The organism is Nocardia miyunensis NBRC 108239 (genome assembly GCF_001613065.1).
Classification (GTDB): Bacteria; Actinomycetota; Actinomycetes; order Mycobacteriales; family Mycobacteriaceae; genus Nocardia; species Nocardia miyunensis.
This window is the reverse complement of record NZ_BDBQ01000001.1, coordinates 1-115343: the sequence shown is the minus strand read 5'-3', so window position 1 is coordinate 115343 and position 115343 is coordinate 1. Positions and strand designations below refer to the sequence as shown.

The following is a 115343-nucleotide window of genomic DNA, read 5'->3' as shown; positions in this document are numbered from 1 at the left end:
GGTCGTACGGTGTTTTCCAGGGGGCGGTGTTGTCGAAGGGCAGGGCGACCGGCCGGTAGGAGGCGTGCGCGAGGTCGAACTGCGGGGTGAGGGTCGCGGTCCGGTCCTCGATGTGGGCGGTGATCGGAAAGGCGAAGTCGTCGACGCGGAAGGACAATTGGGTGCCCGCGACGTCGGTTCCGTTCGGGGCCTTGATCTTGAATACGCCGTTCTCGGTGGTCATCGACCCCGCGTCGGTGGATATGACGGTGGATTTGCCGCTGGTGGTGGACTTGAAGTTCACCACGCCGTCACTAGTGCCGGGAGCCGCGCCGGCGGATGTGGCTGTGCTGCTGAGCGCTGTGGCCAGCAATGCGGACGTAGCCGCGATCTTCATGCTCTTCATTTTCCCTCATCTGATTTTTCGCGACCCGCAGTTCTGCTCGTGCGGGAATTTGTGCAGAGCGCACACCGAATAGACGACCCTGTGCGGAAAATAGTCCGCGGTCGATTTGTCCGGGTGTAGATATCAATGCCGTTGGAACGGACCACTCGTCCCGGACGGCCGTTTCGCCTCATGGATGATTGCGAAGCTCATTTTCGATGCCATCGAGATCCGAATCGGATCGGTGTGTCATCGAGACCCGTTCATCCGAAGGTCGGTGCCGGATCGAGGTCGCTGCCGGGCTTCGATCGAAACTGTCGGCGCAGGGTGTGAGCGCTGATCGCACCCAGCACGCAGAACAGCAGGCACAGGGCGGGGATCGACATCAGTCCGGCCCTCGAGTTCTGCAGCGTGACGGCGACGAGCGGGGCGAATCCGCCGAGCACTCCGGCGAGCTGGAAACCGAGAGAGCCTGCGGTGTAACGCACTTCGGCGGGGAAGCTTTCGGCCACGAATGCCGGAACGACACCGTTGACCATCGCGTGACCACATCCCGTGTTGGCCAGCATGAGCACGAAGATGAGCGCCCGGTTGCCGGTGGGCAAGACCGCGAAATACGCGAACAGCAGCACTCCGTCGATGAGCAGTCCGCCGATGACCAGTTTGGTCCGGCCGATGCGGTCGGACACGGCTCCCCAGACCGGATTCATCACCACGACCAGCAGGGTGGCGACCGTGACCATCCACAGCATCGTGGTTCGCGGGATGTCGACGTGTTCGACCGCGTAACTGAGGCTGTATACGGTCAGCAGATACCAGCAGGCGAATACGCCGCTCATCACGAGCACGATGCCGATGATCGTCAAGGGCTGCTCGATCAGGGCCGCGCGAATCGGATTGCGTGGTCGCTCATCGGTCTCCTGTGCTTTCTTGAAGTCGGGAGTTTCCTCGAGTCCGTATCGCACCATCATTCCGACCGCGACGATGGCAGCGCTGAGCAGGAACGGAATCCGCCAGCCCCAGGTATTGAACGCATTGTCCGGTAGCAGCGTGACAAGTGCGAAAATCGCCGTGGCGATGACGGTTCCGCCTTGCGCGCCGGCGGTGGAGAAGCTTCCGTAGAAACCGCGTTTGTTCGCCGGTGCGTGCTCGACGGCGATCAGGACGGCTCCGCCCTGCTCGCCACCGACCGCGATTCCCTGCAACAGGCGCAGGACGACCAGCAGAATCGGCGCGAGTGCGCCGGCCGTCGCGTAGGTCGGTAGCACGCCGATCAATACCGTGGCGCCGCCCATCATGGCGATGGTCAACATCAGTGCCTGACGACGACCGAATCGGTCACCGATGTACCCGAAGACGAGTCCGCCGATCGGTCGCACCAGATAGCCGCTGGCGAAGGTCGTGAAGGACATGATGAGGGCGACGTGCGGGCTCACATCACGGAAGAACACCCGGCCGAATACGAGTGCTGCCGCTGTGCCGTAGATGACCAGGTCGTAGAACTCGATGACGGTGCCGAGAAAGGCCGCGGTGGCCGCGCGCCGGGGATTCGTTCGCGGCGGTTGCGATTCCTCGTGGGGGACAGCGGCTGCGGTCGGGGTCGTCATACCATCTCCCCGGCAGGTCCGCGGACACTACTAGATAAATGGTCATATGGAATGATCATAAATTCGAGCCCAGATGTGGTCAAGATTCGTTCCTCTCACTGCATGAACTGTGTGGCGCTTCGGCCGTTCGATCGAACGGGCTTCTCCCGGTATGGATTTCGTTCGAGTGCCGCGGTAGCGAGCTCTCAGGCGGCGGGGTGTGCGACCACGGCGCGGCAGTCAAGGGTGTGATCTGCCCAACACGTCTACGATGGCGTGAGTCTATACAGAAAGCAACATCCAAATACAAAAAATGTATAAGGCGGTGCCGTGTACGGGCGGGCCGGTGCGGTGGTCGGGCTCATTGCATCGGGCTGCATGCTCAACGAATTCACTGAATCGGCGCGGGCGCCTGGCGTACGCAATGCCGCACTGGGCTCTGCGGTTCGGAACTCGTCTTTGCAAGAACAGGCCGGTCGGTTCGCGTCTAGTATGTGGGACGTCGAAGCAATTTTCTGAGGTGAGCGGCATGTTGCGTCCGCGACAAGCAGACTGTTCGGGCCCTGTTCTCGACCCCGATGGGGCGACGAAGCCTGATCACTCACATGTCCGGAGGTGATCCGTCCGACACTCGGCGCGTGCCCCAGACGGTCGCGGCGGAGTCGAGTGCGGCCGGGTTCGAGGACGGCCAGGAGATCGGACGCGGAGGTTTCGGTGTTGTCTATCGCTGTACTTCTCCGGGAAACCTACCGCTCGCGCTCACGAGTTTCGTCGGTCGCCGAAGCGAGCTGACCGAGGCGCGGAACCTGCTGTCGGTCTCCCGTCTTGTGACACTGACCGGTATCGGTGGAGTCGGCAAGACGCGTTTCGCCCTGCAGGTCGCTACCGATGTCCGGAAGGGATTCGCCGACGGGGTGTGGTGGGTCGAGCTGGGCAAGCTACAGGACGGGTCGCTGATTGTGGACACGGTTGCCGCTGCCCTCGGGATCCGAGATTGGGCTGCGTGCCGACTCGACGACGTGGTGGCGGACTTTCTCGCCCCGCGGCAGTTGCTGCTCGTACTGGACAACTGCGAGCAAATCGTGGATGCGGCCGCGGCACTGGCTCAGATGCTGCTCCGCCGTTGCCCGGACTTGCGGATCCTGACCACTAGTCGCGAATCCCTCACTATCGAGGGGGAAGCGGTGTTGCGTGTGCCGCCGCTGAGCATCCCCGACCTGGATCACCCACCGACCCTACGTGGGCTACCCCGATACGACGCCGTGACATTGTTCGCGCAGCGTGCCGCCGCCGCAGTGCCGGGGTTCGAGCTCACCGAGGACAACCGTGTCACGGTGGCCCGGATCTGCCGACAGCTCGACGGCCTGCCGCTGGCGATCGAGTTGGCGGCGGCACGGTTACGGGCGATGTCGCCCGAGCAGATCCTCGAGCGCCTCACCGACCGGTACACATTGCTTACCTCGGGCACCCGCCTGGCACCGACACGCCAGCAGACGCTCCGACTGTCCATCGACTGGAGCTACGACCTGTGCACACCACGGGAACAGCAGGTATGGGCCCGGGTGGCGGTGTTCGCAGGCAGTTTCGAACTGGACGCGGCAGAGGACATCTGCACCGCGGATCTGGCTCCGCAAGAGTTGCTCGATTCGTTGACCTCACTGGTCGACAAGTCGATCCTGATCCGTGAGAACGCAGGCCCAGCGGTGCGATTCCGCATGCTGGACACACTGCGCGACTACGGTCGGGAGAAGTCCGAGCAATCCGGTGAACATCCGGTACTCCGTCGCCGGCATCGGGACTGGTACCAGCGGTTGGTGTTGCGGGTGGAGGCCGAGTGGGTCGGCCCCCGGCAGCGGGAGTGGATCGCGCGCCTCGAGCGGGAACAACCGAACCTGCATGAAGCGATAAAGTTCTGCCTGCATGGGTCTGGCGATGACATAACTGCCGGGTTGCGGATCACTTCTGCCTTGTTCCAGTTCTGGCTCTCGCGCGGCATGCTCAGTGAGGGACGGCACTGGCTCGACAGTGCACTGGCCCACGCGTCCGGGCAGCCGACCGCAGCACGAGTGGAAGCCCTGTACGCCGACAGCATGCTGGCTGAAGTGCAAGGAGTGATCGAATTCGCGGCAGCGCGGGTCGAAGAGGCACGGGCTGTGGCAGAGCAGACGACGGACCCCCTGATCCACGCCCGCGTCGCCCATGCGGAAGGACTCCTGGCCCTCTACAGCGGCGATATTCCCCTCGCCTGTACCCGCTTGGAGGAAGCCCTCGTGGTGTTCGGCGGCCGCCGTGTCCTAACAGACCGGGTGTGGATTCTGATGATGCTGGGGCTGGCATACGAATTGCGGGGAGACACCCAGCGAGCCGTCACCTCTCATCAACAGGTGCTCGACATCACCGAAGCCCACGGGGAATCGGTCTTTCGGTCGTACTCGTTGTGGGCCATGGGGGTGGCGGTCTGGCAGCAGGGCGACCGCAGCCGAGCGGTTCGGTTACTGGAACAGTGCCTGCGGCTGACCAGGGTGCTGGACGAACCGATACTTGCCGCCGTGACCCTGGAGGCAATGGCGTGGGTCGCGGCCAATCAGGACAACGCGCAACGCGCTGCCATTCTGCTGGGAGCCGCCGAAGCCCTGGCCCGGTCGGTGGGAAGTTCCTCGGTACTGTTCCATAACCTGCTTGCCCACCACGAAGACTGCGAGCGGCAGACCCGCCAGGCGCTCGGTAAGCGAGCATTCGACGCCGCCCTCCGCAAGGGTGGAGCCCTGAGGTTCGAGCAAGCCGTCGCCTACGCCCTCGGCGAGAACGCCCCGCCCTCGGCGCCGATCGCTGGTAGCACGACGAGCCTGACCAAACGTGAGTGGCAGGTCGCCAACCTGATTTCCCAGGGCCTGACCAACAAGGCCATCGCCAATCAGCTCGTGATATCCGAACGAACCGTGCATGGCCACGTGGAACACATTCTCACCAAGCTCGGGTTCACCTCACGTGCCCAGATCGCGGCGTGGGTCGTCGACCACGCACAAGATGAGCGTTCCTGAGTAATGCCCGACCATCCCAGCGAACATCTCTCGAGGTGAACCGACTCTCATGGCACGGTGAGTGCCTGTTCGAGTCTCGCTCGGAATGCCTGTCTGGTGATGCCGAAGCGGGTGAAGATCTCTTCGGCTGGGGGTTCGCCGAACGGCAGCCATATCTCCGCGAGGCGGATCATCTCGTCGGTTTCGCTGTAGGTGTACGGCGGCGGCGCCTGGCGGGTTCGCCGGGACAGATCGCGCGTCTGGCGGTACAGGCGGATGCGCTGAGCGAGCCGCGGTTGCGAATACGTGGCTGGGGCGATGGGCATGGAACCAGGGCTTTCGTCGTGGAGGTGAAGGGTGACGACAGTCCATCACCTATTTGGTCCAATCATAATACAGTCAGACCAAATGGTCGGCAATAGCCCGGCGACCGGAATCGGTCGCCGGGCATCCACGGTCAGCGCACGTCGAGATAGATGCTCTTGATGTCCTGGTATGCCGACAGGCCCTCCGGGCCCAGCTCGCGGCCCATGCCGCTGTGCTTGATTCCGCCGAACGGGGCGGTCGGATCGTTGACATAGCCGTTGATTCCCACCGTGCCCGAGGCGATACGGCGGGCGAAGGCAGCGCCTCGCTCGGGGTCCGCTGTCCACACAGTGCCGCCGAGCCCGTAGTCGGAACTGTTGGCGATGGCCACCGCTTCGGCCTCGTCGGCATAGGGGATCACCGACAGTACGGGGCCGAAGATCTCCTCCTGGGCAATGGTGTGATCAGGGCGCACGTCGGCGAAGACCGTCGGTTCGACGAACCACCCGCGGTCGCCGGCCCGACCCCCGCCCACGGTGACGCGGCCGCCGTCCTCGCGTCCGACGGCGATATAGCCTTCGACCCGATCGCGTTGGCGGGCCGAGACCAGCGGGCCCATCCGGGTGTCGTCGGACAGGGGGTCGCCGACGGTGATTGTCTTGACGAGATCCGTTACGGTGTCGACGATTTCGTCGTAGCGCGCGGCCGGGGCCAGTACGCGGGTGCACAACCAGCAGATCTGGCCGTTGTTCAACATCGTTGCGCTGAAGAAGGATTCGATGTCGTCGGCGAGGTTCGCGTCGTCGAGCACGATGGCGGCGGACTTGCCACCCAGTTCCAGGGTCACGGGCCGCAGCAGTTCGCCGCAGGTGCGTGCGATCGATCGTCCTGCCGCGGTAGATCCGGTGAATGAGACCTTGTCCACGCCCGGATGGCTCACGAGGTAGGCGCCGAGTGCGCGGCTGCCGGGCACCACATTGAGCACGCCGGGCGGCATACCGGCCGCATGCGCGGCCTCTGCCATGAGGAATGCGTCGAGGACGGTTTCGGGGGCCGGTTTGAGCACGACGGTGCAACCGGCCGCCAGCGCCGGAGCGATCTTGAGGAAGGTGATTGCTTGCGGCACGTTCCACGGCACGATCGCGCCGACCACGCCGATCGGCGAACGAGTCACCATCGTGGAGCCGCCCAGCATCCCGGGACGGATGTCGTCGGCCTGCTCGGCGACCATCGTGCCGTAGTACTGCAGAAGCATTGCGGGAAAACCGCTTTCGAACTGCCGCGCGAGGCTGATCGGCATCCCGTTCTGACTGCTGACCCGGATCGCGGTCTCCTCGCCACGCTCCTGTAGTTGTTCGGCGAATCGTTCGAGCACTTCCGCGCGGCGTTTGCCGTCCCAGTGCGCCCATCCGACCGGATCGTCGAAAGCTGTTCTGGCTGCGGCGACCGCGGCGTCGACATCGGCTTCGCTGCCCTCGGGCGCGGAGCCGATGCGTTCTTCGGTGCTCGGCGAGATCACCGGGATGATCGAGGTGGTGGCCGGTGCGGCCCAGCGTCCGCCGAGATAGAGATCGGTGTAATCGATGGTCATGATCGTGCTTTCTGCATGGGGTGGTTCAGTCGTGGACGAGGACCGGTTTGAGGACCTCGCCTCGGTGCTGTGCCGCGATGGCGTCGTTGATCTTGGTGAAGGGGAAGGTCGTCACCAGCTTGTCGATGGGGAACCGTCCGGCCCGGAACAACTCGATCAGTTCGGGGATGAACTCGTCGGGGACGCTGTCGCCCTCGATGATGCCGACGACGGTGATGCCCAGAACCAGTGCTTCGATGACCGTAAGCGGTAGTGCCGCTTCGGGATTCGCGGGTACGCCGATGAGGCCCAGTTTGGCGTGGAAGGTCATCGACCGCACGAGGCCCTCGATGACCGCCGGGATGCCCGAGGTATCGATGGCGTAGTCGACGCCCTCGGCGACGATCGCGCGGACCTGCTCGGCGACCGGTCCGGCGGCCGGGTCGACGGCATGCGTGGCGCCGAGTTCCAGTGCCAGGGCCCGTCGCGACGCGTGCGGTTCGACCACGATGATGTTCGCGCATTCGCGAACCGCGGCCGCCATGACCGCCGCCAAGCCGACCGAGCCCGCACCGGCGACCAGCAGCGACGAGCCCGCGCGGCAGGCGAGCGAGCGCATGACCGCGCCGGCGCCGGTCTGGATTCCGCAGCCGATCGGCGCGACGATCTCGGCCGGAAGGTCGGTGGGCACCTTCACGACATTGCGTTCCAGCGCCAGGCTGTAGGTGGCGAAGGAGGACTGCCCGAAGAACAGTCCGGTGATCGACTCGCCGTTCGCGGACAGGGGACCGGTGCCGTCGGTGCGCTCGCCGTCGTAGTTGAGATGCATGAAGTTGTGGCAGTAGGAAGGGAATTCGCCACGGCAGGCCGGACAGGTCCCGCAGCTGGCGAACGTGATGCCGACTCGGTCGCCCGGCGCGACCTTGGTGACGCCCTCGCCCACTGCTTCGACCACACCGCAGCCTTCGTGGCCGAATACCGCGGGGAGGCTGACAGGGAGTGCGCCGTCACGCGCGGCCAGGTCCGTGTGGCAGATTCCGACGGCTTCCACCCGCACCAGGACCTCACCGGTCTTCGGGCCGTCGATGGTGATGGTCTCGAGCGAGAATTCGCTCTGTGGGGCGCGGGCGACCGCGGCGAGTGCTTGCATGATCAGATCCTTCGTGGTGTTCGCGTGCTGGCGCCCGCGGCAATCGGTGTGTGATCGGGGGTTTGCGCGACCTCGCGCAGCGGGGTGCCGATGTCGGCCAGCGCGGTCCGGTTCAAGGGCGTCCGGTTTCCGATGAATTTCTTGCCCGCCATGAAATCGGCTGCGGCGTTTATAGTTTCGACGGTGCGGGGGATGCCGTCGGCGTCCAGGTGGAACACCGAGCACGAGCCGGTGCCGGGATCGCCGCGCAGTACCGCCTCGGTTCCGGGGGCGAGAACGCCCGCCATCTTCATCTTCAGGTCGAACTGGTCCGACCAGAACCACGGCACCTCGTGCGGGGGAATCGCCGTGCCGGTGATGACGGCGGCCGCCTGTTTGGCCTGCTCTGTGGCGCTCGGAATGCTTTCCAATCGCACGAGCGTGCCCAGTCCGTCATGCATCCGGTGGGTGACGTCGCCGATGGCCAGGATGCGCGGGTCACTGGTCCGGGCGGCGTTGTCGACGACGATCCCGGCCATGCACTCCAAGCCCGCGGACCGGGCGAGCCCGTCCTCGGGTATCGCACCGATTCCGACAATTACTGTGTCGCAGTCAATTTCGCGACCGTCGCCGAGCCGGATGCCGCACACTCGGCCGTCGCGGCCGAGGAGCTCCTCGACGGCGGCCCCGATGAGGATCCGGGTGCCGCGGGCGCGATGGCTGTCGGTGAGAATGCGTGACAGTTCCGGGCTGGCCACTCGGGCCAGGACCCGCTCCTCGCGTTCGATCACGGTGACATCGCAGCCGCGAGCTCGCGCGGCGGCCGCGACCTCCAGCCCGACATAGCCCGCACCGACGATAGCCAGGCGCGATCCGGCCAGAACAGCGGTCCGCAGCTCTTCGGCATCGCCGAGCGTGCGCAGGGCCAGTACCCCGGACAGATCGGCTCCCGGGATCGGCAGCGCGCGAGGACTGGCGCCGGTCGCCAGGACGAGCGTGTCGTAGGTGAGAGTGACCCCGGATCGAGTCGTCGCCGTGCGGGCAGCGCGATCGACGCGAACAACGGGATCGTCCAGGCGAAGCTCGATATCGTTGTCGGCGTAGAAGGATTCGGGTCGCAGCCACTGGACGTAGTCGTCGCCGTCGTACTTCTTCGACAGTGGTGGCCGTTGGTAGGGCGGCACGGATTCGGCCCCGGCCAGGACGACCCGGCCGGTGAACTTCTCCTGCCGGAGCAGGCCGGCGAGTGTCGCACCGGCCTGTCCCGCACCGACGATCACCACGGTGGGTGTCGGATCAATCGTGTTCACGACTGTTACCGGTCGAACTCGATCACGACCGGCATGTTCTTCAGGCCGCCGACGAAGTTGGTCTGAATGAATTTGGTGTCGCCGGTCGGTGTGATCGACTTCACGTGCGGCAGCAGCTCTTCGAGCATGATGCGCAGCTCGAGCTTGGCCAGATGCTGCCCGATGCACATGTGCGGGCCGTAACCGAACGCGATGTGCTTGTTGGGGCGACGGGTGAGGTCGAAACGGTCCGGATTCGGATTGGCATCGGCGTCACGGTTGCCGGACTGGTAGAGCAGCATGAAGCGGTCGCCGGCGTGGATCTCGCGCCCGCGCAGGGTGTAGTCCTGCGTCGCCATCCGCATGAAATGCTTCACCGGGGACGCCCAGCGCAGCGACTCGTTGACTAGGTGGGGGACCAGCGACAGATCGTTGCGGACGAGTTCGAGCTGCTCCGGGTTGCGGGCCAGTTCGAGTATGCCGCCGGCCAGGGTGCTCGAGGTCGTGTCGTGACCGGCGGTCGCGATGGCGATGAAGTAGCCGTAGGCGACCTCGTTCTTGTAGTACTCGCCGTTCGCGTCGCGGCCCGATGCGATGACCGTGGCCAGATCATCACGCGGGTTCGCGCGCCGATCCTGAAGCAGGGTCTCGAAATACGCGAAGAAGTCCTGGATCGTGGCCACCCATTGCCGAGCCGCCGCGTCCGGGGTGAGCGGTTCGACGTCATCGCGCGCGGCATCGGGGTCCGCGGTGCCGAAGAACTCCTGGGTCAGCGACATCATCCGGGGCTCATCGGTTTCCGGAACACCGAACAGGCTCATGATGACGTGCAGCGGATACTGCAGCGCGAAATCCTTGACGAAGTCGATCCGTCCGTCGGTCTCGAGCAGTCGCGCGACCGACGCCTTGGCCAGGCCGCGGATGACCGTCTCCCACTGCGCCAGGTTCTGCGGCCGAAACCAGTCCAGCGCGATGTCCTTGATCTCGGTGTGCTCCGGCGGATCGAGGTAGGTGAGGGTTTCCAGGATCCGCAGGCTGCCGTTGTTGATGCTCTTGGTGAACTCGTCTCCGGCCTGATTGGCCAGGATCGGGTTGACCGAACCCTTGTCCTCGCCGCCGGCGCTGGTGAAGATCTCGGGCTGCCGCTCGATCTCCATGATGTCGGCGTGCTTGCTGACCAGCCACAGCGGGTCGTAACCCTCGACGACCGCGCGGCCCAGCGGATTGTTCTCGCGCAACCAGTCGTAGGCCGCGAACAGCGCGTCGTTGTCACGGTGGCCCTCGGGAAGGACGATCTGCCGGGCGACGGTGTCCGGGATCAACTCGGTGGCCTGCTCCGTGGTGCTCATAAATCTCTCCTCGCTCGATCGGGAAGTGTTCCCAGCGTGTCAGCGAGGCAGGTGAGTCACATCACACCGATGTCGGAACACTGTCGGCCGAAAGGGGGTAATTGCGGTCGGTTCTCACCCCGATGGCGGGCAGTATTCGACCGTCGTGGGGATGTGGGGATTCCGGATCGCTTCGCAGACTGAAATCGCTTCACTCAGCGTTCATCTCGTCAGGAGGACACCATGCCCACCGTTGTCTATCAATTGCCCGATGGCTCGGCCAGCTCGGTCGACGTGCCCGCGGGGCAGACAGTGATGGACGGATCCGTGCGCAACAATCTGCCGGGCATCGTCGCCGAATGCGGCGGCAGCTGTTCGTGCGCCACCTGCCACGTGTACGTCGAAGGGGCTTCGGCCGCGGCGTTCGGTGAACCGTCGATGGAGGAACAGGATCTGCTCGAGTACCTCGAGGGGGCGCGCCCCTGCTCCCGGCTGGCCTGTCAGCTGGTACTGAACCCGGATATAGATACCGTCACCGTGACGGTGGCGCAATCGGACGGTGTGTGAGACCGGCGGTGGAGTGGCGGGCGATCAACTCACTGCGGTTGGTCGCCCCCAGCTTTCGCAGGATGCGTTTGACATGGGACTTCACCGTGTCGACGGTGATCACCAGTTCGGTGGCGATGGCGGTATTGGACGAGCCGGTGAGTATCAGGCGCAAGACCTCGCTCTCCCGCTCGGTCAGCCGCTCCGCCCACGGCGGTGTGGCCGGGCCCGGTTCGGCGGCGGCCGGTGCCTCGTTGTGGTTCTCGCGCGCGATGCCGCTCGAGCGCAGGAGATCGAGCTGTCGCGCTCGTCGCGCGGTCAGGCCCAGTCGCTGTAGGCAGCCACCGAGCATCTCGATCAGTAGGGTTGCCGAATCATGCTGCGCGGCAGCGGGTTTCCCGGAAATGTGAATCAGGACCACAGGAATGCCGTCGACAGCGGCGGCCATGATTGTGCAGCCGTCGGGAAACAGGTGGCGTAATTCGTCGACCGGCTGACCGATGGTCGGCGCGCTTGCGGGAACCACCACGCGCGACTCCGCCGATCCCGGCCTCAGTGCGTAGGCTGACGGGATTTCGTTCCCGGCATCGGCGCTGTAGGCCGCGACCGGTGCCGCGGTGTCCGAGTCGATACCGGATGCGATGACGCGATCGGCGGAGCAGATATCGGCCAGCGCGCGACATGCGCGCTGCAGAAGGTCGATGCTGGAGGTGGACGCGGTCAGGTCCGCCACTGCTCGCTCGAGTCGTTGAGCATTGCGGCGCAATTCGTCGATCTCGTTGTCTCGCAGCGACTTTTCTCGGTCGAGTTGATCGGCGAGCCGACGGCCGAGTTCGATCAGATCCGGTCCGGAGGCGTTGCGCATGGCGGCGACCAGATCGGCGGCACTCGCCGCCTGGTTGTCGGCGCTCACGCGGCTGGTTTCGGCAACGACCGGCGGCCTGCGTACAGCGCGGCAGCTTCGGCCCGGGTGCTCACTCCGATCTTCTTGAATATGCGCTGTACGTGCGATTTCACCGTGCCGTCGGAAATGCAGAGTTGGCGTGATATCGCCGCGTTGGTGGCGCCGGCGGCGATGAGTGTCAGTACATCGCGCTCGCGTGCGGTGAGCGCTGCCGGGTAATCCGCGGTGGGCGTGGAATATTCGTATTCCTTGCGCTGCTCGCCCGGGCGCTGTTCGATGTCGTCGAGGGTCACTCCGCTGTGTTCGAGCGCGTGCAGCGCGCGGTTGAGCCGTTCCAACTCCGCGGTGGTGCGCCGGTTCTGCTCGGCGATCGCGGCACGCAACCGCGCCGATTCGGTGGCCAGCGCACATGCCTGCGCGAGGGTGGTGATCAGGTGGAAGTCCGCCTCGTTCAGATCGTTGTCGTGGCGGTCGACATGGATGATCGCGATCGCGCGATCAGCGACGACGACGGGTACCGCGAGATACCCGGCGGGTCGGCTCAGGTCGAGCAGCGGGCGATAGGTGTGCCGATTGACTTCGGACGGCCCGACCGCATAGGGGCGTCGGCGTCGGACCAGTTCCGCTTCGCGCGGGGCGTCGTGCAACGGGATCGAACTGCCGTCGACGGCGGCGACCAGTGGATCGAAGGCGCCGCGCAGTTCGGGGTTGACCGAGATCGAGACCGGTGACCAGGACGACCCGGAGACCGCCGAGTACATGGCCTTGCCATAGCCCAGCGCGGTGCACAGCTCGCTGGTCAGGACCGTCGACAGGCAGGTGGTTCCAGCGCTGTCGATCGCCCGGGCCACCCTGGTCAGACCGCTGAACTGTCTGCTGTGTACTCGCACCCGTCGCGCGATGTCGGCGCGGATGGCGGTGTCGACAGTGGTCAGAATCGTCGCCACTTCGATGGTGACCTCGGGCGAGGGAAGTCCGGTGCGTAGTGCGTGACTTGCGTAATCGCGCACCAGCGACAGGCTCGGGTTGAACTCCTGCAGCCGCAACAGCTCCGGATCCGGGCCGATCAACTCCACCAACTGTGCGAAGGCTTGTTCGGCGACATTGCTGTCGCTGCTGCGCCCGGTATGCGTCGTCGCTGACTGCACAACCACTTTCCACTCCTCGCACAATCGGTCACCGACGTGCGGCGGTGGTTCGTCGACGACGACGTCATGTGACCCAGCGCACATCATAACATGTATATGGTATGTCCAAAAATGGAGGCAGTCCGTTTCTCGGCTGAGGTGGCTGACGGCGTCGGCTCGGACTCAGGTCACCCGAGTCCGGCGATGCGATGCCAATGTGCGTGCGCGGCCGGTGTCCATTCGGCACGAAGGTCGCGCAGCCGTTTGGCTGCTTGCTGTCCACGCCAGTGGGGGAGCAGGATCTCCGGCAGCCGGGGGTCCATATAGGTCATCCGCCGCAGCGAGTCGGCCAGTTCGACATGGGCGAAGAGCAGTTCGTCATCGGTGGCGAAACGACGGGAATCGAAACGTTCGAGTAGGTCGTCGTAGGCGACTTCGGCCGCGGCGAGATCCCAGGATCGCCGCACCAGATCTTCCTCGGAAATGCCTGCGGCGGAGGGGGTTCCGATGAAGGACACGGAGTTCCCGGTCAGGCCCAGGGAATCGATCGCCTTCGCTGCCTCCGCCGCGCGCATGATATGCGGAGTCACCCACATCCCCGGAGTCGGATTGCCGAATCCGGCCCAGCGCAAGGCCGCGTACAGCTTCTTGCGGGTCGACCGCTGGGATTCGGGGATGGCGACGTTGAGCACCAGCCATTGCCCATCCCACTGTGCGGCATCGATATCGGTGGAGAACACCCGCATATCGCCCTCGGTGAAGAGGCGATGCGCTTCGTCTGTGAGGCTCCACAGGGTCTCGCGTCCGTCGCGTTGCGAGGTGATCAGGCCCGCGGATCCGGTGCGCGCGACGGCTTGTCGGCTCGCGTGCGCTCCGTAGCCCAATCCGTCGAGCAGATAGAGCAGCGCCGCGGTCCGAACCGGTTGCCGATAGGGTTCGACCAGTTCGCCGAGCGCGGTGATGAGCACGGACCGGGCACTTCGCGTCGACGTGTCCTTCGCGGACGGCGACGTCGGATCGGTGTCGGGCATACCTCCATCGTCGCTCAATCGCCCGGTGCATGGTCAGCGTGCCCCGGGTGTTCCGTTTCGGCCGGGGTGAGTTCGTGGCCGGACTCAGGACGTGATGCCCCACTCTCGCAACACGGTCCGGCAGTCGGAGCCGGGAATTCGTGGCGCGGTGTATCTCGTGGCCGGGTTTCCCGCGAAGCGCGGGGCAACTGCGGGTTGTCGCTGGCCGAAGGCCTCGATGACGGTGTCGCGGGCGCGTATATGGGGATGATGTGGTACCTCGTCGAGCGACAGGACCGGTGTCACGCACGCGTCGAGCGGTTCGAAAACGCGTACCCAGGCCGCGCGGGACCGAGTGCGGAAGATTCCCGCGAAACGGTCGTGAACCTCGGGCCAGGTATCTCTGTCGTACTGGTCGGGAAGTTCGGCGGCGGACAGGCCGAGCCCTTCGAGTAGCCGGCTGTAGAAAGCCGGTTCGATGGCGCCGACTGCGATATAGGTACCGTCCGCGCACTCGTATGTGTCGTAGAACGGAGCCCCGCCGTCGATCACGTTGGTTCCGCGCGCGAACCACGCTCGGTTCTCGGTCAACGTCCAGAACATGGACAAGAGCGCGCTGACGCCGTCGACCATCGCGACATCGATCACCTGTCCGCCGCCGCTACGGGTTCGTGCGTGCAGGGCGGCGAGAATTCCCAGCACCGCCAGCATCGAACCGCCGCCGAGATCGGCAACCAGGTTGAGCGGTGCGTGCGGCCGCTCCCCGTTGCGGCCGATGGCATTCAGGGCGCCGCTCAGGGCCAGGTAATTGATGTCGTGTCCGGCATAGGAGGCCAGTGGGCCGGACTGTCCCCATCCCGTAATCCGTGCGTAGATCAGCCGTGGGTTGCGCGGGGTGCACACCTCTGGGCCGACTCCGAGTCGTTCTGCGACGCCGGGCCGGTAGCTCTCGATCAAGACGTCGGCGCGATCGATGAGGTTCAACACCTGGGTCAGGTCGTCCGGGGTCTTGAGGTCGGCACTGATCGAGCGTCGGTTCCGTAGCGTCGCGTCCCTGTCCGGCGGCACCAATTCTGTTACGCCGCCGGGGCGTTCGACGCGAACGACGTCGGCCCCCAGATCTGCGAGCAGCATCGCGGCATGCGGCGAGGGCCCTATCCCGGCCAGCTCGACCACGCGAAGTCCCTCCAGTACCGGCTCCATCCGAGATCCTCCGAACGGTTTCTATATTTGACACTTTCGGATACTATCTGCCAAATAATGTATCACCACTGAATCGGCTGCCGCAGGCTTTCGAGCGCCTGCTGTGTGGTCGTCCGAGAGGCCGAGGGGCTTGATATGAGCGAACTGGACCCGGCAGTCATGTCGGCGCTGCGAGCGGTCGCCGACGATCCGGTGACGTACGTCGCGGAGTGGAAGGCGAAGTCCGGGGGGCGCGCGATCGCGTCGTTCCCGATGAACTTCCCTGCCGAGATCGTGCATGCCGTCGGTGCGCTGCCGGTCGTCGTCCAGGACGATCCGACTCCGGTGACCGAGGGCCGCAGTCTGCTCGCCGAGTTCTATTGCGGCTACACCAGAAGCGTGGCCGACCAGGCCGCACTCGGCAAGCTCGACGTGTTCGATGCCTTCGTCGCCGCCGACCACTGTGTTCAGCTGCTCGGCGCGGTCGATGTGATCCGCTGGGCGCGCCCGGACAAGCCGGTGCACTTCGCCCAGTTCACCAGCGCGATGGACGATTCCTGGACCAAGCCGCGGGTGGCGAGCCGGATCGAGGAATGCGTACGCGATGTCGAAACGGCTCTCGGAGTGACGGTGACCGCCGAGGCGCTGGCGGCTAGTATCCGCTCGTTCAACGAGAATCGCCGCCGACTGCGCGAACTCTACGATCGTCGGCGCTCGGGTCGCGTCCGGATCACCCCGAGCGATATGCAGACGCTGGTCAAGTCGAGCATGATCATGGATGTCCGGGAGCACACCGCGCTGCTCGATCGGTTGCTGGCGCAGCTCGACCCGACCGCCGAACCCCGCGGCGATCTGGTGCGCCTGCACCTGTCCGGTCATTTCTGTCACGGCCCGCGGCCCGAACTCCTGGATCTGCTCGAGGAATCGGGCGCGATCGTCGTCGACGACGATCTCTACACCGGCTACCGCTACATCTCCACCGACGTCCCCGAGTCCGGTGATCCGCTGGCGGCGCTCTCGGACTGGTACCTGGAGCGCAACAACAACGCACCCTGCCCGACCCGGGTCACCACGCAGATCGATTGGGACACATACCTGATCGACTCGATCGAGAAGAGTCGTTCGGACGGCGTCGTCGTACTGATGGCGAAGTTCTGTGAACCGCACATGCTCTACTACCCGGAACTGCGCAAGGCGCTCGATGCCCGGGGCATTCCGCTGCTGCTTCTGGAGACCGAGCACGAAGGCCTCCCGGCGGAGACGGTGCGCACCCGCATGGAGACATTCGTCGAACGAATCCGCCGCAGCCCGGCGGCCGTCTCACTCTGAATCCTCGAACCGTACAAGGGAGTTCACCATGACTGTCCAGCAAGCGAGCGCCGAGAAGGCCAACCGATTGACCAGCACCCGTATCGGTGGGCGGATGGTCGCCGACTACTGGGAGAACATCTTCACCGCCAAGGAACGTGGCAAACACGTCGTCTGGTACAACGGCGCGGCATTGAACCCGCTGTTCCAGGCTGCCGGGCTGGAGTGGTGCCACGGGGAGGCGTTCGCCGCTCGTCTGGCCGCTCAGCACCTGGAGGGACCCGCGCAGACCGCCGGCGCGGAATACGGCTACATCGGTGAGCTCTGCTCCTATGCGCGAACACATCTCGGCTGTGCGGTGCTGACCCACCAGACCGTCAGTGAACGGTCCAGCGGAGTCGTCGGGATGATGGACCAGCAGGAGCTCGCCGCGAAGCTGCCGGCCCCGGATTTCTTCGTCAACGGCTACGCCGGATGCAGCACGGGCCAGCAGTGGGATGCGATGACCTACCGCGTTTTCGACCGCAAGCTGCCCCTGTTCAACGTCTCGATGCCGATGCTGTGGGGCAACAAGCCCGACGCCGGTTATATGCGCGGCGAGGAGTGGGCCGAGGTCAGCCGGTACGTGGAAGGACAGTTGCGTGAACTGATCGGCTTCCTGGAGCAGCAGACCGGGCGGCCGTTCGACTGGGACGCGCTGAGCGAGAGCATGTCCTACATCAAGCGCGCCTCGCAGTTGCGGCTCGAGGGTATGGAGCTGTGCAGGCAGGCGCCCACCCCGGCGACCTACTGGGACTGGGTGGCGAGTATCGCCCCAATCAACTTTCTGCCGGGAAACCAGGACCTGGTCGACTATTTCGCCGGGGTGAAGGCCGAGATCGAACAGCGAGTCGCCGACGGCGTGAGTGCGGTGAGCAACGAGCGCTACCGGGTGTACTTCGACGGCATCATGAACTGGAACAAGCTCGGCTTCCTCACTCGGAAATTCGCCGAGTACGACGTGGCGGTCGTCGCGGGGCGGTACACCCACGAATCCTTCTGGCAGGAGCCACAACTCATCGATACCGACAACCCCCTGCTCGGTATGGCGCAGCACTATCTGCTGTGCCCGCTCAACCACGGGCTGAAGACTCTGCAGGAGTTGCTGCTGCGCCGCCTGGACGAATACGCCATCGATGGCATCGCGTTCCACTCGACCCGAACCTGCCGAGCCATGACGAACCCACAGGTGATGCTGGCCCGGACCGCCGAGAGTGAGCGGGGCGTCAAATCCTTCTTCTTCGAAGGTGACGTGGCCGACGCGTCGTTCTACAACGACGAGCTCTTCGACAGCCGGCTTGAGGCGATGCTGGAAGCCATCGATGTGCAGCGGATGAAGGCCAGGGTGTAGGTCGTGACCCTCGCGGAGGAGGCGCTGTCATGAATGCCGGCAAGTGGTTCGTCATGGGGGTCGATCTCGGCTCAACCACGGCGAAGGCAGCCGTCGTCGACCAGGACGGGGTGCTGTGCGGAGCGGACGTCGTGCAGATGGGTGCGGTGAGCCCGGCCGCGGTCGCCCGCGCGATCGACGGCGCCCTGAACGCCGCGGGGGTGAGCAGGGATCGGATTCGGCGAACCATCAGCACGGGCTACGGTCGCAAATTGGTTCCCGGCGCCGATCGAAGCTTCACCGAGATCACCTGTCACGCGCGCGGGGCTGCCGCGCTGCGGCCGGGCGTGCGGCTGGTGATCGATATCGGCGGCCAGGACAGCAAGGCCATCCTCGTCGACGACGCCGGACTGGTGGATCGGTTCGCGATGAACGACCGCTGCGCCAGCGGGACGGGCAGGTTCTTCGACGTGCTCGCGCGGGCGCTGGAAGTCGAGATCGACGCGGTGGGGGAGTTGGCGCTCTCGGGCTCCGGCGACCTCGAAGTCAGCAGTATGTGCGCGACATTCGCCGAGACCGAAGTCATTTCCCTACTGGCACAGGGGCTTTCGAAATCCGACGTGGCCGCGTCGGTGCACCGCGCGGTCGCCGCGCGCACACTGGGCCTGGTCGCGCAGGTGGGCAAGGCGTCTCCCGTCGTGATGACGGGCGGAGTCGCCAAGAATCCGGCCGCCCGGCACTTCGTCTCGCGGGCGCTCGACCGGCCGATCGAACTCCTCGAGCAGCCACAGATCGCCGGCGCTTACGGCGCGGGGCTGCTCGCCCGCGATGAATACCTCGGGCAGGCCGCAGCGCTTGTCGATCGGGACGCCGCCGCAGACGAACAGGCAGCCGAATCGGCATCGCCCGGAAACCGGCACTGCCTCGACTGCAACGGTGTACTCGATCACACGGCTGCCCGGACCACGACGGCCGTTCCGATCGAATTACTAAGGAATAAGCGATGATTGATGAGACAGCGGAGATCCGAGTCCCCATCCTGGCCGAATCGACGGTGTACGTCGTCGGAGGGACCAGCGGCGTCGGGCTGGAGGTCGCCAATCGATTCGTCGCGGCCGGAACCCAGCGAATCGGCCTGGTGGGTCGTGATGCCGAACGCGGTCACAAGGCCGCGGAACAGATCCGATCGCGCGCGCCGGGAGTGTGGTCCCTGTTCGTCGCGGGGGATGTCAACGATCCCGGTGAAGCGCGACGAGTAGCCGAGGAGCTGCGATCCGGGCTCGGCCCGGCCGACATCCTGGTCAACAGCACCACGAGTCCGTTCACTCCGCGCCTGTTCCACGACATCCTCCCGGAGGACGTCCCGGCGATCGTGACGCAGCAGGCGTTCGGGCCGATGAACATGTGCCACGCCGTCCTGCCGGATATGCGTTCGCAGCGTGGCGGCGCGATAGTCAATGTCGCGTCCGATGCGGCCAAATGGCCGACTCCCGGCGAGACCGTCCTGGGCGCGGCGATGGCGGCCATCGTGATGTTCACCCAGACCTTGGCGATGGAGGCCAAACGTCACGGCATCCGGGTCAATGCCGTGACGCCGTCACTGATCCGCGACACCGGCGCACACGATCGGGTGATGGCCGATCCGTTCAGCGCCAAGTTGTTCGAAAAGGCCACTCGCGCAGCATCACTCGGCGTAGCCGAACCCTCCGATCTGGCAGAGCTCATCGTATTCCTGTGCAGTCCGCAGGCCCGTCGGATCACCGGACAGGCGGTGAGCCCCAACGGCGGCATCTCGGCCGGGTAGCGGACCGTTCCGATGACGTCCGAGCGGGCTCGGCGTTCGCACAGCAACCGAATATATTTGACAGTTTCGTAGACGCACGGCCTAAATATGTACTACATTGGCTGTGATCGGTGCCACAGCTGCTCGCGTCGGAGCCTGATCGGCGACATACGAATCCACAGCGTTGTTCACCCCCGCAGACTTTTAAGGCGGATCCCACGATGACCCTCACGCAATCTCTTTGGCCGGCCTCGCAGAGCTCAGGGGTTCGCGATATCACCCTGGGCGAACTGCTCAGACAAGCCGCCGCCGCGGTGCCGGACGGTGTGGCGTTGGTGGACGGCGATCCCGATCCGGCGAAGCGGCGCGAATGGACCTACCGCGAACTTCTCGACGATGTCGAAGTGGTCGCCCGTGCGCTCCTGGCGCACTTCGCGCCTGGTGATCGCATCGCGGTGTGGTCGCCCAACAGTGCGGACTGGGTGATTCTGCAGCAAGCGATCGCGATGGCCGGAATGGTGGTGGTCGGCATCAATCCGGCCTATCGAGCCGACGAACTCGAGTACATCCTGCGTCAGTCCCATGCGGCCGGTGTGTTCTTTCGAGAGAGCTATCGCGGAACGAATCTCGAGGACATTCTCGGCGAGATCATCGGCGATCTCCCCGAGCTTCGCATGGCGATCCCGACTCGCGACTGGCAGAAGTTCCGTACCACCGGGGATCCCGCGACGCCCCTCCCGGTGGTGTCGCCGACCGACCCGGTGCAGATTCAGTACACCTCCGGCACCACCGGGTTCCCCAAGGGAGCGGTACTGCACCACAAGGGGATCGTCAACGAGGCGACGTTCGTCTTCGAGCGGGCCGGGCGGGCCGAGTCCGTGGTGTGTGTCAACGCCATGCCGATGTATCACATCGGCGGCGGTGGGGTTACCGAACTCGGCACGTTCGCCGCGCACGGCACCTTCGTGGTGCTGCCCGGGTTCGAACCCGGGCACATGCTGGAGATGCTCGAAACCTACCGTGGCACACACTCGTTGATGGTGCCGACCATGCTGATCGCGTTGCTCGAGCACCCGGACTTCGAGACGCGAGATCTGTCGAGTGTGCACACCATCATGTCGGGCGCCGCGGCGGTGCCCCAGGCGTTGGTCGAGTGTGTCATCGCGCGGCTCGGTTGCCGATTCACGATTCTGTTCGGGCAGAGCGAGATGCACGGCGTGATCAGTCAGACTCGCATCACCGATGATCCGGTGGATCAGGCCAGCACCGTCGGGCAGCCGCTTCCCGAACTCGAGATCAAGATCGTCGATCTGGTGGACGGCGACATCGTCCCGATCGGCGAACAGGGCGAGATCTGTTGTCGCGGTTACCAGAACATGCTCGGCTATTCCGATATGCCCGCCGAGACCGCGGCGACGGTCGATGCCGAGGGCTGGTTGCACATGGGCGATCTCGCCACCATGGACGAACGTGGGTTTCTGCGAATCACGGGTCGTCTCAAGGACATGATCATCCGGGGCGGGCTCAACATCTATCCGCGAGAGATCGAAGAGCTGCTGTTCCGGCACCCCGAGATAGTGGAGGTGGTCGTGATCGGCGTACCGGACGAGAAATGGGGCGAACAGATCGGGGCCGTGGTACGGGCCGAGGATCCGGCCAACCCGCCCGATGTCGCCGCGCTGAAGGCGTGGTGCCGGGAGCGAATCGCGGCTCACAAGACGCCGTCGCTCTGGTATTTCACGACGGAACTTCCGATGACCCCGTCGGGCAAGATCCAGAAGTTCCGGGTCCGGGACGAGATCACCTCGGGTGCGCTGACGGCTGTGGCCCTTCCGGAGGAGAGTGTGCGATCCGCCGGTGCGGCGATCGTCGATTCGCCGCTGTCGAATGCGAGCCCTATCCGTTGACCGAATTCGTTGCAGCACAGTCGGATCGATACGCCGGGGCGGAACGCGAAGCTGGTCGCTCTGCCGGACGCGTTGGTCACTCGCCTTCGGTGCCGACGAATTGACCGGTGGAGGTGGCTTGTGGCGGTTCGGACGCCCGAGTTGACGGATACGGTGCGTGATCCTGCAAGAATGCCAAGCGTGTTCGAGCTGAATCTGCCGGCGCCGAGCGCCAGGTCCCTGCTTCTCACGGTGATCGGGGAAATGATGTACGCGCCTCCCGAGGCGGCGTGGACCACCGCCCTGCTGCATGTGCTCGGCGGTCTGGGTGTCGAAGAACATGCCGCGCGGCAGGTGCTGGCGCGGGCGGCCGATGCGGGCTGGGTCGTGCGGGAGCGGGACGGCCGGGCGGTGAAGTGGCGTCTGGCCGAGAAGGGGCGCGCCCTGGTGACCGACGGTATCCATCGTTCCGATGCCTACCTGGCCGGTCCGCCGGATTGGGATGGTCGATGGTTGCTGTTGTTCGTCACCGTGCCCGGCGAGCAGCGCACGACGCGTAAGCGGCTCTACGGCGGGTTGTCCTGGTTGGGGCTGGGCAATCCGGTGCCCGGGGTGTGGCTGACTCCGCACACCGAACGCGGTGCGGAGCTCAGCGAACTGGTCGAGAGCCTGGGCTTGCGTTCCTCGGCATTGTCCGTTGTCGGCACGGTGCACGACGCCGGTCTCGGTGGCGACGAGATCGCCGGGAAGGCATGGGATCTGACCGATCTCGAAGCGCACTACAAGACCCTGTTGGATCAGCTCGACAGTTTGCCGGAGCCACGAGGCGGCGACGAGACGCTGTTCGCGTATCTCGAGTTGCTCAATGTGCAGCAGCGATTCATGCGGCGCGATCCGTACCTGCCTGAGGAATTGATGCCGAAGTGGATCGGTCGCGACGGTGCGGCGCGGATCCGCGCATGCCGCGAGCGCTGGGGAGGGCCAGCGCACGCTCGCTGGAGGGAACTGGTGCGAGACTGCGCGCCGCGCTGAGGAGTAGACGGAAACCCGGGTGATCTGATCTGACACCCGCCGGGCTGTATGCCATATGTGCTGTTTAGGGTCGCGCACGGTCTTAGGTTATACAAAAATGATCACCGTAGGTTGATTTCTGTACAAACTAGGGCCATCATGATCCGTACAGGGCAGATCACATGCCACACCGGCTACGCAGGGACAGCCCCCTGCCCGCCGGGTGTCCGGCCGCCCATACAGCCCGTTGAACTCGAGGTGCCAGCCGATGTACGAAGCGAAATCAGCGATCTCGACCCTGGTCGAGGTCGCTGCCGATCCGGACGCTTACGTCGCCGCGTGGAAGGCGCGAACCGGGCGACCGGTTGTCGGTGCGTTCCCGATGAACTTTCCCGCCGAGATCGCACACGCCGCCGGCGCGCTGCCGGTGATCATTCAGGAGAGCCGGGAGACGATCACCGTCGGTCGCAACCTGCTGACCGAGTTCTACTGCGGGTACACCCGCAGTGTCGCCGATCAGGCCGCCAAGGGGCGCTTGCAGATCTACGACGGTTTCTTCCTCGCCGATCACTGCATCCAATTGCTCGGTGCGGTCGATGTGACTCGGGAGTCCGAGCCGGACAAGCCGATGTACTTCGGGCAGTTCATGTCTTCCATGGGCGAGCCGTGGACCCCGGAGCAGGTGCACGCGAAGATGGCCGAATTCCGTAGCAAGATGGAGACATTCGCGGGCAGGCAGATCACCGACGAGGATCTTCGGGCGAGTATCCGGCTCTTCGATACCGGTCGCCAGCTGCTGCGCAGGTTGTACGACGCACGTCGCGACGGCGACGCCAACTTCACCGCTTCACAACTGCAAGCGTTCATCAAATCGAGCATGATCATGGACCGGGCCGAGCACAACGAGCTGCTGAACAGGATCGTGCGCGAGCACGTCGTGCCGGTCGAGCGGGACGAGCGTGTCCGGCTGCACCTGTCCGGTCATTTCTGTCATGCGCCGCGCACCGAGCTGCTCGATCTGATCGAGGAATGCGGCGCGCTCGTCGTCGACGACGACCTGTTCCACGGGATGCGTTACATATCCACCGACGTTGGCGCACAAGGTGATCCGATCGAGGCGCTGTCGCAGTGGTATCTGCGGCGCAACGTCTCGGTGCCGTGCCCGACCAGGGTGCAGCACGATGTCGACTGGGACGGGTATCTGCTCGACACGATCGACCGCAGCGGCGCCGAAGGGGTGATCGTCCTCATGGCGAAGTTCTGCGAACCGCACATGCTGTTCTATCCGGAGCTGCGCAAGGCGCTCGATGGTCGCGGCATCCCGCATCTGCTGATCGAGACCGAACACGAGGGTCTTCCGGTCGAATCCATCCGCACCCGACTCGAGGCGTTGCTCGAACGTATCCGGCGGCATCGCCTCGTCCCGGTTCAGGTATGACGCGGCCGAACAGGCCCGTCGATTCGTTGTCCACAGGAGGTAACCAATGACCACGATCACCGAGAACCCGATCGAGAAGAGCAAGGCCAACCGGCTCACCGTGACGAAATCCGGCGGCAAGATGGTCGCCGACTATTGGGAGAACATCTTCACCGCCCGCGAACGCGGTCAGCAGGTGGTCTGGTACAACGGCTCCGCGGTCAATCCGATCTTCCAGGCAGCGGGTCTGGAATGGGCGCACGGCGAGGCGTTCTCCGCCCGGCTGGCGGCGCAGCACCTGGAAGTTCCGGCGCAGCAGGCGGGTGCGGAATACGGCTATATCGGCGAACTGTGCTCCTATGCCCGGACCCATCTGGGTTGTGCGGTGCTGACCGAGCGGTCGCGTCAGGCGAGCGAGTCCGGGATGTCGTCGGAGGGACAGAACGGCATCGTCGGCATGACCGATCAGCAGGAGCTGGCGAGCCGGCTGCCTGCGCCGGACTTCTTCGTCAATGCCTACGCCGGGTGCAGCACCGGGCAGCAGTGGGACGAGATCTCCTACCGGGTCTTCGGCAAGCGGGTGCCGATCTTCAACGTCTCGCTTCCGTTCCTGTGGGGTAACAGCAAGGACGCGGGGTACCTGACCGGATCGGAATGGGACGACGCATCCCGGTATGTCGCGGAGCAGCTGCAAGAACTGATCAAGTTCATCGAGGGACAGACCGGCCGCCCGTTCGACTGGGATGCGTTGGGGCAGAACATGGCCTACATCAAGCGGGCCTCCGAGCTGCGGCGCGAGGCGATGGCGCTGTGCCAGGCCGCGCCGACCCCGGCCACCTATTGGGACTGGATCGCCAATATCGCTCACATCAACTTCCTGCCCGCCGGGCAGGAGCTGGTCGATTACTTCGCCGCGGTCAAGGACGAGATCCAATGGCGCCTGGACAACGGCGTCGGCGGCGTCGAGTCGGAGCGCTACCGCCTGTATTTCGACGGCATGATGAACTGGAACAAGCTGGGCTGGCTGGCGAAGAAGTTCGCCGCCTATGACGTCTCGGTGGTGGCCGGGCGCTACACCCACAACGCCTTCTGGCAGGAACCGCATCTGATCGACCCCGAGAACCCGCTGCTCGGCATGGCCCAGCACTATCTGCTGTGCCCGACGAATCACGGTGTGAAGACCCTGAAGCATCTGATGCTTCGCGATATCGACGATTACGGGATCGACGGCATGGTCTTCCATTCGTCTCGGACCTGCCGGGCCTTCACCAACCCGCAGCGTCTGCTCGGTAATTCCGCGCAGAAAGAGCGCGGCATCCCGTCGATGTTCTTCGAAGGCGATGTCGCCGATGCGTCCTTCTACAAGGACGAGATTCTGCAGTCGCGACTCGAGGCCATGCTCGAGTCGATCGATATCCGGCGCAGCAGGGCGCAGATCGCCTGAGCGCAGCGCGCACGAAGGGTTTGCTGATGAGCTCGTATTTCTTGGGCGTCGACCTGGGCTCGACCACCGCGAAGGCGGCGATCGTCGATGAGAACGCCGTGCTGGTGGCATCCAGTGTGGTCCAGATGGGCGCGGTGAGCAGGCAGGGCATGCGGCGTGCGATCGACGCGGCGCTGGGAGAGGCCGGGTTGCGGGCCGAAGAGATCACCCGCATCGTCGGCACCGGGTACGGGCGCCGACTCGTGCCCGACGTGGACCGGACCTTCACCGAGATCACCTGTCACGCACGCGGTGTCGTCGAATGGCAGCCCGATGTCCGCCTGATCATCGACATCGGTGGCCAGGACAGCAAGGCGATCACCATCGATGATCTCGGCCTGGTGGACGAGTTCGCGATGAACGATCGGTGCGCGAGCGGCACCGGGCGCTTCTTCGAGGTCCTGGCGCGGGCGCTGGAAAGCGAGGTCGACCAGATCGGCGCGCTGGCGCTGCGGGGCACAGCGGATCTGGAGGTAAGCAGCATGTGCGCGACGTTCGCGGAGACGGAGATCGTCTCGCTGGTCGCGGAGGGCGCGGATCCGGCCGATATCGCCGCATCCGTGCACCGCGCGGTCGCCGCGCGCATTCTGGGACTGGTCGCGCTCGTGGGCAAGCGAACACCGGTGGTGCTGACCGGCGGTGTCGCGAAGAACCCCGCGGCGATCGAATTCCTGGCACGAGCGCTGGACACCCCGGTGATCGTGCCGCGCGCCCCGCAGATCACCGGTGCGTTCGGTGCTGCTCTGCTGGCCAGGGACGCCACCGCGCCGAGTACACGTGGTGAGCCGTTGCCGCTGGTCTCGGCCACTGTCGGCGGCGGCGACTGTAGCGTCTGTACCGGCCCGGCTGGTCCGAACTGACTCTCCGGTCGGCACTCATTACTCGGCTCACTCGCACAGGAACGGAACATTGACGATACCTATGTCCAAAAATATGGTCTATCCATATGACCATAGGTTTAGGATGGCACCAGGGCTCGCCCCAGCAGCCTTCCGTGGCACCGTCGACCGGTTCTGCGACCGCGTAACCGACGCAAGGGCTTCGTCGCCGCTGAGCCACACCTGTGCCGGGCGTAACACCGGAAAAGACGGATCGTGGGAGCGGACGTGACAATGCATCTGGATTCGGAACGGACGGAAATCCGCGACGCGGTACGCGATTTCGCCGCGAAGAGACTGGCGTCCGGCTATCTGACCCGCGCCAAATCCTCGACCTTCCCGTGGGGTCTGCACCGCGAGATCGCTGAACTCGGCATCTACGGCCTGCTCGCGGGTGCGGACCACAACCCGCTGGAGCGAGAGGATTTCGTCGCCGCGGGACTGGCGGTGGAGGAGCTGGCCTACGCCGATTTCAATGTCGCCAATATCGCCATCCCGGTGATGCTCATGAGCACGCTGATCCGGCAGCACGCGGACCCCGCACTCGTCGCAGAATGGTTGCCGCGCTTGGTATCCGGTGACACCTTCGTGGGCTTCGCGTTGACCGAGCCGGAAACCGGGTCCGACGCCGCCAACATCCGCACGGTGGCGCGTGCTACCGGAGACGGGTACGTGCTCGACGGCGAGAAGACATCGGTGACCATGCTCGGCAACGCCGAGGCCCTCGTCGTCGTCGCGCGCACTGTCCGGGACGGAACCGATGTCGGGGTCTCCGCATTTCTCGTGCCGCTGGACACCCCCGGGATCGCCCGTTCGGTCGTTCCCGATACCGGATGGGGCATTCTCGGCCGTGGCGTCCTGCACCTCGACCAGGTGCGGATCCCCGCACGCAACCTGCTCGGCACCGAGGGACGCGGGTTCTCCCGGGTGCTCAACGGGTTCGATTTCACCCGTCCACTACTGGCGCTCACCGGAATCGGGACCGCTCAGGCGGCCATCGACGAGACGGCGGAGTACGTCCGTAATCGCACGGCCTTCGGCGCGCCACTGGCGAAATTCGAGGGAGTATCGTTTCCTCTCGCCGAGCATCTCACGCACCTGGAGGCGGCCCGGCTGATCTGCTACTCGGCGCTGGAGGGGCGGACCCTCGGGCTGCCGCACACCGCCGAAGCGGCAATGTCGAAATGGTACGGCCCGCTCGTCGCCAGCGCGGCAGTGAAGGAATGTCTGCTTTTGCACGGCAATTACGGCTACTCGCAGGAGCTGCCCTTCGAGCAGCGGCTGCGTGATGTGATGTCGGTCGAGATCGCGGACGGAACCGCGCAGATTCAGAAAATCATCATCGTGCGCGAAAAATATGGGAAAGACTTCGTTCCCTACAACAAGAAGTAGAACAACGGAAACGAAAGGTATTTCAGGAGAAAAATGGGCGAAAATACGAACAGCAGTCACCCCCGACCCGCGCTGGCAACCGGATTCGATTTCACCGACTCGAAGATCATGGTGGTCGGCGGCACCTCCGGTGTCGGACTGGCCACCGCGGTCGGTTTCGCACGGGCGGGAGCTCGGAAGCTGGTGCTGGTCGGCCGCAACGAACAACGCGGCAAGCAGGCCGTCGAGACCGTAGTCGAGGCGAGCCCGTCCAGCGAGCCGGAATTTCTGTCGGCCGATGTCAACGACCCCGGGCGCGCCGGCGAGGTGGTCGCGGACGCCGCGCGGCGGATGGGCGGCCTGGACGTGCTGGTCAACTCCACCGTCGCGGTCTATCAGCCAACGCTGCTGCACGACACCGATATCGACGCGATCCCCGGCATGCTCATGCAGCAGGCGCTCGGCCCGATGCTGACCAGTCGCGCCGCGGTGCCCATCATGCGGGAGCAGCGACGCGGCGCGATCATCAATATCGCTTCGGATGCGGCGAAGGTGCCCACCCCGGGCGAATGCATCATCGGTGCGGCGATGGCGGCGATCGTGACGTTCTCCCGCACGCTAGCGGTCGAAGCGAAGCGTTACGGTGTGCGGGTCAACACGATCACCCCGTCGCTGATCGCGAACACCGGATCCTACGACCGGGCGATGAACCTCGAATTCAGCCGGAAGATCTTCGAGAAGATCACCTCGCAGGCGCATCTGGGCCTGACCGAGCCCGAGGATCTCGCCAATACCATCATGTTCCTCGCTTCGTCGTTGGCGGCCAATATCACCGGCCAGGTCGTCAGTGTCAACGGCGGAATCTCGGTGGCCTGAGGCCATCGGCGGAATATCCGCCGCCAGTCATTTTTTCCAGCAGTGAAAGGCCCTGGCCAATGGCGTCCACTCCGTCCAGTCCCGCAGCTACTCGCATCGTCCGTCGCCGGATAACCAGCTGTGCCGATATCGAGCGCATCGAGCAGGAATTCTCTCCCGATGAATTGCGTGCCGGGGCCACCTTCTACGACGCGTTCCGCGCCGCCGCGGCGGAACATCCGGACAAGAGCGCGATCATCGCGCTGGAGCCGCCGAATCTGCTCGAGCCGGTTCGAACGGTCACCTACCGGGAACTCGCCGAAGCGGTCGAACAGACCGCGAACGTGTTCCACCATGCGGCCGGTGGCGCACCGAGTGTGGTGGCGGTGCTGCTGCCCATGCTGCCCGAAGGGCTCTTCTCGATCTGGGGAGGGGCGACCGCCGGAGTGGCGGTGCCGCTGAACCCCTTCCTCGAGGTGCCGGCGGTGATCCGGATCATGAACGACACACGGTGCACCACACTGGTCACCACCCGCGAGGTGATCGAGACCCGTTGTGGTGGCGACAGCGACGTCCTCCGCCGAGCCGTTCCGACCTTGCGGACGGTCTTCTACGTCGGCGCCGACGGCGGTCCGGACGACCTCGCCACCGCGATGGCGCGATACGCGGGACAAGGCTTCACCTTCGAGCGTGACACCGATCCACACCGCGACGCGGTCATGATGCCTACCGGGGGGACGACGGGTACGCCGAAACTCGTCCGGATGACCCAGTTCGGTCAGCTGGCCGTGGTCTGGAACGTCGGTGCTCTCATGGGTCCGTCCCCCGATGGCGTGGTGGGGCACGGCATGCCGAATTTCCACTGCGGTGGCAGCGTTTCCCTCGGTCTGCGGTGCCTGCTGTACGGCCAGACCCTGCTCACGCTCACCTCCGAGGGCTTCCGCAACAAGCAGGTCGTCGAGGAGTTCTGGGCCATCGCGCGTCATTTCCGGATGACGTCGGTGATGTCCACACCGACGACCGCTCAAGCGCTGCTCAGCGCCCCCGGCGCCGACTCGGCCGGTCATCGGATCGAGGACTTCCACGTCGGCGGCAGTACTGTGCCGACGGAATTGGTGCGTGCGTTCCACGAGCGTTTCGGTGTCTGGCTCCGGGAGAACTGGGGCATGACCGAAGTGCACGGCACCATGACCGGTCACCCGAACGACGACCATGAACCCCGCATCGGATCGGCGGGGCGGCCCCTGCCGTTCTGCCGGGTCGCCGCCGTCGAACTGGACGAGAACCACAATGTGGTGCGAGTGTGCGGACCGAACGAGCGAGGATCACTGCTGGTCGGCGGAGTCAGTATCGGCAGGGGATACCTCAACGAAGACCTGAACACCGTTCTGTTCGTGAAGGGTATGCCCGACGGGCAGAAGTGGGTGGACAGTGGCGATGTCGGCAGCGTCGACGAGGACGGCTTCGTCTGGGTGTCCAACCGAGCCAAGGACCTGATCATCCGCGGCGGACACAATATCGACCCGCGTGAGATCGAGTACGCGCTCGACCGGCATCCGGCCGTGGAACTCGTTGCGGCGGTAGGTAAACCGGACGCGAGCAAGGGAGAGCTGCCGATCGCCTACGTGCAACTGCACACCGGAACCTCGGTCGAACCGGGGGAGTTGATGGCATTCTGCCGCGAGCAGGTGCAAGAGCGCGCGGCCACCCCCGTCGAAGTGATCGTGCTCGACGAGTTGCCGCTCACCCCCGTGGGCAAGCTCGCCAAGCCCGCACTTCGGATTATGGCGACCGAGGGTGAGGTGCATGCCCGCGTCGCGGCCGCGTTCCCGGATGGTGTCCGCAGTGAGGTGCGGGTGGACAACACCGGTCGCCGGTTGCGCGTCATCGTCGAATTGTTCGGGGATGCAGGTGAACTCGCCGCTGGTGCGGCGGACGTGCGTCGCGCCCTGAGCACCTACGAATTCGATTCCCAGATCGACGTCGTCGACTCGGAGGCGCAGCCGGGCCGATGAATCACGTCGGCCGGTCGAACACCGCGTGCGGCATGGCCGTGCGCGGTTTCGACACCCACTGATCCGTGCCACCCGCTACAGCGGTGACCGGCGAGGATCCCGCATCGGCGGACCCGAAGCAACTGGCACAGGTCTGCTAATATAATTGGTCGTACCATAATACTTTTATTGTTCGACATGGAGGTAAACACCGTGGCTGGCGTATGGTTCGACGAATTGTCGGTGGGGCAGAGGTTCGAGCATCCGATCCGACGGACGGTCACCGAGACGGACAACGTCCTGTTCACCGCTATGACGCACAATCCGGCGTTGCTGCACCTCGACGAGGAGTACATGAAGGGGACGCAGTTCGGTCAGCGGATCGTCAACAGCGCGTTCACCCTCGGGCTCATGGTCGGCATCTCGGTCGGCGACACGACGCTGGGCACGGCCGTGGCGAACCTCGGCTGGGACGAGGTCCGTTTCCCCAAACCGCTGTTCCATGGCGACACGATCCACGTCGTGACCGAGGTACTCGAACTGCGGGACTCCAAATCGCGGCCGGACCAGGGCATCGTGGTGTTCCTGCACCAGGCGTTCAATCAGCACGACGAGCTGGTCGCCTCCTGCAAGCGATCGGGTCTGCAGCGCAGGAGGCCGCAGTGACCACGCCGATCCGCTCGTTCCTGTTCGTACCTGGCGACAGCGACAGGAAGCTCGCGAAGATCGCCGATTCGTCCGCGGACGCGGTGATCCTGGATCTCGAAGACGCCGTCAGCGCGCCCCGCAAGCCGCTGGCGCGCGAGCTCGTCGCGGAATTCATCGCCGCTCATCCCGCCGCCGGGAGCGGTCCGCAACTGTGGGTGCGGATGAATCCCCTCGGGACCGAGCACGCGCTGTCGGATCTGGCCGCGGTCGTCGCTTCGCGGCCGGCCGGGATCATGATCCCCAAGATCGATGGCCCGCGAGATGTAGTGCGCGTGCACCACTATCTCGAGGCGCTGGAAGCCGCGCACGGTCTCGAGTGCGGACGAATCCGTGTGCTGCCCGTGGCCACCGAGACGGCGCGCGCGCCATTCCGGCTGGGTGAATTCGCCGATGCCGGTATCGACCGATTGTACGGACTCACCTGGGGCGCAGAAGATCTCAGCGCCGTCCTGGGCGCCTCGACCAATCTGGGGCCGACCGGTGAGTGGGCCACCACCTACCAGCTGGTGCGATCGCTGGCATTGATCGCCGCGCGTGCCGCGGACGTCGAAGCCGTGGAGACGCTGTACGTGGACATCCGGGATGATCAGGGCCTCGCGGAGTCCTCGCGACGTGCCCGCGCCGAGGGGTTCAGCGGCCGGATCGCGATTCACCCCGGTCAGGTCGACACGATCAACGCCGCGTTCACGCCGACGGTCGACGAGGTCGACTTCGCTCAGCGTGTGGTCGAGGCGTTCTCGGCGGATGTGGGAACCGTTGCGCTGGACGGCAAGATGCTCGATCTGCCACACCTGAAGCAGGCGCAGCGAGTTCTGGCACTGGCGGGTCTGGGGCAATCGGAATAACACACCCGCGGCAACCGCGAGGGTTGGTCGACGGGAGACCAGCGCCTTTCTCCGAATGGGGGAGAGGCGCTGATCCGGCTGGAGTGCCGATCACGGCCTGCCCGCTCGTGATCCTCGAGAGTCACAATCAGGGCGAGCCGTTCCGGAGTCAGGCTGTCGGTGGCAGATAGACAGTGTGCAGGTGCTGGAAGGTGTGCAGACCTTCGAGTCCGAGCTCCCGCCCCAGGCCGCTCTTCTTGATGCCGCCGAACGGGGCGACAGGGTCGTTCGCGTAGTGGTTGACGCCCACAGTGCCGGACTTGACCCTGGCGGCGATACCGGTCGCGTGCTCGACATCGGACGACCAGACTGATCCGCCGAGCCCGTATTCGCTGTCGTTGGCGATCGCGATGGCCTCGCTCTCGTCGCCGAACGGGATCACACTGAGCGCCGGGCCGAAGATCTCTTCGCCCGCGATGGTTGCGGTGTTGTCCAGATCCGCGAAAACCGTTGGCTCCAAGAAGAATCCGGTCTCGATACCAGTGGGTCGGCCGCCGCCGGTCGTGAGTCGTGCGCCCTCGCTCTTGCCTTTCGCGATGTAGCTCTCGACCCGTTCCCGTTGTCGGGCCGACACCAGCGGGCCGATCTTGGTCTTGGTAGGGGATCGCCGATCCGCAGGGATCGAGCCAAATCGGTAAGGGCGTCGACGATTTCGTCGTACCGCGACCGGGGCGCCAGGACGCGGGTGTTGAGCCAGCAGATCTGACCGTTGTTCAGGAACGTCACTGCGAAAAGCGATTCGAGGGAGGCGTTCAGGTCGACGTCGTCGAGCAGAATAGCGGCCGACTTGCCGCCGAGTTCCAAGGTGACCGGGCGCAGCAGTCTTCCGCACGTTTCCGCGATCTTGCTTCCGGCTGAGGTCGAGCCGGTGAACGACACCTTGTCGACCCCCGGACGCTCGACCAGGTAGGCGCCGATCTCGCGACCTCCCGGAACTACGTTGAGGACACCGGGAGGCAAGCCCGCCGCAGCCGCGGCTTCGCACATGAGCAAGGCGTCCAGCACGGTTTCTTCGGCAGGCTTCAGCACGACGGTGCAGCCTGCGGCGAGCGCAGGGGCGAGCTTGAGGAAGGTGATGCCCTGCGGGACGTTCCACGGCACGACCGCGGCCACCACGCCGATGGGATGACGGGTGACCCTCGCGGTTCCTCCGAGCATGCCGACCCGCTGGTCCACGACCGGTGAGTCGATCATCATCTTGCTGAAGTAGCGGACCAGGATGGCCGGGAACGCACCCTCGTACTGCTCCGCCAGCCAGAGCGGCATTCCGTTCTGCAGCGATACGCGCCGAGCCGTCTCGGCGGCGCGGGCCTCGAGTTCGGATGCGAAGCGCTCCAGGACTTCTCCACGTTGCTCGGGAAGCCAGCTCGACCAACCTTCCGGGTCGTCGAAGGCTTTCCGGGCAGCTGTGACAGCGCGGTCGACATCGTCATGAGACGCGGCGGGGACGGCGCCGATCACCTGCTCGGTGGTGGGGGAGGTCACCGTGATGGTGTCGCTGGTCGCCGGGCTGCGCCATTCTCCATCGATATAGAGCTCGCGGTAGTCGATCGTCGTCATCTCACTCCTCGTTTGCTTTGCCCGCCACCGGGCCTCTGCCGGGCTGTGAACGGCGTCACTCCACAGAATGGTCCAAATTGGCAGCTATCGCAATGGTATGTTTGGTCTGTCCAAATAGTGATGACCGTCGCTGTGTGACGGAGATTCGGTCCGAGTCGGTCGGTCTGGTTGCCCGACGAATGCTCGAGTGTGACGCGGATCTCCGAAGACGGTTGCGCTATTAGGTCTAACCATTCTAATCTTTGGACGAAGTGCGATACACCGGTAGAGGACGGGCACCATGACCAGCGAGCGAAACCTCGGCAGATACACCCCGGCGCAGATCGAGCAGTTCTACGCGAGCGGACAGTGGGCTGACGTCAACTTCAGCGAACTGTTGCGTTCACGCGCCGAAGCGAACCCGGACAAGGTTTTCCTGACCGACGGCACCTACGCGCTCACCTTCGCGGAGCTGTACGACTCGTCTCAGCGGCTCGCCCTCGGACTGCATCGGTACGGCTTGACTGCCGGTGACCGGGTGGCCGTTCAGCTACCCAACTGGGCCGCCTTCGTCGTGGTCGCGGGGGCGTTGTCGCGGATCGGCGCGGTGCTGGTGCCGGTCATGCCGATCTACCGCAAAGACGAAGTCTCGCACGTGGTTTCGGACGCCTCGATCCGGATGGTGATCGCACCGGCAGAGTTCAAGGGCTTCGACTACCTGTCCATGTTCGAGGAGATTCGCGCGACCTCGGACACCCTGCGTGCCATCGTTGCGGTGCGCGCGCCGGAAGACCAGCGTGGGTCGTTGCTCGAGCGCGACATCGCGGTGCTGGAAGATCTGATCATCGATGATGCCGATCCCGCGGAGATCGATGCGACGCTCGACATCCGGGTTCACCCCGATGATCCGTTCGTCATCGTCTACACCTCCGGGACGACTTCTCGCCCGAAGGGGTGCGTGCACACGTTCAATACGTATGCGTCCGGTGCGCGAGCGTTGGTGATCGCGTTCGGGCACACCGAATCCGACGTGCAGTTCGGCCCGTCGCCGATCACCCACACCACGGGCCTGGTCACGAGTGTGCTGATCCCGTTGATCGCGGGAGCGGCGTCGCATTTGATGGACGAGTGGAGCCCGGTCAAGGGACTCGCCGCCATCCAGAAGTACGGATGCACCGCCGCGGTCACCGCGACGACCTTCCTGCAGACCTTGATCACCGCAGCCGAGGAGTATCCCGAGGCGGACCTGTCGTCACTGCGCGTGTGGACGTGCGCCGGGTCGCCCATTCCTGCGGCCGTGGTCGAGCACGCCAAAGCCCAGTTGCCGACGACCAACGTGCTGTCGCTGTACGGCCGCAGCGAGAATCTCACCACGACCACGTGTCGTGTCCAGGGCGATCCCCTGCGAGCGATCACATCGGACGGCGCGGCCCTGCCCGGGGCCGAGGTGAAGATCGTCGGCCCGGACGGCATCGAGGTTCCGCGCGGCGCGGAGGGTGATGTCGCCTATCGCGGTCCCTCGCACATGATCGAGTACCTCAACCGCCCGGATGAGACCGCCGAACTCTTCACACCGGACGGCTTCTCTCGGTCCGGCGATCTCGGGATCATGGACGCGACCGGATTCGTCCGGGTGACCGGCCGCACCAAGGACATCGTGATTCGCGGTGGTATGAACATCAGCGTTCGCGAGATCGAGGACAAGCTTGCCGAGCATCCGGACCTGGCTGAACTGGCTGTGGTGGGCATGCCCGACGAGCGGCTCGGCGAGAAGGTGTGCTGTTTCGTGGTCGCGAGGCCCGGGCACCTGGCGCCCACCGTCGAGGAACTGCGCACCTATCTCACCGATCGAGGCGTTGCGATCCAGAAGACGCCGGAGCGTGTCGTTGTTGTCGATCAGCTGCCGATGACGGCGACCGGAAAGATCCAGAAACACATCTTGCGGATGCAGATCGCCGCGGAGCTGAACCAGCCCACGGCGGCGGGTGCCCATTGAGCCGCACCCCGCCGACCACCCCGGACTTCGTCATCAACGGAGCCGAGGCCCTGGTCCGAGTGAAGCCGGTTGATCTGTCGTCGGAATGGGCGGAGTTGAGGGTCGAATCGGGCCCCTGGCTGCGGGATCCGGTAGCGGGCTTCGCCCGGGGAGCGATGGCGGTGCCGCTCGACGACGTCACCGGGTATATCGTCGCGAGCGGCTCGCCTCGGCACAGCTGGCCGGTCAGCCTCGGATTTCGAATCGACCTGGTCGCCGACCCGCCGGTCGACGGATCGGAACTGGTTGTGACCGGAGAGTTGGTCGCGCGCGATGAGCGAGGCGGCACGACGCGGGGAACAGTGACCGACAGCACCGGGGCGGTGATCGCCCTGATCACCCAGAGGTCGCATCTGATTCCGGTGGACGGCCCCCCGACCGCCCCCGCGGTCCCCTTCGAGGCGCCACCGGACGAGGTGTGCATCCGCACGGCGCTGGGTATCCGCGAGACAGCCCGAGGGGTCGTGGAATTGCCCGGTACGGCGTTGGCGGCCAACGGGATCGGCAAAATTCACGGCGGGATCCTGATCTGCGGGGCGGAGTTCGCCGCGATGTCGGCCCTGGGTGCCGATGGGGACCTGCGTAGTACGAGCATCGATATGGCGTTCGTCCGGCCCGGCAGTGCGGACGATCCGACGACCTTCCGCACCGAGGTGATGCATGTCGGTCGATCCCTGTCCGTGGTGCGCGTGGTCGCCACGGGCGCAACGGGCAAGGCGTGTGCGATCGCGACGGTGACAGCGCAGCGGGTGAGCTCGTGAAAGCCATCGTGATGTCGGAATACGGTGGCCCGGAACAACTCTCGCCTCGCGAGGTCGACGAGCCGATTCCGCGGGAGGGGTGGGTGACGGTCGACCTGCGAGCGAGTGCATTGAATTGGCACGACGTGCTCGTGCGGCGCGGGCAATACCGCTCGCCCCTGCCGCACACCCCCGGCGCGGACGGCGCCGGTGTGCGCACCGACACCGGAGAAGAAGTAGTCCTGCTCCCGTCGCTGTTCTGGGGTGACCGGCCGGCGGCGCCTTCGCCGGAGTTCGAAATTCTGGGCGACCGGATTCCGGGAACCTACGCGCAGCGTGTATGCGTGCCGGAGGAATGCTTGGCTCCCAAGCCTTTCGGCTATTCATGGGAGGAGTCGGCGGCGTTGTCGCTCGTCGGTGTCACCTCCTATCGCGCGCTGGTCGCCCGGGCCGGACTGCGCGCGGGTGAATCGCTGCTCATCATCGGAGCGGGCGGCGGTGTGGCCACGATGGCGCTGTCGTTGGCGAAGGCCGTGGGCGCCGAGGTGTTCGTGACCGCCTCATCGGAGGCGAAGCTGGCCCGGGCGTGTGACAACGGCGCAGCCGGGGGAGTGCTGCACAGCGACGACACCTGGCCGATGCAGGCGAAGGTCCTTGCGCCGGAGGGTGACGGGTTCGATGTGATTCTCGATCCGGTCGGGCTGTGGGAGCGTTCGGTTCAGGCGCTGCGGCCGGGTGGACGGATCGTGGTCCTGGGCGCCAACGTCGCCGAACGCGCAGATATGGATGTGCGGGGGTTCTACTTCGGTCAGTACAGCCTGCTCGGCACCACGATGGGCTCGCCGCAGGACTTCGGGGGGTTGCTCGACCTCGTCGCGACCGGGACGGTTGCACCACCGGCCATCGCCGCGACCTACCCGTTGACCGATGCTGCCGAGGCGCATCGTCGGCTGGAGTCGGGTGGTCTGTTCGGCAAGATTGTGCTCATTCCCTGAGTGCCCACCCGGTCGATCCGGGGGACGCAGACGGCGCGTCGCAGCGGTGGCGCGCCGTCTGTCCCGGAATTTTCCGTTCGAAGACGATGTATCAGAACGTCACTGGGGCAACAAGACTCGCACTTGCGCGCTGCCGGTGATCACCACTCGATCGGCGGCCTTCGCGTGCAGCGACAACGTCGCGGTGGCGTTGGTGGAGTCGATCGCCTCGACCGTCCCCCCGAGTTCGAGCGTCTCTCCGATACTCAGCGGAGAAGCGAATCGGACCGAGTAGGTGAGCAGGTGCTCGACGTGAACCAGGTCGGCGACCCACGCCGCCAGCATTCCGGCCTGCATCTGTCCCATCGAGATGACGCCGGGTAGTCCGGCTCGCACAGCGTAGTCGCGATCGTGGTGCAGTGGATTGAAATCTCCACCCGCACCGGCGAATCGGACGATGTCGGTCTGGGTTATCGGCCCGATCCGCTTGGTCTCGAGGTGCTGGCCGGGTGTCAGCGTCGTCGGTGGTCGGGTCATCATGCGCCTCTCTCGATCAGGACTTCACGCTGTGTGACCGCGGTGTCGCCCGATTCGTCGACCCATAGGGTCTCCAGGGTGACCAGCCGCATGGTGCCGCCGCGTTTGCCTTCGCGGGTGGTGTCGTCCGCGATACGCCGCGTGCCGGTCAACCGGTCGCCCGCGACCAGCGGACGGGCGTAGTGCCACTCCACCGAGCCCACGACTACTCGTTCGATCGCCAGTCCGAGCGCCTGGACGAATTGTTTCTGATCTCGATGGTGGCCGGCGACGACCACATGGGTCGGAGTTGCGAGGACATTCGAAAACCCTGCTGCGGCAGCGGCTTCCGCATCGGTATGAACCGGATCGGCCGTATGCGTGGCCCCGGCGAACTCTCGTACTTTCCCGGCCTCCACCTCGAACGATACGACGTCGAGGACGCTGCCGATGGTCAGCTCCCGAGCTGAGGAGCTTGTCATGGTCACCTCCCTGGATTTTTTGGTCTGACCTATTGTAACGTTGGTCCGTAAACACGTGGAGGTGGAGATGGATCTGAGCGATTCGCCGGACGAAGCGCGGTTCCGAACCCGGATTCGTGACTGGCTGACCGAGACCCTGCCGACGTTGCCGTGGCCGGAACCGGCGCGGCTCGAGGACAAACGCGAGTTCTGGTCGGTGTGGCAGCTCAAGCTGTTCGAGGCGGGTTTCGCGGGCCTGTCGTGGCCTGCCGAATTCGGTGGCGCTGGTGCGGACGCGAAGATCAAGGCGATCTTCAACGAGGAGATGGATCGGGCCGGAGCGCCCGAACGACTCAACATCATCGGCGAGGACTTCGCGGGCCCCACCATCGTCGCCTTCGGTGACGATGCGCAGAAGCAGCGTTATCTGAAGCCGATCCTCGAGGGTGCCGAGATCTGGTGCCAGCTGTTCTCCGAACCGGAATCGGGCTCGGACCTCGCGTCGCTGCGCACCAAGGCGACCAAGGTCGATGGCGGGTGGAAAATCCAAGGTCAGAAGATCTGGACCTCGCGCGCGCAGATCGCCGACAACGCGATCCTGTTGGCCCGCACCGGCGGTGGTGATCGCCACAAGGGCATCACCTACTTCCTGTTGCCGATGTCGTCGCAGGGGGTGACGGTGCGCCCCCTGGCGCACATGCTCGGCGAAGCGGAGTTCAACGAGGTATTCCTCGACGATGTCTTCCTGCCGGACGAGGCCGTCGTGGGCTCGGTCGACGGCGGGTGGAAAGTCGCCATGGGAACGTTGGCCTTCGAACGAGTCGGCATCGCGACCGGACGAGTCAACACCACCGGTGCGGTCGGCGATCTCATCGAACAGATCAAACAGAAGACCGATGAGCAGGGCGATCCGCTGAGCCAGAAGCCCGAGGTGCGCCAGCACATCGCTGATCTCTACGGCCGCGCGCTGACCCACTACCTCATCGGTCAGCGAGTCATCACCGGCGCCGCGTCGGGTCAGCCCCCGGGGCCCGTCACCTCCATCGGCAAGCTCTACTTCTGCCCGCTGGTCGAGGACATCGCGGACTTCGGCCTCGAATTGGCCGAATTCGGCGGGCAGTTCGGCCTCGCGGACGACCCCGAGTCCACCGATCGAGATCAGCAGCGGTGGCTGCGCCTGGCCTACCAGGCACGAGGAACCGCCATCGCCGGCGGCTCGACCTTCATCCAACGCAGCATCGCTGCCGAGCGCGTGCTCGGAATGCCCCGAAGCTGAGAAAGACGGCGTGATGAGCACCTACGTGTGGAACCCGACACCCGAGTACATCGAGAACGCGAACGTCACCCGGTTGGCGCGAGCACACGGTATCGATTCGATCGGTGAACTCCGGCGGCGATCGACCGCGGATGTGTCCTGGTACTGGGACGCCGCGATCACCGAGCTGGGCATCCCGTTCGCGACGCCGTACGAATCGGTCTTGGATCTGTCGAAGGGCGTCGAATTCCCCGACTGGTTCGTGGGCGGCGCCTTCAACGCGGTCGACGCCTGCATCACTCGCTGGCTGGAGCGCAGTGCTGATCGGCCCGCCATCATCCACGAGGCGGAGGACGGGTCCGCCCGGACGATCACCTATGGCCAACTCGCCGAGCAGGTCGGCCGGGTCGCGACCGGGCTGGCCGATCTCGGAGTGGGCGAGGGTGACACCGTCGCCATTTATCTTCCGATGATTCCCGAGGCGGTCGTCGCCTGCTACGCCGCCGCCGGAATCGGCGCGATCATCGTGCCGCTGTTCTCCGGCTTCGCCGCTCCGGCCATCGCCTCGCGGCTCAACGACGCTGAGGTCAAGGCGGTGATCGTCGCGGACGGGACGCTTCGCCGCGGCCGGAAGGTCGCGATGGCGGGTGAACTCGCGAAGGCGCTCGAGCGGTCGCCGTCGGTTCGCTCGGTGATCACGGTCGAAAATATCGGTGGCGCAATGGATTTCAACGGCGCAAACGTCACTGTGACGCCTTGGGGTGCACTCGTCGACGCCGCGCCTCACGAGTTCCGTCCCTTCCCCGCCATGCAGACGTTGATGCTTGGCTACACCTCCGGTACGACGGGCAAGCCGAAGGGGGCGGTCCACACTCACGCCGGATTCACCATCAAGGTCGCCACCGAGGTGGCCTACTCGTTCGACATCAACGAGGGCGACACGTTCTGCTGGATCACGGACATGGGCTGGGTCATGGGCCCGCTGGCGGCCTTCGGAACTCATGCCAACGGCGCGACTCTGGTGCTCTACGAGGGTTCGCCCGATGTCCCGGACTCCTGCCGACTGTGGGATCTCGTTCAGCGGCACCGGATCACGATGCTCGGCGTCTCGCCGACGCTCATCCGCGCCCTGAAGGCCACGCCGCTCGCCGAGATCGCTGAGCGGGATCTGAGTTCGGTGCACACGCTGGGCTCCACCGGTGAGCCGTGGGATCCCGATTCCTACGACTGGCTCGCCGGGGATGTTTTCGGTGGCCGGGTTCCGGTGATCAATTTCTCGGGCGGTACCGAGGTGGGCGGGTCGTTCCTCGCGCCCTACCCGGTGGAGCCGATCCCGAGCTGTTCACTGGGCGGCCCATCGCTGGGCATGGACGTCGACGTGGTCGACGACAAGGGGCAGTCGCTGCGTGGGACCATCGGTGAACTCGTGTGCCGGCAACCGTGGCCCGCGATGACCCGCGGGGTGTGGCGCGACCCGGAACGCTACCTGGAGTCCTACTGGTCCACCTTCCCCGGGATCTGGTGCCACGGCGACTATGCGCGTGCCGACGAGGACGGGCAGTGGTACATCCTCGGCCGGTCCGACGATGTGATGAACGTGGCGGGTAAGCGGTTGGCCCCCGCCGAGGTGGAGGCCGTCCTGACCACGCACCCGGCGGTCGCCGAGGCCGCGGCCGTCGGTGTTCCGGACCCCCGGAAGGGCGAGACCGTCTGGGCCTTCTGGGTGCCCCGCAAGGGCGCCGACACCGAGGGAGTGTCCGACGAATTGCGGCAACTGGTCGCGACCGGTGTCGGCAAGCCGTTCGCGCCGGCGAAGGTGTGGATGGTCGAGGCGCTGCCCAAGACCCGCTCGGCCAAGATCCTGCGGCGCGCCGTCCGTGCTGCCGCCATCGATGCCGACCCCGGCGATCTGTCGGGTGCGGAGAATCCCGAGGCCGTGGTCGCCATCCGTGATCTCGTCCACCGCCCGACTATCAGCTGAGGAGAAGCGATGCATTGGGAGCTGTCCGAAGAACAGGAGATGTTCGCCGCATCGCTGCGGGAGTGGATCGCCGCCAAATTCCCGACCGAGACCGTGCGTAAGCTGCAGACCTCTGGCGAGGCGAATCTGTTCACCGAGGCCCTGATCCGAGACGGCTGGTGGGGCGTCGGTTATTCGGAGGACGCGGACGGTCAGGGCGGGGGAATTCTCGAATTGGCGCTGGCCGCAAGGGAGTTCGGCCGTGCCGCCGTGCCCGATTCGCGGTGGCTCGCGGCCGCTCTGGTCGCACCGCTGCTGACCGAAACGGAACTGGCCGAGCAGTTGGCCGGCCAGCGCCGCTTCGTCGCCGCGATTCCGGCGGACCGACTGCCCGCCTGGGCGCCGCTGTCCGAGACCGAAGATGGGTTGACCGGCGCGGTACGTCATGTGCTCGGCGCCCCCGAAGCAGATGTGTTCATCGTGCCGGTGACCGGACCGGACGGCCCCGGGCTGGCCAGGGTGTCGGCGGCGGAAGCCACCGTCGAACGGGACGATCTGCTCGATCGCTCCCGCCTCACCGGAACGGTCGAGTTCGACCGGGCGCAGATCATCGAGGTCGTCGCGGCGTCGGACACTTCGTTGTCCGCCACGGTAGCGCTGGCCGGTGTCCTCACGGCCGCCGATGCGCTGGGCAGCGCGGAGCGGATGCTCGAACTCGCGGTCGAATACAGCAAGCAGCGCAAGCAGTTCGGGCAGTTCATCGGATCGTTCCAGGCCGTCAAACATGCCGCCGCGCAGATGCTCGTCACGGTCGAGGCCTCCTATTCGACGGCGTTGTACGCCGCGGCCGCGATCGATGCCGACCTCGCCGACGCGTCGACGATTGCGGCGGTGGCGAAGGCGCAGGTGACCGGAACGGTCGCGGATCTCGCGGAATCGGCGCTCACCGTGCACGGTGCGATCGGATACACGTGGGAGCACGATCTGCACCTGTTCTACAAGCGCGCCAAACTCGACCGCACCCTTTTCGGCCCGCCACGCGTGTGGAACGAACGGATTGCGGCGGCATTGCTCGACGAGCCGATACCGGCGGGCTGACCCCCGTTCCCAGTTTTGGTCAGTCCATTGATATAATTATCTGAGTTGAGGATGGAGTACGGACGTGGATTTCCAACTGACAGAGGACCAGGTCACGATTCGTGACGCGGTCGCGGAGCTAGCGGCCAAGTTCGACGATCAGTACTGGCAGGAGAAGGACGCGAATCACGAATTCCCCACGGAGTTCTACAACGCCTTCGCTGCCGGCGGGTGGCTGGGCATCACCACCCCCGAGGAGTACGGCGGACACGGTTACGGGATCACCGAGGCGTCGATCCTGCTCGAACAGGTGGCCGCATCCGGTGCGGGGATGAACGGCGCCAGCTCGATGCACCTGTCCATCTTCGGTATGCACCCGGTCATCGTGCACGGTAGCGAGGAGCTCAAGCAGCGCACGCTGCCCCGCATCGTCAACGGTGATCTGCACGTGTGTTTCGGGGTCACCGAACCGGGCGCGGGTCTGGACACCACCAAGATCACGACCTTCGCCAAGCGCGACGGTGACAAGTACGTCGTCAACGGGCGCAAGGTCTGGATCTCCAAGGCTGTGGAATCCGAGAAGATCCTGCTGCTGACCCGTACGCAGCGATTCGAGGATTCGCCGCGCAAGACCGACGGGCTGACGCTGTTCCTCACCGACCTCGATCGGGACAAGGTCGACATCCGCCCCATCAAGAAGATGGGACGCAACGCCGTCACTTCCAACGAACTGTTCATCGACAACCTGGAGATCCCGGTCGAGGATCGCGTCGGTGAAGAGGGCAAGGGCTTCAAGTACATTCTCGACGGCCTCAACCCGGAACGGATGCTGGTCGCCGCCGAGGCGCTGGGCATCGGCCGCGCCGCCATGCGAGCGGGTGTCCGATACGGCAACGACCGGGAGGTCTTCGGCCGTCCGATCGGCAAGAACCAGGGAATCCAGTTCCCGCTCGCGGATTCGCTGGCTCGCCTCGACGCCGCGGAACTCATGCTGCGCAAGGCGACCTGGCTCTACGACAACGGACTGCCGTGCGGGCGTGAGGCGAACACCGCCAAGTACCTGTGCGCCGACGCCGGCTTCGATGCCGCCGATCGCGCGCTCCAGACGCACGGCGGCATGGGCTACTCGGAGGAGTACAACGTGGCCCGGTACTTCCGGGAAGCCCGTCTGACCCGCATCGCACCCATCAGCCAGGAAATGATCCTCAATTACCTCGGCTCACACGTGCTCGGCCTCCCGAGGAGCTACTGATGACCGACTCGACAACCACAGCGAACAACGTGCCGGCGGGCATCCGGGTCTTCGGCCTCGAAGGTCGTACCGCACTGGTGACCGGCGCCGGGGGTGGTGTCGGGGCCGCGATCGCCGAGGCGTTCGCCGCGGCCGGAGCCGCGGTCCTGGTGACCGACATCAATAAGGACGCGGCGGCCGAGGTGAGTGAGCGAATCACCAAGGCCGGTGGCGTCGCGGAGCCGTTCACCCTCGATGTCTGCGATGGCGACAACGCCCGCGACGCGGTGGCCGCCGCCGCGCGGTTGGGTAACGGGACGCTCAACATCCTGGTGAACAATGCCGGCGTGATCGCGCCGGCGATGTTCCCCAAGATGGACGAAGCGCGGTTCCGCAAGGTGCTGGACACCCACGTGATGGGTACCTACCACTGCAGTCATGCGGCGCTCGAACACCTCCCCGAGGACGGCACCGGCAGGATCATCAACGTGACGTCCGCCGCGGGGTTGACCGGGACGATCGGACAGGCGAACTACGGCGCGGCCAAGGCCGCCATCATCGGACTGACCAAATCTCTCGCGCGCGAGCTCGCCAAGCGGTCGGTCACCGTCAACGCGGTCGCGCCCTTGGCGGCCACCGCGATGACGGAGAACATCCGCAGCAACGAGAAGCTCGCGGTCAAGACCCTGGCGCGAATTCCATTGGGGCGCTGGGCATATCCGGATGAGATCGCACCGACCTTCGTCTTCCTGGCTTCGGATGCAGCCGGTTACATCACCGGCCAGGTGTTGCCGGTCGACGGTGGGACGGTGATCTGAGATGGGCGCGAAAGTCAGCGGTCCGTTCACTTCTTCCGGTCGCGAGGTCGTCATCGCCGAGGCGGTGCGGACGCCGATCGGCAAATCGCATCCCGAGAAGGGGTGGTTTCGGGACATCCACCCGAACGCGATGCTGGCATCCTGCTACCAGGACCTGGTCACCCGCGCGGGAATCGATCCCGCGATCGTGGAGGACCTGGTCATCGGGTGCACGGCGCCGTTCGGCGAACAGTCCCGCAACATCGGCCGCAACGCCTGGCTGCAGGCCGGATACCCGGCCGAGGTCCCGGCCACCACCCTGGACCGTCGCTGCGGTTCGGCCCAGACCGCGGTGAATTTCGCTGCGGCGCTGGTGGCCTCGGGCGTGCACGACATCGTGATCGCCGGTGGTGTCGAGCACATGGGTCACGTGCCGATGAACTCGCCGGCCAAGATCAGCGAACTGTACGGCGAGCCGTGGCCTGCGGCGCTGCGCGAACGCTACGACTTCGTCACCCAGGGCGAGAGCGCCGAGTTGATCGCCGAGCGCTGGAACATCTCGCGAACCGAAATGGACGAATTCGCGGTGCGTTCCCATGCTCTCGCCACCGAGGCCATCGCCGCCGGGCGTTTCACCGCCGAGATGGTGAAGATGGAACTCGACGGCGAGGTCCGTACCGGCGATCAGACGGTGCGGCCGGGAACGTCCCTCGAGACGCTCGCGAAACTCGGCACCGTGTTCCGTCCCGAGAACGGCCGGATCACCGCCGGTACCTCCAGCCCGATCTGCGACAGCGCGGCGGCGGTTCTGCTGTGTACCCGGGAGGCGGCCGAACGCCACGGTCTGCGTATTCGTGCTCGGATCGCCGACCAGACGACCGTCGGCGTCGATCCGATCATCATGCTCACCGGACCGATCCCCGCGACCCACAAGCTGCTGGACCGAAACTATCTGACCGTCGCGGACATCGACCTGTTCGAGGTGAACGAGGCGTTCTCCTCGGTGGTGCTGGCGTGGCAGCGTGAGCTGAAGCCCGACATGGATCGCGTCAACGTGAACGGCGGTGCGATCGCGCTGGGCCATGCGGTGGGCGCCACCGGAGCCCGGCTGATCGCGACGATTCTCTCCGAGATGGAACGCCGTGACAGCCAATTGGGTTTGGTGACCATGTGTTGCGGCGGCGGTCTCGGTACGGGCACGCTCATCGAGCGGGTGGACTGATGGTCGATTTCGGCGGGCAGTTGCGGTCCGGCATGGGGGTCTGGTGGGGCCAGGCCGCGGCCGAGCCGCGCCCGCTCGTCGATGATCTGCTCGAGCAGGCGCGCGATCTCGGGCCGCTTCGCCTGTTCACCGGCTTGAGTTGGAATGATCAACTGGCGCAGTCGATGTCGCCGACCGACCGAATGGTGTCATACGGCGGTCTGGGCGCGCTGCGGGAACTCGGCGCGACCGATCGGCTCGAGGTCGTTCCGTGTCACTACTCGGCTCTGCCCCGCATGTTCGCCGAGCATCGGTTACCGTGCGACGCTGGGCTTCTGCAGGTTTCGCCGCCCGATCGGGACGGCATGTGCTCGCTGGGAATCGGCGTCGATTACATGGCGGACGCGATCGGGCACACACCCCTGCTGTTTGCGGAGATCAACCGGCAGATGCCGGCGGTCCCGGGTTCGCCACGTATTCCGCTGAGCCGCTTCGCTGCCGTGCTGGAGACGGATCGACCGTTGCAGCAGGAAGATCTCCGGCCTGTCGGTGATCTCGACCGCGCCATCGCCGCCCATATCGCCGGTCTGGTGGACGACGGTGACACGCTGCAGGTCGGTATCGGTTCGATAGGCGCGGCCGTATTGACCGCGTTGGAGGGGCATCGCGATCTCGGGGTGCACACCGGCATGATCACCGACGGACTGCTGGGGCTCATCGACAAGGGTGTGATCACCGGTGGCCGCAAGGAACTGGATCGTGGTTTCTCGGTGGCGGGAACCGCCCTGGGGTCGGCGGATCTGTACAGCCGGGTCGCCGAGCTTCCGATCCTGTTCCGCCCGACGAGTTACACCCATGCGCCGCAAATGCTTTCCCAGCTGTCGATGCTCGTCGCGGTGAACTTCGCGATCGAGGTGGATCTGACCGGGCAGGTCGGCGCGGAGATGAGCCGAGGTACGTATCTCGGCGCGATCGGCGGCCAGGTCGACTTCGCTCGCGCCGCCGCACTGACCGGGAAACGCTCGATCATCGCGCTCCGTTCCACCGTGCGCGGACGCTCGTCCATCAAATTCGGTCTCGACGAGGGGGTCGTCACGACCGCTCGTGCCGACGTCGACTGCGTCGTCACCGAGCACGGTGTCGCGCACCTGCGTGGCCAGCCCCTCGCCGAGCGCCGTCGCCGCTTGATCGCCATCGCGGCCCCGGAGTTCCGGGACGAACTCGCGAGCGCGGTACAGCTCGCCTCCTGACGCAATCACCCAACTGTCATCGAAAGGAATCGACAACCATGACCAATCGCGTAGCGCTCGTCACCGGCGGAGCCCAGGGGATCGGTGCGGGAATCTCGCGCAGACTCGGCGAGGCGGGCTGCCGGGTCGCCGTGGCGGACCTGAATCTCGAAGTGGCGCAACAGACGGCCAAGGAGATCACGACAGCCGGCGGCCAGGCCATCGCGGTGCCGATCGACGTCACCGACACCGCTTCGGTGCAGGCGGCCGTCGCGCAGATCACCGAAAGCCTCGGTCCGGTGGAGATCGCCGTGAACAACGCGGGCTGGGACGATTTCATGAAGTTCCTCGACACCGACGAGGCGTTCTGGGACAAGATCCTCGACATCAACTTCAAGGGCGCGCTTCGGGTGAATCACACCGTTGTGCCCGGCATGATCGAGCGCGGTTTCGGCCGGGTGATCAATATCGGTTCCGACGCCGGGCGAGTCGGGTCGTCGCTGGAGGCGGTGTATTCCGGTGCCAAGGGTGGGATCATCGCCTTCACCAAGACCCTCGCGCGTGAGGTCGCCACCAAGGGCGTCACCGTCAACACCGTGTGCCCCGGCCCCACCGATACTCCCGCGTTGCGCAAGTTCGCCGACAACTCCGGACAGGACGCGGACAAGGTGCTGGGCGGCATGACCCGCGCGGTGCCGATGAAGCGCCTGGCCCTGCCGTCGGATATCGCTGCGGCCGTGGCGTTCTTCGCCTCCGATGAGACCAGCTACATCACCGGTCAGACGCTGTCGGTCAGCGGCGGCCTGACGATGGCATAGGGAGCGCGGTGACCGACAACAACCAGGAATGGTCGACTGTCCGCCGGTACGAGGACGTCGACTATTCGCGTACGCCCGACGGGATCGCCAAGATCACCATCTGTCGGCCCGAGGTGCACAACGCCTTTCGGCCGCAGACGCTGGTGGAGATTTCCGACGCGCTGACGCACGCTCGGGAGGATCCCTCGATCGGTGTCATCGTGCTGACCGGTGAGGGTGATCGCGCATTCTGCTCCGGCGGCGACCAACGAGTGCGCGGCGACACCGGGTACCTGACGGATCCCGACCGGCCGGACGCGGTCGGCCGGTTTCACGTCACGGATCTGCAGGTGCAGATTCGCCGGCTGCCCAAACCTGTCGTGGCGATGGTGGCTGGGTACGCGATCGGTGGCGGGCACGTGCTGCAAATCGTGTGTGACCTCACGATCGCGGCGGACAACGCCCGTCTCGGGCAGGTAGGGCCCAAGGTCGGCTCGTTCGACGGCGGCTTCGGCGCCGGGCTGCTGGCGCAGATGGTCGGGGTGCGCAAGGCCAAGGAGATCTGGTTCCTGTGCCGGCAGTACGACGCCACCGAGGCGCTGGAGATGGGACTGGTGAATACCGTTGTCCCACTTGCGGACCTGGAGTCGGAAACGCTCGCGTGGTGCCGGCGGATGATGGAACTCTCGCCCATGGCTCTGCGGTTGATGAAGGCGAGTTTCCACGCGGCCGAGGACGGCCTCGCGGGAATCCAGCAACTCGCGCACGACACGAATCTGCTCTTCTACGCAACCGAAGAGGCACAAGAAGGACGCGAGGCATTCAAGGCCAAGCGGCGACCCGAGTTCGACCGGTTTCCCCGTCGAGCCTGAGACAGCGGAGGGATCTGCCGATATGACGACCTTCGGGGTCAACGCGTTCGGGGTCGGCAACGGCCCGGAACGGTTCGCGACGATGACCGAATTGGCCCGCGAGGCCGAGGAGATCGGCTGCGCGGCAGTGTGGACGAGCGAGCTGTACAGCCGCTCGTCCACCGTGCCGATGGCAGCGCTCGCGGCGGGCACGAGCACGATCAGCATCGGCTCGAACATCGCCTACGGAGTCGGCCGCAGCCCCTTGATGTGGGCGGCGGAGGCACGTGATCTGGACGAGTTATCCAGTGGCCGAATCATTCTCGGACTGGGCAACGGAACGCCGAAGATGATGGAAGCGTGGCACGGTGTCTCGGGTGAGGCGCCCGCCGCGCGGATGGCCGAACTTCTCACGGTGCTCAAGGCACTGTGGGGTCTGCACGAGGGGCCGGTTCATCACGACGGCCGCTTCTACCACGTGCACATCTCGCCCACATCCGATGTGCCGCAACCGATCAGGCCCGAGATTCCGATCTGGATCGCCGGGGTGAACAAGCTGATGCTCCGCACAGCCGGTCAATTGGCCGACGGACTGGTGGGTCATCCGATGTTCACGGCCGATTACGTCCGCGGACCCGTAGCGGACGAGATCGCCACCGGTGCAGCGGTTTCCGGTCGTGATGCGGGCGAGGTCACCATCATGGGCATTCGCATGTGCGCGATCAACGAGGACGTCGATCTGGCACGTCGTCAAGCAGCGTATGCGATCGGTCAGTACGCCGCGTCTCGTGTCTACGACCGGTTGTTCGAGCTGCACGGCTGGAGCGCCGAGCAGAAGAAGATCCGCCAAGCGGCCCGCGACCGCGACGACGAGGCGCTCATCGGGGCGGTGACCGACGACATGATCGACACCATCGCGATCGCGTGTCGGCCTGCCGATTTTCCCGAGGCGCTGGCCCGGATCCCGGAGGGCTTCGATCACCTCGACCTGATCGCGCCTCCCTGGGGGCTGAGCGATCAGGAGACCCGGGCGATCAACACCGAGATCCTGGCCGGCCTGCGGGCGCACCTGTCGAACCGCGTATCCGCGTGACGCGGAGGCGTTCAGCCCTCGCGTAGTTCGATCTCGGTGCGCTCTTCCACCTGGACCACGGCCTCGGCATAACCGTGGACGTGCTTGGTCATACGTCGCGTGGCGGCCGCGGAGTCGCCCGCGCGTATGGCGTCCGTGATCGTCTTGTGTGCTCGATAGGTGGTCTTGCGCACCTCGTCGTCGACGAAGGCGGTGTTCTCGGTCGAGCTGTAGATGGCGTTCGACAGCGCCGTCATGAAGCCGGTGAGCAGCTCGTTGTGGCTTGCGGTCGCAACCGCGAGATGCCAGTTCACGTTGGCCTGAAGGAACTGCTCGAGTGGGATTTCGAGATCGCCGAGCAGGGCGTTGGCCGCATCCAGTGCGGTGAGATCGTCGTCGGTGCGGTACTTCGCGGCTAGACCCGCGCAGGCGGGCTCGATGGCCTCGCGGGTCTCCAGCAGCGCCGTCAGCCGCAGCTGCTGACCGCGGATGAGCAGACTGACCGACGAGGCCACGGCGTCACCGCCGGGCTGCTGAACGAACGCGCCGCCGGATCGTCCGGTCTTGATGACCACGAGTCCCTGCACTTCGAGAATCCGGAGTGCTTCGCGGACTGTCGTTCGGCTCATCTGCGTCTGAGTGACCAGTTCGCGTTCGGGTGGCAATGCGGTGCCGGAAGGGAATTCGCCACGCAGGATGCGCTCGCGGAGGTCGTTCGCGAGGACATCCGAAGCCTTGGGGACCTGCATCGGCTGCAGTCGGACCGGGTGCCGCGCAACCGTGCTCGACGAGGGCGAGTCGGGCATCCTTACCTGCTTTCTGTGTATTTGGTCGTACCTAATCTATCAGCAAAGAGTCCTGCCATGCGAGTTTGCGGTTCTCATAGGCTGGAGGTATTTTGGTCATACCAAAATAATGGTTGATTTCAGCCTGTCGGGTGGATAGCTTCCGATGGGATGGAGTCGGCCGCGGCGGTGTCGACGAGTAGTTGAAATGCGAGGACGACGTGGCAGAGCTGGCACAGGATGTAGTCACCTGGGAGACGGTCGAACCGGGGATAACGGTGGTGACCCTGCAACGGCCACCCGCCAACGCATTGGGAATCCCGCTGCTGGACGGCATGCACCTCGCCATGGATGCCGCCGAGAAGGCGGGCGGAGTGAAGGTCATGGTGATCACCTCCACCCTGCCCGGATTCTTCGCCGCGGGCGCTGACATCAAGCATCTGTCGACGATCGACGCCGAGACCTTCACCGCCTACGGGGACCGGATGCGCGAGGTCAACGACCGGCTCGCGGCGGCGCCGTGGATCTCCATCGCCGCTGTCGACGGGGTGGCGCTGGGCGGTGGCCTGGAACTCGCCATGGCCTGCACCCTGCGAGTCGCGGGTCCCGGCGGCAGATTCGGGCTGCCGGAGGTCAAGCTCGGTTTGATCCCGGGCGCCGGCGGTACCCAGCGGCTCCCGCGGCTCGTCGGGCGTGGCCGAGCGCTCGATATCATGCTGAGCGCCCGGCAGGTGGAGGCCGAGGAAGCCTTCCGGATCGGCCTGGTGGATCGGCTGACCGACGGTTCGGTGACCGAGACCGCACTGACGTGGGCCCGGAGCCTGCTCGGCCCGTCCCTGCCCGCCCAGCTGGCTGTGGTGCGCACCGTGGATGCAGCGTTCGATCTGCCGCTCGCACAGGGAGCGCGATACGAGGTCGATCAGATCCAGGCGCTGTTCGAGGACGGCGAAGCGGCCGAAGGCATCACCGCCTTCGTCGAGAAACGCAAGCCGCAGTTCCGCTAGTAGCGAGCCACTCGTTCCCACCTGGTCCACTTCGTTAGGAGTCCGGATGAAAACCCTGGAAGAACAATTCGAAACCCTGCTCGCCGAGCGGGTCCGGCCGGGCGTCGTCGTGGTTACGTTGAACCGGCCCGACCGCTACAACGCGATGACCAACACCATGTTCGTCGAACTCGAGCGTCTCGCCTGGGGGCTGGAGACCGAGGATGACTGCCGCGTTGTCATTCTGACGGGCTCGGGTAAGGCGTTCTGTTCCGGATACGACCTGGCCGACGCCGACGCACTGCCGAGTCTGGGCGCGCTGGGCATGCTGGATCAGCAGGAGCGCGCCGCGCGGGCGCTGAGCGCGATTCGCGGACTGCGAGTACCGGTCATCGCCGCGGTGAACGGCCCGGCCGCGGGCGGTGGCCTGGCCTTGGCGCTGGCTGCCGACATCCGCTTGGCGGGTCCCGCGGCCAAGTTCAACGCCGCCTTCGTGCGAATCGGCCTGTCCGCGGGCGATCTGGGAACTTCGTGGCTGCTGACCCGCCTGATCGGACCGGCGAAGACGAGTGAGATCTGCTTCACGGGAAGGATCGTCGACGCGGCCGAGGCAGCGGACCTGGGCATCGTCAACGCGGCCGGAGATGGTGATGTCGTGTCCGACGCGCTCGCACTCGCGGAAAAGATCGTCGCGAATTCGCCTGGCGGCGTGCAATTGTCGAAGCGGGCTCTGCAAGCGAACCTCGAGGTCGGCTCCTACGCCGCGGCCCTCGAGCTCGAGAACCGGGGACAAGCCCTGCTGACCCGTAGCCCGGACATGGCGGAGGCGCTCAGCGCGTTCAAGGAGAAGCGCCCGCCCGTATTCCAGGGCAAATAGTGCAGCAGGACACCAACGACGTGAGGCCGAGACATGATTGATTTTCCCGTGCTGGAGACACTGGCCTTCGAGGAGGTGGAGCCGAATATCGGTGTCCTGTGCATCAACCGGCCCGACCGGCTGAACTCGCAGACCGTCATGATGTTCCACGAGTACCTGGCCGCGGGCCGGGCGTTGCGGGACAGTGGGTTGCGTGCGCTCATCGTCACAGGGGCGGGTGAGCGGGCCTTCTGCGCCGGATTCGACCTCGACGAGATCCACGTGATCACCGAGATGGGCGTCCGGGAATTCCTCAAGTTCCAGGAGACCGCGACCGGCGGTATCCAGTCGATCCGGCACCTGCCGTTTCCGGTGATCGCCGCCATCCACGGCGCGGCGACCGGCGGCGGCATGGCGCTGGCGCTGGCGGCCGATATCCGCCTTGCCGCACCGACTCTCAAGATGAGCGCCGCGTTCGTCAAAGTGGGCCTGTCGATCGGCGAACTCGGTACGTCGTTCAATCTCGCGCGTCTGGTCGGCCCGGCGCGCGCTGCGGAGATCGGTTACACCGCACGCATTGTCGAGGCGGAGGAAGCGCAGCGCATCGGGCTGGTCAACCGTGTGGTTCCATCGGAGCAACTGCTGGACGAGGCGCTCGCCATGGCGCGGCAGATCGCCCAGAACTCGCCCGGCGGCGTCCGGATGTCCAAGCGCGCCATCCAGCGCAACACCGAAATCGGTTCCTACGAGGCGGCTCTCGAACTCGAGAACCGTGGTCAGGCGCTACTCACCCGGACCGATGACATGCCCGAAGCGCTGGCTGCCTTCAAGGAGAAGCGCACACCACAGTTCACCGGCCGGTGAGTCGAGATGAGCTGGGACTGGACCGCTGAAACTCGAAAAGCTCTGCAGGATTTTCTTATCGGTCACGACATCATGTCGGGACCGATCACGACCAAGGCCATCGGAGACGGGCATTCCAACCTGACCTTCCTCGTCACCGACGGCGACACCAGCGTTGTCGTGCGTCGCCCGCCACCGCCGCCGATTCCGCCGGGCGCCAACGACATGCTCAGGGAAGCGAAACTGCTGACGGCATTGCACTCCACCGCGGTGCCGGTGCCGGAGGTGCTCGCCGTCGCCCAAGAGGGCGAGGTACTGGACGTGCCGTTCTACGTCATGAGCTTCGCGCCGGGCCCGGTGGTGACTGTGCGAACCCCCGCGCCACTGGACACACCCGACCAGCGGCGATCGATCGGCTACAGCATGATCGACACGCTCGCGGATCTGCACGAAGTCGATTGGCGCGCAGTGGGGCTCGAACGGCTCGGCCGGCCCGAGGGCTTCAATGCCCGGCACCTGCAGCGGATGCGCCGCCTCGTCGTGGACGAGGAGGGCAATCCGCCGGCCGATTTCGCCGATGTCGACGCGTGGTTGGCGGCGAATACGCCGCCGGAATCGGGTGCGGCGCTGATTCATTGCGATTTCCGGATCGGCAATGTCGTCCTCGCGCCGGATACCCCGGGCCGGCTACAGGCAGTGCTCGATTGGGAACTAGCGACGATCGGCGATCCGCTGCTCGATGTCGGTTACCTGCTGGCGACGGTGCCCGAACCGGGACGGCCGATGAATCCGACCGCCGAACTCGGCGCCGCGATGCTCGAGGACGGTTATCCGTCGAAAGACGAACTTGTGCAACGGTATAGCGATCGGACCGGGCGCAATCTGGACAACCTCGCCTGGTACACCACACTCGCGCTGTGGAAACTGGCCGTTCTGTACGAATACAGCCGACGCCGCGTACTCGACGGGATCGGCGATCCCTACTACTCCGACCCCGCACTGGTGCAGAGCTTTCTCGGTGATGCACGTCGCGCGGCCGGACTGGCGACCGCCGCCGCCAACGTTCAGTAGTCGCGCGATTCGACGCATCGCGCCTGGCTCACAAGGAGTTTCGATGACAAGCACATCCGGCGGCACCTTTCACGATCCGCTGGTCGGACCGGAGATCTCCGACCTGCCGAGCGGCTTTTTCGATCGCCTGATGTTCAACGTGCATCCGGTGGACGAGCTCGCGCCCTCGGTGATCATGGGCTTCGGCATCTACCCGGCCAAGGACACCGCGGACGGGTTCGTGGTCGTGAGCGGCGAGAGCGAGCAGCGCAATCTGCGCTTCTCCACGTTGCTGAGCGCGACGAACCGGGACGGTGCGGGTCCGTTCCGGTTCGAGGTGATCGAGCCGAACCAGGTCTGGCGGCTTCGCCTGGGCCCCAACGAGATCGATACCGAATTCGATCTGACGTGGCGCGCGCGCACGCCGGCGTGGTTCGGGGAGGTGGCGGTGACGAACACCTCCGCCGAACGCACCTCGTTCGACCACCTGTTCCAGTCCGGCCGGTACGAGGGTGCATTGCGCGTAGGCGACCGGCGATACGACGTGGGCGGCTGGTACGGGCAGCGGGACCGCTCCCGAGGTGTGCGCACGATGTCGGGCGGCCAAGGATTGCACATCTGGTATCAGGCGCAGTTCCCGGAATTCTCGATCGGCTTCTTGCTCGTGGAAACCCGCTCGCGGGAAAGGCTTCTGCTGGAAGGGGCCGTGATGCACGAGAGCGGTGTGCTGGATCCGATCACCGATGTCCGGCACGCTCTGGTGTTCACCCCCGGCCTGGATCTGATCGAGGGGGACGTCGCGGTCGAGACGGCCGCGGGAGAGCGGTATGTCGTGCATGCCGATGGCCGTGCGGGCGGAGGCTTCATGGCGGGCGCCGGATACGGTGGGCACCACGGTGTTTCGGCCGGGGTCGATCACATCGAATCGGATCGCTATCCGCTGGACGGCTCGGTGTCGCCGCGCTCGCTCGACTCGGCGCTGACCGATCGGTTGTGCGCATTCACGCTCGGCGACGTCCGCGGTTCCGGCATCTTCGAATTCGCGTTGACCCGCAGCAGCAAGTACCAGTATCGCCCGTCGCTCTGATCGAGGTGGTTCCCGGCCACGACGGGGAACCGGACACACCGGCCGAGCCGCAACGAGAAACGAGAGAGGGTGCGCATCTTGTGGATGCGCACCCTCTCTCGTTCTGTGAACCTATGGGTTCACACGCTTCGCTGAGCCTTGCTGGACTCCGAGGCGGCCTTGCTCGTTTCCTTGATCTGTCGCCAATCGGCGTCGGTCAGGCTGGTCAGACCCGCGAAGGTGCCGGGGCCGGCCAGCATCTGCCCGCCGTCCATGGCGATGGTCTGCCCGGTGAGGTAATCGCACGCGTCCGAGAACAGGAACATCGTCAGGTTGGCCAGTTCCTCGACAGTTCCGGTGCGTCCCGCCGGGATTTGATCGGCCTGAGTGGCGCCGACCGACGACTTGTCGGTCGGATTGAGCATCTCCCAGGCGTAGTCGGTCGGGATGGGCCCGGGGGCGAGGGCGTTGAGCCGAATCCCGTACTTGGCCCACTCCACGGCCAGTGACATGGTCATCGAATGCACCGCGGCCTTGGCCATGGCGGACGGGACGACGAAGGCGGACCCCGTCCACACCCACGTGGTCAGTGTCGACAGGACGGAGCCGGGAAGCCCCTCGGCGATCCACCGTTTGCCCGCGGCATGGGTGGTGTGGAAGGAGCCGTTCATCACGGTGCTCGTGATCGCCTGAAAAGCGCGGGGGCTCAAGTCCTTCGTCTGTGCGATGAAGTTGGCGGCCGCGTTGTTCAGCACACCCGTCAGCGCGCCGTGCTCGGACCAGATCCGGCCCATCGTCGCATCGACGTTCTCGTAGTCCCGCACGTCGACAGTGTGGTAGTGCACCGATCCGGGGCGGGAGGCAGATGCCTCGGCTGCCGCCTCGGCGAGGACCGCCTCACGCCGTCCCCACAGATGAACCTCGGCCCCATGCTCGACGAGATGCCGCGCCACGCCGCGGCCTAGTCCGGTTCCACCGCCGGTGATCAGAATTCTCTTCCCGGACAACAGCGTCGGCGAGAAAAGCGTGTCGGTCATCATGTACCTCGTAACTCGATGGATGTGCTGGCGATCCGCTCACAAACCGATGTGTTTGGCGATGATCTCGCGCTGAATTTCGTTGGTGCCGCCGTAGATCGGCGGCGCCAGGGCACGACGCACCTGCCCCTCCATACCGTATTCGCGGGCATAGCCGTAGCCGCCCATCATCTGCATCGCTTCCAGGGTGGCGTGTTTGGCGACCTCGGTGCACCGCATCTTCGCCATCGCGCTTTCCCGGGCGAGATCGTCCTCCATACCCGCGTCGATCTTGGTTGCCACGTCGTAGACGAACGTGCGCGCCAGTTCGATATCGGTGGCGAGGTCCGCGAGGCGATGGCGAAGAGCCTGGAAGCTGGACAGGGGGCGGCCGAACTGCTCGCGCTCCCTGGCGTACGCGACCGCGTCGTCCAAGGCGCGGCGTGCACCGCCGATGCTCATCGCGGCGATGATCAGACGCTCGATGGACAGTCCGCGCATGAGCTGTTTCCACGCGTTGCGCGGCTCGCCGACCACTGCCGACACCGGGACCGCGACGTCGGTGAAGAACACGTCGTTGCAGGTGTGCGCTTCCATCGTCTGGATGGCGCGGATGGTGAGTCCGGGTGCGTCGGTCGGCACCATGAGCAGGGTCATGCCCTGATGTTTGGTGCCGGAACCGTCCTCGCGGGCCAGGACCAGGATGTGTTCCGACACATGCGCCGCCGAGATCCAGGTCTTCTGGCCGTTGATCAAGTAGCGGTCCCCGTCGAGGCGGGCGCTGACCCGCAGCCCGGCGAGATCGGATCCCGCGCCGGGCTCGCTGAGCGCGATGGCCTCGAGACGTCCGGCGGTGAGATTGCCGACGATCGTCTTCTTCTGCTCGTCGGTGCCCCAGCGCATATAGGTCTGCGCCGCGGTGAGACCGGTGGAGTAGCCCGTGATCGGCGCCAGGCCGCGAGCCGACTCCTCGAGGAAGATGCACTCGTCGACGAATCCTGCGCCACCGCCGCCGAATTGCGCGGGGAGCGAAACCCCCAGCCATCCGTTGCGGGCCATATCGGCCAGCACCTGGGGGCTGTTGGACAGGGTTCCGCCCTCGGTGACCGCATCACGTTGCGCGACTGTCGCGAGCCGGCTGCGGCAGTACCCGGAGACTGCCGCAGCGAACTCACGCTGTTCTGTGGAGAACTGCAACGTCACTTGCCCCGGTAGGGAGAGAAGTCGGGCTTGCGCTTCTCGTTGAAGGCGGTGATACCTTCCTGCGCCTCCGGAGTCTCACCGAACATCGCCAGCGTGGAGTAGGCCATGGTGCCGATGCTCACGAAGTGCTCGGTGTCGGTGTTCATCGACTGCTTGAGCACCTTGAGCGCGGTGGGGGAGAAGTCCAGCATCTGATCGGCCCACGCACGGACCTCGGCCTTGAGGTCGGCAGCCGGAACGACCTTGTTGACCAGGCCCCACTCCAGGGCCTCCTGCGCCGACAGGCGGCGCAGCATGAACCAGATCTCGCGGGCCCGCTTCTCCCCGACGACGCGAGCAAGATAGCCGGAGCCGAGACCGGCGTCGAAGGAACCGACGCGCGGGCCGTTCTGTCCGAACTGCGCGGTGTCCGCGGCGATCGTCAGGTCGCACAGCACGTGCAGCACGTGGCCGCCGCCGATCGCGAGGCCGTTGACCGCCGCGACGACGGGCTTGGGGGCGTCACGGATGACGCGGTGCAGGGCCTCGACCTCGAACAGCCCGCTCGCCGACGGCCCGTAGTCGCCGGTCTCCATCCGCTGCTTCTGGTCGCCGCCCGCGCAGAACGCCTTGTCGCCGGCGCCGGTCAGGGCAATGACACCGACGTCACTGCTCGCCCAGGCGCGCTTGAAGGCCATGACCAGTTCGTCGACCGTCTGCGCACGGAAAGCGTTGTAGCGTTCCGGGCGGTTGATGGTGATCCAAGCCAGTCCGTTGTCCACCTCGTAGGTGATGTCGGTGAATTCGGTCATCAGACTCCGCTGTCCTTTCGTTGGGTGAGCAAGGGTCAGGTTTCTGGTCTGACCATTTGCATAACAGTAACGTTAGTCGAGTCTCGTGCGCAAGGGTGGGCGGGGGTGGTCGAGGGTTCGTCGGGTGGTCGCCGAGTCGGCGTCGCGCGGCTCGACGTGGTGTGGCATGATCGAATATCTAGTCTGATCATTATAATCATTTGCGATTTGGTGTTGTAGATGTGTTGAGCTACAGCGGATTACGCGCAGCGCGGGCCTGGGGAGGGGGAGTTGGACTGCGGAAGTTCCCGGGAATGCGCTTTCGCCGGGCCGCTTTGCGGTATTCGGGTGGTGAAGCTCGGGGGTGATCGGGTGAGCTGACCTCGACGATGGAATCAGACGTCCGGTGAACCATGAATGCGCGACCGAGATCGGCCGCGTGTACGTGTGAGGCACTCGGCCGACCCGATTGCTCCCGCACGGTGGAGTGGAAGGAACGACGTCTAAGGTATTTGGCCATTCCATTGAACGGTTGATCTTTTATGGCTACTGTGTTCGAAGTGACATCAACTTCCGCTGCTGCTATGGATCCACCGGAGGACGCGCCGGGGTCGCTGTCGTGGCGGCTGCGGCTGGAGACTACGCTGGTTGATCGGCATATCGGCAGTAAGGTGCTGTCCGGCCTGGTGAATGCCTTGTCCGAGGGACTCGATGCGACCGTCTGCCTGCTCGGTTCGACGGGTGCTCTGGTCAAGAAGTGCGGCCCATGCGAGGTGTCCGCGCCCATTCCGAGCCTCGAGCGGCTGCGGAAGGGGGCCGGTGTAGTCGGAGGTGGCGCACCCGTGGTCACCTCCCGTGTGGCGGGCGCCCCCGCCGGCGGCGAGTACGCGGTCGGGGCGGTCGTCGACGGCAACGAACTGTTCGGCTGGGTCGTGACTCCGATCTCAGGCAGCCTGGACCCGGCCGATATTCGCTGGGCGCTCGAGCGAGCGGTGGTGCACTTGCGAATGGAGTTCGTCGCGCAGCGGCGTCTGGCGCGAGTGGCCGGCAATGCTCGCGCCAACCTGGTCCGGCACATGGTGCGATCCACGACCTACGACGCCGAACTGCGCACGTGTGCCGAGTATTTGGGGGTCGACCTGGAGGCGGATCGAGTCATCGTCTTCGTTCTCGAACGGGGTCGACCGTCGGACTCCGCGGTCGACGTCCGTCGGCTCGGCGCTCACGTTTCGGAAGCGTTGAACGTGGACGTCATCGGAGTCCGCGGTTCCGAGGGCGTCATCCTGACCGTCGCGATGCCTGGCGGCGCGGATGCTGCGACCTTCGTCGGCCGTTGTAAGGATGCGGTCACGCGCGGGCTGGCCCGGGTGGGTGACGAATTCTCCGTCAGCGGCATCTCATCGGTTGCGCGGCCGGGACAACTGCGTCGCGCATACCGAGAGGCGGTCGAATCCGCTCGATGTCTCGATCGGTACCCGTCGGCGTCGGCTCGGGCGATCACTTGTCACGAACTGGGTCCGGCTCGCCTGCTGGTAGCCAACAGCGACGAGCGCTCGGTCCGGAGCTTCGTCAATGACGTGGTGGGGGTGCTGGTGTCGGGCGGTGCGGCCAACACGGAACTCTTGCGTACGCTTCAGGCTTATTTCGACTCCGGGCGCAGTGTACGGGAGACCGCTGTGCGGCTGGGCATTCACGAGAATACCGTCCGGCACAGACTCGGTCGTGTGCACGACCTGACGGGCTTGGACGTCGCCGGAGATTCGAACGACCAGCTCACTGTCCAGACGGCATTGTTGATCCTGCGCTTGCAAGGGCATCACGCGATTCCGGGATTCGACAGCGATGTTATCGCGCCCATACGATCTGGGACCCCGGCCCGGACCGCATCGACTTGCCGCGGAGGTGGTCGGCAGGGAGTCGTTGTCGACTTCTCCAATCGACGCGCAGACGGCGGAATTGATTCTCTTGACGTGCTCCGTGGTGATGGAATTTAATTGCGGACGGCACCCGAATTCAGCAGCGTGATTCGCCGCAGCTGATATCCGCGCCTCACGGGGAGTAGTACCAGCTCGTTCAAGAGGAGTAGTCGCATGATTGTCGATTCCGATTCTGAATTCCACACCAGGGATCCAGAGGATCGAACATGGACCGAGACCATGTTCTTGCCGTTCTATGTTCCAGAAGAGGGAATATTCGGGAACGTCTATGTTCTCGCACGGCCGAATCTGGGTGTTGCGACATCCTCGGTGCTGGTGGGGCAGGGCTTCTGCGCCCAGCCCTACGAGATCGACTTCACCGACCCGCAGGTTCATCTTCCCTGCCCAGAGTCGTTTTCGAAATTCACTCTCGAAAACGGGCTCTCGGTTCAGGCGCCGACTCCCAAAGAGTACGACGTCAGCTACGAGAATGCGCTCGGCGCGTGCTCGTTCGAATTGTCTTTCCGTGCTGTGCACGAGCCGTTCGATCCGGGTGATCCGAAACAGAACCCGAGGTTGGCGGCGGATCGCGGCAGCGCTGATGTCCGGCATGGCGATGCGTGGGAAAACGGGCATTTCGAGGTCAAGGGCCATATCGTCGGCGAACTGGAATTGCGCGGAAAGAAGTACCGCATCGACTGCTTCGACGGAATGGATCACAGCTGGGGGCCACGGACCGAGACCGGCACCCGCTCGGTCGCGTGGGTCTCGGTGAACTTCGGACCGAAGCTGTCCGCCCACCTTGCCGTGCTGATCGATCTGCGCGACGGTCGGGTGGTCTATGAACGGCTTCGCTTCGGGTTCATCGTCGAGGACGGGGTCGTTCACCCGGTGGAAGACGCGTCCATCAGCGCGGAACACAATCAGATGCTCGCGATGAGCAATCGCATCCGGATTCGTGACGTTCGCGGGAAGGAGTTCGAATTCTTCGGGACCGCGATCTCGAGCCACCCGTGGTACACCTTCAACCCGTGTCATGTCAGCTATCAGGGGATTTTCCGCTACCAGTGGGGCGATCAGGTCGGATACGGCGAGATGGCGGACATCTACGGCGTGGACTATCTGGCCCAGCGGACCTCTCGTCACGGGCGCGCGCAGCGGAGCCGTTCGTGACCGCGAACGATCTGACCTGGTGCGCCGATTTCGATCAGCGCGACAACCCGTCCCGTGAGTTCATCGCGGCGATCCGTGAACAGCATCCGACCGAGCCCGAGGTCGACGCGATGTTGACCCGCAAGATGCAGCGCCGCGGTAATCCTTCGTACAGTCGACCGGAACTCGGCGATCTGGCGAAGATTCTGGAGCCCTTTCTGGAAAACGAGCTGGGCACGTCCAGGTTCGCGATCAGTGATCTGCACTGGTTCACCGGGGGCGTTTCGAAGATTCAGATCGGATTCACGCTCGAACGGCAGGACGGTATTGCCGGGGACAGCCGCGAGCGCCTCGTCCTGCGCATGGACCCTAGTGAGGGATCCAATGCCACCAGTCGAGCTCGTGAATTCGAGCTGCTCACTCTGATGCAGGGCATCGTTCCGGTTCCTGAGATCCGATTTCTCGACGCCGACGGCGAATGGTTTCCCGAACCGGCCCTCATCTGTGAGTTCGTTGAGGGTGTCACGAAGCCCCGGAGCACTCGCACCGGGCAGATCAGCGGTTTGGGCACCGATTTCGGTCCGGAGTATCGCGAGAAGCTCGCGCCGCAGTATCTCGACCATCTCGCTCGGATTCACAACACAGATGTTTCGGGCCGGTCGTTCGAGCATCTTCAGGTGCCACGATCTGGCTCGACCGAGGCGGCCGAGTGGGCCGTGCATCACGCACTGCGATGCTGGGAAGAGGATCGTGGTGAAGATTTTCCGCTCATGGAAGTCGCGGCGAATTGGTTGATGAACAATATGCCGCAGCTCGATCTGCCGAGCGTGGTTCACGGTGACTTCCGCAGTGGAAACTTCCTGTTCGACGAGGAATCGGGTCGAATCCGGGCGTGGCTGGACTGGGAACGCGGTCTGATCGGAGACCGTCACCGGGACCTCGCCTGGATCACGCTGCCGGCCATGGGGCACTACGGCTCGGATGGCCGATATCTGGTGTGCGGTCTGATACCTCTGGACGAGTTCTACGCGCGATATTCGGATGCTTCGGGTCTGACGGTCGATCCGGAGCGGATGCGCTTCTATCAGGTTCTGAACTGCTTCACCATCATCGTGTCGATGATGGCCTCGACCTACCGCATCGCACGGCTCGGCAAGTCGCACCAGGACATTCTGCTGACCCGCGTCGAATCCCTGGTTCCGGTGATCTCGCGACAGCTCGTCTCGCTCCTGAGAGGAGAGAACCCATGATGGACCACAGCGAGAACACACTGCGTGCGGCCATCAAGGCGCTACGGGAAACGGTTGTTCCGGCCGTGGATCCGAACGACCCGCAAGCCGTCGAGCAGCTCGGGCTGACAATCGAGTTCTTGGAGCATTTGCGGGCGCGGATCTACGACATCCATGGTCGTGAACGCGCCGAGCTGGGAAATCAGTTGGCGCTGGCCCGCAGGCTGATCGACGATGCCGGAATAGTCCCGGACGATGTGCGCGTTCACCTCGAGAGGTCGTGGTCGGAAGCGAGCAAGGTGCACGCCGACGCCGCCGCGCACACCGAGGACCTGCGCGGTGCGATACGGCGGCTGGGCGCGGCAGCGCGTGGGGTGATCAGAACAGTGCGCAATGGGCCCGAAGAAGTCCGCGACCGGGTCGGCGCGCATGTCATGTCGGGGATCGAATCCTCGATCGAGGCCGACAGTATGTGGTACTCGACATTCCGACAGAACAAGGACGCGGCTGCGGCGGGGACGCCGTAGCCGAGTGGACCTCTGCGTTTCGACTGTCCGGGAAGTAGAGGACGTGGTCGGCTGGACAGCGTCGTCCGGCCGACCACAATCCGGTCCGGTGTCGGAGGCGGGGATATGCACACCGATCAGAACGAAGTGTCATGTGACGATTCGTTAGGTGTGGCGTTTCATGATTCTGTCCCAATGACGTTCGGTCGGTCGCCGGTCCTGAGTCCCACAACCGTCGGCTCGTCGAGCAGTGGGTATCCCGTGCCCGCGTACTCCGCCTGGTTGCCGGGGTACGCGGGCACCGCAGCGGTCCCGCCGTGTCATCGAGCGAGGGTTGCGGACGGCTTGCGGGTGCTACCTGGCGGGATGATCGAACATGGCCACCAGGCGGCCGTGGTAGTCGCCGCGCTTCATCCGGTCGTATCCCTCGCCGATCTGCTCGAAGGACAGTGTCTCCACGCGCGAGGAGATGGTGCCGTTCTCGATGAATCGCAGCACCGAGGCCAGGTCGTCCGTGCTGCCGGTGACCGAGCCGTGCAACTGCACCTCGCCCAGGACGAGATCCTGGACGTGGAAGGTGACTGTGGGCTTCGCGAGTCCGACCTGTACGACTCGGCCGCCCTTGCGGACCGTGGCGATCGCGCCGGAGGTGGTGGTGTCGAAACCGGCGAAGTCGATGATGACGTCGAGTTTCGCGTCGGCGAGATCGCGGATGTCGGTGACGACTTTCAGCGCCCCGTCCGCGGTGGCGCTCGCCCGGGCCTGTTCGCTGACGTCGGCGACGAAAACCTCTGCGCCGGAAGCCTTTGCCATCAGCGCGCCGAGCGAGCCGAGTCCGCCGTAGCCGACGATTCCGACGCGTGTGCCCGCGGTGACCTCGCCGATTCCGAACACCGCATGGTGGGCCGTGCGACCGGCATCGGTGGCGGGCGCGGCCTGTTCCCAGGACACGCCGTCGGGGATGTGCACGGCTTCCCAGTCCCGGACCAGAACCTTGGTGGCGAAGCCTCCGTCGATCGCGGTGCCCGGCCCGTCGGTGTCGGCATTGATCGCGACCCGGTCGCCGACATGGAAGTTCGCCACCCCTTCTCCGACCTCCGAGACCACCCCGGCGAATTCGTGACCGAGGATGATCGGGGCCGGTCCGAGCAGAGAGGTGAGCGTCCCGTCGAGATAACTGAGGTCGCTGTGGCACAGGCCGGCGGCAACCGTTTCGATGATCAGTTCACCCTTTCCCGGCGAGGGGTCCTCGATGGAGTTGTTCAGCCGAAGCGGGGAATTTACGCTGGTGAATTGCCAGCCGCGCATGTTGTTGTCCTTTCCTCTATTTCGAATGCGGGTCGCCATGGGTGAGAACCCGGGAAATTCCGGCGGCAGCCGTGTGCATGGCGGGTTCGTGGGCCAGAGGGCATTCGGTGCCGCGCCTGTATACGACGCTCAGCGCGGCCACCACTTCGTTGTCGGCTCCGGTGACCGGTACGGCCATTCCCGTCCAGTCCCTGGTTCCGATCCCGGGCGCGTAGACCATTCGCCGCCGCCGGATATCGGCAAGAACCTGGCGCAGTTGTCCGGGATCGGTGACGGTGTCCTCGCCGAGTTTCTGCAGCGGCCCCGCGATCACCTGCTCCTGATAGTCCCGTGGCGAGAACGCCAGGAGTACCAGGCCGGAGGACGAGGTGTGCAACGGATGCCGCTCGGCCATGCGGCCGGCCGCCAGGGTGGTCGCCGCCGGTGCCAGGCGCTCGAGGAACAGTGCGGAGCCGTGGTCGAGCACGGAGATGGTGACGATCTCGTGGATCGCGGTCCGCAGGTCGATCATGAACGGCAGCGCGGCATCTCGAATGTCCAGACCACGATTACCCTGGCCGGCCAACTCCCACAGGTGCAGGCCGATCCGGATATCCTTCGTCCCGTTCCGTTCGAGCAGCCCGTACCGGACCAGTTCGGTGACGAGACGATGGGCGGTGGGCAACGGCAGCCCGGCCCGGTTGGCCAGTGTGCTCAGTGAAATCGACTCGGTGTCGCGGTCGAACGCCTCCAGTACCCGCGCCACGCGGCTGATCAGCGACTCGCCATCGGCCTTGCGCATATGGCTCACCTCCGGGCTTCTCGGCAACGCTGCCGATCGCGGGAACCGTAAATCGCAGGATCCTCGGTGCCTATCAGCCGCCATGCCGAAGCGCGCGCAAGCATGAATGGTTTGCCCATTGTGCCGACTGATCACCCTCTGTTCAGCAGAGATCTGGTTTGCGGACCGGTGCTCGCTCCAGGTCCGCAGTTCAGTCTAACTCATTGGTTGAACCATTGGATAGTGACCTTCCCGACTCCGCGCCCGGAGTGCGCAGGGAGATCCGAAGCTCGAGCCGCGATGCGACTCGGTTGGCAGTGAATTCTTCTACTCACCGAAATACCACTATGTGTCGCCGATCACGGTTGGCCACAGTGGCTTTCAGCCGCGACGAAGCGGCGATATCGGGTGAAAGGACCGACGATGTCGACAACCGCGCAATTGCCGCCGTACTCCCATGAGCTCGACTGGCCCGAGGGGCTCGAGCCGTACCGCATCATCGACCACACGGGCACACAGGGCGAGCCCTATGCGCACTACGCGTGGATGCGGGAGAACGCGCCGGTGCTGCGGGTCCAGCATGACGACGGTGACGTGTGGATGGTCGCCCGGCACGATGACGTGCGCTGGGCATTGCGCAAGCCCAAGATCTTCCGTTCTCAGGTCAACGACGTGCAGGAGCTGGCGTTCCTGACGCTGATCGACGCCCCGGATCATTCGCGCCTGCGCAAGGTGGTTGCCGCGGCGTTCACGCCCAAGGCGATCGGTTTGGTGGAGGACCGGGTGCGTGAAGTCGCGAGCGCCAAGCTGGACGAGATGATCGCCAGGGGGGAAGGAGAGGTGCTCGAGCACTACGCCAGGCCGTTGACGATGGCGACCATCAGCAGCATTCTCGACGTGCCGATCGACGACCTGCAACAGGTCGCATTCCTGTCGGAGCAGATGTTCATCTTCTTCGCGCGCGTGGCTCGCAGCGCGCCCGGCACGGCCGATGACGAGCGGTACACTCGCGAGTTCTTCGAGTACCTGCACGGGAACCTGCTCCGGCTCTACGAAGCCGAGAGCGAATCCGTCGGCGGGAGTATCGCCCGGTCTTGGCTCGACGACGGGCTGATCTCCGAGAAGGAGGCCGTCGAGCTGTGCGGGTTCGTGTTCGTATCCGGCTTCGAAACCACGATGCGGCTGATCGGCGGCGGTTTTCGTGAGTTGAGCTACAACCCGTCATTGCTGGCCAGGCTGCGGGAAACCCCTGGCGACGCTGAGCGTTTCGTCGAGGAGCTGGTGCGGATGCGTGGCCCGGTGCACCGTGCGGTGCGGCGAACCAGCGAGGACGTGGAGGTTCGCGGTGTGACGATCCCGGCGGGGGCGATCGTCCGGCTGCTGATCGCCTCGGCCAACCGCGACGAGAGTATATGGCCGCATGCCGATCGGTTCGATATCGACCGGGACGCCGAGGGGCATTTCGGATTCGGCCACGGAATCCACAGCTGCCTCGGGGCTCCGCTGGCGCGGCTGGAGACCCGGGTGACCGCCGAGTTGCTCGGGCAGAAGGTCGCCGCGGTGTCCTTCGACCACGAAAGGGACCTGGTCTTCCTCAAAGGCAACAGCATGACCACCGGGCCGGAGTCGTTGCGGGTGGATCTGGTGCCGGTGGTTGGGAGGTGACCGCTGCGGCCGAGGGATCGATCGCGACTGTACGAGCTATGAGGAGGATTCGATGACCGACAACCGGACGATCGCCGCGATCGGCCTGATCGCCGTCGACCGCGACGGGGTGTCCCACGAGTTGGGATGGGATCCGGACCAATCGCTGATGGAAGCGTTGCGGGACAACGGCCTTCCGGTGCTCGCCTCTTGTGGTGGTACCGCCTCCTGCGCGACCTGTCATGTGTACCTGGACGCGGAGATCCGCACGCGGCTGGGCGCGCGCAGTGACGACGAGACGGAGCTGCTGGAGGAGACCGAGCACTTCGACGAGGCAACGTCGCGGTTGTCGTGCCAGATCGCGCAGGACGCCGCACTCGACGGCATCACCGTGCGCCTGGCACCGGAAGAGGACTAGTTCCATGCTGGAAACCGTTGCGGGCCAGCATCTTTTTCGATGGTGGCCCGCAATGGTCAGGGTAGGTTCAGCGTGCGACGAGCCCGCCGTCCACCGGCAGTGCGACGCCGGTGACGAACGAGGCGTCGTCGGATGCCAGCCACAACGCGGCGTGGGCGATTTCCTCGGGCTGACCGGGGCGGCCCATCGGGATCGCGGCAACGAACCGCTTCTCGGTCTCCTCGCGGCTGAAGGGCGAGTCGGACATGAAGTCGTTGTAGAGCATCGGGGTGGCGACCATGCCGGGACAGACCGCGTTGATGCGGATGCCCTCGGTCGCGTACCGGACCGCCAGACCCTTGGTCAGCCCGATCAAGCCGGCCTTGAGGGAGGAATACAACGGGCTGGAGGCCGATCCGACCAGCCCCGAGGAGGACGAGGTGAAGACGATGGATCCGCTTGCCTGCTTACGCATTTCGGCCACTGCGAGGCTGGCCAGCAGCGTCGCCTGGGTGACGTTCAGCTGGGCTGCGCGGTCGTAACGCTCGAGGTCGAGACTCTCGAAGTCCGAGGGGGCCGGCATGCCGGCGTGGCTCCACAGCACGTCGATGCCGCCCAGCGAGTCCGTCGCCTCGGCGAAACAGCGGGCAACCGCGTCATTGTCGCTGAGATCGGCCACGAAGCCCTCGGCCTTGCCGCCGTTGGCGTTGATCGCGTCCACGACGGACTTCAGGGCTTCGGCGTCGCGGTCGACAGCCGCGACCCGGGCGCCTTCGCGGGTGAACAGTTCCGCCCCGGCGCGTCCCATACCGGACGCCGCTGCGGTGATGATCGCCCGCTTGTTCTCCAGTCTCATCTCGACTGCTCCTGTTCCGGCCTGACGGCCACGTGATGTCATGCGTAGCAACGGATTTCCTGAATAATGCTCAAGACGTTGCTCGGCATCATGATACTCTAATGGTAAAACCATTTAAATAGCACAGACACGGTTTCAGAGTGAGGAGTCAACGATGACCGTTACCATCGACCAGGAACAGGCCGCGATCGCGGCCGCGCCGAAGCAGATGCTGATCGGCGGGAAGTGGTGCGCGGCGTCGGACGGCGCGACCTTCGACGTCTACGACCCGTCAACCGGGAAGGTGCTCTGCGCGGTCGCGGACGGCACCCCGCAGGACGGTATGCGCGCCCTCGACGTCGCCGTCGAGACCCAGGCCTCCTGGGCCCGTGTCCCCGCGCGGGAGCGCTCGGAGATGCTGCGCCGAACCTTCGAATTGATGCACGAGCGCGCCGACGAGCTCGCATTGGTCATGACGTTGGAGGCCGGGAAGCCGATCGACGAGGCCAAGGCCGAGATCGCCCTCGCGGCCGATTTCGTGCGGCACTTTGCCGAGGAGGCGGTGCGGATCCGCGGCAACTATCAGGAGAATCCGTCCGGGGCCGGGCGGATCATCGTCACCAAGCAACCGGTCGGCCCGGCGATCCTGATCGCGCCGTGGAACTTTCCGCTCTCGATGGGCGCGCGCAAGATTGCTCCGGCGCTCGCGGCCGGCTGCACCTGTGTGGTCAAGCCCGCGCCGGAGACGCCGCTGACGATGCTGCTGCTGGCGGGGATCTTCGCCGAGGCCGGTGTTCCCGACGGGGTGGTGAACATCGTGACAACCACCTCGGCCGCAGAGGTCATCGAGACGCTGATCGCGTCGGGCAAGGCTCGCAAGCTCTCCTTCACCGGCTCGACCCAGGTCGGGGTGCACCTGCTGGAGCGCGCTGCGAAACGGGTGTTGAAGGTGTCCATGGAACTGGGCGGCAACGCGCCGTTCATCGTCTTCGACGACGCGGACATCGACAATGCGCTGGACGGCCTGATGATGACCAAGATGCGCAACGGCGGTGAGACGTGCACCGCCGCCAACCGCGTTTACGTGCAACGGTCCATCATGGATGTCTTCGCGGACAAGCTCGCCGACCGGATGACGGAATTCGTGGTGGGCCGCGGGGTGGACGAAGGAATCACGTTGGGCCCGTTGATCAATGAGAAACAGCGCGTCACCGTGGAGACTCTGGTCGCCGATGCGCTGGAGGCCGGGGCCGAGCTGGTCATGGGCGGTACCCGGCCCGATCTGCCCGGGTATTTCTATCAGCCGACCGTACTCAAGGGTGTGCCCCGCAGCGCACGGGTGAATCGGGAGGAGATCTTCGGACCGGTGGCGCCGCTCATCGCGTTCGATACCGAAGAAGAGGTGATCGAGGCCGCGAACGACACCGATTACGGCCTGGTTGCCTACATCTTCACGGAGAACTACCGGCGCGCCCTGCGTGTCGGCGAGGCCATGGAGACCGGAATGGTAGGCGTGAACCAGGGATCGGTGTCCAATGTGTCCGCGCCGTTCGGTGGGGCGAAGATGTCCGGACTCGGCCGGGAAGGCGGCCCCGAAGGGATCGAGGAGTTCCTGGAAACCAAGTTCATGGCCGTGCGGCTCTGATACGGATGAGTACCCTGGCCCCCTCGACAGGGCCAGGGCACTTCGGGTACCTGATCAACAGTGCGGGATCAGCGTGATTCGTCGGCTGCGGCGCGTTCGCTCTCGGCTTTGACCAATGTTCTTTCCAGCCTGCGCAGGTGGCGAGTGATCTCCTCGATCGCCTTGTCGGCGTCCCCCGCGCGCAGCCGGTTGAGGATTCGCCGGCGTATCTTGCCTATGTCCTTGTTCGGTTGCGGGCCAACGCGATTCAGCCGTAGATGCACGATCTGCGCCAGCGAGTCGGTCAAGATCACCAAGACCTCGTTGTGGGTTGCCTTGGCCAGGATCCGGTAGAACTCGGTGATCTGCGCGGTGCGCACCAGTCCCGCCTCGGAGTTCTTCGTCTGCTCCTCGGTGAACGCGACGTCGTCCTCGAGCAGTTGGAAGTCCGCCTCGGTGGCGCGCTCGCAAACCAGCCTAATGACGTTGGAAGTCAGCAGGATTCGAGCTTCGAGCAGATCCTGGGAGGACAGTGCGCCCAGTGCGGCCAGATCTCCCAGCGCCCGCGACACCACGCGTGGATCGCCGTTGCGGATGAAGGCGCCGCCCGTGACGCCGGGGCGGGATTCGACGAGTCCTGTCGTCTCTAGGCCGCGAATCGCTTCTCGCACACCGTGCCTGCTGACCCCGAATATCTCGGCCATATCGCGTTCGGCGGGTAAACGGTCGCCCGGGCGCAGTCGCCCGTCCGCCACGGCATCGCGGATCTGGTCGTAGATGAATTCGAAGCCGCGGCGGGTGCGCACCTTGGTGAACAGCGCGGAGCTGTCGCCGTTCGCACCCCCGGCCCACGGGTTCATCGCTGCCGTCCCCCGTGAGGGGCTGGATTCGGTCATGTCTCGGCCTCCCCACTTCCCAATTTTAATGTTTCTACCATTTGGTTCCGATAGTCTATCCCACTGCGGGGGTGTCGGCCGGGTGCCGACCACGCCGGGTTCATCACGACGCCTTCGGGGACACCCACAGGCCCTCGGCTCGGGCGCAGACGGTGTCGCCGCACCGTAATTCGCCCTTCGCGAAGGTCTTCCGCCCGTCGACCGCGGTCGTCCATGCTTCGACGGTGAGTTCCTCACCCAGTGGGGTAGGGCCTTCGTACGTGATGCTCAGGGTCCGGGTGAAGCCGGCGTTGTCGAGCCGCCGCCGGACCGCGCTCCACAGCACCTGGTCCAGCAGCACGCCGACGTAGCCGCCGTGCAGCCGTCCGCGCGGGCCCTGGTACTGCAGCGGCAGCGGACCCGTGGTCGCTATGACGCGGTCACCGTCGAACTTCTCGGTGAGCAGTGGCGCGATGGCGTTGCGGTGGCTGGTGACCGGATTCGTATTGACCACGACATGACCCTTGCGGCTGAACCATGGCGGGTCGTTCGGCTCCTGTGGTTCGAGCGTCGCAGGATCGTCCAGCGCGGCCTGCAGCCGCGCCGTCTCTGCCGCGAGAAATGCGCGCAGTTCCGCGCCGGTGTGTTCCAGCAGGCCAGCGGCCATCCGGCGGCAGGTGTCGGCCGCATACTCGGCCAATATGCTGTCGCCCTCGGTCTCGGGTGCTGCGGTTGTCTCGGTGATCGCGTCCATGTCAGGCTCCTACCGTAGTGGCCGGGTGCTGTCCGGTCATTCGATGCGCCGGTGCCGCGGGGCCTGCTTCCCCTCGTCGGCCTGGATCGTCTGTTCGCTCCGGCCCGCCGGGACTGCCACCGGCAATCGAAACGGGTATTCGTCGAGCCATGGGCGGGGCCTTTCCGTGGGGTGCGCCGGACGGCCGAATGATGGTCAAACCATTAATTTTCGGGATTGACGTTGCGGCCATTGCACCACAATACTGTAATGGTTAAACCAATGGATATGTAGGAGGAAGCGATGACCGGAACCGCGGCACAGGCCGCCGACGACACGGCTGCTCGCCTGCGGCTGAGGGACGAGCTCGCGCGATCCGGCCTGAAAATCGCACAACCCGACGATCCGCCGCTGTTCACCCGGGTGCCCGAGTCCTCGATGCGGCCGATGCACTGGCGCTGGGCCGAACTCGAGGCATTCCTGCAGGAACTGGGGCAGGTCCTGGACTTGCGGCCCGGCGGTGACCGGCGGACGCTGCGACTGGCCAATCCCGGACTGGAGTACGGCACCACGCCGACATTCTGGGCATCGATCCAGTACATCAATCCCGGCGAGGTCGCCACCGCGCACCGGCACACCCCGGACGCCTTCCGATTCGTCATGTACGGCAACGGCTGTCGGACCACCATCGACGGCGAGAACTACTCGATGAGCGAGGGCGACCTGGTGCTGACGCCGAACTGGGCGTGGCACGACCACCTGCACCACGGCGACGAGCCCATGATCTGGTTGGACGTGCTCGATGTGTCGTTGATACGCAAGCTGGACAACACTTTCTTCGACCCGTACCCCGAAGACGTCCAGCCCGTCGGGGAGCAGCCGGAGAAGTCCTGGCGCGAGTTCGGCTCCGGTCTCCTGCGGCCGGTCGGCGCCGCGCCCGCGCCGCGGCACAACCCGCTGCTGGTGTATTCGCGCGAGCAGGCCGACGCAGCGCTGGAGCTGGCCAAAGGCTTGGATCCGGACCCTTGCGACGACGTGATCCTGGAGTACCAGAATCCGGCCGGTGGGGGTCCGGCGCTGCCGTCGATGTCGATGAAGATGCAGGTCCTGCGTCCCGGATTTCAGGGCGTCACCCACCGCCACAGTGGAAGCAAGGTGTACTGGGTCGTCGAGGGCGCTGGCACATCGTTCGTGGGTGACGAGCGATTCGATTGGGGCAAAGGGGATTTCGTCGCGGTTCCGCCGTGGTCTCCGGTGCGCCACGTCAACGACCACGACACCGAGGCCAAGCTGTTCCGGGTCGACGACAGTCCCCTGTACCGGACGCTGAACATCTACCACGAGGAGATCGCCCGATGAGGCTGGCCGTATTCGACGACTCGCGTGTCGGCGTCGTCCGAGGCGACGACATCCACGACATCACCGAACTCGTACCGCCGGAGTTCGATTCGTGGCCCGAGCAGCGGCTCAACTGGTTGATCCGCAACTGGACCCGGGTCGCCGACAGACTGGCGGATCCGGGAAAGTTTCCAGTAGTCGCCGCGTCGTCGGTGGTGCTTCGGGCGGCGAATCCCGCACCGCCGCAACTGTTCGCGATCCCGGCGAACTACCGCGCGCACATCGGCGAGATCGGCGCGATGGCGATCACCAAGGGCGGCCGCACAGCGCGGGAAGCCGGGTTCTTCCTCAAGGCCGCCGGGTCGGTCAGCGGCGCCGGTGAGCCGATCCCGTTGCCCGCCGGTTCGGCCCGGCGATTCGACCACGAGTGCGAGTTGGGCGTGATCATCGGCAAGCAGGGGCGCAATGTGCCCCGGGAGCGGGCGATGGAGTACGTTTTCGGCTTCGCCTGCCTGATCGACCTGACGATGCGGATCCAGCCGGGGGAGTTCGAGGAGGACAGGTCGTTGCGGAAATCGTTCCGCGGCTTCACGCCGCTGGGCCCGCACCTGGTGACCGCCGACGAGATCGGGGACCTCGGCACGTTGACCTCGCGCCTGTCGGTCAACGGCGAGCAGCGCCAAGGCGCTGTCCTCGGGGACATGATCGTCGATGTGGCGGAGGCGATCGAGCTGATCACCTCGGTGGTGGACGTGCAGCCGGGCGACGTGATCGCCAGCGGCACACCGAAGGGCGTCGGTCCGCTCGTCCCCGGCGATGAGGTGGCCATCGCGATCGATGAGATCGGCGCGATGACACTTACAGTGACCGAGGCAGCTGCCGCACCGCGGCCGTTCTGAGAGGAGGCGGGCTGGTGCCCAGCGAATACCGAGCCGCGTTCATCCGCGGCGGCACGAGCAAGGCGCTGGTGTTCCACGAACGAGATCTGCCCCGGGAGCGCTCCGAACGCGACGCGCTCTTCCTGCGCGCGATGGGCAGCCCGGATCCGTACGGGCGGCAGCTCGACGGTATGGGCGGCGGTCTGTCGTCGTTGTCGAAAATCTGTGTGGTCGGCCCGCCGTCGCGGCCGGACGCGGACGTGGACTACCTGTTCGGGCAGGTGCAGGTGGACCGGCCGGTGGTCGACTACACCGGCAACTGCGGCAACATGTCCTCGGCCATCGGGCCCTTCGCGATCGACGAGGGTCTCGTGCCCGCGACCGACGGCGAGGCGTCGGTGCGTATCCATAATGTCAACACCGGCAAGATCATTCGTGCCAGGTTCGAGGTTCGGGGTGGCCGGAGTGTCACCGAGGGCGACTACCGGCTCCAGGGCGTCGCGGGGGCCGGAGCGCCGGTACGGCTCGATTTTCTCGATCCGGGTGGTGCGGCCACCGGGGCGTTGCTCCCGGCGGGTGCGGCGACCACGGAGCTGGCCGTCCCGGCGAGCTTGGTGGACGCGGGCAATCCGGTGGTCTTCCTGGACGCTGCCGACGTGGGCCTGACCGCGGCGGAGTTGCCGGAGACGCTGGACGGCGACGCGGAACTGAGTGCGCGCGTCGAGTCGCTGCGCCGGGCGGGCTCGGTGCGGATGGGATTGGCCGACGACGAGCGCGCGGCGGGCGAGCGCCGGATGACACCGTTCGTCGCGGTGGTCGCGCCGCCCGCCGATTACCGAACGCTGTCCGGCGATGTCATCGCGGCCGAGGAAATCGACCTGCTGGTGCGGTTTTGGTCGAACGGAAAGGCGCATCGCGCGCTGCCGCTGACTGGTGCGCTGTGCTTGGCTATCGCCGCGCGGTTGCCCGGTTCGGTGGTACATCGGCATGCGCGTGATCGGGACGGTGGTGTGCTGCGGCTGGGCTCACCGTCGGGACAGCTGGAGGTCGACGCTTCGGTTGTGACGGATTCGTCTGTGCCGGAAGGGTTTCGCGCGGATTACGCTACGGCGTACCGTACGACTCGGCGGTTGTTCACGGGTGTCGTGAACGCCTGAACGACAGAACCCCGGACCCCCGCCGAGTAGCGGGGGTCCGGGGTTCGTTCGCCTCAGTTGTCGCGGGTGACCGCGTCGGCGAAGCGGGGGCGGCGCTTCTCGGCGTAGGCCGCGACCCCTTCCTTGAAGTCCGGCTGTCGCATCATCACGGCGATGAGTTCCTTCGAGTGCTCGATCGAGCCACCGACGTTGTGGTGCAACAGATCCGCGTACATCTGCCGTTTCGCGCTGGTGATCGAGGCCGGTGAGACCTGGTCGGCGATCATCCGCGCGGTGCGGTACACCTCGTCGAGGAAGCCTTCCCGGGGATACAGGCCGTTGAGGAAGCCCATCCGCATCAGCTCCTCCGAGCGCACGACCCGCCCGGTGAACAGGATGTCGGCAGCGTTGGTGGTGCCCACGATCCGGGGCAGCACCCAGGACAGCCCGTACTCCGCGGGCAGCCCCAGCCGCGGCGTGGACGTGGTGAACTTGATGCCCTCGACTGCGAAACGAAGATCGCAGAAACTGGCGATGGCCGCCGCGATCCCGGCGCACGCTCCGTTGATCGCCGCGATCACCGGCACTCGCAGGCCCCAGTGCCAGACCACATCGTGCTCGAACTCCTCGTGCACGCCCGTGCCGGGCTGGGCCAGCGCGCTGGGATCGACTGTCTCGCCGTAGTTCTCGTCGGTCTCGGTGTAGAAGTCGAGGGCTTTCGTGTCGGCGCCGACACAGAACTGGTCGCCTGAACCGGTCAGCACCACCACCCGCACCCGCGGGTCGCGGTCCAGCGTGTCCATCAGCCACCGGTACTCGGCGTTCATCCGGCTGGTCCACGAGTTGCCCCGGCCCGGGCGGTGGAACCACACCGTCGCCACACCCTCGTCGATCTCGTACCTCGTGACCTTCAGCTCCATCAGGCGTCCCTGCCTTTCCCGTTCGCGGTAACTTTCAGAAATTCGAGTGTCTGCGGCCAGGACACGGCCCAGGCGTCCGCGTTGACCTGCTCGTTGTGCCGCCGATCGTCGCTGAACCCGTGCTTGGCGCGCGGGTAGAGGTGGATGATGGTCGGTGCTTCGGTGTCGCGGCTCTGCAGCGCGGTCTGCAAGCGGCCGAATATCTCCCACGGGACCAGCGAGTCCTTGCCGGGGTAGTGCACCATCACCGGCATCGTGAGCGCGGCGGCCGACTCGACGGCGTCGACGCTCGTCCCGGCTTCGGGCTGGGCGGACAGCGTCGGGTGGTAGGCGACCACCGCGGACAGATCCGGATCGCGGGCGCCCAGGATCAACGCGTACCGCCCGCCGAGGCACCAACCCGCCACAGACGGGGACGGCGTGCGGTATTCCCGGCGCAGGTATCCGAGCAGTGCGCGCTGCTCGTTCAAGACGGTCTCGTCATCGAGTTCGGTGTGTAACTGCTGCAGTTCGCCGAACGAGGTGTCGTCGGAACTCGGACCGTGCCAGGGATCCCAGACCAGGGTGGCCGCCCCGCTGCGGGCTGTGGCCGATTGGGCGAATTCCCGTACGCGCCTGCCGATCCCGGTGATCATCGGCAGCAGCAGGGTCGCTCCGCGCGGCTCGGCGCCGACCGGCAGCGTGAGGTGGGCGCGAAATCCTTCGACGGTGATGAAGCTGCTTTCGACCTGCGAGGTCACATGGGTTCCTTTGGTTAAACCATTAGATAGATTCGAAGGTAACACGAGACCTGGCCTCGCCGTAACCCGTTGACATCTCGAAATCGTCGGTTTCTAATGGTTGAACCAATAGCGTGTACCTGCGTCGCGGCCACGCCCGACAATGAGGGGTAGGAGATGACCGGTCCTTTGCACACCGACCGATCCGCAGCGGAGTCGCTGCCCTTGAGTGGAGTTCGCATCGTCGATCTGTCGCAGATCGGCGCCGGGCCCTACGGAACGTCGATGCTCGGAGACTTCGGCGCCGACGTGGTCAAGGTCGAACCACTCGCCGGTGACAGCTTTCGATACGTCGACAGCGCCTTCGACCACGGTGAGAGTGCGTACTTCTTCGGCGTCAACCGCAGCAAGCGATCGATCTCGCTGGATCTGAAGAGCGCCGAGGGGCAGCAGGTGCTGCGGCGGCTGGTCCACGACGCCGATGTATTCGTCGTCGCGTTTCGTCCGGATGCGGTGCGGCGCATGGGCATCGACTACGAGACCTTGCGTGAGCTCAACCCACGGCTGATCTACGCCTCGATCACCGCATTCGGCGAGACCGGGCCGCGCGCGCATCAGCCCGGAATGGATATTCTCGCCCAATCGATCAGCGGGATGATGGGTGTGACCGGAGAGGTCGGTGGCGGTCCGGTCAAGGTCGGTGTGCCGATCGCGGATTTCGTCGGCTCCTACTTTCTCGGCTTCGGGGTCTGCGCCGCGCTTCGGCTGCGGGATCTGACCGGGCAGGGCGAGAAGATCACCATCAACCTGCTCGACGGTCAGGTCGCCTCGTTCGCCAACTACATCACCGCGTGGGACAAGACTCGCGTGCCGTTCCGGCCGCAGGGCGGCGGGCATCCGCAACTCGTCCCGTACCAGCCGTTCACCGGATCGGACGGCAAGTTCTTCATCCTGGCCGTGCTCAACGACAAGTTCTGGCGCAAACTGCTGCCGATGCTCGCGGAGTTCGGCGACTTCGACGAAGAGAAATACACGACGAACACCGGCCGCATCGAGCATCGTGACGAGCTGTGCGGTCGTCTGCAGACCGTGTTCGACAAGCGGCCCGCGCATGTGTGGTTGGAGCAGCTCGAGCAGGCCGGGGTTCCGTGTGGGCCGATCCACCGCCTCGAAGACGCCCTGGAAGACCCGCAGGTGGTCGCCAACGAGGCGGTCACGCAGCTGACCCACCCGAAATACGGCGACTATCGGATCCCGAACAATCCCATCCGCTTTCAGCACGCGTCGACGGGACCGCGCGGTTACGCGCCGGGCCTCGGCGAGCACACCGAGGAGATCCTGCGCGAAGCCGGTTACGGCGAGGCGGAGATCCGCGACCTCTACTCCGCGGGCGCCGTGAAGTCCGGACGCGCGGGCTAGCCCGCGCCGGACCCGCTCCCACCACATCCTGCTCCCGCTTAGCCAATGTCGTGTAACACCACTGAGGATCGTCTTGACCACCGCAGCACACCCCGCCTCCGCGGCGGCCCGGATCAGGCGCGATCGCGCCACCCGGGCCGGCGCGATCGGGAATTTCATCGAGTTCTACGACTTCACCCTGTACGGGTTCTTCGCCATCACCATCTCCAAGCAGTTCTTTCCGGCCTTCAGCAGCCAGGCCGCGCTGCTGGCGACGTTCGCGGTGTACGGCGGGGCATTCGTCATGCGCCCGGTCGGTGCGATCGTGTTGGGCCACATCGGCGATCACCTGGGCCGCAAACGAGCACTGTTGATCGCGGTGGTGCTGATGAGCATCGCGACCGCCGCCGTCGGCGTGCTGCCCGGGTACGGAACAATCGGCGTCGCCGCGCCGCTGTTGCTCCTGCTGTGCCGGTTGACGCAGGCGTTCTCCGCGGGCGGTGAGCAGAGCGGTTCATACGTTCTGGTCATCGAGCATTCGCCGGTGGCGGAACGCGGCCGCAACGGGTCCTGGCTCGTTTTGTCCGTGATGGCGGGCGTGATGAGCGGTGCGCTGGCGTCGCTGCTGATGAGTTCGGTAACCACGACGGCGCAGATGGATTCGTGGGGATGGCGGGCGCCGTTCCTGCTCGGTGTCCCGCTCGGGCTGCTGGGCCTGTATCTGCGGATGAAGCTGGAGGAGTCGGAGACCTTCCGCACCGCGGCCGCGCAGGTCGCGCGGCAGGGACGGCACCGCCTCCCGCTCGTGCAGGCGTTCCGTACGGTGCGCGTGGAGATGCTCACGTTGCTGGCGTGGGTCGGGTTGGTTTCGCTGGCCGGGTACATGCTGATCGGGTTCATGGTCACGCTGATGGTGAAGTTCGAGGGCTACACCATGGCGTCCGCGCTGCTGGTCATAGCATTGGCGTTCCTGTTCGCGATGCCGGTGGTGCACACCCTGTGCCGTCTGTCGGATCGGTTGTCGCGCAAGGTATTCGCGGCCGGTTTGTCGCTGGGTTTGGCGATCTGGACGGTGCCGGCGTTCCTGCTGATCGAGCACGGGCCGGTGGCCGCGACGTTCGCGATCGCCGTCTACATCTCGCTGTGCTACCCGATGAATCTGGCCGCGGGATTCGCGGTGGTGGAACTGTTCCCGGTCGATGTCCGCTCGTCCGCCAGCGCGTTACCCTACCAGCTCAGTTTCGCGATCTTCGGCGGTACCGCCTCGCTGGTCGCCACCTGGCTGGTTTCCACGTTCAACGCCGTCGCCCCGGCCTACTACGTCGCGATCGTCGCGCTGTGCGAGGTGTTCGTGGCGTGGAAACTGCTGCCCGACGCGCGAGAGATGTCGGTCGTGACCGGCTCCGACGCCGGGATCGAGGCTCTGCCGGCCGGGGCCGGACAGAGCCCACAACAACAAGTCGAGTCAGGCGCACCCGCGCGAGAGGAGTCGTGAATGCAGGCGACAACGCAGTACACACCGGAGATCACCTGGGGCCGTGAGGTCGTGCGGGGAACGGTGCACGGCCGGCCGTCGCTGATGTACAAGGACCGACCGCACCGGGTGCGCGATCTGCTCATCGGCGCGCGCCGATGGTCCGATCGGGACATGCTGGTGCAGGGCGAGCGGCGGCTGACCTTCGCGCAGCACGAGCGCGCCGTGGCTGCGGTGGCGAATCGGCTGGCGGCGTACGGGGTCACCAAGGGCGACCGGGTGCTGTTGCTGGGGTTCAACAGCATCGAGTGGATCGTGGCGTTCTGGGCCGTGCAGAGCCTCGGAGCAGTTGCGGCCCTGGGTAACTCGTGGTGGAGCGATCACGAGGTCGACGCGCTCGCGCGAAAGAGCGAAACGAAGCTGATGATCGCCGACCGCGAACTGCACTCCGTGCCGCGGGTCTCGTTCGCCGAACTGCGGATGATCGTGGACTCCGGCGACCCGGCGGTGCTCCCGGAAGTTGATGTGGCCGAGGAGAATCCGGCGGTCATCATGTTCAGTTCGGGCACCACGGGGACGCCGAAGGGCATCCTGATGTCGCAGCGGTCGATCATCGGCAACCTGCACAACCTGCTGGCGATGACCCGGCGGCTGCCCGACGAACTGCCCGGCGACTACGTCGGCACCACGAGCCTGCAGACGGTGCCGCTGTTCCACCTGGCCGGGGTGCAGGTCAGCTGTGCCACCCTGCTGCAGGGCGGACGCATCGTGATGCTGAACGGCAAGTTCGATCCCGTCGAGGTGCTGCGCCTGATCCAGCAGGAGAAGGTCAAGTCCTGGGGCAGCATCCCCACGATGGTCACCAGGGTGCTCGACCACCCCGACCTATCCGCTTGGGACACTTCCACATTGAAGTCGGTGCCACTGGGCGGCTCCGCGGTTCCGGCGAACCTTCGCCAGCGGATCCGGGAGGCGTTCCCGAATGTCGCGGAACGGGTCGGCAGCCTCTACGGGCTCACCGAGACCGGCGGACTGCTCGCGGCCGGCGCCGGATCGGAAATCGGCAACCATCCCGGACGTGTCGGCAGGCCGTTGCCGGTGGTCGAGGTACGGATCGCGAACCCGGATGCCGAGGGCGTCGGCGAGATCATGGGACGTACGCCGAACGTCCCCGAAGGGTACCTCGGCGAAGGGCCCATCGAGGGCCCCGACGGCTGGATCGCCACCGGTGACCTCGGCCGGATCGACGACGAGGGATATCTCTACGTCACCGGTCGAGCCAAGGAGGTCATCATCCGCGGAGGTGAGAACATCGCCTCGGCGAACGTGGAGAACACCCTGCTCTCGCACCCCGCGGTGGCCGATGCCGGTGTCGTGGGTGTGCCCGACAAGGACCTCGGCGAGATCGTCGGCGCGGTGGTCGTGCCGCACGTCGACGCGGATCTGCCGACGGTCGAGGAACTGACTCGGCTGTGCAAGGAGCGTCTGGCGCGATTCGAGGTACCGGAGCGCTGGTGGATCCGCCGCGAGCAACTGCCGATGTCCGGCATCGGCAAGATCGCCAAGCGTGAGCTGCTCCAGCAGTGGAGCGATCGCAGCTACGCGGACGTCATCGACGAGAACCGGTCGTGACCGGCACCCTGCACGGCATCCGGGTCGTCGAGATGGGCGCCCAGGGACCCGCGCCGTTCTGCGCGATGATGCTGGCCGACTTCGGGGCCGAGGTGATCCGGGTGGAGCGACTGGGCGGCGATCCCGAACGCGCACGCAAGCTGGACTCCTTCGGGCGCGGCCGGCGGTCGGTCGCGATCGACGTGCGGCAGCCGGCGGGACGGGATCTGGTCGCGGACCTGATCGCCGACGCGGACGTGTTCGTCGAGGGCAATCGGCCCGGGGTGATGGAACGTCTCGGGCTCGGCGCGCAGGAGTGCCTAGCAGTCAACCCGGGGTTGATCTACTCCCGGATGACAGGTTGGGGACAGCACGGCCCGCTGTCCGGCGTTGCCGGGCACGACATCAACTACATCGCGATGGCCGGTGCCCTGGAGCCGATCGGGCGGTCCGGGGACGACCCGGTACCGCCGCTGTCGCTCGTGGGCGATTTCGGCGGCGGCGGAATGCTTCTCGCGCTCGGGATCTGCGCCGCGCTGGTGGAGCGTGCGACATCCGGGCGCGGGCAGGTCGTCGACGCGTCCTGTGTGGACGGCGCCTCACTGCTGATGACCGTCGTGCATCACCTTCGCTCGACGGGGCGCTGGTCCGGCGAACGGGGCACCAACCTGTTCGACAGCGGCGCGCCGTTCTACGAGGTGTATCGCACCCGCGACGATCTCCATGTCTGCGTCGGCGCCATCGAACCGAAATTCTACGAGCGCCTCGTCGCGACACTCGGGATCGCGCCGGAAGATGCGTTCCCGCAGTACGATCGCGCGCGCTGGGCCGAGCGTAAGACGGTGTTCGCGGCGGCGTTCGCCGAGCGCACCCGGGATGAATGGTGCACCGCGTTCGAGGGCGCGGAAGCGTGTTTTGCCCCTGTCCTGTCGCCCGCCGAGGCCGTCACGCATCCCGCGCACCGGGCGCGGGATGCCTTCGTCGACGTCGACGGATTCCCCGAGCCCGCCCCCGCACCGCGATTCGGGCGGACACCATCGGCGGCACGGCGCAGGCCCTCCCTCGGTGAACACACCGCTGCCATGCTGGCCGGAATCGGCCGGAGCCCGGCAGAGATCGAAACCCTTCGCACCTCAGGAGTGATCGCATGACCAACCGGGCCGCCGAGGAGTTCGAGCGCGCGCCGGTGGCGCTGCCGGTCCAGTCGACGCCGGGCCGACCCGGAGGAACCAGGGTCGTGTTCGTCCACGGATCCATGGACTCTTCCGCGAGTTTCCGTGATACCGCAGCACTTTTCGACGACTGTGCGGTCCTCACCTACGACCGGCGCGGCTACGGCGCGGCGTTGGATCTCGGTGCGCCCGATCTGTCCGGGCATGTCGACGACCTGATCGCGGTACTCGACGGCACACCGTCGGTGGTCGTGGGGCACAGCCTGGGCGGGGTGATCGCATTGGGCGTTGCCGCAAGGCAACCCGAGCTGATCCTGGCGGCGTGCGTGTACGAGCCGCCGATGCCGTGGCAGCCGTGGTGGCCCGCGCCGCCGTTGCCCTCTCGGCCCGACGCCCCGTTTGCTGAGGTGCGGGCGGCGGCCGAACGGTTCCTGCGTGGTCATATCGGTGCGCGGTGGGATCGGCTCTCGCCGGAACGTCGTGCGGATCTGCTCGCTCCGGCCGCCGCCTGGGCTGCCGAGCTGTTGTCCGCGGCGCACGATGCGCCGCCGCCGTTCGAGCCGGAGCGGCTGACCGTGCCGGTGGTCATCGGCCACGGAACGGCGAGCGACGAACGGCATGTGCGCTCGGCTTCGTCACTCGCAGAACGTATTCCGGACGCCTGGCACAAGACCTTGGCGGGAGCCGATCACACCGCGCATCGGCGGTGCCCCGCAGAGTTCGCCGGGTTGGTTCGCCTGGCGACGGACAGGAGTGAACATGGGCGCTGACCGACGCGCCGAGATAAAGATGACCAGCGCCGAGCAGCAGGAGTTTCTGCGCCCGATGGGGAAGATGGCGCTGTCCACCATCGGGCCGGATGGCTACATCCACACGACCGCGCTGTATTACGCGCTGCTCGGAGACCAGGTCGCCTTCCTCGCGAAACGTAAGTCGCAGAAGGTCGTCAACGTACTGCGCGACTCCCGGGTCACCTGTATGCGGGAGGCCGGCGAGAAGTATTACGACCTGCGTGGGCTGACGCTCATCGGCAACGGCGAAGTGCGTGAGGATCGCGAGACGTTGTGGGCGGTGGGGGAGTACCTCTATCGCACCCGGCATCACAACGCCGCGGACTCCCGCGCCGACGTCGAGCGGATCGTCGAGCGCAGCATCCACAACCGCGCGGTGATCGTGGTGCACCCACAGCGCGTCATCAGCTGGGATCACCGCAAGCTGCGGACTTCGAAACAGGAGTGAAGCCGCCGTAGGTATTCACCGCGAACGGTCGGTAGCTCGGCTTACGAGCCGTCGGGTCATGACGGCATCAATACAACACAGGAGGAGGACAACGATGTCCGAAAAAGTGGTGAGCGCGCCGATCGCTCACCCCGGGAGTCTGTTCATCGACGGGCAATGGGTCGAACCCGATTCCGGTGGCGGGATCGAGGTGATCAACCCGGCCACCGAAGAGATATTCCTACGTGTCGCCGAGGCCACCGAGCCTGATATCGATCGCGCGGTCGCCGCGGCGCGCATCGCATTCGATCGGGGCCCGTGGCCGCGGCTGTCGCATGCGGAACGCGCGGACTACCTGCGTGCCATAGCAGCGGAACTGGACCGGCGCGTGGACGACGTCGCGCATATCTGGCCGAGTGAGATGGGCAGCACCCACGCGGTCGCGCACGCCTTCGCGGGCACGATCGGCGGCGTCTACGACTACTACGCGGGCCTGGCCGAGACCTTCCCGTTCGAGGAGAGTTTCGACAAGCCGCCCGGCGGCGGTGAGCTGGCACTGATCGTGCGGGAGCCGATCGGTGTGGTCGGCGCGATCGTGCCGTGGAACGCGCCGATCAACATCATGGCGTACAAGATCGCGCCCGCGCTGCTCGCCGGATGCACGGTGGTACTGAAATGTTCGCCGGAGGCGCCGGGATCGGGCTATGTGATGGCGGAGATCGCGGAGCGGGTCGGGCTGCCACCGGGTGTGTTGAACGTGGTGACCGCCGATCGCGGCCCGTCCGAGCGGTTGGTGCGGCATCCCGACGTCGACAAGATCAGCTTCACCGGTTCGCTCGCGGCGGGGCGAACGATCGCGGGGATCGCGGCCGAGCGGATCGCCCGTGTCACATTGGAATTGGGCGGCAAGTCCGCGGCGGTCGTGCTCGACGATTTCGACATCGGGACCGCGGCTGAGGCGATCGGCAGCTACGCCTGCTTTCTCACCGGGCAGGTCTGCTCGGCGCTGACGCGGATCATCGTCACCCGAGATCGGCACGACGAACTGGTCGAAGCGATCGGTGCGGTCTTCGGCGGGATCACACTCGGTGACCCGTTCGATCCAGCGACGGGTATGGGGCCGATCGCCACCCGGCGCCAGCTCGAGAAGGTCGAGCATTACGTCGAACGCGGCGTTGCCGAGGGCGCACGGCTGGCCTTCGGCGGACGTCGCCCGAACGATCTGGACCGCGGGTGGTTCTTCGAACCGACCCTGCTGGCCGGAGTGGACAATCACGCGACCGTGGCGCGGGAGGAAATCTTCGGTCCGGTGCTGAGTGTGATTCCCGCCGACAACGAGGATCACGCGATCGAACTCGCCAACGACACGATCTTCGGCCTGAACAATTCGGTCTTCAGCGACGACGTGGATCGTGCCTATGCGGTGGCCCGTCGCCTGCGTTCGGGAACGGTGGGCCACAACGTATTCCGCAGCGATATGCGGATCGGCTTCGGCGGATTCAAACAATCCGGCCTCGGCCGTGAAGGCGGCGTCGACGGGCTTCGCCCGTATCTGGAGAACAAGACGGTGATTCTCGAAGGCAGGCCGTCCCATCTGGGATGGTGATATTCGCGGAGGAAGCTATGGAAACAGTGATCAAGGGCGTCACGCTCGCCGCGCCGGTCGAGGCCGCGAATGAACAGGCACGCCGCAACATCGATGTGGTGATCGAATTCTTCTCCTTGTATCTGAAGGACAAGAAGCGTTTCTACGAACTCTGGGTAGCCGATGATCCGGAGGTCCGCACACCGTACTCGACCACGGAGGTGAAGAACTGCGGCGTGATCACCCATTCCGGATGGGATGCGGTGAAAGCGTTCTGGGATCCCATTCACGACGAGATGCACGGCCGTTTCGATTGGTTCATCGACGAGATCATTCCCGGCGCTGATCCGGACACGGTCGTCGTGCGCTCGCACAGCGATATCGATGTGCGCACCGGCCCGTTCTGGGGCGGTAAGAATCTGCGCTACGAGGGGCGTTACGTGCAGATCTTTCGTTTCACCGGCGGCAAGGTCGCCTCGTTCGAAGAGTACTACGACACAGCCCAATTGAACGCCGTCTACGGAAGTTGAGGACTCGGAAATGGTTACAGTGATCCAGCCGTCGGAGACGTCGTTCGACCCGGCACACACTGCTCTGGTTGTCATCGATATGACCACCTTCGACGCCGACCCCCGGGGCGGGCTGGCCAAGGCATTCGCCGAGGACGGGGTCGATCTGCGGTATTACTGGAAGCACATGGCAGATCAGGTGTTGCCGAACACCATTCGGCTGCTCGACGGATTTCGTTCGGCGGGAGCGCGGGTCGTCTTCACCAGAGTCGGGGCCCAATTCGGCGACTACGCCGATGCGCAGCCGCACGTTCGTGAGTTGCACCGGCGTTCGGGTGTGCTGCGCGGCACGGATGAGTACGACATGCTCGAGCCCCTCGCCGCACGAGCGGGGGAGGCGATCGTCGACAAGGTGGGCTCCTCCGCGTTCGGCACCGGAAACCTGGATATCCTGCTGCGCAATGCGGGCGTCACAGACGTCATCTTCTGCGGTGTGATCACCAATGCCTGCATTCTGCTCTCGGCAGTGGCCGCCTGGGATCTGGGGTACTCGACGTCCATCGTGGACGACGCGTGCGGTGCGGACAGCGCGGAAATCCACAGCGCCGCACTGTCGGTCGCGAGCTGGCTCGGCTGTCACATCGTGTCCACCGACCATGTCCTCGCCGGGGTTGCCGCCGGACAGTGAACGGGTCGGGTTCGGTCCGATACACCTGACCCGAAGCAGATCGAAGGTATTGTCCGGTAACCGATTTCGGCCCACTTCCGGCTGTCGCCGCACGGCGCAGTCGGGAGTGGGCCGAAACGTTGTCAGGCCGCGAGGGCGCGCTCCCGGATCCGGCCGGTGACGCGGTCGACCAGAAGATCCGGGTCCACGGTGAGATCGTCGCCGCGCCAGGCGACCGTGCCGTCCGGTCGGACGAGTGCGATCTTCGCGCCGTACAGTTCGGCGGCCGGCGCGCTGTCGACGTCGACGATCCGCAGGGGCATGGCGATGGATTCGGCCGCCGCGGTCAGTTTCCGCAGATCGACGGAGGGGTCGAACCGTACCGCGACGAATTCCCGACCGTACTCGTCGAGCAGTGAACGGTCCGTGTCCAGCCAGGCGTGCGGCGCCCGGTGTCCCGGGCGGCCGGTGGGTACGTAGCGCTGAACCTCGACCGGCGGCATCGGGCTGCCATCGGAAACGACCACCGGGGACCCCTCGTAGACGTAACCCAGGTGAATCCCGATGCTGAACCATTCGCGTTTCATCGCTTCGGTGTATGCGTCACCGTACTCTCGCCGGGCAGCCTCGGTCTGTGGGCTGTCGTCCTCGAAGACCTCCGCAGACGGCTTCGCGACGCGCGGGCCGAGCATGCGCTTGAGGTTGCCGCCCGCCTCGGTGACGTTGCGAATCGCGACGGGGCGCTGCTCGTACTCGTAGGAATCCAGCAGCGCCTCACCACCCCATCCCTGGAGATTCGCGGCGAGCTTCCACGAGAGGTTGACCGCGTCGAGGATTCCGGTATTCATCCCGAAACCACCAGTGGGAGAGGTCAAATGGGCGGCGTCACCGGCGATGAACACCCGCCCCTTGCGATAGCTGTCGGCCACCAGCTGCCTGCGTTCCCACGGGAGAATCGAGAGGAATTCGAAATCGAATTCCTGTCCGATCGCGCGGAAGATCGCCTTGCGCATCTCGTCTTCTCCTACCTCCCGGTGGGATTCGTCGCCGATCAGCGAGAATCGCCACTGGTCGCGGCCGTTGATCGCCACCAGCGTGGCCCAGGTTCCCTCCGGGCCGATGAAGATATAGCGGTAGGCAGGTTCCGTGCTGTGCAGGTCCTCGAGCCCGGCGCGCCGGAAGACGGCATTCGAGGTGTATGTCAGCGTGCCCTCGCCGCTCATCGCGATGCCCAGACCGGCGCGCACGGTGCTGCCACCGCCGTCGCAGCCGACCAGGTAATCCGCCTCGACCTCGTACTCGTGCTCGTCCTGATCGCGCAGAACCGCGGTGACGTGGTCGCCGTGGTCCTGGAAGGACAGCAGTTGCGTCCGGTAGCGGATATCGGATCGTTCGGTCTGCCGGGCGAACCGGGTCAGAACCGGATCGAAGAAGTTCTGCGGGCAGCGCTCACGATGCTGCGGGCTCTGCTGCGGCGGTTGCTCATCGGCCGGCGGCGGGAACTTCTCCCGGCCGAACTCGTAGCCGTTGAGGTCGGTCACCCACGCGCAGTCCTGGATGTACTGACGGTTGTAACCGGCACTGTAGACGTCATCGACGATGCCCCACCGGCGGCAGAACTCCATGGTCCGGATGCCGACCATGTCCATCTTGGGCTGGAAGATGGTGTCATCCCTGGCCTCGACGAGCAGGCTGTCCACCCCGCGCCATCCGAGATCACCGGCGAGGGCAAGCCCGACCGGTCCACCGCCAACGATCAAAACCGGAACCCGGTCCGTCATGAGGTCCGCCTTTCTTTCGGCATCTGATGGCGGTGCCACCGCCCCTGCCTGGATGTCGGTTCTTGCGATCGAACTGTCGACGTACATCGAGCTGCCGCACGTTCGGACTTGTCGCAACAACGTAGTTCAATGGTTTTACCTTTTTAGGCTAGCGTGCCACCGCGCCTGTAGTCCACCCGGAGCGATGGAGGATTCGGCATTGACAAGGGTTACCGGGTGAAGTCAAATGGTTGTACCGTTATGCCCGGCGGTACGGGACGCACCGCGAGGACCGTGAAGCCGGCGGCGTCCGGGAGTGGCGAGTGGCTCGCGTCCACGACGAGAGCCGCGCATGATTCGAGGAGACAACCGTGGTCGATATGCACGTCAGGCAGGCAGGCACCACCTGGGGGCGTGAGGTTGCCCGCGGGACCGTGCACGGACGACCGTCGATGATGTATAAGGACCGCCCCACGGCGCTGAGCGAGTTGTTGCTCGAAGGCCGGCGCTGGAGTGACCGGGAGTTTCTGATCCAGGGCGAGCGCCGGCTGACCTACGCCGATCATGAGCGGGCGGTAGCGCGGGTCGCGGGTCGTCTGGCCGCCTACGGTGTGGGCCGAGGAGACCGGGTGCTGCTACTCGGGTTCAACTCGATCGAGTGGTGTGTGTCCTTCTGGGCTCTGCACACTCTGGGAGCGGTGGTGGCTCTGGGAAATCCGTGGTGGAGTGCGGACGAAGTCGGCCAGCTGGTGGCCAAGGTGCAGCCGAAGGTTGCCATCACCGACGTCGAGATATCCAGCGTTGCAAGAGTTTCCGTAGCCGAGGTCCGGGACCTGGTCGACGCGGACGCACCTGCCACGCTGAACGTCGCGCAAGTCGCGGAATCCGATGACGCCGTCATCATGTTCAGCTCGGGGACCACCGGACTGCCCAAAGGGATTCTGCTGTCCCAGCGTTCGGTCATCGGCAACCTGCACAATCTGCTCGCGCTGACCAATCGGCTGCCCAACGAGCTGCCCGAAGACTTCCAGGCCACCACGTCCATGCAATCGGTGCCGCTGTTCCATCTCGCCGGCGTGCAGACGAGCATTTCGACGCTGTTGCAGGGTGGCCGCTTGGTGATGCTGAACGGCAAGTTCGATCCAGCCGAGGTGCTGCGGCTGATCGAGAGCGAGCGCGTGCGGTCGTGGGGGGCGATTCCCACGATGGTCTCCCGGGTGCTGGAACATCCGGATATCAAGACGCGGGATACCTCGAGCTTGTTGTCGATTCCGCTCGGCGGCGCCGCGGTGACCGCACAGCTTCGAGAGCGGATCACGGCCGCCTTCCCGTCGGTGAAACAGAAGATCGGCAGCCTCTACGGGCTGACCGAGACCGGCGGTCTGCTGGCGGCGGCCTCGGGCAAGGAGATCAACGGGCATCCCGGCCGCGTCGGCCGCCCCCTGCCGGTCGTGGAAGTCAAGATCGTCGGCGCCGGTGCGGACGGGGAAGGCGAGATCTACGGCCGCACACCCAACGCACCGGAGAGCGTCCTCGGGGAAGGCCCGCTGGAGGATTCGGATGGTTGGATCGCCTCCGGCGATCTGGGCCGGATCGATGACGAGGGGTACCTGTACGTCACCGGACGGGCCAAAGAGATCATCATTCGCGGGGGAGAGAACGTCGCGACCGCCAACGTCGAGAACATCCTGCTTCGCCATCCGAATATCGCGGATGTCGCCGTGGTGGCCCTGCCGGACGAGGACCTGGGCGAGAAGATCGGTGCCGCCGTCGTGATCCGTCCCGACGCTGCCGCACCGGACCTCGATGAACTGCGCGATCTGTGCCGCAAGTATCTCGCCCGATACGAGATGCCGGACGAATGGTGGACCAGACGGGACGACATGCCGATGAACGCCATCGGCAAAACCGACAAGAAGACCTTGATCAGCGCCTGGGTCGAGCGTGGTGCTCGCACCATTCTGGAAGCCTGAGTGACCGTTCGGCGCTGCGGTCCCGATCACCCGTGGAATGGAGAGAGTTCGTGAGTCGAGCCACTGTGGATGGTGCGAACGAGGAATCGGCCGAGTCGGTGGAGGATTTCATCCGGCGTGCCACCGAATTCCTGGACGCCAACCTCCCGCCCAAGGCCGCGCGTGCGGACTTCGTCTGGGGCGAGGGCGCGGACACCGGCGTGAAACTGTGGGAGGAACCCGATTCCGAGGAGGAACGCCAGCGACTCGGGGAGTCACGCAGCTGGCGCCACAAGCGGTTCGACGCGGGCTTCGGGTGGATCGACGGTGCGCGTGAGTCGGGCGGCGCGGGACTGTCGGCCGCACATCTGCGGGCCTACCGCCGATTGGAAGCCGGTTATCAGGCGCCCAGCGACACCTACTTCAAGCTGGACCGCGTGCTCAGTCCGGTGATCCGGGAATTCGGCACCGAGCAGGTGCGAGAAGAGTTGCCGCGCGCCCTGTTTCGCGGTGATCTCATGGCCTGCGAGTTGTTCAGTGAACCGGATGCCGGCTCCGACCTGTTCTCCGCCCGCACCTCCGCCACGGAGACCGAGGGCGGGTGGCTGCTCCGCGGCCAGAAGGTGTGGACCTCGGATGCGCACCTGGCCGATGTCGGGATCGTGTTCGCCCGGACCGGTGAGGCAGCGGGCAAGGACGGCTTCTCCGCCTTCGTTCTGGATATGCGTCAGGCCGGGGTGAAAGTGGTTCCGCTGCGCCAGATGACCGGCGGGGCCGCCTTCAACGAGGTGTTCCTGGACAACGCGTTCGTGCCCACCACCCACCTGCTGGGTGCGATCGGCGACGGCTGGCCCATCGTCCGCAGAATCCTGAATCTGGAACGCGCCGGCATCGGCGCGGGCATGAGCCGGTCGGGTTCCGGCCTGGCCAACGGAACCCGGCTGACGGCCCTGGTCCGCGCGATGGGAGCCCAGGACGATCCCCTCATCCGCCAGGAGCTGATCCGGACCATCAGCGGGTTCTGGGCGGCCCGGCAGCTGACCTCGCACGGTTCCGACCGTGCCGCGGCTCCCTTCTACCGGACCAATCCCGCCCCGCTGCTGAGCAAATTGGCCCTGAGCGGTAATCTTCGCCGCGCCTCCGAGCTGGCGAGCAAGGTTCTCGGGGCGAAGGCCACCGCCGATACTGGAGAATGGGGCACCTACAGCTGGAATTCGCTGGTACTCGGCGAACCTGGAGTGCACATCTTCGCCGGGACCGACGAGATCATCCGTAATTCGGTCGCGGAGAAGGTACTCGGCCTGCCCAGGGACTGACCACACCACGGGCCCCGTGGTCGGCCGCGCCGACCAGGGCGAAATTCGCACGGCCCCTGTGGATCTCATGCGCGAACGATCACCTGCCGAGTGCGGAGGCATTCGACGGCGAAGGCCGGGCGGGCCGGGAGCGCTCCGGCACCCGGCCACGCCGCGCGGCCCCCGGACGATAGTGAGGAGACACGCATGAAAGCGCTGAAGTACAAGGGCGTCAACGATGTCGGATTCGTGGAAGTGCCCATCCCGGAGCCAGGGCCCGCACAGGTCCGGCTGAAGGTCACCGCTTGCGGTGTGTGCCATACCGATACCTCGTTCCGGTCCCATCCCGGAATCGCGGTGCGACCCGGATTGACCCTCGGACACGAAATCGCCGGTCGCGTGGAATCTCTGGGCCCCGGGGTGGCCTCACCGGCACTGGGCACCGAGGTCGTGGTCCACACGATCTGGTCGTGCGGCAGCTGTCGGCAGTGCGTTCGAGGACGCGAGAACGCGTGTCTGTCCACCGATTCGCGGCTCACCCCGCCACAGGGGCCGGGCACCCGGTTCGACGGCGGTATGGCCGAGTACGTGGTCGTTCCGGCGAAGTCGGTGGTCCCGACCATCGGACTCGCACCCGAGACCGCGGCTGTGCTGCCGGATGCGGCGATCGTGCCGTATCACGCGATCGACTCCACACGGGACCTGCTGGCGCCCGGAGCCTCGGTCCTGGTCATCGGTGTGGGCGGACTCGGGCAGTTCGCCGTCTCCATCCTTCGTGCCGTGACCGCGACTCACATTGTGGCCGTGGATATTCGGGAATCGGTCCTGGAGTCCCTCGGCGATCGGGTCGATGCCGCGCTGAACTTTCGTAGTACCCAGGACCTCACCGGGAGCGTCCTGACTGCTGCGGGTGGGCACGGCCCGGATCTGGTTCTGGACTTCGTCGGAACCGATGAGACCCTCCGGTTGGCCGGTTCCGTTGTGGCGCCGTACGGGACCGTCTGGGTGCCGGGTCAGGAGGGCGGAACATTCACGGTGGAGGCCGACCGTCGGTCGACCGTCCTTCCCCGTGGCGCGGCGATCGTCGGCCGCCCCTATGGCGGTACCCGCCGGAACCTGGTCGATGTCATCGAGTTGGCCACGGCTGGTTCGATTTCCGTGCCGATCACGACCTACCCGTTCGAGAAGGCGCTACAGGCATTCGACGACCTGGACGGTGGCAGGGTGCGGGGCCGGGCGGTCCTGACGATGGAGTAACCGCGCAGCGCACCGACGACGGGTGTGTCCGGTACGAATACCGGACACACCCGTTTTTCGCGGCTATCGCTCGCGTGCGGTCACTCTGACATCGAGCCTGGCGACGCCATTGGTGAGGCTGTTGCCCTTCAACAGTTCGAGATCCCGGGTGGCGTCGAAATCGAGGGACTCGATCCGTGCGGGGATCAGCTGGAACATGGTCCGTGCCTCGAGCCGGGCGAGCGGGGAACCGAGGCATTGGTGTACGCCGTGCCCGAAGCCGAAGTGGCCCTCGGTGTTCCGGTCGATATCGAAGGTGGCGGCACTGGGTCCCCAGTGCTCTTCGTCGCGGTTCGCCGAGGCCAGCATGAGCCGGACCACCGAACCGGCGGGGATCCGCGCCCCGGCCACTTCCACGTCCTGGATGACCCTGCGGGGAGCCTTGTGGACCGGGCCGCGGAACCGGATCAACTCCTCCACGAACTTGTCCACGTCCTGCGGGTGCTCGTTGAGCCGCCCGAGCAGCTCCGGGTGATCCTTGAAGACGAGATAGGCGTTGCCCATCAGACGCGTGGTGGTGTCGAAGCCCGCGATGAACACGAACACGCACAACTCGACCGCCTGCTGCTGGGTCAGGATGCCCTCGTCCTTCCAGGCCCGGGCGATGTGCCCGGCAACGGCGTCGCTGTTCTCCTTGTGCAGACGTTCCAGGATCTCGCCCAGGTACCGGAACAGATCCTGTGAGATTTCCTCGTCCCCCGGCAGGCCCGGGGCCATGCGGGATACCCGCGCGAACCATGCCCACACCGATTCCGTCCAGGTATCGAACTGTTCGACCTCGGCGTAGGGCACCCCCAGGATCCCGCTGATGGTGGCCATCGTCAGGGGCCGGTTCAGGGCCTCGGTCACCTCTGCGCCGCCCCGCTCGGCGAATTCGTCCACGAGACCGGTCGCGACATCGCGCACCCGATCGGTCACCAAGCCGATCGCCTTCGGTGTGAAGCCCGCGGCTACGACCTTGCGGATCGTGGTGTGGGCAGAACCGTCCATCAGGGTCGGAAAGGCAAAGGGCACTTGCTCGTTGACCTGATTGCGAAAGAGCTTGGGGGTGCGCATGCCCTTGCGGACATCGGCATAGCGGGAGACGAAATAGACATCCTCCTGCGCATGGTGCACCCGCAGTACAGGGTGGTGCCGCCGCATCCACTTGAAGTGCTCGTAAGGCTCGCCCTGGGTGCCCGTCTCGTCGATGACCGTCCAGGGGGCGAGCCCCTCGGGCCAGTCGAGCTCATGGGAGTACGGCAACTTCCGGGTCTTCGCGGCATCCTCCGACGTAATGGTCATGATGCTCCTTTCTGAATGCACCACCGGGGCTGTGATCGTTCGGCGCCCGCACCGTTCGACTTGCGGCGGATTCGGGGCATGAGGTCGACCGAATCCGGGCGCTCACCTCACGATGGCAGCAGTGGACCGCGACTCCGGCCGCAGTTTCGCTCAGCGAAAACGGCCGAGCGGGAATGGATTTCAGTCCTCGTCGGGATGCGGGCGCGAGCTGAGGGTCATGGAGATGGCGAACGCCGCCGCTCGCATGGCGGGAAGCGCCGCCGGATCCTCTTTTCCCCTGGGATACACCACGCTCAGCGCGGCGACGGCCGACTTGTCGCCATCGAAGATCGGCACCGCGATCCCTGTCCAGTCCGGCATGCCGACCCCGGGGACCATGACATAGCGCTGGCGGCGGATCATGGCCAGGTGGCGACGCAGTACGTGCGGGTCGACAATAGTTTGCGGTGTGAATTTCGATAATTTGCGCCGCAGGAAAGCCTCCTGGTAATCCCCGGGAGAGAACGCCAGGAGTACCAGTCCGGTGGATCCTGCGTGGATGGGGTGCCGCTGGCCGATATGCGCGCGCTCGACGTCAAGGCCCGCGGGAGCGAGCCGCTCGAGATAGAGCACCGTATCCCCTTCGAGGACCCCCAGGGTCGTCAACTGGCCCAGGGATTCGAAGAGATTCTCCAGATGCGGCAGCGCGACGTTGCGGACCGCGAGCCGGTCGTTGCCCCGAGTCGACAACTCCCACAGTCGCATTCCGACCCGGATCCGCTTGTCCTCGCCGCGCTCGAGCAGTCCGTGCCGAACGAGTTCTGTCGCCAACCGGTACGTCGTGGCGACGGGCAGGTCGGCTCGCTCAGCGAGAACAGACAGCCCGAGGGCGGAATTCTGCCGGTCGAAGGCTGCCAGGATCCTGGACACTCGACCGATAACGGATTCCCGGCTCTCCTGCTGGATCCTCGAGCTACCTGTCATCGCGCACCGTCACCTCGCTCGGCCGGCAACGGCGCCGACCCGTGTCGCCCAATATACCGCAATGGTTTGACCAATGAGGCCGAATTGGCGGAGTTTCGGGTTTCGCGGCCGGCCCTGGCGGACCGGCGATGTCGCGCGGAGTGTGCACTTCCCGCACGGAAACATCAAGCAGTCTTCCAGTGAGCGGCAGCTGTGATCCGAGTCACGGTAGCATTGCTAATCTCCGCTAACGGTCGAACCGTTGATTCGGTCCCACGAACGAAATATCGACGCGGCCGATTCCTCATTCCATCGACTCTTCCTTTGCTCACTGCGTTAAGGAGCAATCATGAGCACCACGGTCCATTCCGATGCGCCAGGCCTCGCCGCCGCAGCCGGTTTCTTCGGCGGAGCCATCGAGTTCTACGACTTCTTCATCTACGGGACCGCCTCGGCGATCGCGTTTCGATCCTTGTTCTTCACCGGTCTGCCCTCGGCCATCGGCACCCTCGTGGCTTTCGCGACCCTGGCCGTCGGCTATCTGATCCGGCCGCTCGGTGCGGTGATCTTCGGCCACATCGGCGACCGCGCCGGGCGAAAGAAAGCGCTCATGGCCACGCTGGGCACCATGGGGTGCGCAACGGTCCTGATCGGTTGCCTGCCAACGACTTCTACGGTGGGCGCCTGGGCGGCCGTGCTGCTGGTGGGCTTGCGGCTGATCCAGGGCCTCGGTCTCGGCGGCGAGATGGGCAATGCGGCGACGTTGGCCATGGAAAGCTCGCCGAAGGGCCGACGCGGGTTCTACGGCTCGTTCTCCTATGCCGGAGGTTTCGCCGGCATGGTGATGGCGACCGGCGTGTTCGCGGTCGTCCGCGCTCTGCCGGGAGATGCCTTCATGGCCTGGGGATGGCGAATTCCCTTCCTGCTCAGCGCCATCCTGGTGGCTGTCGCCTATACCGTGCGCCGACGCATCCCCGAGCCCGCGACGACCGAGGAGATCCGCGCGCAGGAGCGTGCGCCGAAGCTGCCGATCGGCGAGATCCTCGGCAGCCACAAGAAGGATGTCCTGCTGGCAACGGTGATGGCCACGGGGCCGAACACTGTGTACTACATCGTGTCCGTGTTCGCCCTGTCTTATGCCTACACCCAGTACGCCGTCTCCCAAACGGTCATGCTCGTGCTGGTGACGATCTCGTCCGCGCTGCTGTGCGCCTCCGTACCGGCGTGGGGTGCGCTCTCCGACCGGGTCGGCCGGCGCAGGCTGATCATCGCGGGCTTCACCGCCGAGGCGGTCCTGACGTTCGTCTTCTTTCTCCTGCTGCCCTCTGCCGAACCGGTCCTGATCCTGATCGGCATGCTGCTCCTGCTGATCTTCGGGCACGGAGTCGTGACCGGAACCTCGGGTGCGTTCTTCCCGGAACTCTTCCCCGCGGAGGTGCGCTCGAGCGCGGTGTCGCTGGGCCAGCAACTGGGCGGCGCGCTGAGCGGTCTCGGCCCACTGGTGGCCTCCGCCATCACAGTTGCCAACCCGCACAACAGCATGCTGGTTGCCGCCTACGGCGCGGCCTTGTGCCTGCTCGGCGCTATTGCCGCGACCTGCGCTGTCGCACGTTGGGGGCACCGCGGCACGTCGCCCGGTCTCGCCGAGAATCCCGCCCTGGCGGCAACTGTGGACCAGCCCCGGTCTCGATGAGGGGGATGCGGCGGGCCGGGTGCTTACCGCACCCGGCCCGCCGCGTCCTCGCCGGCGACCAGGCCGTGAACGAGCGCCTTTGCCAAGCCGCCGACGTAACCGCTTGCCGGTCCGCCCTCGAGCCCGGCGGTGGTCGCCCCGGCGGCCGACAGGCCCGGGATCGGCCGGCCGTCGCGGCCGATCACCCGGCATCGGTCGTCGATGACCAACCCGCCCATCGTGTACGTGATGCCCGCGCACAACGGGATTGCGACCATGTCCCGGGTGGAGATGACCTCAGGCAGACGCCCAAGCGTCGAGTCCCGGCTGGTTCGCGGCACGTCCAGGGCGGCCGGGTCCCCGCTCCGGACGGCTTGGTTGTACGTCTCGAGGGTCGAGGCGAGCGAGTCGGCCGGCAGACCGGAACGCGCCGCCAACGTGGAAAGGTCGGCACCTCGATGCACGGTCGCGCCGTGCTCTTCGATCGTCGGGTTGGGGGGAAGGAGGAACTGTTTGCCGCAGGATTCCCAGAGTTTCTCGTCCAGAACCGCGAACGTTGCCAGCGGGTCGTCCTGACGTGCGATGGCATTGGCGATGGATACGCCGCCGAGTCCTTCATCGGTGAATCGCCGGCCGGTGGAGTCGACAACTATCGCGGCGGAGGCCACGATGTCGAGAATCGGGTAGGGCCACAGCCGATCGTCGGACAGCGCGGCGTCGCATTGAACATGCCCGTAGAACCTGTCCATACCGGCGACCTGAGCACCCACCTGCAGGGCCATTCTGATTCCGTCACCCAGACCTGTTCCGGCGCCGCGTTGACACAGTGACTCCGGCATCGGCGAGATATAGCGCCGAACCATATTCGGATTTCCCTGGAAGCCGCCGTCCGCGAGTAGTACCGCCGATGCGGAATATGTTTCCAGACAGCCGTCGCGATGGACGGCGACCCCTTCGCACCTTCCATTCCGCATCGCCAGGGAAATGGCGCGCGCACCGCGGACGATACCGGCTCCGGCGGCGTTCAGTCGACGTTCGAGTTCGGTTAACAGGCGGTCGGCGCCCTTGTCCGGCCAATGTGTCGCGAGTCCGGGTTCGCGAAGGCTGTAGGGATACAGCATGTTCTTCATGAATCCCAGATCACCACCGGTGCCCAGGGTGGCGCCGTGGTCGGCGAGCCACCGCACGGCCCGCGAGATGTTCCCGGTGAGAGCCTCGGTCAGCGCGGTATCGGCGTAACCGGCAGTGGCTTGCGCTACGGCCGCGGTCAGCGTCTGCGGTGGCGCGTGGACATCCTGGAATGCGATGTGGAAAACGCCTCCGCTGTACCGCGAGTTGGCAGCGTATGTCGTTTCCCGACCGGCTTCGAGCACGACTACCGTTATTCCGAGTTCCGCGGCTCGCACCGCCGCGGTCAGGCCTGCCAACCCGGCGCCGACAATCACCAGATCGGCCTGATTCTCTGCGTTTCCGGCAGTATCGCTGGTTGCTACAGAATTCATCGTTCGCCTCTTGTCTGTGCGCATTGCCACCGTGCCGGCCGGAATATCGACCGGTATGACCATGGTCACAGAGAGAAGCTGGACTGCACCTCGGAATTTCGGTCAGCAAAAATCTCGGGCCAGATGTCGAAAAAGGAATCAGCGGGTCGGATTCGGTACCGCGAAGTTGAAGACACCGGAATCGAAGCTGTTGTATCCCTCGTAATCGACGAGTTCGTAGAGCCGGGCGCGGGTCAGCATGTGCGGGACCGCGGCCTGTTGGGTGTGATCCTGCTGAATTGTCCGTAGGGTGCGCTCCATGGCGCCCAGGGATGCGCGCAGGAGAGTCACCGGATAGATGACCATGTTCACCCCGAGGTCCTGGAGCTGGTTCGTGGTGAACAATTCCGACTTTCCGAACTCGGTCATGTTGGCGAGGATGGGAACGTCGACGGCGGCCCGCAGAGCTTCGAACTCCCGGAGATCGGCCATCGCCTCGGGGAAGATCGCGTCCGCCCCGGCGTCCACCAGCGCCCTGGCTCGGTCGGCCGCGGCGTCCAGGCCCTCCACGCCGCGGATGTCGGTGCGGGCCATGATGAGGAACTCCGGATCCCTGCGCGCTCGAACGGCGGCGCGGATCCGCTGAGTGGCGGTGTGCAGGTCGACGACGGATTTGCCGTCGAGATGTCCGCAGCGCTTGGGATTCACCTGGTCTTCGATGTGGCAGCCCGCCAGTCCCGCGTTCTCCAGTTCTTGGACGGTGCGCGCGACATTCATCGGCTCGCCGAATCCGGTGTCGGCATCGACGATCGCGGGCAGGTCCGTCAGCCTGGCGATCTGCCCGGCTCGGGCGGCCACTTCGGGGAGGGCGGTTAGCCCGATGTCGGGGAAACCGAGCTCGTTGGCCAGGACGCCACCAGAGATGTAGACCCCTTCGAAACCCTGTTCCTGGATCAGCCGAGTCGAGATGGGGGTGAAGGCACCGGGAAAACGGGCGATCGTCCCGGAGCCGAGCAACTGCCGCAGTGCGCGGCGTTTGGCGGCCGCGTCGAGGGTGGAGAACAGCATTCGGTACTTCCTCTCGTCATATTCCCATCAGCTGTGCCGCGCGTTCTCGGTGTTCGTCGGGGGTGCCGAACAGCGCGGCATTCGTCTTCGCGCGCCGGAAGTACAAGTGCGCCATATGTTCCCAGGTGAATCCGATGCCGCCGTGCACCTGGATGGTGTCGTAGGCCGCGGCGATGTAGGCCTCGGAGGTGAGGGCGTGTGCCATCGCGGCCTCCGCGCCGACGGCCTCGTCGTCGTCCTCGATCGTCCGCGCGACCTGATATGCGGCCGAGCGGGCGAGTTCGACGTTCAGGAGCATCTCGGCAAGCTTCTGCTTGACGGCCTGGAAGCTGCCGATGGGCCGCCCGAACTGTTCACGCGTCCGGGCGTATTCGGCCGATTCCTCCAGCAGCCGCAGGGCGCCACCGACATTCTCCGCGCAGACGGCCGCGGACATCCGCTGGTTCATCGCCGCGAGTGCTTCTTCGGCGCCCGCCTGCGGTCCGATGAGAACGGCTGGGGCAGAACGTAATTGCACCGTCGCCTGCCGACGGGTCGAATCCAGGGTCGGCAGTGGCGAAATCTCCAAGCCCGGCGCGGCGGCGTCGACCTCGAAAAGGGAAAGCCCTTCGGCGGTGCGGGCGGTGACCAGCAGGCTGGTGGACTGGTCCGCGGCCAGGACATGTGTCTTGGTGCCCGACAGACGCCACCCGTCGTCGCCGGACGTGGCCTGGCAGGCGATCTCGGACGTGCGGGTTCCGGGTGCCGGTTCGTGGTGTGCGACCGTGATGATCTGCGATCCGTCGGCGACGCCGGGCAGCAAGCGCTGCTGAGCATCCCGGTCGCCGGTGGCCAGCAGAAGATTGGCCGACATGGCTACCGTCGACAAGAAGGGCACCGGCGCCAGCGCCCTGCCCAACTCCTCGATGACGATGCACAATTCGGTGTGGCTCGCGCCCGCCCCGCCGTATTCCTCCGGAACGACGATGCCCTGTAGCCCCAGTTCGGTGGCCATGCGCTGCCAGACCTCGGTTCGGTAACCCGCCTCGGATTCGATGTCGCGTCGTACGTCTGCAGGAGAGAAATTGGCCGCGCACAACGCCCGCACCATACTGCGCAGCTCGGCCTGCTCTTCGGTGAACGCCGATGCCATGGTCCAGCTCCCTTCGAGGACTCGATTGTCCGGGACGGTAGCCCGGTCTATTGGTTTGACCATAATCCAGGATCGTCGGACTGTCGACGCCTGCTTGGTGGAACCATTGAGGTTTTCGTCGATGTGAGGTCGGCGCACCAGGCTCCAGCCTATGGATCGTTCCGCCCGGATCGGACGGAAGTGGGGCGGTTTTTTTGCTGAGTGAAAACGACGCCTGTGGGCCAGCTCATATCTGTGAGCATGGGGCGAACCCGGCCGGCACGTGGGATCGGCCCGGTAGCGGCGTGCGGAGACATCGCATGCGCGACAACCAATTCCAGCAGACCGGCACACCGGTTACAGGACCTCGGGAGGCGATGTATGCCTGAAGAGACCATCATCATCGGCGGCGCCGGGCATGCGGGCGTACAGACCGCAGTCCGGTTGCGTGAGCTCGGCTGGGCCGGCCGCATCTTGATGATCGCCCCGGACGCCGACGACCCGTACGAGCGGCCGCCGCTCTCCAAGCATTTCCTCGAGCCCGGCTCACCGGATACCGTCGTGCCGCTGCGCAGACCCGGCTATTTCGAGAGCAAGGGGATCGAACGTCGGCGCGGGCGCATCGAACGGGTTGTGCCCTCTACGCGATATGTCCTGCTGGAGAGTGGATCTCGGGTCGACTACAGCAAGCTCGTCCTCGCACCGGGGTCGCACGCTCGTCGGCTGCTGGTCCCCGGCGGTGATCTGGCCGGTATCCACCAGCTCAAGACGCGAGAGGACGCACTTGCGCTGAAGGTCGCGCTGCGGGGCGGAGCGCGGGTCGTCGTGATCGGCGCCGGATACATCGGACTGGAGGTCGCTGCCGCGGCTGCGGCGATCGGTTGCGAGACAACGGTTCTCGAGTTCGAGAAGCGGGTGATGAACAGGGTCACCTCCGAGCCGGTCTCCCGGTACTTCCAACGGATCCACCAGGACCGGGGTACTCGCTTCGTCTTCGGTGCGGCCGTGACCGAGGTCCGCGGGGACGGCCGCGCGCAGGAGGTCCTCGCCTCGGATGGAAGCGTTTATCCGGCCGACGTCGTGGTCGTCGGCATCGGCGTTGTCCCTCTTCAGGAATTGGCGCGGGACTGCGGACTCCGGGTAGCGGACGGGATAGTCGTGGACCACGACAGCCGCACCAGCGACCCGGACATCTACGCGGCTGGCGATGCCACCCGGCTGATCGATGCGCATGACGGGACCAACCGCCGACTGGAAAGCATCCAGAGCGCCGTCGCGCAGGCCACCAACGCCGCGAACCACATCATGGGAAGCCCGTCCGGAAAACGCGAGGTGCCCTGGTTCTGGACCGTGCAGCACGGCGTCCGGTTCCAGACAGCGGGTCTGCGCGACCCCGGAGACACCGTGGTCGTCCGCGGATCCGAGACCGAACAGTTCTCCGTGCTGTATCTGCGCGAAGGTCGGCTCGCCGCCATCGACACCGTCGGGTCGCTGCGCGATTTCAACCCCGGCAAGAAGCTCATCGCCGCGGCCATACGCATCGATCCGCAACGGGCGGCCGACCCCGCCGTCAAATTGTCCGAAGCGGCCGTGGATCTGGCCGCGCACGAGGTGTGAAGGAGCACAACAGCTATGCCGAAGACCGGAAGCGTGGTCGGGATCGATGTGACCGACCGCGACGGACAGGGTCGCCGGGTGGACTGGGAGCCCGGACAGTCTCTCATGGAAGCGCTGCGCGACAACGACTTTCCCATTCTGGCCTCCTGCGGAGGGAACGCGTCCTGCGCGACCTGTCATGTATTTCTGCCCGAGCGGATCGTCGAGTTGCTGGGGGAGCGGAGCGAGGACGAACTCGAACTGCTCGAGGAGACGGAATTCTTCGATCCGAAGCGGTCGCGATTGTCCTGCCAGGTAGCGCATTGCGATCAGTTGGACGAACTCGGCGTCGTCATCGCTCCCGAGGAGGCGTGATGACCTCACTGGACGGACGCGTCGCGCTGGTCACCGGAGCGAGCCGGGGAATCGGCGCCGCCATCGCGGTGGCCATGGCCGAAGCCGGTGCGTCACTGGTGGTTACGTCTCGTTCCACCGCTGACACGCCGGGCAGGCTCCCGGGCACGCTGGACGAGACCGTGGCCGCCATCGAAGCCCACGGGGCCGCGGTGCTGGCTGTGCCGGCGGACCTGACCGACCTGAACGATCGTGAGGGGATCGTCTCGGCTGCCACCGACCGCTTCGGGCGGGTGGACATCCTGGTCAACAATGCCGCGGTCACCTACTTCACCCCTGGTGCCCAACTGTCGCGTGCGCGTGCGGCGCTGATGTTCGAGGTACAGGTCATGGCGCCGCTGCACCTGAGCCAGCTGGTGATGCCGGAGATGAAGCGCCGGGGCGCCGGATGGATTCTCAATATCTCCTCCGGCGAAGCCAAGGACCCCGAGATACCGCCCAGCCGGTTCAACGCCAAGGGCACCACGACCGTCTACGGCATGTGCAAGTCGGCACTGGAACGGTTGACCAGTGGATTGGCCGCGGAAGGCTTCAATCACGGCGTATCGGTGACCGCGCTGCGCCCCGGTGGCCTCGTCGCGACGCCCGGGGTCGTATTCCACGGTGTGATGACCCCGGACGACCCGGGCGCAGAGGACCCGCGGCTGATGGCCCAGGCGGCGGTCCGGCTCTGTAGCTCACCGGTGGAGCTCTACAGCGGCGGCGTCTACGAATCCACCGATCTGGCAGGCACATTGGCCGCGACCACACGCGAATCGAGGGAATGAAGTGAACGCCATGAGCCCACAGGGGGCGATGCCGGCCGTCGGCGATGTCGACATGCTCCGCGGCGTGAAGGTGGTTGAGGTGACCACGGCGGTCTCCGCACCTCTGGTCGGGCGAGTTCTGGCCGAGATGGGTGCGGAGGTCGTCAAAGTGGAATCCCGCGCGAAGATCGACGTCAACCGTGCGCGGCTGGCACGACCGACGGACCCGGAGGGGTATCCCGCGCACGAGGCGTTTCAGCTGCTGCACGAAGCCAGCTCGAGCAAGCAGAGCGTCACTCTGAACATGAAGACCGAGCAGGGCAGAGAGCTGTTCCTCGCCCTGCTGGCGGACGCGGATGTGCTGATCGAGAATTTCGTGCCCGGCTGGCTGGACCGGCTCGACCTGCCCATCGATCGGCTGCGGGAACAGTTTCCCCGCTTGGTCATATTCTCGGCCAGCGGCTACGGCCAGACCGGTCCGATGCGAACTCAGCGTTCCTACGCGCCGGTGATGACGGCGCTGGCCGGTGTGGAGGGCCTGATCGGCTATGAGGACGGCCAGGTCATGGGCTGTTCGGCGCTGGCATTGGCGGATCTGAACTGCTCGTTCAACGGTGTGTTCCTCGTGATGGCCGCGCTCGTCGTCCGGGAGTCGACCGGTCAGGGCACCCACATCGACCTGTCGCAGATCGAGGCGGCGGCCACGCTGGCGGGGGAGGCGTTCGTGGAACACCAGCTCCGGGGCGACCAGCCGGGTCCCGTGGGCAATCAGGACCCGGATGGCGCCCGCTGGTCGCTCGAGCGCGCGGCCGAGGACGACTGTTGGGTGGCCGCGGCCCGTGCCGTGGACGAATCGGGCCCCGATCATGCTCGGGCCGAACTGTTGAACCGGTTGCGGGCCAAGGGGATCGAGTCCGTTGCCGTGCTCTCACCGCAGCAGGTCGCCACCGACGACCGCTTCACCAGCCGCGGCTACATCCAGGACGTCGAGCATCCGCACCCGGCGATCGGACGGTTGACGGTCACCAGCGTTCCCTGGCGGGTCGAGGGAGTCGTGCCGCGAATTCGCGGTGCGGCTCCGATGATCGGCACCGGCAACGAGGACATCCTGGGCCGCTATGTCGACGCGGCGCGACTGGCCGAACTCGAACAGCAAGGGGTGCTGAAATGACCGACGGTCTCCTGCGGGGATATCTGGTCGTGGAGATCGGCCGCACCAGGGCGGCGGCCAACGCCGGCAAGTTGCTGGCCGACGCCGGAGCCCATGTGGTCGCGCTTCAAGACGCGCAGCGTGCGGAGAATCTGGGACCGGAGGCGCGGACCTACCTGGATCCGGCCAAGGATGTCGTCTCCTGGCACCGAGGCGATGACGCGGTTCTGGTCCAGGAGTTGATCGCCCGCGCCGACGCGGTGGTCACCGACCTGCCTACGGCGGAACTGAAAGAACGCGGTTTGGACGCAGATGCTCTGCGGAGCAAGCTGCCGCGACTGAGTTATGTGGCCCTGACGTCTGTCGGCTGGGAATCGCCGGAGGGTGCTCCAGCCGGGGAGTTGACCATGCAGGCCGAAAGCGGACTGATGCACATGGTCGGGCATCCCGATCGCGAACCGCTGTCGCTGCCCTACGGCATGGGCGCACTGCAATTGGGCCTGCACGGGGCGGCCGCGGCGGTGACCGCGCTGTACGTCGCGGCCACCAGCGGTCGCGGTCGGCTCGTCGAGATTTCCGGGGTCGATGTGCTGGCCTCGTATGTGCGCATCTACGGCGCGGTCGCGAACTACTACAACATCCCACTGCGCCGTGACGGGCGGCGCGCACCGGGGTCCGGTGGTCGCTATCCGTTCGGGCTGTTTCCCTGCAAGGACGGCTATGTCGCGATGATCTGCCGGTCCGAACGCGAGTGGGTGAGCCTGCTCGAGATGATGGGCAACCCGGAGTGGTCCCGCTCGGAGCGCTACAGCGACCTGTACGCCATCGCCGTGGAGTATCCCGACGAAGTGGACGCTCTGATCGAGCCCTGGCTGATGGCACACACCAGGGCCGAATTACTGGATTTGGCACAGAAATTCGCGATTCCCGTCGCACCCGTCAAGACCGTTCCGGAGGTCGCCGAGGATCCGCAACTGCGCGAGCACCGACACTTCTTCGACACGGTCGTGACCGACTCGGGACGTCGAGTGCTGGTGCCGGGACGCCCCTGGGCCAGCCCGGAACGCACGTTGCGCCAGCACGCGCCCAAGCCGTTCGCCGACGTCATCGGTGGCCTGGCCCGCAAGACCGAGGGAATGGAGGCGACGGCGTGAAGACCGAAAAGGCAGCGGGCCCAGCGATTCTGATCGAGCGAAGCGGTTCGATCGGCCGGTTGATCTTCAACCGGCCGTCCAAGAGCAATGCTCTGACCTTCGACGATGCGCAGCTGCTCCAGCGGTGCCTGCGGGAACTCGAAGAGGATGACGACATCAAGGTCATCATCCTCAAGGGCAACGGGAAATCGTTCTGCGCAGGCCACGACTTCGACGACATCGTCGAGTCCTACGGCTTGGATCGCAAGGACGCCAAGGGCCGTCCCCACCGGATGAGCGTTCGGCAGCGCCTCGTCATAGACCGGCGACTGGCCGAGGAGTACTCGGCCTTCCTGTATTCCCAGAAACCGGTGATCGCCCAGGTGCAGGGTGCCGCAGTCGGATTCGGGATGTACCTCACCGAACTGGTCGACCTGGTCATCTGCGCGGACGACGCCCGGTTCAGCCACGCCGAACAGCGGCTCGGCTTCGCCGGCAACACCTGGCATCTGAACATGCAGATCCTCACCTACGGCCCCAAGAAGGTGCGGGAAATGCTGCTGTTCGGTTCCCAGTTCAACGGACAGGACGCCGTCCGGCTGGGCCTGGCCAACGCCTCGGTTCCGCTCGAGGAGCTCGAAGCCACCGCGGAGAAGTGGGCCGAACGCATCGCCCGCAACCCGAAGGACGCCCTGGTGACCGGAAAAGCGGTCTACAACATGGCGATCGATTCGCTCGGCGGCAGCCAGCAGTTCTATCGAGGCGCGGTGGGCCACACCCTCGGCACCCTGCTGCACTTCGAGCAGGACGAGTTCAACTTCTTCCGGGAGCGCCGGGACGGCGGCACGAAATCGGCCTACCAGAACCGTGACGCTGCCTTCGACGGCAACATCACCAGCTGATGATGATAGCGAAAACCCTTGTATGACAGTCGAATACATACTTCAGGCTGATCAGCCGCCGACAGAGAGCCGATCCTTCACATGACCGACGACACGACAACCAACGACCTCCTGAACTACGCGGGCAAGATCTGCGTCGTGACCGGCGCGGCCTCGGGCATGGGCCAGGCCGCCGCCCGCCTGCTGACTGGTCTCGGCGCGGAGGTGATCGCCCTGGACGTCCGCGAAACCCCGGACCCGGTGGCGAAGTTCATCCGCATCGACCTGGCGGACAAGGATTCCATCGACGCGGCCCTGGCTGAAGTGCCACAGCGGGTGGACCGCGTCTTCAGCTGCGCGGGAATCGCGGGAACGATCTACGCCGGGCGGACATTCTCCGAGCTGGACGTTCTCACCATCAATTTCATCGGCGCGCGGTCTCTGATCGAGGGCCTGATCCCGCGGCTGCCGCGGGACGGATCGATCGCGCTGATCGCCTCCACGGGCGGAATGCGGTGGCAGACACGCAAGAATCTGCACCTCGACTTCGCCCGGACCGATGGCTTCGAGGCCGCTCAGCGCTGGTTCGGGGACCACCGGGACGAGCTGGAGCAGACGTTCACCGGTCTGAACTTCCCCTACATGATGTCCAAGGAAGCCCTGATCGTCTGGATGAAGTACCGGGCCTACACGTTGTCGGGCCAGCGGATCCGGCTCAACGCGATCTCCCCGGCCGCCACCGATACGCCGATGGCGGAGGACTTCAGCCGAAACGCCAACGGCTTGAGGGGTTCTCACATTTCGGAGGTGGGTGTGGCCTCGACACCGGAGCAGCAAGCCCGCGCCCTGATCTTCCTCAACAGCGGTCTCGCCGGCTACGTCAGCGGACAGGACCTTCAGGTCGACTATGCCTTCACCGTCAAAGGGCTGCACGAGATGGCCGCGACCGAGCCCGTGGACGCAGCGCGATGACCGGACTCGAGTCCGCCTACGAACGTTTCAGGAGAAGAACATGAGCATCGACACCGCAGCCGTCCGGGAACCGGCCCAGGCGCAGATCCTCGGCGCGACACCGACCAACCTGCTCATCGACGGTCAGTGGGTCCCGGCGTCCGGCGAAAAGACCTACACCATCTACGATCCCTCGACCGAAGAGCCGCTGATCGAGGTCGCGGATGCGACACCGGCCGACGGTCGGCGTGCGCTGGAGGCCGCGGTCGCGGCCCAGGCGGGGTTCGCGGCCACGACGCCCAAGTTCCGGGCCGGCATTCTCCGGGGAGTCGTGGAGATCCTGCGGGAGCGCATGGAGACCATGGCCCGGCTGCTGTCCATGGAGGCGGGCAAGCCGCTGTTCGAATCCCGCGCCGAGATCAACAGCGGTATCGACTTCATCGAGCACTTCGCCGAGGAAGCGGTCCGCACAGCGGGCAACTACCAGATCAACCCCGTCAGCGGGGGACGAATGATCGTGGTGAAGCAGCCGATCGGCACGTCCATCCTGATCACGCCCTGGAACTTCCCGTTCTCCCAGGCGGCCCGCAAACTGGCCCCGGCCATCGCCGCGGGGTGCACGGTGGTGATCAAGCCGGCCACCGAAACCCCCTTGGTACTACTGGCTTTCGCCCAGGCGCTCATGGATGCAGGTGTCCCCGCAGGCGCCCTCAACACCGTCACCACCAGTTCCCCGAACGATGTCATGGAGCCGTTGATCCGGTCCGGGCTGGCTCGCAAACTGTCGTTCACCGGGTCCACCGCGGTCGGCGTCAAGCTGCTGGAACAGGCCGCCGAGCAAGTCCTGAGTACGTCGCTGGAGTTGGGTGGCAACGCTCCTTTCATCGTTTTCGACGATGCCGACCTCCAGGTCGCCATCGATGCCCTGATGATGAACAAGATGTGGAACGCGGGCCAGACCTGCACCTCGGCCAATCGGATCTTCGTGCATTCCACGATCATCGACCGCTTTCAGGAGATGCTGGTCGAGCGGATGGCCGGCTACGTCCAGGGCAACTGGGCCCAGGACGGGGTCAACCTGGGGCCGCTCATCAACGCCAGGCAGGTTGCCAATGTCGCCGCGATCGTGGACGACGCCGTGGCCAAGGGCGCGAAACTCGTTGTCGGAGGTGGTCTTCCGGACCGTCCGGGATACTTCTACCAGCCCACGGTGCTGCGTGACGTCCCCGCCGACGCTGTGCTCAACGCCGAGGAGATCTTCGGCCCGGTCGCCGCGCTGATCCCGTTCGACGACGAGCCCGACGTGGTGCGGCGGGCGAACGACACGGACTACGGCCTGGTCGCCTACGTCTTCACGCAGAACCTGCACCGCGCGGTGCGGGTCTCCGAAGCCCTGGAAACCGGGAATGTCGGTCTCAACCGAGGGACGGTGGCCTATGCCGCCGCGCCTTTCGGTGGCGTCAAGAAGTCCGGTCTGGGACGCGAAGGCTCCTGGGAGGGCCTCGACGAGTTCCTGGAGACGAAGTTCGTCGCGTTGCAGATGTAACACAACGCATTTCGACGATCGAGATCGCCGGGGCGGCGGACGCATGTCCGCCGCCCCGGCGGTACTTTCGCACCGTGCGTCGAGGACGCTGTGCGCTACTGACCGGTGAAGTTGGCGGGGCGTTTCTCGACGAAGGCCGCCATGCCTTCCTTCTGGTCGGCGGTAGCGAACAGGGAGTGGAACACTCGGCGTTCGAACCGCAGTCCCTCGGTCAGGGTGGTCTCGAACGAGCGGTTCACCGCTTCGGTGGCGATCATCACCGACGGCAGCGACATCGATGCGATCGTCTCGGCGACCTCCAGGGCGGTGCCGAGCAGGTCGGCGGCCGGCACGATCCGCGCGACCAGGCCCGCGCGTTCGGCCTCCTCGGCGTCCATGTTGCGGCCGGTGAGGATGAGGTCCATGGCTTTTGCCTTGCCGACGGCGCGGGTGAGGCGTTGTGAGCCGCCCATGCCGGGGATGACGCCGAGCTTGATCTCCGGCTGGCCGAACTTGGCGTTGTCGGCGGCGATGAGGATGTCGCACACCATGGCGAGCTCGCAGCCACCGCCGAGGGCATAGCCCGCGACCGCGGCGATGATGGGTTTGCGGAAGGCGACCAGCCGGTCCCAGCCGGCGAAGTGGTCGGTGAAGAACATGTCCATGTAGGACTTGGTCTGCATTTCCTTGATGTCCGCGCCGGCGGCGAAGGCTCGTTCGGAGCCGGTCAGCACGACCGCGCCTATCTCACGGTCGTTTTCGAGTTCGTCGAGTGCGGCTGTGATGTCGGTGAGCACCTGTGAGTTGAGCGCGTTGAGTGCCTTGGGCCGGTTGAGGGTGATGAGTGCGACGCGGCCTTTGCGCTCGAGCAGGATGGTCTCGAATGTGGTCATGCCTGTTCCTTTTCCGATCGTTTCCGGATGTCGGTGATGACTGCCGAGAAGTCCGTGCTCGATCCGACTTGGTTGAAGTCGTTGTAGATGTCGGCGGCGAGCTGTCCGATCCGCCCTTGGACCCCGTTGTCGCGCAGGGCGTTCGCGGCCAGGTTGAGGTCCTTGGTCATGAGGGCGGTGGCGAAGCCGGGCTTGTAGTCGTTGTTCGCCGGGCTGGTCGGTACCGGGCCCGGAACCGGGCAGTTGGTGGTCAGCGCCCAGGACTGTCCCGATGCGGTGGACACCACGTCGAAGAATTTGTCGTGTGCCAGGCCGAGCTTCTCGCCGAGCACGATGGCCTCGGACAAGCCGATCATCGAGATGCCCAGCAGCATGTTGTTACAGATCTTCGCCGCCTGTCCCACCCCGGGGCCGCCGCAGTGCACGACCTGGCGGCCCATGACCTCCAGCAGCGGCAGCGCCTGGGCGAAGTCGGCCTCCGCGCCACCCACCATGAAGGTCAGTGTGCCCGCGGCCGCACCGGTCACGCCGCCGGAGACTGGCGCGTCCAGTGCCCGGTGACCTTGTGTCACAGCGAGTTCGGCGGCAGCGACGGAGTCGGCGACGTCGATGGTGGAGGAGTCGATGAACAGTGTGCCGGGCTTGGCGGCGGCGAGGATCTCGCGGTAGACCTCGAGCACGATACGCCCGTTGGGCAGCATCGTGATGACGATGTCGGCTTCGGCGACGGCTTCGGGGGCGGTCGCGACGACGGTGAGGCCGTCCCGCCGGGCTTGGTCCTGGGCTTCGGGAACGGGATCGAAGGCCAGGACCTGGTACTTCGCCGCGGCGAGGTTGGCGGCCATCGGGCCGCCCATGTGGCCCAGGCCCAAGAATCCGATCGTCGTGTCTTCGGGTTTGCTCATTGCGTATCCTTGTCTTTCGCTGCGGCCGAACCCAATTCGCGGTCGCCGAGCTCGCCGAGGTAGGCCTCGACGTCCGCCGCGGTGACTTCCGCGAGGGTGGCGGGCGACCACCGCGGGGTTCGGTCTTTGTCGATGACCTGGGCGCGAATACCTTCGATCAGGTCGTGGGTGGTGAGAGCGGCGACCGAGACCCGGTACTCCTGGTCGAGTACTTCTTCGAGCGATCCGGCGGTTCGCGCGCCGCGTAGTTCACGCAGTGTGACCTTCAGTGCTGCAGGCGATTTGGCCAGCACGTCCGCTGCGGCCTTGGCTGCTTCGGGTCGGCCGTCGCCCTGTAGCCGGTGCAGGATTTCCTCGACTGTGTTCGCGCTGTAGCACGCGTCGATCCAGTCTTGTTGTGCCTGAAGGGCCGAGGCGGGTGCGGGTTGTGCGAACTTGGCGATAGCGATGTCGGGGTCGGTCGTGCGCAGAGTGTCCAGTAGCGCTGGGATGTGTTCGGACGGAACGAAATAGTCGGCGAACCTCGCCGCGATGGCGTCACTGGCGGTCATGCGTGCGGTGGTGAGTGCGACGTGTGTGCCGATCTCCCCGGGTGAGCGCGCCAGCAGCCAGGTGCCGCCGACGTCCGGGACGAACCCGATGCCGGTTTCGGGCATTCCGATCATGGACCGCTCGGTCACGATGCGATGCGAGGCGTGCCCGGACAGCCCGACGCCGCCGCCCATGACGATGCCGTCCATCACCGCGACATAGGGTTTCGGGTATCGGCTGATGAGTGCGTTCAGGACGTACTCATCGCGCCAGAATCTGCCGCTGGGCGAGTCGGCGCTCTCGTACGGGGAAGCGCCTCGGGCGACGGCTTGTTCGGCGTCGGCGTGGATGGCGACGATGTCGCCGCCCGCGCACAGTCCGCGCTCGCCCGCGCCCGTGATGGCGACTGTTCGTACCGAGTCGTCGCGCTCCCACTCGCGCAACGCATCCAGGATCGTCAGCGCCATCGAGTGATTGAGCGCGTTGAGAGCCTTGGGGCGATTGAGTGTGATCAGCCCGAGGCCACCGTGTTTCTCGATCAGGACTTCCGGCGGGGCTGTCCCCGTCTGCGGTTCCGCGCTCATGCTGCTCCTACTACCGAACGGGCGACAACCACCCGCATGATCTCGTTCGTTCCTTCGAGAATCTGGTGCACCCGCAGGTCGCGGACGATCTTCTCGATTCCGTATTCGGCGAGGTATCCGTAGCCGCCGTGCAACTGCAAGGCTTTGTTGGCGACCTCGAATCCGATGTCGGTGGTGAACCGTTTCGCCATGGCGCACAGCTCCACTTTGTCCGCGGAGCCGGTGTCCAAACCGACGGCCGCTCGCCACAGCAGCGTGCGGGCCGCCTCGAGCGAGGTGCGCATATCGGCCAACTCGAACTGCAGTGCGGCGTTGTCCAGCAGCCGGGCGCCGAAGGCCTTGCGCTCGGCCAGATATGACACGGTCCGGTTCAGCGCTTCCTGTGCCCCGCCCAGCGAGCAGGCGGCGATGTTGAGCCGACCGCCGTTGAGCGCGCTCATCGCGATGCGGAACCCGCTGCCTTCGGATCCCAGGAGGTTGGCCGCGGGCACCCTGGCGTTGTCGAAGATGACCTGCCGGGTGGGCTGAGCGTTCCAGCCCATTTTCCGCTCGTTCGCTCCGAACGACAGCCCTACCGTGTCGGCGGACACGATGAATGCCGAAATCCCTTGCGGCCCTTCAGCTCCTGTGCGCGCCATGACCACGTAGACGTCGCTGCTGCCCGCGCCGGAGATGAATTGCTTGACGCCGGTGAGCAGATAATCCTCACCGTCGCGAACGGCCTTGGTGCTCAAGGCCGCCGCGTCCGAGCCCACGCCGGGTTCGGTGAGCGCGTAGCTGGCCAGCAGGTTCATCGATGCCAGCTCGGGCAGCCATCGCTGGCGTTGTGCTTCGTCGCCGTAGGTGTCGATCATCCACGTGGCCATGTTGTGGATGGAGATGAACGCGGCCACGGCCGGACATCCGGTCGCGAGCTGTTCGAATATGCGCACGGCATCCAAGCGACGCAGTGCCGATCCGCCCACATCCTCGCGCACATAGATGCCACCGAGACCGAGCGGGCCGGCCTTGCGCAGCACGTCGATGGGGAAATGCTTGTGCTCGTCCCAGTCCAGGGCGTTGGGCGCGAGCAGTTCGTCAGCGAAGGAACGAGCGGTTTCGACGATCGCCTTCTCGTCCTCGTCCAGTACGAACATCGCCTATTCCATCGTCGGGATGACGAAGGCGTTGGATTCCTTCAGCCCCTTGGGCCAACGCTGTGTCACCGTCTTGGTCTTGGTGTAGAAGCGGATCGAGTCGGGACCGTGCTGGTTGAGATCCCCGAAGCCGGAACGCTTCCAGCCGCCGAAGGTGTGATAGGCGATCGGCACCGGGATCGGCACGTTGACCCCGACCATGCCGACCTGCACCCGGGTCGCGAAATCGCGGGCGGTATCACCGTCGCGGGTGAAGATCGCGACCCCGTTGCCGAACTCGTGCTCGTTCGGCAGGCGCAGCGCCTCCTCGTAGTCCTTCGCGCGCACGATGGCCAGCACTGGACCGAAGATCTCCTCGCGGTAGATCCGCATGTCCGCGGTGACGTTGTCGAACAGCGTCGCGCCGACGAAGAATCCGTCCGCCGCGCCCTCGACCGTGACGCCGCGGCCGTCGATGACCAGCTCGGCGCCTTCGTCGACGCCGACCTGGACATAGTTGTTCACCCGGTCCACGCCGTCCTGGCCGACCAGCGGGCCGAAGTCGGCGCCCGGGTCGTCCGAGCGACCGATGTTGAGCTTGTGAATGCGCTCGATCAGCTTGTCGCGCAGACGATCCGCCGTTTCCGCGCCTACCGGGACCGCGACCGAGATCGCCATGCACCGCTCGCCGGCCGAACCGTAGCCCGCCCCGATCAACTGGTCGGCCACATCGTCCAGATCGGCGTCGGGCATGACGATCGCATGGTTCTTGGCCCCGCCGAAACACTGCGCGCGCTTGCCGTGCGCGGTCGCGGTCTCGTAGATGTACTGCGCGATCGGCGTCGAACCGACGAACCCGACGGCCTGAATCCGCGGATCGGTCAGCAGCGCGTCGACCGCGACCTTGTCGCCGTTGACCACGTTGAACACCCCGGGCGGAAGGCCCGCCTCCAGGAAGAGCTCAGCCAGGCGCAGCGGCACCGAAGGGTCGCGCTCGGAAGGCTTGAGCACGAAGGCATTTCCGCACGCCAGAGCGGGCCCGGCCTTCCACAGCGGGATCATGGCCGGGAAGTTGAACGGCGTGATACCAGCGACCACGCCGAGCGGCTGGCGCATGGAGTACACGTCGATGCCGGTGCCCGCGCTGCCGGAATACTCGCCCTTGAGCAGGTGCGGGATGCCGGTGGCGAACTCTACGACCTCGAGGCCGCGCTGAATATCGCCCTTGGCATCGGGGATCGTCTTGCCGTGCTCGGCGGACAGCAGCGCTGCCAGGGAGCCCATCTCGTCCTGCACCAGCGTCAGGAACCGCATCAGCACCCGCGCCCGCTTCTGCGGATTGAACGCCGCCCATTCCAGCTGCGCCGCAGCCGCATTCGCCACGACGTCCGCCACCTCGGCCTCCGTCGCCAGCGGCACCCTGGCCTGCACCTGCCCCGTGCTGGGGTCGTAGACGTCGCCGAACCTCCTGGACGTTCCGGGAACCTGCCGTCCACCGACGAAATGGGTGAGTTCTCGAACCATGTCACTCCTGCCTTGCTGCTCGTGCGCCGATCGCACATCAGACGTTTGGCATCCTATAGTTGGACATCCAACAATATTATTGTGTGATAATTCACAAGTGAATGTGTTCACTGAGGGGTGCGAGTGGTAGACCAGGTCCTTGCGCAAGTACGCGAGCATCGGCGTGCTGGGTTGATAGAGGAATCGATGCGGGCGCGAAGCAATCCGCTGACTGAGGGAAGGGGATCGCGTAGACGCCCAACCGGACCCTCGGTCTCCTTCGGTCGCTCGTTGGCGGAAAATGAACCGAAGGTGCCCGCTAACGTCAAAGCTCGCCATGCTGACCGACCGGTGGGCAGGTAGAAGGAGTGCGGATCCGATGCTCAGCATTCAGTTCGATCAGCCCGGGGGAATCGATGCGCTCGGGTTGCGTCACGTGCCGGACCCCGCACCCGGGCCCGGGCAGGTTCTCATCGAGCTGGAGGCGTCGGCGATCAATCCGGCGGATGTCAAGATCCGGTCCGGCGCGATCGAACCGCGGGCCGGGCAGTCGCCGTTTACGCTGGGTTACGACTTGGTCGGGACGGTGGTCCGTGTTGGCGCGACGGACCGATCACCGGCGGTTGGCACCCGCGTGCTGGCGATGTCCGCGATGGCGGCGACGGGAGTGGGCGTCTGGTCGGAATTGGTCCGTTTGCCCGTGACTTCGGTCGTCCCGGTGCCCGACGGGATTCCGGTGACGATGCTAGTTCAGTTGCCGCTGGCCGGGTTGACCGCGCTGCAAGCTGTTCGAGCGTTGGATCTGCCGGCCGGCAGCGAGGTGATGGTGGCCGGCGCACGAGGTGCGGTGGGCCGCATGGCGATTCAACTGTTGCCGCTGTACGGCTACCGGGCGCACGGATTGTTCCGCAATGCCGGTCAACTGGACGGCATGCCCCCGGGGCTCGAGTTCACCGCGTCCGTGGGCGCCGCCGCAGCGGGTTGTGCCGACGGCGTCGTCGACACAGCCGGCGTCGTCGACGGCACCCTGCTCCGGCCGGCTGGGCGGTGGGTCAGCGTGGATCCCGCAGCGCGACCGGATCCGCGGTCACCGGATATGGCCGGTAGGTCGAGCGTGCTCGTCATCACGCAGGAGTCCGGTCGCCAGCTCGGTGAGCTCGTCGACCACCTCGAGCGGGGCTCGCTGAATGTACCCGACCCGGTGGTTTTCGATTGGCGCGAATTCCGCCAGGCCCACGCGGAGCTCGACCGTCGCCGCGGACACCGAGTAGTGATGGTGCGCTGACTGATCCGGACCGTCGCGCCACATGTCCTGCGGCATGGGCGGGTATCCGCG

Annotated in this window: 100 protein-coding genes and 2 pseudogenes (1 of these 102 running past the window's edge); 66 read left to right on the top strand and 36 right to left on the bottom strand. The window is 65.6% G+C overall.

The features are described from left to right. Positions 1-385 carry the 5' portion of a DUF8020 domain-containing protein gene (locus NM2_RS00510; protein ID WP_067662246.1) on the bottom strand. 317 nt of this gene lie to the left of the window's left edge, so 385 of the gene's 702 nt are visible here — the first part of the coding sequence; it begins with the start codon at positions 383-385; its stop codon lies beyond the left edge, outside the window. A gap of 242 nt (positions 386-627) precedes the next feature. Continuing rightward, a complete protein-coding gene (locus NM2_RS00505) occupies positions 628-1971 on the bottom strand; it encodes an MFS transporter (protein WP_067662243.1) in 1344 nt (447 codons plus the stop codon). A 719-nt stretch (positions 1972-2690) separates the two neighbouring features. On the opposite strand from NM2_RS00505, the pseudogene NM2_RS00500 reads away from it, so the two are divergent. Beyond that, positions 2691-4991 (top strand): annotated as a pseudogene (locus tag NM2_RS00500) (ATP-binding protein); the annotation flags it as partial. A 47-nt stretch (positions 4992-5038) separates the two neighbouring features. Here the strand turns inward: NM2_RS00500 and NM2_RS00495 are convergent. The 5 genes from NM2_RS00495 to NM2_RS00475 all read right to left on the bottom strand — a co-directional run bounded on the left by NM2_RS00495 (position 5039) and on the right by NM2_RS00475 (position 10613). After that, on the bottom strand, positions 5039-5296 hold the full coding sequence (locus tag NM2_RS00495; protein WP_067662240.1) for a hypothetical protein: 258 nt from the start codon (positions 5294-5296) through the stop codon (positions 5039-5041). A 131-nt stretch (positions 5297-5427) separates the two neighbouring features. Further along, entirely contained in the window at positions 5428-6867 is a 1440-nt protein-coding gene (locus tag NM2_RS00490; RefSeq protein WP_174575587.1) for an aldehyde dehydrogenase, read from the bottom strand. 25 nt (positions 6868-6892) lie between these two features. Beyond that, positions 6893-7996, bottom strand: a complete 1104-nt coding sequence (locus NM2_RS00485; protein WP_067662234.1) for an NAD(P)-dependent alcohol dehydrogenase — start codon at positions 7994-7996, stop codon at positions 6893-6895. A gap of 2 nt (positions 7997-7998) precedes the next feature. Next, positions 7999-9285: an NAD(P)/FAD-dependent oxidoreductase gene (locus tag NM2_RS00480; protein ID WP_084530334.1), complete on the bottom strand. Its 1287-nt coding sequence runs from the start codon at positions 9283-9285 to the stop codon at positions 7999-8001. Positions 9286-9290: 5 nt separating this feature from the next. Then, positions 9291-10613, bottom strand: coding sequence for a cytochrome P450 (locus tag NM2_RS00475; RefSeq protein WP_067662231.1), 1323 nt, complete (start codon positions 10611-10613; stop codon positions 9291-9293). 222 nt (positions 10614-10835) lie between these two features. Between NM2_RS00475 and NM2_RS00470 the strand changes: the two genes are divergently transcribed. Beyond that, positions 10836-11159, top strand: coding sequence for a 2Fe-2S iron-sulfur cluster-binding protein (locus tag NM2_RS00470; protein WP_067662228.1), 324 nt, complete (start codon positions 10836-10838; stop codon positions 11157-11159). On the opposite strand, the gene NM2_RS00465 is transcribed toward NM2_RS00470, so the two are convergent. From NM2_RS00465 to NM2_RS00450, 4 genes are all read right to left on the bottom strand, one after another. Next, positions 11125-12051 (bottom strand): helix-turn-helix transcriptional regulator, encoded by a 927-nt coding sequence (locus tag NM2_RS00465; protein ID WP_157120817.1) that lies wholly within the window; start codon positions 12049-12051, stop codon positions 11125-11127. The genes NM2_RS00470 and NM2_RS00465 overlap by 35 nt on opposite strands. Beyond that, the gene (locus NM2_RS00460; protein ID WP_245717762.1) at positions 12048-13196 is read right to left on the bottom strand and encodes a helix-turn-helix transcriptional regulator; all 1149 of its coding nucleotides are present in this window, start codon (positions 13194-13196) and stop codon (positions 12048-12050) included. Before NM2_RS00460 ends, NM2_RS00465 begins: the two co-directional genes overlap by 4 nt. A gap of 161 nt (positions 13197-13357) precedes the next feature. Continuing rightward, complete coding sequence (locus NM2_RS00455) at positions 13358-14200, bottom strand: PaaX family transcriptional regulator (protein WP_067662222.1); 843 nt, start codon at positions 14198-14200, stop codon at positions 13358-13360. 84 nt (positions 14201-14284) lie between these two features. Next, a complete protein-coding gene (locus NM2_RS00450; RefSeq protein WP_067662219.1) occupies positions 14285-15382 on the bottom strand; it encodes a CaiB/BaiF CoA transferase family protein in 1098 nt (365 codons plus the stop codon). A gap of 135 nt (positions 15383-15517) precedes the next feature. Between NM2_RS00450 and NM2_RS00445 the strand changes: the two genes are divergently transcribed. The 14 genes from NM2_RS00445 to NM2_RS00380 all read left to right on the top strand — a co-directional run bounded on the left by NM2_RS00445 (position 15518) and on the right by NM2_RS00380 (position 32269). Continuing rightward, positions 15518-16690: a 2-hydroxyacyl-CoA dehydratase subunit D gene (locus tag NM2_RS00445; protein ID WP_067662216.1), complete on the top strand. Its 1173-nt coding sequence runs from the start codon at positions 15518-15520 to the stop codon at positions 16688-16690. Between the two features lie 28 nt (positions 16691-16718). Further along, on the top strand, positions 16719-18059 hold the full coding sequence (locus NM2_RS00440; protein WP_067662213.1) for a 2-hydroxyacyl-CoA dehydratase subunit D: 1341 nt from the start codon (positions 16719-16721) through the stop codon (positions 18057-18059). A gap of 29 nt (positions 18060-18088) precedes the next feature. Next, complete coding sequence (locus NM2_RS00435) at positions 18089-19045, top strand: acyl-CoA dehydratase activase (protein WP_067662209.1); 957 nt, start codon at positions 18089-18091, stop codon at positions 19043-19045. Next, on the top strand, positions 19042-19842 hold the full coding sequence (locus tag NM2_RS00430; RefSeq protein WP_067662206.1) for an SDR family NAD(P)-dependent oxidoreductase: 801 nt from the start codon (positions 19042-19044) through the stop codon (positions 19840-19842). The genes NM2_RS00435 and NM2_RS00430 overlap by 4 nt, the downstream gene beginning before the upstream one ends. 200 nt (positions 19843-20042) lie before the next feature. Continuing rightward, entirely contained in the window at positions 20043-21728 is a 1686-nt protein-coding gene (locus NM2_RS00425) for an AMP-binding protein (protein ID WP_067662203.1), read from the top strand. A gap of 171 nt (positions 21729-21899) precedes the next feature. Continuing rightward, the gene (locus tag NM2_RS00420; RefSeq protein WP_067662200.1) at positions 21900-22739 is read left to right on the top strand and encodes a PaaX family transcriptional regulator; all 840 of its coding nucleotides are present in this window, start codon (positions 21900-21902) and stop codon (positions 22737-22739) included. A gap of 247 nt (positions 22740-22986) precedes the next feature. Continuing rightward, on the top strand, positions 22987-24156 hold the full coding sequence (locus tag NM2_RS00415; RefSeq protein ID WP_067662197.1) for a 2-hydroxyacyl-CoA dehydratase subunit D: 1170 nt from the start codon (positions 22987-22989) through the stop codon (positions 24154-24156). A 46-nt stretch (positions 24157-24202) separates the two neighbouring features. Next, positions 24203-25579, top strand: coding sequence for a 2-hydroxyacyl-CoA dehydratase subunit D (locus NM2_RS00410; protein ID WP_067662194.1), 1377 nt, complete (start codon positions 24203-24205; stop codon positions 25577-25579). Positions 25580-25605: 26 nt separating this feature from the next. After that, on the top strand, positions 25606-26478 hold the full coding sequence (locus NM2_RS00405) for an acyl-CoA dehydratase activase (protein ID WP_067662191.1): 873 nt from the start codon (positions 25606-25608) through the stop codon (positions 26476-26478). A gap of 252 nt (positions 26479-26730) precedes the next feature. Next, the gene (locus NM2_RS00400; RefSeq protein ID WP_067662188.1) at positions 26731-27888 is read left to right on the top strand and encodes an acyl-CoA dehydrogenase family protein; all 1158 of its coding nucleotides are present in this window, start codon (positions 26731-26733) and stop codon (positions 27886-27888) included. 33 nt (positions 27889-27921) lie between these two features. After that, the gene (locus NM2_RS00395) at positions 27922-28743 is read left to right on the top strand and encodes an SDR family NAD(P)-dependent oxidoreductase (RefSeq protein WP_084530332.1); all 822 of its coding nucleotides are present in this window, start codon (positions 27922-27924) and stop codon (positions 28741-28743) included. A 59-nt stretch (positions 28744-28802) separates the two neighbouring features. Beyond that, complete coding sequence (locus tag NM2_RS00390) at positions 28803-30737, top strand: AMP-binding protein (protein ID WP_067662185.1); 1935 nt, start codon at positions 28803-28805, stop codon at positions 30735-30737. A 192-nt stretch (positions 30738-30929) separates the two neighbouring features. Then, positions 30930-31382, top strand: coding sequence for a MaoC family dehydratase (locus tag NM2_RS00385; protein WP_067663193.1), 453 nt, complete (start codon positions 30930-30932; stop codon positions 31380-31382). Beyond that, a complete protein-coding gene (locus NM2_RS00380; RefSeq protein ID WP_067662182.1) occupies positions 31379-32269 on the top strand; it encodes an HpcH/HpaI aldolase/citrate lyase family protein in 891 nt (296 codons plus the stop codon). The genes NM2_RS00385 and NM2_RS00380 overlap by 4 nt, the downstream gene beginning before the upstream one ends. Before the next feature lie 148 nt (positions 32270-32417). Here NM2_RS00380 and NM2_RS00375 read toward each other — a convergent pair. Next, positions 32418-33868 (bottom strand): annotated as a pseudogene (locus tag NM2_RS00375) (aldehyde dehydrogenase). A gap of 280 nt (positions 33869-34148) precedes the next feature. On the opposite strand from NM2_RS00375, the gene NM2_RS00370 reads away from it, so the two are divergent. The 3 genes from NM2_RS00370 to NM2_RS00360 are packed head-to-tail and all read left to right on the top strand — an operon-like array spanning position 34149 to position 37617. Further along, positions 34149-35843: an AMP-binding protein gene (locus NM2_RS00370; RefSeq protein WP_067662179.1), complete on the top strand. Its 1695-nt coding sequence runs from the start codon at positions 34149-34151 to the stop codon at positions 35841-35843. Then, positions 35840-36643 carry a PaaI family thioesterase gene (locus NM2_RS00365; protein WP_067662176.1) on the top strand — a complete coding sequence of 268 codons (804 nt, stop codon included), beginning with the start codon at positions 35840-35842 and terminating at the stop codon, positions 36641-36643. The genes NM2_RS00370 and NM2_RS00365 overlap by 4 nt, the downstream gene beginning before the upstream one ends. Next, entirely contained in the window at positions 36640-37617 is a 978-nt protein-coding gene (locus NM2_RS00360) for a quinone oxidoreductase family protein (protein WP_067662173.1), read from the top strand. The genes NM2_RS00365 and NM2_RS00360 overlap by 4 nt, the downstream gene beginning before the upstream one ends. A 99-nt stretch (positions 37618-37716) precedes the next feature. On the opposite strand, the gene NM2_RS00355 is transcribed toward NM2_RS00360, so the two are convergent. Further along, the gene (locus NM2_RS00355; RefSeq protein WP_067662170.1) at positions 37717-38133 is read right to left on the bottom strand and encodes a MaoC family dehydratase; all 417 of its coding nucleotides are present in this window, start codon (positions 38131-38133) and stop codon (positions 37717-37719) included. Beyond that, complete coding sequence (locus NM2_RS00350; protein WP_067663190.1) at positions 38133-38594, bottom strand: FAS1-like dehydratase domain-containing protein; 462 nt, start codon at positions 38592-38594, stop codon at positions 38133-38135. Before NM2_RS00350 ends, NM2_RS00355 begins: the two co-directional genes overlap by 1 nt. A 67-nt stretch (positions 38595-38661) precedes the next feature. Here NM2_RS00350 and NM2_RS00345 point away from each other — a divergent pair, with 67 nt between their 5' ends. The 10 genes from NM2_RS00345 (at position 38662) to NM2_RS00300 (ending at position 50064) form a co-directional block, all read left to right on the top strand. Next, positions 38662-39849, top strand: coding sequence for an acyl-CoA dehydrogenase family protein (locus tag NM2_RS00345; RefSeq protein ID WP_067663187.1), 1188 nt, complete (start codon positions 38662-38664; stop codon positions 39847-39849). Positions 39850-39862: 13 nt separating this feature from the next. Beyond that, positions 39863-41809, top strand: coding sequence for an AMP-binding protein (locus NM2_RS00340; RefSeq protein WP_067662166.1), 1947 nt, complete (start codon positions 39863-39865; stop codon positions 41807-41809). A 9-nt stretch (positions 41810-41818) separates the two neighbouring features. Beyond that, on the top strand, positions 41819-42886 hold the full coding sequence (locus NM2_RS00335; RefSeq protein WP_067662163.1) for an acyl-CoA dehydrogenase family protein: 1068 nt from the start codon (positions 41819-41821) through the stop codon (positions 42884-42886). A 64-nt stretch (positions 42887-42950) separates the two neighbouring features. Further along, positions 42951-44117 (top strand): acyl-CoA dehydrogenase family protein, encoded by a 1167-nt coding sequence (locus NM2_RS00330; RefSeq protein ID WP_067662160.1) that lies wholly within the window; start codon positions 42951-42953, stop codon positions 44115-44117. Continuing rightward, entirely contained in the window at positions 44117-44914 is a 798-nt protein-coding gene (locus NM2_RS00325) for an SDR family NAD(P)-dependent oxidoreductase (RefSeq protein ID WP_067662158.1), read from the top strand. Before NM2_RS00330 ends, NM2_RS00325 begins: the two co-directional genes overlap by 1 nt. 1 nt (position 44915) lies before the next feature. Then, on the top strand, positions 44916-46115 hold the full coding sequence (locus NM2_RS00320) for a thiolase family protein (RefSeq protein ID WP_067662155.1): 1200 nt from the start codon (positions 44916-44918) through the stop codon (positions 46113-46115). Then, positions 46115-47344: an acetyl-CoA hydrolase/transferase family protein gene (locus NM2_RS00315; RefSeq protein ID WP_067662150.1), complete on the top strand. Its 1230-nt coding sequence runs from the start codon at positions 46115-46117 to the stop codon at positions 47342-47344. The genes NM2_RS00320 and NM2_RS00315 overlap by 1 nt, the downstream gene beginning before the upstream one ends. Before the next feature lie 38 nt (positions 47345-47382). Continuing rightward, positions 47383-48141 (top strand): SDR family NAD(P)-dependent oxidoreductase, encoded by a 759-nt coding sequence (locus NM2_RS00310; RefSeq protein ID WP_067662147.1) that lies wholly within the window; start codon positions 47383-47385, stop codon positions 48139-48141. Positions 48142-48149: 8 nt separating this feature from the next. Beyond that, positions 48150-48992: a 1,4-dihydroxy-2-naphthoyl-CoA synthase gene (gene menB / locus NM2_RS00305; protein ID WP_067662144.1), complete on the top strand. Its 843-nt coding sequence runs from the start codon at positions 48150-48152 to the stop codon at positions 48990-48992. Between the two features lie 22 nt (positions 48993-49014). Beyond that, positions 49015-50064 (top strand): LLM class flavin-dependent oxidoreductase, encoded by a 1050-nt coding sequence (locus NM2_RS00300; protein ID WP_067662141.1) that lies wholly within the window; start codon positions 49015-49017, stop codon positions 50062-50064. Between the two features lie 11 nt (positions 50065-50075). Here the strand turns inward: NM2_RS00300 and NM2_RS00295 are convergent, their stop codons facing one another. Beyond that, a complete protein-coding gene (locus tag NM2_RS00295) occupies positions 50076-50849 on the bottom strand; it encodes a FadR/GntR family transcriptional regulator (RefSeq protein WP_084530331.1) in 774 nt (257 codons plus the stop codon). Between the two features lie 200 nt (positions 50850-51049). Between NM2_RS00295 and NM2_RS00290 the strand changes: the two genes are divergently transcribed. Genes NM2_RS00290 through NM2_RS00270 form a run of 5 tightly spaced genes read left to right on the top strand, consistent with a single transcriptional unit; the run spans position 51050 to position 55647 of the window. After that, positions 51050-51832 carry an enoyl-CoA hydratase/isomerase family protein gene (locus NM2_RS00290; RefSeq protein ID WP_067662138.1) on the top strand — a complete coding sequence of 261 codons (783 nt, stop codon included), beginning with the start codon at positions 51050-51052 and terminating at the stop codon, positions 51830-51832. Positions 51833-51878: 46 nt separating this feature from the next. Then, entirely contained in the window at positions 51879-52688 is an 810-nt protein-coding gene (locus NM2_RS00285) for an enoyl-CoA hydratase/isomerase family protein (RefSeq protein WP_067662135.1), read from the top strand. A 33-nt stretch (positions 52689-52721) separates the two neighbouring features. Beyond that, positions 52722-53531, top strand: coding sequence for an enoyl-CoA hydratase/isomerase family protein (locus tag NM2_RS00280; protein ID WP_067662133.1), 810 nt, complete (start codon positions 52722-52724; stop codon positions 53529-53531). 6 nt (positions 53532-53537) lie between these two features. Then, complete coding sequence (locus NM2_RS00275) at positions 53538-54581, top strand: phosphotransferase family protein (protein ID WP_067662130.1); 1044 nt, start codon at positions 53538-53540, stop codon at positions 54579-54581. A 43-nt stretch (positions 54582-54624) separates the two neighbouring features. Then, positions 54625-55647, top strand: coding sequence for an Rv3169 family protein (locus tag NM2_RS00270; protein WP_067662128.1), 1023 nt, complete (start codon positions 54625-54627; stop codon positions 55645-55647). Positions 55648-55766: 119 nt separating this feature from the next. Here NM2_RS00270 and NM2_RS00265 read toward each other — a convergent pair whose 3' ends face one another. Genes NM2_RS00265 through NM2_RS00255 form a run of 3 tightly spaced genes read right to left on the bottom strand, consistent with a single transcriptional unit; the run spans position 55767 to position 58636 of the window. Continuing rightward, on the bottom strand, positions 55767-56666 hold the full coding sequence (locus tag NM2_RS00265) for an SDR family oxidoreductase (RefSeq protein ID WP_067662123.1): 900 nt from the start codon (positions 56664-56666) through the stop codon (positions 55767-55769). 36 nt (positions 56667-56702) lie between these two features. Continuing rightward, complete coding sequence (locus tag NM2_RS00260; RefSeq protein WP_067663181.1) at positions 56703-57839, bottom strand: acyl-CoA dehydrogenase family protein; 1137 nt, start codon at positions 57837-57839, stop codon at positions 56703-56705. Between the two features lie 2 nt (positions 57840-57841). Continuing rightward, the gene (locus tag NM2_RS00255) at positions 57842-58636 is read right to left on the bottom strand and encodes an enoyl-CoA hydratase-related protein (protein WP_067662117.1); all 795 of its coding nucleotides are present in this window, start codon (positions 58634-58636) and stop codon (positions 57842-57844) included. Positions 58637-59199: 563 nt separating this feature from the next. Between NM2_RS00255 and NM2_RS00250 the strand changes: the two genes are divergently transcribed. The 4 genes from NM2_RS00250 to NM2_RS00235 all read left to right on the top strand — a co-directional run bounded on the left by NM2_RS00250 (position 59200) and on the right by NM2_RS00235 (position 63439). After that, entirely contained in the window at positions 59200-60609 is a 1410-nt protein-coding gene (locus NM2_RS00250; RefSeq protein WP_067662115.1) for a PucR family transcriptional regulator, read from the top strand. A gap of 96 nt (positions 60610-60705) precedes the next feature. After that, positions 60706-61704: a DUF7064 domain-containing protein gene (locus NM2_RS00245; RefSeq protein ID WP_067662113.1), complete on the top strand. Its 999-nt coding sequence runs from the start codon at positions 60706-60708 to the stop codon at positions 61702-61704. Further along, positions 61701-62933, top strand: coding sequence for a phosphotransferase family protein (locus tag NM2_RS00240; RefSeq protein ID WP_067662111.1), 1233 nt, complete (start codon positions 61701-61703; stop codon positions 62931-62933). Before NM2_RS00245 ends, NM2_RS00240 begins: the two co-directional genes overlap by 4 nt. Continuing rightward, a complete protein-coding gene (locus NM2_RS00235; RefSeq protein WP_157120815.1) occupies positions 62930-63439 on the top strand; it encodes a hypothetical protein in 510 nt (169 codons plus the stop codon). Before NM2_RS00240 ends, NM2_RS00235 begins: the two co-directional genes overlap by 4 nt. Positions 63440-63772: 333 nt before the next feature. On the opposite strand, the gene NM2_RS00230 is transcribed toward NM2_RS00235, so the two are convergent. Together NM2_RS00230 and NM2_RS00225 are read right to left on the bottom strand one after the other, a co-directional pair. Next, positions 63773-64726, bottom strand: coding sequence for an alcohol dehydrogenase catalytic domain-containing protein (locus NM2_RS00230; RefSeq protein WP_067662106.1), 954 nt, complete (start codon positions 64724-64726; stop codon positions 63773-63775). A gap of 16 nt (positions 64727-64742) precedes the next feature. Next, complete coding sequence (locus NM2_RS00225; protein ID WP_067662103.1) at positions 64743-65507, bottom strand: IclR family transcriptional regulator; 765 nt, start codon at positions 65505-65507, stop codon at positions 64743-64745. Positions 65508-65909: 402 nt separating this feature from the next. Here NM2_RS00225 and NM2_RS00220 point away from each other — a divergent pair, with 402 nt between their 5' ends. Beyond that, positions 65910-67151, top strand: coding sequence for a cytochrome P450 (locus tag NM2_RS00220; RefSeq protein ID WP_067662101.1), 1242 nt, complete (start codon positions 65910-65912; stop codon positions 67149-67151). Between the two features lie 52 nt (positions 67152-67203). After that, entirely contained in the window at positions 67204-67548 is a 345-nt protein-coding gene (locus NM2_RS00215; protein ID WP_067662099.1) for a 2Fe-2S iron-sulfur cluster-binding protein, read from the top strand. Between the two features lie 67 nt (positions 67549-67615). Here NM2_RS00215 and NM2_RS00210 read toward each other — a convergent pair whose 3' ends face one another. After that, the gene (locus NM2_RS00210) at positions 67616-68383 is read right to left on the bottom strand and encodes an SDR family NAD(P)-dependent oxidoreductase (RefSeq protein ID WP_067662097.1); all 768 of its coding nucleotides are present in this window, start codon (positions 68381-68383) and stop codon (positions 67616-67618) included. Positions 68384-68537: 154 nt separating this feature from the next. Here NM2_RS00210 and NM2_RS00205 point away from each other — a divergent pair, with 154 nt between their 5' ends. After that, positions 68538-70007, top strand: a complete 1470-nt coding sequence (locus tag NM2_RS00205) for an NAD-dependent succinate-semialdehyde dehydrogenase (RefSeq protein WP_067662094.1) — start codon at positions 68538-68540, stop codon at positions 70005-70007. A gap of 68 nt (positions 70008-70075) precedes the next feature. Here NM2_RS00205 and NM2_RS00200 read toward each other — a convergent pair whose 3' ends face one another. Continuing rightward, a complete protein-coding gene (locus NM2_RS00200) occupies positions 70076-70882 on the bottom strand; it encodes a FadR/GntR family transcriptional regulator (protein WP_084530329.1) in 807 nt (268 codons plus the stop codon). Positions 70883-70985: 103 nt separating this feature from the next. Next, positions 70986-71615, bottom strand: coding sequence for a PaaI family thioesterase (locus tag NM2_RS00195; RefSeq protein ID WP_067662088.1), 630 nt, complete (start codon positions 71613-71615; stop codon positions 70986-70988). 282 nt (positions 71616-71897) lie between these two features. Here NM2_RS00195 and NM2_RS00190 point away from each other — a divergent pair, with 282 nt between their 5' ends. The 3 genes from NM2_RS00190 to NM2_RS00180 are packed head-to-tail and all read left to right on the top strand — an operon-like array spanning position 71898 to position 74967. Next, a complete protein-coding gene (locus NM2_RS00190; RefSeq protein ID WP_067662085.1) occupies positions 71898-72953 on the top strand; it encodes a cupin domain-containing protein in 1056 nt (351 codons plus the stop codon). Next, complete coding sequence (locus NM2_RS00185; RefSeq protein WP_067662082.1) at positions 72950-73831, top strand: fumarylacetoacetate hydrolase family protein; 882 nt, start codon at positions 72950-72952, stop codon at positions 73829-73831. The genes NM2_RS00190 and NM2_RS00185 overlap by 4 nt, the downstream gene beginning before the upstream one ends. Before the next feature lie 14 nt (positions 73832-73845). After that, on the top strand, positions 73846-74967 hold the full coding sequence (locus NM2_RS00180) for a 2-methylaconitate cis-trans isomerase PrpF family protein (RefSeq protein ID WP_218025812.1): 1122 nt from the start codon (positions 73846-73848) through the stop codon (positions 74965-74967). Positions 74968-75020: 53 nt separating this feature from the next. Here the strand turns inward: NM2_RS00180 and NM2_RS00175 are convergent, their stop codons facing one another. Together NM2_RS00175 and NM2_RS00170 are read right to left on the bottom strand one after the other, a co-directional pair. Next, positions 75021-75866, bottom strand: a complete 846-nt coding sequence (locus NM2_RS00175; protein ID WP_067662075.1) for an enoyl-CoA hydratase-related protein — start codon at positions 75864-75866, stop codon at positions 75021-75023. After that, positions 75866-76606: a dienelactone hydrolase family protein gene (locus NM2_RS00170; protein ID WP_067662073.1), complete on the bottom strand. Its 741-nt coding sequence runs from the start codon at positions 76604-76606 to the stop codon at positions 75866-75868. Before NM2_RS00170 ends, NM2_RS00175 begins: the two co-directional genes overlap by 1 nt. A gap of 156 nt (positions 76607-76762) precedes the next feature. Here NM2_RS00170 and NM2_RS00165 point away from each other — a divergent pair, with 156 nt between their 5' ends. The 9 genes from NM2_RS00165 (at position 76763) to NM2_RS00125 (ending at position 86240) form a co-directional block, all read left to right on the top strand. Then, complete coding sequence (locus tag NM2_RS00165; protein ID WP_067662070.1) at positions 76763-78004, top strand: CaiB/BaiF CoA transferase family protein; 1242 nt, start codon at positions 76763-76765, stop codon at positions 78002-78004. Between the two features lie 73 nt (positions 78005-78077). Next, positions 78078-79478 carry an MFS transporter gene (locus NM2_RS00160; RefSeq protein ID WP_067662069.1) on the top strand — a complete coding sequence of 467 codons (1401 nt, stop codon included), beginning with the start codon at positions 78078-78080 and terminating at the stop codon, positions 79476-79478. Then, a complete protein-coding gene (locus tag NM2_RS00155; protein ID WP_084530327.1) occupies positions 79479-81089 on the top strand; it encodes a class I adenylate-forming enzyme family protein in 1611 nt (536 codons plus the stop codon). 32 nt (positions 81090-81121) lie between these two features. Further along, entirely contained in the window at positions 81122-82219 is a 1098-nt protein-coding gene (locus tag NM2_RS00150) for a CaiB/BaiF CoA transferase family protein (RefSeq protein WP_067663175.1), read from the top strand. Beyond that, positions 82216-83010 (top strand): alpha/beta fold hydrolase, encoded by a 795-nt coding sequence (locus NM2_RS00145; protein ID WP_084530325.1) that lies wholly within the window; start codon positions 82216-82218, stop codon positions 83008-83010. The genes NM2_RS00150 and NM2_RS00145 overlap by 4 nt, the downstream gene beginning before the upstream one ends. Continuing rightward, positions 83000-83479, top strand: coding sequence for a pyridoxamine 5'-phosphate oxidase family protein (locus NM2_RS00140; RefSeq protein ID WP_067662066.1), 480 nt, complete (start codon positions 83000-83002; stop codon positions 83477-83479). Before NM2_RS00145 ends, NM2_RS00140 begins: the two co-directional genes overlap by 11 nt. Positions 83480-83573: 94 nt before the next feature. Then, on the top strand, positions 83574-85064 hold the full coding sequence (locus NM2_RS00135; RefSeq protein WP_067662061.1) for an aldehyde dehydrogenase: 1491 nt from the start codon (positions 83574-83576) through the stop codon (positions 85062-85064). Positions 85065-85081: 17 nt separating this feature from the next. Further along, positions 85082-85573: a nuclear transport factor 2 family protein gene (locus tag NM2_RS00130; RefSeq protein ID WP_157120814.1), complete on the top strand. Its 492-nt coding sequence runs from the start codon at positions 85082-85084 to the stop codon at positions 85571-85573. Between the two features lie 10 nt (positions 85574-85583). Next, positions 85584-86240, top strand: coding sequence for a cysteine hydrolase family protein (locus NM2_RS00125; protein WP_084530323.1), 657 nt, complete (start codon positions 85584-85586; stop codon positions 86238-86240). Between the two features lie 122 nt (positions 86241-86362). On the opposite strand, the gene NM2_RS00120 is transcribed toward NM2_RS00125, so the two are convergent. After that, positions 86363-88000 (bottom strand): FAD-dependent oxidoreductase, encoded by a 1638-nt coding sequence (locus NM2_RS00120; protein ID WP_067662051.1) that lies wholly within the window; start codon positions 87998-88000, stop codon positions 86363-86365. A 359-nt stretch (positions 88001-88359) separates the two neighbouring features. Between NM2_RS00120 and NM2_RS00115 the strand changes: the two genes are divergently transcribed. The 3 genes from NM2_RS00115 (at position 88360) to NM2_RS00105 (ending at position 92483) form a co-directional block, all read left to right on the top strand. Next, positions 88360-89952 carry a class I adenylate-forming enzyme family protein gene (locus NM2_RS00115; RefSeq protein WP_067663169.1) on the top strand — a complete coding sequence of 531 codons (1593 nt, stop codon included), beginning with the start codon at positions 88360-88362 and terminating at the stop codon, positions 89950-89952. A gap of 50 nt (positions 89953-90002) precedes the next feature. Beyond that, entirely contained in the window at positions 90003-91247 is a 1245-nt protein-coding gene (locus NM2_RS00110; RefSeq protein ID WP_169816078.1) for an acyl-CoA dehydrogenase family protein, read from the top strand. Between the two features lie 186 nt (positions 91248-91433). Beyond that, positions 91434-92483, top strand: coding sequence for an alcohol dehydrogenase catalytic domain-containing protein (locus NM2_RS00105; protein ID WP_067662046.1), 1050 nt, complete (start codon positions 91434-91436; stop codon positions 92481-92483). Between the two features lie 63 nt (positions 92484-92546). Here the strand turns inward: NM2_RS00105 and NM2_RS00100 are convergent, their stop codons facing one another. Further along, positions 92547-93806, bottom strand: coding sequence for a cytochrome P450 (locus NM2_RS00100; protein WP_067662042.1), 1260 nt, complete (start codon positions 93804-93806; stop codon positions 92547-92549). A 180-nt stretch (positions 93807-93986) separates the two neighbouring features. Beyond that, entirely contained in the window at positions 93987-94769 is a 783-nt protein-coding gene (locus tag NM2_RS00095; RefSeq protein WP_067662040.1) for an IclR family transcriptional regulator, read from the bottom strand. A 328-nt stretch (positions 94770-95097) separates the two neighbouring features. Here NM2_RS00095 and NM2_RS00090 point away from each other — a divergent pair, with 328 nt between their 5' ends. After that, positions 95098-96441, top strand: a complete 1344-nt coding sequence (locus NM2_RS00090) for an MFS transporter (protein WP_067662038.1) — start codon at positions 95098-95100, stop codon at positions 96439-96441. A 23-nt stretch (positions 96442-96464) separates the two neighbouring features. On the opposite strand, the gene NM2_RS00085 is transcribed toward NM2_RS00090, so the two are convergent. The 3 genes from NM2_RS00085 to NM2_RS00075 all read right to left on the bottom strand — a co-directional run bounded on the left by NM2_RS00085 (position 96465) and on the right by NM2_RS00075 (position 100101). Then, the gene (locus NM2_RS00085) at positions 96465-97922 is read right to left on the bottom strand and encodes an FAD-dependent oxidoreductase (RefSeq protein WP_067663165.1); all 1458 of its coding nucleotides are present in this window, start codon (positions 97920-97922) and stop codon (positions 96465-96467) included. A 138-nt stretch (positions 97923-98060) separates the two neighbouring features. After that, positions 98061-98969: a methylisocitrate lyase gene (gene prpB, locus NM2_RS00080; RefSeq protein ID WP_067662036.1), complete on the bottom strand. Its 909-nt coding sequence runs from the start codon at positions 98967-98969 to the stop codon at positions 98061-98063. A 16-nt stretch (positions 98970-98985) separates the two neighbouring features. Next, positions 98986-100101: an acyl-CoA dehydrogenase family protein gene (locus tag NM2_RS00075; RefSeq protein WP_067662034.1), complete on the bottom strand. Its 1116-nt coding sequence runs from the start codon at positions 100099-100101 to the stop codon at positions 98986-98988. 360 nt (positions 100102-100461) lie between these two features. On the opposite strand from NM2_RS00075, the gene NM2_RS00070 reads away from it, so the two are divergent. The 8 genes from NM2_RS00070 to NM2_RS00035 all read left to right on the top strand — a co-directional run bounded on the left by NM2_RS00070 (position 100462) and on the right by NM2_RS00035 (position 108497). Next, on the top strand, positions 100462-101697 hold the full coding sequence (locus NM2_RS00070; protein WP_067662031.1) for an NAD(P)/FAD-dependent oxidoreductase: 1236 nt from the start codon (positions 100462-100464) through the stop codon (positions 101695-101697). A 15-nt stretch (positions 101698-101712) separates the two neighbouring features. Continuing rightward, entirely contained in the window at positions 101713-102051 is a 339-nt protein-coding gene (locus tag NM2_RS00065) for a 2Fe-2S iron-sulfur cluster-binding protein (RefSeq protein ID WP_067662028.1), read from the top strand. Beyond that, a complete protein-coding gene (locus NM2_RS00060) occupies positions 102051-102857 on the top strand; it encodes an SDR family NAD(P)-dependent oxidoreductase (RefSeq protein WP_067662025.1) in 807 nt (268 codons plus the stop codon). The genes NM2_RS00065 and NM2_RS00060 overlap by 1 nt, the downstream gene beginning before the upstream one ends. 10 nt (positions 102858-102867) lie before the next feature. After that, positions 102868-104007 carry a CaiB/BaiF CoA transferase family protein gene (locus NM2_RS00055; protein ID WP_157120812.1) on the top strand — a complete coding sequence of 380 codons (1140 nt, stop codon included), beginning with the start codon at positions 102868-102870 and terminating at the stop codon, positions 104005-104007. Next, the gene (locus NM2_RS00050; protein WP_067662019.1) at positions 104004-105140 is read left to right on the top strand and encodes a CoA transferase; all 1137 of its coding nucleotides are present in this window, start codon (positions 104004-104006) and stop codon (positions 105138-105140) included. The genes NM2_RS00055 and NM2_RS00050 overlap by 4 nt, the downstream gene beginning before the upstream one ends. Continuing rightward, complete coding sequence (locus NM2_RS00045) at positions 105137-106021, top strand: enoyl-CoA hydratase/isomerase family protein (protein WP_169816077.1); 885 nt, start codon at positions 105137-105139, stop codon at positions 106019-106021. The genes NM2_RS00050 and NM2_RS00045 overlap by 4 nt, the downstream gene beginning before the upstream one ends. Positions 106022-106102: 81 nt before the next feature. Beyond that, the gene (locus tag NM2_RS00040; protein ID WP_067662017.1) at positions 106103-106972 is read left to right on the top strand and encodes an SDR family oxidoreductase; all 870 of its coding nucleotides are present in this window, start codon (positions 106103-106105) and stop codon (positions 106970-106972) included. 40 nt (positions 106973-107012) lie between these two features. Further along, positions 107013-108497: an NAD-dependent succinate-semialdehyde dehydrogenase gene (locus NM2_RS00035; protein WP_067662015.1), complete on the top strand. Its 1485-nt coding sequence runs from the start codon at positions 107013-107015 to the stop codon at positions 108495-108497. 95 nt (positions 108498-108592) lie between these two features. Here the strand turns inward: NM2_RS00035 and NM2_RS00030 are convergent, their stop codons facing one another. Genes NM2_RS00030 through NM2_RS00010 form a run of 5 tightly spaced genes read right to left on the bottom strand, consistent with a single transcriptional unit; the run spans position 108593 to position 114028 of the window. After that, a complete protein-coding gene (locus tag NM2_RS00030) occupies positions 108593-109369 on the bottom strand; it encodes an enoyl-CoA hydratase (protein WP_067662008.1) in 777 nt (258 codons plus the stop codon). Then, positions 109366-110274 (bottom strand): 3-hydroxyisobutyrate dehydrogenase, encoded by a 909-nt coding sequence (gene mmsB, locus NM2_RS00025; RefSeq protein ID WP_067662004.1) that lies wholly within the window; start codon positions 110272-110274, stop codon positions 109366-109368. The genes NM2_RS00030 and mmsB overlap by 4 nt, the downstream gene beginning before the upstream one ends. Then, entirely contained in the window at positions 110271-111389 is a 1119-nt protein-coding gene (locus NM2_RS00020) for an enoyl-CoA hydratase/isomerase family protein (RefSeq protein WP_067662000.1), read from the bottom strand. Before NM2_RS00020 ends, mmsB begins: the two co-directional genes overlap by 4 nt. Then, positions 111386-112525 carry an acyl-CoA dehydrogenase family protein gene (locus NM2_RS00015; RefSeq protein ID WP_067661997.1) on the bottom strand — a complete coding sequence of 380 codons (1140 nt, stop codon included), beginning with the start codon at positions 112523-112525 and terminating at the stop codon, positions 111386-111388. The genes NM2_RS00020 and NM2_RS00015 overlap by 4 nt, the downstream gene beginning before the upstream one ends. A 3-nt stretch (positions 112526-112528) precedes the next feature. Next, complete coding sequence (locus NM2_RS00010) at positions 112529-114028, bottom strand: CoA-acylating methylmalonate-semialdehyde dehydrogenase (RefSeq protein WP_067661995.1); 1500 nt, start codon at positions 114026-114028, stop codon at positions 112529-112531. A gap of 358 nt (positions 114029-114386) precedes the next feature. Between NM2_RS00010 and NM2_RS00005 the strand changes: the two genes are divergently transcribed. Continuing rightward, positions 114387-115292: an alcohol dehydrogenase catalytic domain-containing protein gene (locus tag NM2_RS00005; RefSeq protein ID WP_067661992.1), complete on the top strand. Its 906-nt coding sequence runs from the start codon at positions 114387-114389 to the stop codon at positions 115290-115292. The last annotated feature ends 51 nt before the right edge of the window (positions 115293-115343 follow it).

Excerpts from the sequence above, each read along its gene's own strand:
- NM2_RS00470 (WP_067662228.1), top strand. The coding sequence starts at position 10,836 with ATGCCCACCGTTGTCTATCAATTGCCCGATGGCTCGGCCAGCTCGGTC.
- NM2_RS00340 (WP_067662166.1), top strand. The coding sequence starts at position 39,863 with ATGAGCACCTACGTGTGGAACCCGACACCCGAGTACATCGAGAACGCG.
- NM2_RS00125 (WP_084530323.1), top strand. The coding sequence starts at position 85,584 with ATGGTTACAGTGATCCAGCCGTCGGAGACGTCGTTCGACCCGGCACAC.
- NM2_RS00315 (WP_067662150.1), top strand. The coding sequence starts at position 46,115 with ATGGTCGATTTCGGCGGGCAGTTGCGGTCCGGCATGGGGGTCTGGTGG.
- NM2_RS00135 (WP_067662061.1), top strand. The coding sequence starts at position 83,574 with ATGTCCGAAAAAGTGGTGAGCGCGCCGATCGCTCACCCCGGGAGTCTG.
- NM2_RS00390 (WP_067662185.1), top strand. The coding sequence starts at position 28,803 with ATGGCGTCCACTCCGTCCAGTCCCGCAGCTACTCGCATCGTCCGTCGC.
- NM2_RS00075 (WP_067662034.1), bottom strand. The coding sequence starts at position 100,101 with ATGGCATCGGCGTTCACCGAAGAGCAGGCCGAGCTGCGCAGTATGGTG.
- NM2_RS00020 (WP_067662000.1), bottom strand. The coding sequence starts at position 111,389 with ATGAGCGCGGAACCGCAGACGGGGACAGCCCCGCCGGAAGTCCTGATC.
- NM2_RS00235 (WP_157120815.1), top strand. The coding sequence starts at position 62,930 with ATGATGGACCACAGCGAGAACACACTGCGTGCGGCCATCAAGGCGCTA.
- NM2_RS00015 (WP_067661997.1), bottom strand. The coding sequence starts at position 112,525 with ATGTTCGTACTGGACGAGGACGAGAAGGCGATCGTCGAAACCGCTCGT.
- NM2_RS00435 (WP_067662209.1), top strand. The coding sequence starts at position 18,089 with ATGAATGCCGGCAAGTGGTTCGTCATGGGGGTCGATCTCGGCTCAACC.
- NM2_RS00280 (WP_067662133.1), top strand. The coding sequence starts at position 52,722 with ATGATTGATTTTCCCGTGCTGGAGACACTGGCCTTCGAGGAGGTGGAG.
- NM2_RS00115 (WP_067663169.1), top strand. The coding sequence starts at position 88,360 with ATGCACGTCAGGCAGGCAGGCACCACCTGGGGGCGTGAGGTTGCCCGC.
- NM2_RS00450 (WP_067662219.1), bottom strand. The coding sequence starts at position 15,382 with ATGGAGCCGGTACTGGAGGGACTTCGCGTGGTCGAGCTGGCCGGGATA.
- NM2_RS00275 (WP_067662130.1), top strand. The coding sequence starts at position 53,538 with ATGAGCTGGGACTGGACCGCTGAAACTCGAAAAGCTCTGCAGGATTTT.
- NM2_RS00485 (WP_067662234.1), bottom strand. The coding sequence starts at position 7,996 with ATGCAAGCACTCGCCGCGGTCGCCCGCGCCCCACAGAGCGAATTCTCG.
- NM2_RS00185 (WP_067662082.1), top strand. The coding sequence starts at position 72,950 with ATGAGGCTGGCCGTATTCGACGACTCGCGTGTCGGCGTCGTCCGAGGC.
- NM2_RS00335 (WP_067662163.1), top strand. The coding sequence starts at position 41,819 with ATGCATTGGGAGCTGTCCGAAGAACAGGAGATGTTCGCCGCATCGCTG.
- NM2_RS00350 (WP_067663190.1), bottom strand. The coding sequence starts at position 38,594 with ATGACAAGCTCCTCAGCTCGGGAGCTGACCATCGGCAGCGTCCTCGAC.
- NM2_RS00205 (WP_067662094.1), top strand. The coding sequence starts at position 68,538 with ATGACCGTTACCATCGACCAGGAACAGGCCGCGATCGCGGCCGCGCCG.
- NM2_RS00370 (WP_067662179.1), top strand. The coding sequence starts at position 34,149 with ATGACCAGCGAGCGAAACCTCGGCAGATACACCCCGGCGCAGATCGAG.
- NM2_RS00345 (WP_067663187.1), top strand. The coding sequence starts at position 38,662 with ATGGATCTGAGCGATTCGCCGGACGAAGCGCGGTTCCGAACCCGGATT.
- NM2_RS00220 (WP_067662101.1), top strand. The coding sequence starts at position 65,910 with ATGTCGACAACCGCGCAATTGCCGCCGTACTCCCATGAGCTCGACTGG.
- NM2_RS00095 (WP_067662040.1), bottom strand. The coding sequence starts at position 94,769 with ATGACAGGTAGCTCGAGGATCCAGCAGGAGAGCCGGGAATCCGTTATC.
- NM2_RS00060 (WP_067662025.1), top strand. The coding sequence starts at position 102,051 with ATGACCTCACTGGACGGACGCGTCGCGCTGGTCACCGGAGCGAGCCGG.
- NM2_RS00300 (WP_067662141.1), top strand. The coding sequence starts at position 49,015 with ATGACGACCTTCGGGGTCAACGCGTTCGGGGTCGGCAACGGCCCGGAA.
- NM2_RS00010 (WP_067661995.1), bottom strand. The coding sequence starts at position 114,028 with ATGGTTCGAGAACTCACCCATTTCGTCGGTGGACGGCAGGTTCCCGGA.
- NM2_RS00415 (WP_067662197.1), top strand. The coding sequence starts at position 22,987 with ATGTACGAAGCGAAATCAGCGATCTCGACCCTGGTCGAGGTCGCTGCC.
- NM2_RS00445 (WP_067662216.1), top strand. The coding sequence starts at position 15,518 with ATGAGCGAACTGGACCCGGCAGTCATGTCGGCGCTGCGAGCGGTCGCC.
- NM2_RS00295 (WP_084530331.1), bottom strand. The coding sequence starts at position 50,849 with ATGCCCGACTCGCCCTCGTCGAGCACGGTTGCGCGGCACCCGGTCCGA.
- NM2_RS00270 (WP_067662128.1), top strand. The coding sequence starts at position 54,625 with ATGACAAGCACATCCGGCGGCACCTTTCACGATCCGCTGGTCGGACCG.
- NM2_RS00245 (WP_067662113.1), top strand. The coding sequence starts at position 60,706 with ATGATTGTCGATTCCGATTCTGAATTCCACACCAGGGATCCAGAGGAT.
- NM2_RS00155 (WP_084530327.1), top strand. The coding sequence starts at position 79,479 with ATGCAGGCGACAACGCAGTACACACCGGAGATCACCTGGGGCCGTGAG.
- NM2_RS00070 (WP_067662031.1), top strand. The coding sequence starts at position 100,462 with ATGCCTGAAGAGACCATCATCATCGGCGGCGCCGGGCATGCGGGCGTA.
- NM2_RS00255 (WP_067662117.1), bottom strand. The coding sequence starts at position 58,636 with ATGACCGAATTCACCGACATCACCTACGAGGTGGACAACGGACTGGCT.
- NM2_RS00200 (WP_084530329.1), bottom strand. The coding sequence starts at position 70,882 with ATGACCGAATCCAGCCCCTCACGGGGGACGGCAGCGATGAACCCGTGG.
- prpB (WP_067662036.1), bottom strand. The coding sequence starts at position 98,969 with ATGCTGTTCTCCACCCTCGACGCGGCCGCCAAACGCCGCGCACTGCGG.
- NM2_RS00430 (WP_067662206.1), top strand. The coding sequence starts at position 19,042 with ATGATTGATGAGACAGCGGAGATCCGAGTCCCCATCCTGGCCGAATCG.
- NM2_RS00100 (WP_067662042.1), bottom strand. The coding sequence starts at position 93,806 with ATGACCATTACGTCGGAGGATGCCGCGAAGACCCGGAAGTTGCCGTAC.
- NM2_RS00120 (WP_067662051.1), bottom strand. The coding sequence starts at position 88,000 with ATGACGGACCGGGTTCCGGTTTTGATCGTTGGCGGTGGACCGGTCGGG.
- NM2_RS00195 (WP_067662088.1), bottom strand. The coding sequence starts at position 71,615 with ATGGACGCGATCACCGAGACAACCGCAGCACCCGAGACCGAGGGCGAC.
- NM2_RS00225 (WP_067662103.1), bottom strand. The coding sequence starts at position 65,507 with ATGCGCAAGGCCGATGGCGAGTCGCTGATCAGCCGCGTGGCGCGGGTA.
- NM2_RS00090 (WP_067662038.1), top strand. The coding sequence starts at position 95,098 with ATGAGCACCACGGTCCATTCCGATGCGCCAGGCCTCGCCGCCGCAGCC.
- NM2_RS00320 (WP_067662155.1), top strand. The coding sequence starts at position 44,916 with ATGGGCGCGAAAGTCAGCGGTCCGTTCACTTCTTCCGGTCGCGAGGTC.
- NM2_RS00005 (WP_067661992.1), top strand. The coding sequence starts at position 114,387 with ATGCTCAGCATTCAGTTCGATCAGCCCGGGGGAATCGATGCGCTCGGG.
- NM2_RS00440 (WP_067662213.1), top strand. The coding sequence starts at position 16,719 with ATGACTGTCCAGCAAGCGAGCGCCGAGAAGGCCAACCGATTGACCAGC.
- NM2_RS00490 (WP_174575587.1), bottom strand. The coding sequence starts at position 6,867 with ATGACCATCGATTACACCGATCTCTATCTCGGCGGACGCTGGGCCGCA.
- NM2_RS00210 (WP_067662097.1), bottom strand. The coding sequence starts at position 68,383 with ATGAGACTGGAGAACAAGCGGGCGATCATCACCGCAGCGGCGTCCGGT.
- NM2_RS00425 (WP_067662203.1), top strand. The coding sequence starts at position 20,043 with ATGACCCTCACGCAATCTCTTTGGCCGGCCTCGCAGAGCTCAGGGGTT.
- NM2_RS00495 (WP_067662240.1), bottom strand. The coding sequence starts at position 5,296 with ATGCCCATCGCCCCAGCCACGTATTCGCAACCGCGGCTCGCTCAGCGC.
- NM2_RS00265 (WP_067662123.1), bottom strand. The coding sequence starts at position 56,666 with ATGATGACCGACACGCTTTTCTCGCCGACGCTGTTGTCCGGGAAGAGA.
- NM2_RS00050 (WP_067662019.1), top strand. The coding sequence starts at position 104,004 with ATGACCGACGGTCTCCTGCGGGGATATCTGGTCGTGGAGATCGGCCGC.
- NM2_RS00035 (WP_067662015.1), top strand. The coding sequence starts at position 107,013 with ATGAGCATCGACACCGCAGCCGTCCGGGAACCGGCCCAGGCGCAGATC.
- NM2_RS00405 (WP_067662191.1), top strand. The coding sequence starts at position 25,606 with ATGAGCTCGTATTTCTTGGGCGTCGACCTGGGCTCGACCACCGCGAAG.
- mmsB (WP_067662004.1), bottom strand. The coding sequence starts at position 110,274 with ATGAGCAAACCCGAAGACACGACGATCGGATTCTTGGGCCTGGGCCAC.
- NM2_RS00475 (WP_067662231.1), bottom strand. The coding sequence starts at position 10,613 with ATGAGCACCACGGAGCAGGCCACCGAGTTGATCCCGGACACCGTCGCC.
- NM2_RS00065 (WP_067662028.1), top strand. The coding sequence starts at position 101,713 with ATGCCGAAGACCGGAAGCGTGGTCGGGATCGATGTGACCGACCGCGAC.
- NM2_RS00040 (WP_067662017.1), top strand. The coding sequence starts at position 106,103 with ATGACCGACGACACGACAACCAACGACCTCCTGAACTACGCGGGCAAG.
- NM2_RS00085 (WP_067663165.1), bottom strand. The coding sequence starts at position 97,922 with ATGAATTCTGTAGCAACCAGCGATACTGCCGGAAACGCAGAGAATCAG.
- NM2_RS00410 (WP_067662194.1), top strand. The coding sequence starts at position 24,203 with ATGACCACGATCACCGAGAACCCGATCGAGAAGAGCAAGGCCAACCGG.
- NM2_RS00215 (WP_067662099.1), top strand. The coding sequence starts at position 67,204 with ATGACCGACAACCGGACGATCGCCGCGATCGGCCTGATCGCCGTCGAC.
- NM2_RS00230 (WP_067662106.1), bottom strand. The coding sequence starts at position 64,726 with ATGCGCGGCTGGCAATTCACCAGCGTAAATTCCCCGCTTCGGCTGAAC.
- NM2_RS00505 (WP_067662243.1), bottom strand. The coding sequence starts at position 1,971 with ATGACGACCCCGACCGCAGCCGCTGTCCCCCACGAGGAATCGCAACCG.
- NM2_RS00055 (WP_157120812.1), top strand. The coding sequence starts at position 102,868 with ATGAGCCCACAGGGGGCGATGCCGGCCGTCGGCGATGTCGACATGCTC.
- NM2_RS00140 (WP_067662066.1), top strand. The coding sequence starts at position 83,000 with ATGGGCGCTGACCGACGCGCCGAGATAAAGATGACCAGCGCCGAGCAG.
- NM2_RS00190 (WP_067662085.1), top strand. The coding sequence starts at position 71,898 with ATGACCGGAACCGCGGCACAGGCCGCCGACGACACGGCTGCTCGCCTG.
- NM2_RS00285 (WP_067662135.1), top strand. The coding sequence starts at position 51,879 with ATGAAAACCCTGGAAGAACAATTCGAAACCCTGCTCGCCGAGCGGGTC.
- NM2_RS00105 (WP_067662046.1), top strand. The coding sequence starts at position 91,434 with ATGAAAGCGCTGAAGTACAAGGGCGTCAACGATGTCGGATTCGTGGAA.
- NM2_RS00310 (WP_067662147.1), top strand. The coding sequence starts at position 47,383 with ATGACCAATCGCGTAGCGCTCGTCACCGGCGGAGCCCAGGGGATCGGT.
- NM2_RS00325 (WP_067662158.1), top strand. The coding sequence starts at position 44,117 with ATGACCGACTCGACAACCACAGCGAACAACGTGCCGGCGGGCATCCGG.
- NM2_RS00355 (WP_067662170.1), bottom strand. The coding sequence starts at position 38,133 with ATGACCCGACCACCGACGACGCTGACACCCGGCCAGCACCTCGAGACC.
- NM2_RS00145 (WP_084530325.1), top strand. The coding sequence starts at position 82,216 with ATGACCAACCGGGCCGCCGAGGAGTTCGAGCGCGCGCCGGTGGCGCTG.
- NM2_RS00175 (WP_067662075.1), bottom strand. The coding sequence starts at position 75,866 with ATGGAGCTGAAGGTCACGAGGTACGAGATCGACGAGGGTGTGGCGACG.
- NM2_RS00420 (WP_067662200.1), top strand. The coding sequence starts at position 21,900 with ATGCCAAGCGTGTTCGAGCTGAATCTGCCGGCGCCGAGCGCCAGGTCC.
- NM2_RS00250 (WP_067662115.1), top strand. The coding sequence starts at position 59,200 with ATGGATCCACCGGAGGACGCGCCGGGGTCGCTGTCGTGGCGGCTGCGG.
- NM2_RS00030 (WP_067662008.1), bottom strand. The coding sequence starts at position 109,369 with ATGACCACATTCGAGACCATCCTGCTCGAGCGCAAAGGCCGCGTCGCA.
- NM2_RS00400 (WP_067662188.1), top strand. The coding sequence starts at position 26,731 with ATGCATCTGGATTCGGAACGGACGGAAATCCGCGACGCGGTACGCGAT.
- NM2_RS00395 (WP_084530332.1), top strand. The coding sequence starts at position 27,922 with ATGGGCGAAAATACGAACAGCAGTCACCCCCGACCCGCGCTGGCAACC.
- NM2_RS00165 (WP_067662070.1), top strand. The coding sequence starts at position 76,763 with ATGACCGGTCCTTTGCACACCGACCGATCCGCAGCGGAGTCGCTGCCC.
- NM2_RS00130 (WP_157120814.1), top strand. The coding sequence starts at position 85,082 with ATGGAAACAGTGATCAAGGGCGTCACGCTCGCCGCGCCGGTCGAGGCC.
- NM2_RS00455 (WP_067662222.1), bottom strand. The coding sequence starts at position 14,200 with ATGCCCGACACCGATCCGACGTCGCCGTCCGCGAAGGACACGTCGACG.
- NM2_RS00150 (WP_067663175.1), top strand. The coding sequence starts at position 81,122 with ATGGGCGCCCAGGGACCCGCGCCGTTCTGCGCGATGATGCTGGCCGAC.